Raw genomic sequence first — 112,549 nt, forward strand, 5'->3', positions numbered from 1 at the left:
ACTCTCAAATCAACTCGGATAAAACAATCACATCAAATGCCAATGCCAAACCTCACAACAGTCAACATGTATTGCAAGCAGTGGTTAACGATCTTAACCAAGGTAAAATTATCGCAATAAAAGGCTTAGGGGGATTTCATTTAATATGTGATGCAACAAACGCCAAAGCAGTGAACACTCTACGCCTTCGTAAACAGCGTAAAACTAAACCTTTTGCAGTTATGGCTGTTGATATTAACCAAGCTAAGCAAATAGTTTCGGGTTCATTAAAAGAGTGGCAAATCCTTAATTCAGCTGAAAAGCCCATAACATTATTAAAAAAACGTGATGATATTGCATCTACAATATGCGACGACATTGCACCGGGTATTGATACTTTAGGGGTATTTTTACCCTACACACCATTACATTACTTACTGTTAGATTTATTTAAAAAACCTATTGTTGCAACCAGTGCCAATAAGTCTTCTATGCCAATCATCACGGACTCACAAAACATCATGAGTCAACTAGGCGATGTAATTGATGGAATACTCGACCATAACCGAGATATCGTCAATGCGTGTGATGACAGTGTCGTGCAGGTCATAAATGATGAGTTACAAGTGATAAGGCTTGCTCGGGGTTACGCACCGTTAAGTATTCCATTACCTCACTCTTTAAAACATGCCCTACTAGGAGTGGGTGCACAGCAAAAAAATACCCAATGCTACGCTTTTAATGAGAACGCATTTGTTAGCCCTTATATTGGTGATTTATTTAATTTAGAAACTGATCAGCATTTCATTAAAACCTTATCGACATTCAACCGGCTTTATCAATTTAACCCTGAACAGATTATTACTGATAAACACCCGACTTATTCTTCAAGCCAGTGGGCTGCAAAACAAGCTGATTTACATCAACTCCCCCTAGCTAAAGTTCAGCACCACTATGCACATGTATTAAGTGTTTTAGCGGCTAACAATTATCAGCATAACGTAATTGCATTTAGTTTTGACGGCACAGGTTTGGGAGATAATGAACAGCTCTGGGGCAGCGAGTGTATGGTTGCTGATGCTGACGGTTTTGAACTTAAAGCACATCTTAACTCGTTTAAATTAATTGGCGGTGAACAAGCTATCAAACAACCAGTAAGAATTTTACTGGCTTTGTTATTTGAGAGTATGACAATTGAACAAGTCATGTCATTACCCATTAATGCAATACAACAAATGGACAAAAGCACGATTACCAATTTACATACCATGTGGCGTAATGATACGGCATGTATCCATAGTCGCTCTATGGGGCGACTGTTTGATGCCGTCGCTGTAGCACTTGATTTAATTGTACAAAATGATTTTGAAGCTCAATCAGGCATGTTAATTGAAACTTATGCAAATGAAGCCATTAAATCGCTGCAATCCCCTCAAAATCAAGTTAATGCTTTAGATCTGCTTACACTACAGCGCTTAGACCAGACACTGCCTGACGCTTGTCCTGTTCCCCATTTGAGTATGGAAGCAAATACAAGTAAAGATCAGGTACTAAATAAAAGTCCGGCCGTATTTAACACGGCTTTATTAATACAGCAGCTAGTTAAGGCATTACCTGAAACCTCGTCAGATAATAAGCAAGCGCACCTTTGTTTAGCATTTATCAATAGTATCGCTGACATGGTGTATGACATAGCCAACCAGTCTTCACATCTTAAAGTCGTACTCTGCGGCGGCGTTTTTCAAAATAAACTTTTGAATGAACTCGTAAGAATTAAGCTCACTACCCATGACACTCACCTTGTTAGTAACCTTAAAACCTATGCCAACCGCTCAGAAATAAATGCGATGAAAAACACACGTATTTTACCTAGTCACAAAGTACCCATTAATGATTCGGGAATTTCAGTTGGGCAAGTTTGGTACGCGTATCAGCAACTTAATAGATCACAAACTCAGCATTAACTCATGATAAGAGATAAATAGCTGATATGAATCAAAGAAGTATTACCAACGCTTATTGATACTGGTTTGTACTAGATTCAGGGCGTTTTAAAGGAGTAAATATATGTGCCAAGATTGCGGATGCTCACTGACAGATCATAATCATCTTCATAGTAACCCACAGCTGAATGACACGAAAACCTTGTCGGTTATTCATAAAATACTCGACAAAAATGATCATGAAGCTCAGCATAATCGTGAGCATTTTGAAGCTAATCAGGTTCGTGCTTTTAATTTAATGAGTAGCCCTGGTAGTGGCAAAACAACATTACTCGAACACTTACACGAATATTTAGCTAAAAAGTATGCTGTCGTTGAAGGCGATTTAGAAACCTCACGCGATGCGGATCGTCTTATTGCTAAAGGCATAGAAGCATACCAAGTACAAACGGGTTCAGCTTGTCACTTAGACGCATTTATGGTTCATCAAGCATTACATCATATCGATCTTGCGCCTATTGATATCTGTTTTATTGAAAACGTTGGTAATCTGGTCTGCCCTGCAAGCTATGATGTTGGTACCCATCGAAATATCGTTTTACTGTCAGTACCCGAAGGTGACGATAAAATTGAAAAATACCCTGTCATGTTTAGACGTGCTGATCTGGTATTAATCACCAAAATGGATTTAGCAGAACACTTTGATTTTTCATTACTAGAGTGTCGTAAACAACTTCAAAAGCTCAATCCAGATGTCACCCTCATGCCAATATCTATTAAGGACCCACAATCTATCACTGCCGTAGCAAATTGGCTTAATAAGCAATTAGAGGAATAACATTATGTGCTTGTCTGTGCCTTCTCAAGTAACGCAAGTGCATGCTGACTCCACAGTAACTGTCGATACCTTAGGTGTAAAACGTCGTGTTAGTTCTCATCTAATGTCTGAGCCTCTATTAATCGGTGATTTTGTGTTGATACACATCGGATTTGTAATGAATAAAATTGATGAGGAAGATGCAAAACTGAGCTTAGCGTTATACAGAGAAATCGTTGAAAAACTTGAGCAAGAGGAATAAGCATAATGGAATTATCCAACTTGTATAAAGAATTTCGCGATCCGAAAACCATTAGAGCACTTGCTAATGCTATTAAATCTTATGCTAAGACGGTTAATCAAGATATTAACATAATGGAAGTGTGTGGTGGGCATACACACACCATTATGAAATACGGTTTAAATCAACTACTACCATCTAATATCAAATTTATTCATGGGCCTGGCTGCCCTGTGTGTATCATGCCAAAAGAACGCATTGACCATGCCGCCACGTTAGCAATGCAGCCTAATGTCATTTTACTCACATTAGGCGACATGATCAGAGTGCCCGGTTCAAAAGGCAGTTTAGCCAAAATTCGCTCACAAGGTGCAGATATTAGGCCTTTATATGATCCAATGGATGCTTTAAATATTGCAAAACAGCACCCTGATAAACAGGTGATATTTTTTGCAATTGGCTTTGAAACCTCTACACCTATGACTGCGGTACTGATTGATCAAGCTGAAAAGCAGCAAATCAATAACTTATTATTTCATATAAACCATGTACTTGTTCCACCAGCCATTGATGCTGTTATGGCTGATAAAAGAACCCAAGTAAATGCCTTTATTGGACCTGCGCATGTGAGTGTTATAAGCGGAGCTAAAATATATCGTCCAGCTGTAGACCAATATCAAACCCCTGTCGTGGTTTCAGGCTTCGAACCTGTCGATGTTATGGAGTCAATTCTTAATATTGTTAAACAAAAGGCCCAGCAAAAATCAGAATTACAAATTCAATATAGCCGCGCAGTCACTGAAGATGGCAATGTCGCAGCACAAGCACTCATCAATCAATATCTGACAACTAAAACGTCTTTTCGTTGGCGTGGCCTAGGTCCTATACCCAATTCAGCGCTGACTTTAAAACATGAATATGCTCACCGAGATGCTGAAGTCATTTTTCAATCTCAATTACCCAGTGAAGAAATTGATGATCATAAAGCTTGCCAGTGCGGTGACATACTGCGGGGGTTATCTAATCCGCCAGATTGTAAAGTGTTTGGTAAAGGCTGCACGCCAGACAACCCATTAGGTAGCTGTATGGTCAGCTCAGAAGGAGCGTGTAACGCTTATTATCGCTACGCAGGAGTCGCACATGCCAATATGTAAAAACGATCGGATCCAACTAAGTCACGGCGGTGGCGGTAAAGAAATGAATGTATTGATCCATGACATGTTTTTTAAAGCCTTTGCCAATCCATTTTTGGCCGCTGAAGAAGATGCCGCACAACTGCAGCTGTGTGGTACGACAGCTTTTACAACAGATTCTTTCACTGTAGACCCGTTATTTTTTGCGGGTGGAAATATTGGCAAACTCGCTATTGCAGGTACTGTTAACGACTTAGCCATGATGGGTGCCATACCAGAATACTTAAGTTGCAGCTTTATCATTGAAGAAGGCTTTGCAATAACAGATCTGCAAACAATAGTGACGAGTATGGCTGACGAGATACAGCACTGCGGTGCACATATCGTGTGCGGTGACACTAAAGTTGTGCCTAAAGGGTGTGCTGATGGTATTTTTATCAATACCTCAGGCATTGGCCAAATTGTTAAACCTGATATTTCCGTGAAAAACTTACAACACGACGATGTGATAATCGTTTCTCGAGATATAGGAAGACATGGCGCTGCAATTCTAATGGCAAGAGACAGTTTAACGTTGGAATCGACACTCACAAGCGACTGCGCGACATTGTGGCCGATAGTTGAGCAACTTATTGCATCAAATGTAGACATTCATGCGATGCGTGATGCTACTCGAGGTGGCCTTTCAGCTGTGCTTAATGAATGGGCGCAAGCATCTAATGTTGGTATCAATATCAATGAAACCGCCATTCCAGTCTCTTCGGAAGTACAAGGGCTGTGTGAGCTGTATGGATTTGAACCCTTTGATTTAGCCAATGAAGGCACGTTTATTATTGCCTTGCCACGCAGTGCAGCAGATAAAGCACTAGAAGTCATGGCTCAGTATTGCCATTGCGATCAAGCAGCCATTATTGGCAATGTAACAGACAAGAATCCAGGTAAAGTCGTGCTCAATACACCTTGGGGTAGTAGCCGATATTTAGATATCCCTCAGGGTGAATTACTACCAAGGATTTGCTAATGCACGAATACTCGATTGTGATGTCTCTAATGGAACAAATTACTCAGCTTGCTAAAGATAATAATGCAACTGACATCATAAGGGTCGATATAAAAGTCGGTGTATTGAGTGGCGTTGAACCACAGTTACTTCAAACGGCTTTCGATACCTTTAAGCTGGGCACTATTTGTAATGATGCTGAATTAAATCTGCAACAACAGGCATTAGTTATCAAGTGTCGGCAATGTAATCAACAAACTGAATTAACTCAGCGAAATATTGTTTGCCCACACTGTTTAAGCTATGAAACACAAGTCATTGATGGCGAAGATATGATGCTCATGCAACTTGAAATGAATTCGATTTGAAAGAATTAACACTGTTCAAAATTGATTGTTTAACATAACCAACTTAATGATAAAGGACACGACTATGAAAACTAAAATCGCAGCGGTACTCTTGGCTATCACACCGTCACTCGCTATGGCACATGAAGGTCATGGCGGTGTTGGCCTTTTCCATCACATGTATGAAGTGGTGCCAGCGATAGTATTAGTCGCTATCGTTGCTTTTATTTTCTACAAGAAATCTAAGTAGCAATGACAACCTCAAAACAAAAAGCCCTCTACTGAGGGCTTTGAAGTCACTATTTATTAATTAATAAATAGCTATGCTTTTAAGGCAGTATCAATCATCACCTGAGCTTGACTGATTATGTCTTGCAGATGGGTTTCGCTTACAAAGCTTTCTGCATATATTTTGAAAAGTGCTTCAGTACCTGAAGGACGTGCAGCAAACCAGCCATTTTCGGTTGTCACCTTAATACCGCCAATCGCAGCGTTATTACCTGGAGCGTGAGACAATATAGCGGTAATGTCTTCGCCTGCTAGGGTTTTATCGGTAAAACTATCTGATGATAATTGCTCAAACTTAGCTTTTTTCTTTAAGCTAATTGGACTGTCGATTCGGGTATAAAAGCTTTCACCGAATTTGTCGGTTAACTCAGCGTATCGCTGTGCTGGCGTTTTGCCCGTTACCGCGATTATTTCAGCAGCAAGCAAAGCTAAAATAAAGCCATCTTTATCTGTACACCAAGTGCTACCATCTTTATTCAAAAAGGCTGCACCTGCACTTTCTTCACCACCAAACGCAATCGTACTTTGAGCCAACCCATCAACAAACCATTTAAATCCGACAGGTAACTCTAGACATTGACGCTCATGGGATTGGCAGATACGGTCGATAATTGCACTCGAAACCAACGTTTTACCGATAGCTAAGTCAGCAGACCAATCTCTTCGGTAAGTAAGTAAATAATCGATTGCTACAGCTAAATAATGATTTGGATTCATTAAGCCAAAACCGGGGCAAACAATGCCATGTCTATCGTAATCAGGATCATTACCTACACAAACATCAAAGTTTTCACTGTGTGCTAATAAGCCAGCCATAGCGTAAGGAGAAGAACAATCCATACGAATTTTGCCATCTTTATCTAATGGCATAAAGCTAAATGACGGATCAACTTTGTCATTAATGACGGTAATATCTAACCCATGTGCTTGTGCAATCTGGGACCAGTAATAGATACCAGATCCGCCTAATGGATCGACACCAATACGAATGTTAGCTTTTGCAATAGCTTCCAGGTCAATAACACTGCTTAATGCATTGACATATGGAGCGATAAAATCAACGTGATCAATCCAACCTGAATCTACTGCAACACCATAATTAACCTTGTTAACACCAGAGAGTTGTTTGGCAAGATATTCATTAGCTTTAGCTTCAATTTGTTTAGTAATCTCAGCTTCAGCAGGCCCGCCATGTGGTGGATTATATTTAATCCCGCCATCTTGTGGAGGATTATGAGAAGGAGTAATAATTAAGCCATCAGTTAAATCGGTACTGTTTCGATTAGCTGCAACGATAGCTTGAGAAACCACAGGAGTTGGGGTAAATCCATCATCCTTTTGAACGCAGACTTTGACTTGATTTGCTGTTAGGACTTCAAGTACTGACATGTACGCTGCATAAGATAATGCATGAGTATCAAAGCCAACAATCATTGGGCCCTTGATGCCGGCTTGTTGACGGTAATCAACGACAGCTTGGGTGATTGCCCAAATATGGTTCTGGTTAAAGCTCGCTTTTAATGCGCTACCACGATGGCCAGAAGTTCCAAAAGTCACCTTTTGCTGAACATCGTCAACATTCGGGATGATGCGATAATAATGGCTCATTAATTTAGGTAAATTGATTAAATCTGACTGTTGAGCCACAGTCCCTGCTCTTTGATGAATCGCCACCCGTAATCTCCCTATCGTAATTAAATGTTATCTGCTATCGATTTTGCCTGAGATTCATTACAACCTAATTGCAATAATACTTCCGATAAAATCGTACGCTTTTTCGCCGTATTATTGTTGGTTGTTACCCAATAACCGCTGTCACCAATTTCCTTTGGATTAGCAGATTGACTTGCTGATAATAATTCAGCTTTTGAACGTGCAAAATACAAACGACCGCGACCTTGAATTTTAAGGATTTGGTCAAATGTTGAAGGTGTTAATACTGATAGTGATTCAAGTAAGAACATAAAGCGACCTACTGCCCCTTTTTGCTGAGCTAGCATATGTTCATGAACCAAGGTACTAAAATCAACAGGTGTGTTTGGTGTCACAATATTTGCATCATTACCTGAAAGTGCAGCCGTGTTACTGACGGTGCTAACTTCTGCAGAGCTGGTTTCTACCTCTGATTCATCGGCTGACTGATCATTTTCTATTGAAGTAGCTTCAGATGAAACGGCAACAGATTGGGTATTTGCAGAAGCTTCTAGACTTGGGTGACTAATATCAAGTGGCTCTGCGTGCTCAACAGCTTCTACAGATAACTCTAACAAACGACGTAAAATATCAGATGCACTTTCGCCAATACGTTCTGTTTTGCTAGCAATATAACGATAGAGCTCTTCATCTACCTCAATATATTTCATATTAGTCTTATTCCTTTTGGCTTAAACGAATGCCGCCAAATGCATTGCCTTGTAAAACGTCATACTCTTAATCATTATGATAGTTATAAACAAGTTAAGGGCGGCTAAAGGATCGATTTTGATCGATCTTAATCATGTTCACAGTCTACCCATGTGTGGCAAAACGATAAAGAGCTAATGTCACTTAATCTCTTAAAAATGAGTCGATTTCATCAGTTAATCTTGCTGGTGGATTGATTAATGAACATTTTAGATTTTTTTAATCTGATAACTCACTTGAAATCCAGCTAGGTTTAAAGGCAAAATCACGCCTCATTAATCATCATGTAGAGAAAAGTGAATGCATTACGTTTCGACAGGACAAGGACCAGCAGTGGTATTAATCCACGGCTTATTCGGTAATTTAGACAACCTAAAGAATCTAGCGAATGCATTAGAGCCTCATTATCAAGTTATTCGTGTTGACTTGCCAAACCATGGACAAAGTCAGCACTGGCAACAAATGGATTACCCTCAATTAGCACAAGAATGTGTGAACCTATTGTCTACATTAGCAATACCAGAAGCCCACTTTGTTGGTCACTCGATGGGCGGCAAAGTCGCAATGGCATTGGCGCTACTTCATCCAGAAAAAGTAACCAGTTTGGTGGTCGCTGATATTGCGCCTGTGAGTTACTCACCAAGGCATCAAAAAGTGTTTGCTGGATTAACAAGCTTACCTCTTGATAGCAAAACCACCCGTAAAACGGCTTTAGAACATCTTTTAGCTGCTGACATTGATGTCGGCACTGCGCAGTTTTTACTTAAGAATCTACAACGCACAGATACGGGTTTTGAATGGAAAATGAATCTTGCTGGTCTCATTGAAAATTACCCGCAAATCATTGGCTGGGATATGCCTAACAACAGCTTCAATAAACCTTGTTTTTTCATTAGAGGTGGAGAATCTGAATACGTTACAGCAGAACATACAGACGCTATTATGCAACAGTTTCCAAAGGTGAGTGCTAAAACGATAAACGGTACTGGCCATTGGTTACATGCACAAAAGCCAGAGATTTTTAATCGTTTAGTTGTTGAGTTTATTGACAAGCATTCGGTATAAGTCTTTACGTAAATTTTAATCAATTGAACTAAGCAGATATAGCCCACGTATCATCAATGTGATATATTCCTGCCCTCTTTTTAGCCTTAAAGCAAAACGAATGGTAAAAACATGTTGAATCAATACATGGATCAAATTGAGACCTTAGGTCTAAACTTGTTTTTTGCTTTAATCTTTTTCTTTATAGGCATGGCGATTCACGATGTGCTCAAACAAGGTAAAGTACCTAAGTTTGGTCGTTATATCGTTTGGTTAGTATTATTCCTTGGCTGTGCCGGGTTTGTAGCAAAAGGTATTATTCAGATGACCTGGGAAGGCTCAGGCGTCGGTTAAACAAAACGATGGCAAAAGAATCAACAGACAGAACAACGATTGACCTGTTTGCTTCTGAAAAACGTCGTGGACGTCCAAGAAGCAATCCCTTAAGTCGGGAACAACAGCTAAAAATCAATAAGCGTAATCAGATCCAACGTGATCGCGCTAACGGATTAAAACGAATAGAGTTAAAGGTGTCACAAGTTTTGTATGACGCCTTGAACGAACAAGCATTGGCCAGTAACATCAGCCGTAGCCAGTTAATCGAATTAATCCTGCAACAACAAATCGACAACTGAACCGTTTTTTACAATTAGCAAGACGAACTAGATATTTAAAGGATAGACAATGGCAACTGTAGGTCTTTTTTTCGGTAGTGACACGGGTAACACCGAGGCTGTAGCCAAAATGATCCAGAAAAAACTGGGTAAGCAAATGGTTGATGTTAAAGACATCGCCAAAAGCACCAAGGAGCAAATCGCTGAATTCGATTTACTATTATTCGGTATCCCGACTTGGTATTACGGTGAAGCACAATGTGACTGGGATGATTTCTTTCCAGATCTAGAGCAAGTTGATTTCACAGATAAGCTAGTTGCTATCTTTGGTTGTGGTGACCAAGAAGATTACGCAGAGTACTTCCTGGATGCAATGGGCATGGTTGGTGATATTGTTTCTGCACGTGGTGGTATCATCATTGGTCATTGGCCAACCGACGGTTATGACTTTGAAGCTTCTAAAGGCTTAGTTAATGACAAACATTTCATCGGCTTAGGTATTGATGAAGATCGTCAACCTGAATTAACTGAAGAACGTGTTGATGCATGGGTTAAGCAAATTTACGAAGAAATGTGCTTAGCAGAATTGGAAGACTAATCTCGTCTCAATTCTCCTATTAAAAAGCGGCTTAAGCCGCTTTTTTTGAGTCCGCAACAAACTCATTAGAATAAGTCATAATTTCAACATGATAATCTAGCTAATTAAAGTGATGCCAACGCCGTGAATAAACAAGTTAATTATAATGCTCCTCACTGGGACGTCTTCTGTGCTGTTGTTGATAACTACGGTGATATCGGTGTCACTTGGCGATTAGCAAAACAGTTACATGCAGAATATGGCATTACGATTAACTTATGGGTTGATGATCTCAAAAGTTTCTCACATATTTTACCTAAGCTTGACCCGTTCGCTTCAATTCAATGCTTTTATGGTGTGAATATTTATCAATGGAACCAACCACTAGATATTACTTTTAAACCAGGAGAGCTGTTAATTGAGGCATTTGCCTGTGAACTTCCCTCACAGGTAATTGAAGTAATTGAGAGTCAACATCAAGCGTATAAGCAATCAAACGGTCATGCTATCGCACCGCCAAAGTGGATTAACCTTGAATACTTATCGGCAGAAGATTGGGTAAACGGCTGTCATGGCCTTCCATCTATGCAGCCTAGTGGCATCAAGAAGCATTTCTATTTCCCAGGTTTTACCCGAGAGTCAGGCGGCTTAATATTTGAATCTTCATTATTTGACGAACGGGATCAATGGCAATCAGATGTTTCTAATAAAATGGCCTTGTTTAGCCAACTAAATCTTAAAGGTATCGAGTCATCTGATACGGTAATTAGTGTATTTAGTTACGAATCCACTGCATTAACTCAGTTATGTAAGCATTGGACAAAGGGTACATTTGATCAAACTAGTGATGTTATTACTCCAATTCATGCTTTGATACCCAAAGGTAAAAGTTTATCGAGTCTTGCGTCACTTTTAGATATCCCAATCGACTCTATCAACAGCGGTCAATCATTTACTGTAGACCATTTAACTATTCACGTTTTACCCATGACAGATCAAACTCAGTTTGACCGCCTATTATGGAGCTGTGACCTCAATATCGTACGAGGGGAAGACTCGTTTTTACGTGCTCAATGGGCTGCAAAACCATTTATTTGGCACATATACCCGCAAGAAGATGATTATCATCTAGTAAAATTGCAGGCTTTTGTTAATATCTACATTCAGAAACTTGATGATGACATTGCAACTAATTGGTCTAAAACCAATTTTGCGTTCAATCAACAAGATGCTGATGTCGTTAAACATTGGCAAAAACTAATTTCAGCGCAATTGCCGTTATTGCAGCATGCAAAACAATGGGCAATTGATGCTAAAACAGGTGCAGATCTTGCGTCTCGACTGGTTCAATTCGTTAAAACCAGCTAAGATACTGCACAATTAAAATTACTACCTAAACATATAGGAATAATGCAATGAAAACTGCTCATGAACTCCGTCCTGGAAACGTGATCATGTTAGATGGCAGCCCATGGGTTGTTCAAAAAACTGAAACAACTCGCTCTGGCCGTAACGCTGCTATCGTTAAAATGAAGCTTAAAAACGTACTTTTAGACTCTACTACTGAAACCACCTTTAAAGGTGAAGATAAGATGGAAGACATCATCTTAGAGCGTTTAGACTGTACTTATTCTTACTATGCTGATCCTATGTATGTATTCATGGATGCAGAATATAACCAATACGATGTAGAAGCTGACAACCTAGGTGACGCTGCTGCATATATTGTTGATGGTATGGAAGAACAATGCTCTGTTACTTTCTACGAAGGTAAAGCGATTTCAGTTGAATTACCTGTCACTATCGTACGTGAAGTCACTTACACTGAGCCTGCAGCTCGTGGCGATACTTCTGGTAAAGTAATGAAGCCTGCAACTATCACTGGTGGCGGGACTGTTACTGTTGCTGAATTCGTTAAAATCGGCGATAAAATCGAAATCGATACTCGCACTAACGAATTCAAAAAACGCGTATAATCGCCAGCATAATTGATCATTGTTAATACAGTGATAATTAAGTGGTAATTAAGTGAATCAAAGGCCAGCAATTGCTGGCTTTTTTATTGGGTACATTGAAATTATTAAGACTTTATTCCACTAGCGTCTTTACCTTCCCCAGCCCTCACAAACAAGCAAAAACACTTTAAACTACACATTTACCAGAGTAATACTTCAACAACCTCACTTAACAACCTGCTCGTTAGAATAAAACGCTAAAAATATACTCTCAAAAATTAAATAGTGCTTTTATATCCCTATTAAATTCGTTATTGTTCGCTGACTTAAGTCGTATTTAGTAAGGTTAAGCAAGTATGCGTCCCATTATCAAATCCAATAAACTCGATAGCGTTTGCTACGATATTCGAGGCCCAGTTCACAAAGAAGCGCGTCGACTAGAAGACGAAGGCCATCGTATTTTAAAGTTAAACATTGGCAACCCCGCCCCATTTGGATTTGAAGCACCTGAAGAAATTGTTCGAGATGTCATTTTGAACCTGCCTAGTGCGCAAGGGTATTGTGAATCAAAAGGGTTATTCTCTGCCCGAAAGGCGATTGTTCAGCACTATCAAGCCCATGGTATTCATGGGATCGATATTGAAGACGTTTACATTGGAAATGGCGCATCTGAATTAATTTGTATGGCGTTACAAGGATTACTCAATACCGATGATGAAGTCCTTATTCCATCGCCTGATTATCCGCTCTGGACAGCTGCTGCAAACCTTGCAGGCGGAAAAGCGGTTCATTATCGCTGTGACGAAGAATCTGATTGGTTTCCTGACTTAGATGATATTAAAAGCAAAATCACTTCTAGAACTCGTGGTATTGTGATCATTAATCCTAACAACCCGACAGGCGCTGTTTACAGCAAAGCGTTGTTATTAGAAGTCATTGAGCTATGTCGTCAACATGACATTATTTTATTCGCCGATGAAATTTATGACAAAATCTTATATGACGAAGCCGTTCATACCCATGCAGCGTCCCTGTCAGATGATATTTTAACCGTTACGTTTAATGGCTTATCTAAGGCTTATCGTGCTGCAGGTTTCCGAGTCGGTTGGATGGTACTCAGTGGCAATTTACAATCGGCCAAAAACTATATTGAAGGTTTAGACATGTTGGCTTCAATGCGTTTATGCTCAAACGTGCCCAATCAACATGCAATTCAAACCGCATTAGGTGGATATCAGAGTATTAATGAATTAATCCTACCCAATGGTCGCTTAACGGCGCAGCGTGATGTATGTTATGAAGTATTAAACAGTATTCCTGGTGTTAGTGTTAAAAAGCCTAAAGGAGCGCTCTACGCTTTCCCTAAGCTCGATATGAAGAAATTCAATCTACGAGATGATGAACGCCTAGTACTTGATTTGTTGAAGTCACAAAAAATCTTATTAGTGCAAGGTACCGCTTTTAATTGGCCAGAACCCGATCATGTTCGTGTTGTCTTTCTACCTCATAAAGAAGATTTGCATAAAGCATTATCAGACTTTGGTAATTTCTTGGAAGATTATTCTCAATAAATAAAGCTCACGATGCTTGTACACAAACAAGATAAACATCAAAAGCTTGAAGATTAACTAGCCACTGCTTAAACAGTGGCTTTTTTATGCCTCTGAATAAAGGCTTATAGTAAGGGGCTAAATAGATAAAACACTTGCTCAATGACTCGGCGATACATCGGACGTTTCTGCCATTCATCATGCGATAACCTGTCAGAATTATCCATGTAAGTCTGTAACAACCCCTTTAGCTTTGTGGCAAATTTGATGTCATCTACCGCAAGCGTCAGTTCAAAGTTAAGCCATAAACTGCGCATATCCATATTAACAGTACCAATCAAACAATGTTCGTCATCAATTAACACCGATTTGGTATGCAATAAACCACCATTAAATTGATATATATTGACATTAGCAGCTAACAGCTCACTAAAGAACGAACTGCTGGCCCATTTCACCATTGTCGAGTCATTGCGCCTAGGAATAATAATGTTCACTTCAACTCCACGTAGCGAGGCAGTCACTAACGCATCTAACAATTGTTCACTTGGTACAAAATATGGCGTGGTGATAACAATTTTCTTTTGCGCTTGATACAAACTTTGCAGTAAAACTTGATGAATGACTTCTTCAGGCATACCTGGGCCAGATGGAATGGCCTGTACTAAAGATGACGTATCAGTACATTGTGCTTTGTCTGGGAACGCTGGCAATAAACGTTCGTTAGTTTCAACTTCCCAGTCCCAAGCACTAACGGTATTGATAACAGGAACAACTGGTCCAGTAATCCGAACCATCATATCGATCCACTCACCAACACCATCTCCCTGTTTGAAGTATTTAGGGTCAACTAAATTCATCGAACCTGTATAACCAATATGGTTGTCTATAACCACTATTTTACGGTGAAGTCGCAGGTCCATCCTTCTAAAAAACATCCGTATAGGACTAACAATTAACGCTTGAACAACGTTGATATCAGATTTTTTCATCGCTTTAGGCCATTCAGACTTAAAGAATTGTCTACTGCCAGCGGCATCTAATAATAAGTTAACTTTTACACCTCGATTCGCAGCGCTAATTAACGCCTTAGCAACTTCATCCGCTAATCCACCGGGATGCCAAATATAAAACTCCATATTGATGGTCGTTTTAGCGTGATTAATATCGTTAATTATCGCGTGTAATATTTGCTCGGGCGTGTGCTGTAACTCTAATTCATTTGAAGTGAGTGAAGGAATATTAAGCTGTGAATCGCACAACTTACTGATTGAAGCGGCATAATCACTTTGCTTATCTGGTTGGTGTGAATTATGGCTATATAGCGTACTAAACCACTTCCCATAGGGTTCATACATTGCTTTTGAGCGGCTTGAGCGAGCTTTGCCTAGATGCAATTCGCCAAATAGCATATAGGCAAATACACCGACAAAAGGCAGAAAATAAATGATCAGTAACCAAGAAAAAGATACGCCAATACTGCGACGTTTAATGACAATACGGGTCGCTACGGCGCCTAATATCAGCCAATATAGAAAGACACCAAGGACCGCAATGATTTGAGTTAACTGATCCATTTTTAAAAATGTTATCCTTGGTGCTAGAGAATAGTAGAATGATTAATAGTAAAGTTTGATTGTACTCAATTCTTTATAAATCGTCACAAATGGCATTAATCTTCGTTAATAAATTGCATTCTAGTGACTAAACTTCGCTATTGTGAGGCTCAATTGCAGACAAGAAGTATTCAATATTGGCTGTTATTTACGTTTGTAACGATTTTAGGGATTTATATCGTTGCTATTTGCTATTTTAACGGTAATCCCGAGATCATGATGACGGAATCAAAACCCTATTTTTCTAGCCAATGCCTTTCCCAAGACACCACTTCACCACTCGATAGAAATGGACGGTTGAGTATTGCTGTCTGGAATATATACAAGCAAAAAAAGCAAGATTGGCAACCCGTACTTAAGCAGTTAACAGATCATAATGATCTCGTATTATTACAAGAAGCCAAACTTAATCATACATTTGCCACTTATCTTGAAGAGATTCAGCATCACGTTGTGATGGCTAAAGGCTTTAAGTTATTGAATGTACCTATGGGTGTCATGAACATTTCATCACAGCCAGCCAATCAGGCTTGTGCTTATCAAACCACTGAACCTTTAATACGGTTTGCAAAATCAACGCTTGTCGCATCTTATCCATTATCAACCGGTGAAACGCTTATGGTGGTTAATCTCCATGGAGTCAATTTTGACATTCGATTAAATCGTTTCGAAGCTCAATTTAAACAAGTCATCCACAAAATCAGTTCACACCGTGGGCCTATTATTCTTGCTGGTGATTTTAATACATGGCGTGATGGCAGGCTTAACATCGTAAAGCATCTGACACAGGGAATAAGACTACAAGAAGCGCACTATAGAACTGATTTTAGAAAACGCGTATTTGGCTTGCCATTAGATCATTTATATTATCGTGGGCTTACTTTGGTTGAGGCTAATTCTGATAGAACGACAGCATCAGATCATAACCCGATCAAAACACAATTCATGCTGATGAATGAATAACGGGGCCCCTTAGAGAGCCTAATTAGTATTGTATTTCAATCTGTCACAATGCTGTTCTAGAAGACTTTGAGGCTAATTAAACGTGGCTCATTACAAGTAAAGCGATAAAAATCAGTTTCTCTGTCTTGCCTACCGACAAACACGATCGCAGCCTTTTTATCAGTGCCTTTGACCAGTTGTTGTATGTGTTTTAATCGTTCGTTCAAGTGATTAATGCTTGTTTGGGTCCAACTAGCAATATTAATTTCGATATAATATGGCTTTAGATTTTGCTTTTTACCGTCCACTTCTTGCCACCAGCCAGCCGAAAGTTTTACTGTTATGGTATTTTCTGTAATGGCAGGTTTCTCCCAAGATAATGTGGAATAGAACACTTTATTTTCATCATCTTTGCTTTGAAATCGAAATTTTTGTTTACCCACTGGATTTAAGATTTTTTGGAAAACATCTCGATATTCAGAACCAGTTATTCCTTCAAAGTTAAGCTTTCTATCTCGGTCGTAAGGAAAATTAAAATATTGATCAACTACTGTTTGAAATGAACTCGTCACATAGTTATTTTTCTGACGAACGCCCAAATCCGCTTTAGCAGCCCTTCTAGAATGAGACGTGTCAGCCCCCTTTTCATCTGACACTTCAGGACTTTGTTTTATCGATTTTGCAGCAGTTAGATTAAAACAATTAGGATAAGATAATGGAAAACCTTCTTCAGTAGTAATCCTAGACTTCTTGGCTTGTTCTCTAATTTTAGACACGGTTTTAGCAAAACAATGTGGCTTATGTTCTTTATTCTTACCGGTTTTAAAATAAGGTTTACGTAAGTTAATGGCTTTTTTATAAGAACATGGGATTAATTCAACGCCGCATTCATCGCATATAAAGGTGTGGGATTTAACGTTTTCAAGTAGGTACAAATCTTCATTAGTCATGCGTTTATTTAACTCAACGCAGTGGGCATCATCCATGTCAATACTCTATGATTAGATCAATAAGTCAGAGTAAAACTATCACATCCTAAATTCAACAATATCGACAAATATCATTAAATTAATGAATAAAAACAAGGTAATGTTCTGGCAGTTACTGAATAACTGCAGTAATGTTAACCAACAAAAAGGCTTATTTATAATAACATTTAAGCCTGAGGCTTTTTGAATTCAGCGAGTCACTACTCACTAAGGGGCGAACATGAAACCAAGTACCTTTATGGCATGGATAACACGTATGCCATTATTAGAACGCTGGGCATTGATGCATTGCTTTCAAAAAGAAAATGTATCTGAACATTGTCACCAAGTCGCTGTCATAGCACACCTTTTGGTCGTGATTAAAAACAAACGCTTTGGTGGTCAACTCAATCCAGAAAAAGCCGCTACCATAGCCTTGTATCACGAAGTATCAGAAACCAAATTACAAGATATCAATTCAAACACTAAATACCACAGCCCTGAATTTACTAAAGCATTTAAAAAACTTGAAGATTTAGCTGAAAAAGAATGCTTAGCATCCCTTCCTGACGATCTTAGAGATGAAATGGAACCTTTACTGGTGCAATCAGAGGTCGATCCTGAATATAAGGCCATAGTCAAAGCCGCTGATATATTACAAGCATACGTTAAAACTATGAACGAATTGAGATTTAACAATGATGAATTTCACCATGTTAAAGATAACTTAGATCGTAAACTAAGTGAGATCCAACAGGCTTTACCTGAAGTAAAATGCTTTATAGATATATTTTTAGATAGCTGCACTTCAACACTCGATAAACTAACCCAAGATGATCCCCATCTATAGTTAGTTCAACAATTAAAATCTTTTGTTTAATGAACGACCTAATTGCAAGCACGAAAAGGAAGCGCCATGTCAGATACCATTTCTTTTAATACCGCATCAAATGAAACTCCTTGGCATGCAAGACGATTAGGTGAAGATAAAGCCCGACGCAATGATCATCGCAGCCCTTTTCAACGAGATAGAGCTCGTATATTACATTCCGCAGCATTTAGAAGACTACAAGCTAAAACCCAGGTTCATGGTATTGGTATGAATGACTTTTTTCGTACTCGGTTAACCCATTCATTAGAAGTATCGCAAATAGGCACTGGTATTGCGGCTCAATTAAAACGTAAATACCTACACATAAGCCATTTATTAGATTCAATGAGTTTAATAGAATCATTATGTTTAGCACATGATATTGGCCACCCGCCTTTTGGTCATGGTGGTGAAGTCGCATTAAATTATATGATGCGAAATCACGGAGGATTTGAAGGAAACGGGCAAACATTTCGGATTTTAGCTCGTCTTGAGCCTTACACTGAGTATTGGGGAATGAACCTAACCCGCAGAACGTTACTCGGTATTTTAAAATACCCAGCCCTTTATCATCAGCTTCATATTGATCTCGGACAGCAGGAAATTAAAAACCATCGTCAACTTAAACCTTCCGAGTGGCCGCCAGTAAAAGGCTTATTCGATGATGATAAAGATATCTATGATTGGGTATTATCAGCCCTGTCGACCCAAGACAGAAACCGGTTTGTCAGTTACAAAAACACTGGCGTATCTGTTTACCCTCATCTTAAAACGCAATATAAATCTTTTGACTGTTCCATTATGGAATTAGCTGATGATATTGCTTATGCAGTCCATGATTTAGAAGATGCTATCGTGATGGGTGTTGTGTCACCCAAACAATGGCAACAAGATGTTGCTTCTCATCTATCACTGAGTGAGGATGAATGGCTTAGCAATGAGTTTACTCATATCGCAGAGAAATTGTTTTCACATCAACATCACCTCCGTAAAGATGCCATTGGTACCCTAGTTAATGGATTTGTCACTGCGATTGTCATTGATGAAGATCCCCTGTTTGATGAACCCTTGCTGCGTTTTAATGCCAAACTAGAGCCAGCATTTGCTGATGCCTTAACGACACTGAAAAATTTCGTATTCAAGTTCGTTATTCGAAAACCTGAAATTCAAATGCTCGAATACAAAGGACAACAAATCATTATGGAGTTATTCGAAGCATTTGAATCCGACCCGCAACGTTTATTACCGCTAAATACTCAAGAGCGTTGGCAACATGCCAAGGATAATAATTTGAACGAAATGCGTGTGATTGCCGATTATATTTCGGGAATGACAGATGAATTTGCAGGACGATTACATCAGCAACTGTTCGGTCCAAAGTCAGCGGGTATTTTTGAAATCAGTTTAGAGCGATAACCCGACATATACGGCAGTCGACCTATCAAGTAGCACTGCCGTATCCCCCTTATTAAACCATAATCCCTTTAAGCTAACTTTTAGCGTTATCGCTCGTTATCTATATAATCCTAACTGTGAATCCATAAGTAAATTAGCCTAGTGGCAATCTGCTAATGAACTGAGATTATTCATCAATTTACCTGCTAAGTTAACACTAAAGTGCACTATTCAATGACTGTCATTTTTAGTTCAATAAATCAGCATATGATTAGCAACTGCAACCTTTATTCCTATCTCGTTAACATGTAATAAAATTACACTTAACTTGAATCTGTGGGCTTGATCACGACATAAATGCCTATAAAGAGGTAATTTTATAACAGAGGCACAAATTAAGAATTTGAAAGAGTCGTTAACTAAACTGATTTAGTTAACTATTTTTAAGGGAGTGATTATGACTGTCACCAATTCTGAACAACTTAACCAATTAGTCGATCGTGTTGCCAAGGCTCAAAAAGAATTTGCTAATTTCAGCCAAGAACAAGTCGATAATATATTTAGAGCTGCAGCACTTGCTGCAACTGATGCTCGTATTTCGCTGGCCAAAATGGCAGCAAGTGAAACCGGTATGGGGTTACTTGAAGATAAAGTCATCAAAAATCACTTTGCATCAGAGTACATCTATAACAAGTATAAAGATGATAAAACCTGCGGCATTATCGATGAAGATGTCACATTCGGTACAATAACAATTGCAGAACCTGTCGGTATTATCTGTGGCATAGTCCCCACCACTAACCCAACCTCAACAGCAATTTTTAAAGCGCTAATTAGCCTTAAAACGCGAAATGGGATTATTTTTTCACCCCATCCTCGAGCAAAAGAATCAACCACAACAGCAGCAAGAATTGTACTTGAAGCCGCCATTGAAGCTGGCGCTCCCAAAGATATCATTGGTTGGATTGACGAACCTTCAGTTGCGCTTTCGAATCAGTTAATGACTCATGACAGAATTAATCTAATTTTAGCAACTGGTGGTCCTGGTATGGTAAAAGCGGCTTATTCTTCTGGTAAGCCAGCAATTGGTGTCGGTGCGGGTAACACTCCTATCGTGATTGACGAAACAGCTGACATCAAACGTGCCGTTAGTTCGATTCTCATGTCTAAAACGTTCGATTACGGTGTTGTGTGTGCTTCTGAACAAGCCGTTGTGGTTGTTGATAGTATTTATGATCAAGTCAAAGAGCGTTTTGCTAGCCATGGTGGCTACATGCTATCTAAAAAAGAAACAAAGGCTATGCAAGGTGTCATTCTTAAAAATGGCGGCTTAAACGCAGATATCGTTGGTCAAAGCGCCGCGACGATTGCTGCTATGGCAGATATTACAGTCCCAAGCTGGACCAAGGTATTGATTGGCGAAGTCTCTGACATTTCTGATGCAGAAGCATTCGCCCATGAAAAACTATCGCCATTACTAGGTATGTACCGAGCAGCCGACTTTAACGATGCAATGGATAAAGCTGAAGCATTAGTCACCCTAGGCGGTATAGGCCACACATCAGGTCTATATACCGATCAAGATAGTCAAAGCGATCGAGTTAAAGCGTTTGGTTTTAGAATGAAAACCGCCCGTATCTTAATTAATACTCCAGCCTCTCAAGGTGGAATTGGTGATTTATATAACTTTAAACTCGCACCATCATTAACCTTAGGTTGTGGTTCTTGGGGCGGCAACTCTATCTCAGAAAATGTGGGTCCTAGTCATTTAATTAATAAGAAAACCGTCGCGAAAAGGGCTGAAAATATGTTGTGGCATAAACTTCCATCTTCAATTTATTTCCGCCGTGGCAGTTTACCTATCGCACTTGAAGAACTTGAAACTAAAAAACGAGCCTTGATCGTTACCGACAAGTTCCTGTTCAATAACGGTTATTGCGACGAAACCATCAAGATTTTAAAAGCTCAAGGACTTGAAACTGAAGTATTTTATGAAGTAGAAGCGGATCCGACCTTAGCGATTGTTAAACAAGGTGCAAAGGTCGCTCAAAGCTTTCAACCTGATGTCATAATTGCACTAGGTGGCGGTTCACCAATGGATGCGGCTAAAATCATTTGGGTTTTATATGAGCATCCTGACGTTGATTTTGCAGATTTAGCACTACGCTTTATGGATATCCGTAAGCGTATCTATCAATTCCCTAAACTGGGCGTAAAAGCTCAAATGGTGGCCATCCCAACCACGTCAGGAACAGGCTCTGAAGTGACCCCGTTTGCAGTTGTAACTGATGAAGTATCTGGGATGAAATACCCTATTGCGGATTACCAGTTAACACCCAATATCGCCATTGTCGATCCTAACTTAGTGATGGATATGCCAAAATCATTAACCGCTTTTGGTGGAATTGATGCGGTTACTCACGCATTAGAAGCCTATGTTAGTGTGATGGCAAATGAGTTTAGCGATGGTCAAGCACTACAAGCACTAGATTTACTGGTTGAGTATCTACCAGCAGCTTACGAGCAAGGATCGAATGCACCTGTTGCCAGAGAGAAAGTTCACAATGGCGCCACGATTGCTGGTATTGCATTTGCTAACGCTTTCTTAGGAATTTGCCACTCTCTTGCTCATAAACTTGGCGCTGAATTCCACTTAGCCCACGGTCTTGCAAATGCATTATTAATCAGTAATGTCATTCGCTTTAACGCGACTGACATGCCAACTAAACAAGCCTCCTTCAGCCAATATGATCGTCCAAAAGCCCTGTGTCGTTATGCAACGATTGCAGATCACCTAAAACTTGACGGTGTGGAAAAAGCTAAAACTGATAATGACAAAGTTGAACTACTAATAGCAAAAATTGATGAACTAAAATCGGTTGTCGGTATACCAGGTTCAATTCAAGAAGCAGGTGTTAATGAAGCAGACTTTTTAGCAAAACTCGATGAACTAGCAGAACATGCATTTGATGATCAATGTACTGGTGCTAACCCACGTTATCCTTTGATCAAAGAGTTAAAGCAAATATTACTCGATAGCTTTTATGGTAAGGCGTATCAAGATAGCTAAACATTTCCCCTTTAGTTTTCATTACGCATAAAGAATAACGCTAACAATGTTGAATTTGTTAGCGTTATTTTATATAGCATTTCTATGATTAGATAATTAGCAAAGCAAGCTATTTGCTGAAATCGTTCACATCTGATTTACTAGTTTACAAATTAAACATAAAACGGTAACTCACAAGCGATGCAACGTAGATTGGTTTTAAAGTCATTAATTGCAGGTGGTGCAGTGTTCAGTGCAGCTGGTATAACTTGGTTTTCTATCTCGCCAGAAAACCAACCTCTGACAATCAAGCAGACGATTAACACCTTAAATACACTCCAAATGATTTTAGTCACCCAGAGTGAATCCAATTCCGAGTACATATCATCAGCAGGACAATGGAAATTGGGGCAAATATTTGAACACTGCGCCCAGAGTGTTGAATATTCGATGACAGGTTACCCCGAACATAAATCAGCACTATTTAAAAACACCTTAGGCCATATCGCTTTTTCGGCATTCTCTGCTAAAGGAAAAATGACTCATAGTCTTCATGAAACAATACCAGGAGCACCTCAGCTTTCATTAAATCAAGACGTTAGCTATTATTTATCGGCTTTATCGAGACTAAGAAAATCACTAACCGATTTTGAATCTTACGCTGGAACGTTAATGCCCCACTTTGCTTATGGCGCATTAACAAAAGCAGAATATGAACTCGCCCATGTCATGCACATTAATAATCACCTAAGTGAAATTATCACTCGAACATAAGACGAACTTTGGTACCGTCTACAAGTTTAACTTCATTTCTACTAAGGTTTTTGTAAAGCCTACTTTCTCATAGGCTCGAATTGCTGAATCGTTAGCATCATAAACATCTAGATAAAAATCCAAAACACCTTGTTCCTTGCTCCAGTGAACAAGTTTGTCTATCAGACATTTATTAATGCCTTGGCCTCTGTATTCAGACTCAACAAACATAAAGCCTAAATAACAGTGTTTAGCATGATTCAAAGATATTTTAGACTGTCTGATTTGTGCATAACCTGTTGCGATAATGTCATTTTGTATTTCGCCAACTAAAACACAACTAAGTGGGTCTATCAGTAATGATTCCAAATCATAATAAATAGCGTTTTCGGGTTTAATACTCGAATTATAAGGCCTTTCCGCTTGAACCACCTTCTGTTCTAACTCTCGCAAAATGGCTATATCTGCCGGTGACGCTGTTCTAAAAGTAATATTATCCAATCTTTTTTCTCATCATTTAACCAGTGTCTATTAATTCATTGTGATAAAAGCATTAAGCTCACCGCGTAGCTCTTTTGATAGTCTACGCAATATTAAAAAGTGGGAAACCGATAATGGTTAACTAAGTTAGTTTATCCGATGCTGAACTAGCGAAATCATTTTTTGTGGGCTATCAACACCAATATAAATCTGTTTTGCATCATCAATTTCAGTCTTCAAAACGATGTGGATATTGGGTGCACCACTAAAATTATATCGCTTAACGCCTTTTTGCCTTCTTATTACACTCTGATTAAATTCTATTGTTTTAATATTATCCAACGCAATGGTAAACACGTTAAACACCCCATAGCGTATTTATATCTGGCGATCATCAATCGAGATAGGTCGTCTAGACATGGCTAGATACTCGGCGACAAAGAAAACTAAACTGAGTGCAGTTAACAATGTCACTATATTAGCTGCTAAGGGTGACCAAATAAAATGTAATACTAGGTGCATGAGTGGAATTTCGAATGCAATCATCAATATAAAACCTAGGGAATTAGATTGATTTGCATCTTTTAAATGATAACTAAATTGTTCATCTCCTTCATAAGCACTTGAATGAATCAATCGACTGCAAAAAATAAAGCTCCACACTCTCGTTTCAAAAATAATTAACTTACTGATAGCACTATCACCAATAAAACGTTTGATTGGCTTTTCGATTGCAAAGTCGGGATTAAGCCCCTTGGTTATCGCCTGTTTAATTGCAAATATTACGCAAGCAATAACGCTTAATTCAACGACAATGAAGCCGCATAAAATGAGGTAACGTAGGTTTGTAAGGTAAGGCCATACAACTTGATACTGAATGGGAATAATGTAGCTACCTAAAGCCACCAACAATGCAAAATAACCAATCGATTTTATTAAAGCTATCTTTTTAGATTTAATGCAAATGAAACACAGCAAAGGTAAGGTAACGCCAATATCAATCAACAATAACCATTCACTTTTTGACTGGCCGAAATCATTTAGCCTGGTGTCATAATTAAAAAAATGCCACCAGCTTGCAGCCATCAATATCAGAAATACCAGTGGTAGTTTTTCAATAACGTGTACGCGCTGTAAATTCATGAATGGCCATTTCAATCAGTAAAACTGTCAGTAAATCAATTTATTTACCCTAAACGCTTAAGATACATAAAACAATCTGTAGCCTGTTTCACACCTTCAATTAAATAGTCTTTTTCGTATTGTTCAATAACCTCAAAGCCATTCTCACGAAATAAATTTGCGACATATTTTGACGGGTAAAAATACATATGTACTTTATTTCCTTGGGTTGAGGTTTGAGTTTGTGAATAGAACTTATTTGAGGTCATAAGACTGACAAACAAGATGCTGTTATTGGCCATAAACTGAGGCAAGTCAGCAATAAATTGCTTCAGTTCGCGTTGATTTAAATAAGGAAAACAAAAAGCACAAATAGCAAAGTGATACTTATTAGATACTAACGCAGTAGAGGCATTACGTACCTTACGCATATCCAACACTTCATAATGAAACAATGGATTGTTAGCTGTTGCTAGAGCAACCATTTGTTCAGCAAGATCGAAACCATAGACACAAATATCTATGCTTATTTGTCGAGTCGCTTGCCAAGTTTTACACTGCTGGTGTAAATACAAACTCACATTACCTGGGCCGCAACCTATATCCAATATGAATATGGGCTTTGTATAAGTGACTGAGTCAACATCCGAAACTTGATCAACATCGGGAGATAAAGCCATTTCGAAAATATAGTCGCACAACTTATCAAGACTGTGGCTATATAAACTGCAATCCATGTATTTATCTTGATATTGTTGTGACATTCTATTAAATGTTGCCACACTTTGCGCTGATTTATCCATACGACCTTTATAAGGAATAAAAGAGTAAAACGATGGCTAAGATGCTAACAATTAAACTCTTCCCTAACTCCTAGCTCCTAGCTCCTAACTCCTAACCAAGTGATATCAACCATTTCAATTTTGAAGATTATTTTAATGAATGTGCATTTTAAACATTAGTCTATTTTAGCCAATAAAAAACCACCCGAAGGTGGTTTAATTTAACGAATGCTCACTTAAAGAGAGTAATTAAAGCGCACTAATCGCATCTTTACATAACTGGGTAATTCGGTCCCAATCGCCTTGCTCCATAGCATCAGTTGGTGCTATCCAGCTACCACCAATACAATCAACATTGGGTAAAGCCAAATAGTTTTTGTAACTAGTTGGAGTAATACCGCCTGTTGGGCAAAAACGAATATTTGCCAAAGGACCTGAAAATGCTTTTAACGCACCAACACCACCAGAGGCTTCTGCAGGGAAAAATTTGAAATGAGTGTAACCTAATTCCATTCCAACCATGACTTCAGAAATACTCGCAACACCAGGAATTAAAGGTACAGTGCCTTTCATGGCCGCCTTCAATAACCCTTCTGTTGCACCAGGGGTGATGATGAATTGCGAACCTGCATCAATTGCTTGCTGAAGATGTTGTTCGTTTAAAATTGTACCTGCACCCACAATGGCTTCTGGCACTTCTTTAGCAATTAATTTAATTGCTTCTAAAGCGCACTCTGTGCGTAAAGTTATCTCTAAAACACTGATACCGCCCGCAACTAATGCTTTCGCTAACGGTACTGCATGCTCAATTTTATTGATAACCATTACAGGAACAATCGGACTGCGTTTAAAAATATCTTGTGGCTGTATCGTCCAGTTATTCTCAAGCATTCGTTATTCTTCCTTACAATTAGTATTTTTCATCAATGGCACTGGTACAGCGAGCGCCGGTTTCAGGACCACTTAAATTACTTCGTAAAGCACCAAATAATTCACGTCCCATGCCAAAACTTGAATGATGTAAATCGACTTTAGCAGCTGTCCTCGCGGCTAATGTTGCATCGTCAACTAAAAGTGTTAGTTCACCAGTATCAGAATTAACACGAATTACATCGCCGTTTTCAATTTTTGCAATCATGCCACCGTCTAACGCTTCTGGTGTTAGATGAATAGCGGCAGGCACCTTGCCTGACGCACCTGACATGCGGCCATCAGTCACTAGTGCAACTTTATAGCCTTTATCTTGTAGCGTACCTAAGTAAGGGGTTAACTTATGAAGTTCTGGCATGCCGTTGGCTTTAGGTCCTTGACCTTTAACCACGACAACACAGTCCTTATCTAACTCACCCGCTTTAAAGATAGCGTCTAACTTGTTTTGATCGTCAATAACAACTGCTGGCGCTTCAACAACACGATTAGCAACTGGCACTGCCGATACTTTAATAACAGCTCGTCCGATATTACCTTTGAGCAATGTTAAGCCACCATTTGATTGGAATGGTGTATCAATATGGGTTAATACTTCTTTGTCTAAACTTTCTGTTGGGCCTTCAACCCAAATCAGTTCGCCGTCGACCAATCTAGGCTCTTGGGTATATTTACGTAAACCAAAACCTGCAACTGTATTAACGTCTTCGTGTAACAGGCCGGCATCCAATAGTTCTTTAACCAATAACGCCATACCGCCAGCAGCATGGAAATGGTTAATATCAGCATGGCCATTAGGGTAAACACGAGCAAGTAAAGGCACGTTTGCAGAAAGTTCTGAAAAATCATCCCAATTGACAATGATCCCTGCAGCACGAGCTGCAGCAACAATATGCATGGTTAAGTTGGTAGAGCCACCTGTTGCCAATAGTGCAACGATGCCGTTAACAACTGATTTTTCATTAACGATTTCACCAATTGGGCTGTATTGCGTTCCCATTGAAGTTAAACGACATACCTGTTTAGCTGCCATTGACGTTAATGCATCACGTAAAGGATCGTCTGGGTTAACAAATGACGAGCCAGGTAATTGAAGCCCCATAACTTCGAGCATTAATTGATTTGAATTTGCAGTACCGTAGAAAGTACACGTACCAGCACTGTGGTAAGAGCTAGATTCAGCTTCTAACAATGCTTCTCTATCAACTTTGCCTTGAGCGAAAAGTTGGCGTACTCGCGCTTTTTCTTTATTAGGAATACCCGATTTCATTGGGCCAGCTGGCACAAATAGCATCGGTAAGTGACCAAAACTTAACGCACCGATCAATAAACCCGGCACGATTTTGTCACAGATACCTAATAATAAAGCGCCATCAAACATATTGTGAGATAAGCCTACAGCAGTCGACATCGCAATGACTTCACGGCTAAGTAGACTGAGTTCCATACCAGGTTGACCTTGTGTCACACCGTCACACATCGCAGGTACACCTGCGGCAACTTGAGCAACACTGCCTACTTCCTGACAGGCTTTCTTTAAGAAATTTGGATAATCTTCATATGGCTGATGAGCCGACAGCATGTCATTAAATGCTGTAACAATACCAATGTTAGCTTTAGTAAATTGACGTAATGATTCTTTATCTGCAGGCTGACAAGCAGCAAACCCATGGGCTAAGTTACCGCAGCTTAAAGCACTGCGGTGTACGCCTTTTGCATTTGCATCGTTAAGGGCTTCAAGGTATTTCTTACGTGTATCTTTGCTTCGTTCGATTATTCTATCGGTAACAGCTTGAACTACTGAGTGCATAATTGACTCCTTAAGCGCTATAGAACACATCAACGGGCGTTTTACGCTGCGCTAATACGGCTCTAATAGGCATTTCGTTCACATCGTCATTTTGTAATGCTTGGCGATATACGGATAATTTAGATTCACCAACAAGATGAAGATAAATCTGACGACTGTTTAAGATTGCCCCTTTTGATAATGTGATGCGGGGATGCGGTGCTGTTGTCGGATTGACAGCTGCGCATAACAAATCAGTCGTAAAAGCGTTTTCTAGTTCAGTACTGCATGGGAACCATGAGCATGTATGCCCATCTGTTCCCATACCTAATACCACCACATCGAAAGGCTTTGGAAAGTTAGCTAATGATTCAATGGTCATTTCGCAGCCCTTTTCTGGACTATCGAACATGTTTTTCAAACCACGAAACTTAGCACTAGCAGCACGGTTCTGTAGAAGATGCTCACGGACTAGGCGCTCATTAGAATCTGCTTCTTCAGCATCAACCCAACGTTCGTCAGCTAATGTAATGTAAACATCACTCCAATCGATTGCTTTATTACTAAGTAATTTAAACAGTTTTAACGGTGTGGAACCGCCTGATACTACAAGACTGGCTTTACCACGACTATCAACAGCATCTTGTAGTTGATTAGAAATTTTCTCTGCTAATTTAGCTTCTAAATCAGCAGGAGTATCAAATGATTTAAATACAGATTCTTTAATCATGACTCATTCCTTATTCGTCCCAAGAGCGGCCGTCTTTAGTGATCAGTGCAACTGAAGCAACTGGGCCCCAAGTCCCTGCTGGATAAGGCTTAGGTTTTTCACCGCCTTTTTCCCAAGAGTTCATGATGCCATCAACCCATGTCCACGCTTCTTCAACTTCATCACGACGAACAAATAAGGCTTGATTACCTATCATGGCTTCAAGTAACAAACGCTCATAAGCATCAGCAATACGTTCATTTTTGAAAGTATCGGTAAAACTTAAATCAAGTTTAGTAGTTTGAATGCGCTGCTTCTCTTCAAGACCAGGCACTTTATTCATCATTTGGATCTCTACACCCTCATGAGGCTGCAGACGAATGGTTAATTTATTTGGTGGCAGGTTGCGCATACTGTCACGGTATAGATTCAATGGTGGGTTTTTAAAATAAACCACAATTTCTGAACTCTTGAACGGCATACGTTTACCGCTGCGCAAGTAAAATGGCACCCCAGCCCAACGCCAGTTATCAATATCAACACGCAGTGCGACAAACGTTTCAGTATTAGACTTAACATTAGCGCCCTCTTCTTCAAGGTAACCAGGAACAGGGCTGCCTTTTAAGAAACCTGCGGTATATTGACCACGTACGGTATTTTCAAAAACATTGTATGGCGTAATTGGACGAAGAGATTTAAGTACTTTTACTTTTTCATCACGGATGCTGTCAGCATCAAGATTGACAGGCGGATCCATTGCAACCAGTGTCAGCACTTGTAATAAATGGTTTTGAATCATGTCACGCATTTGACCAGCAGTATCAAAGTAGCCCCAACGCCCTTCGATGCCCACTTCTTCAGCAACTGTAATTTGTACATGATCAATTGTTCGATTATCCCACTTTGACGCAAATAGCGAGTTAGCAAATCGAAGTGCAATTAGGTTTTGAACGGTTTCTTTACCAAGATAATGGTCAATACGATAAACTTGGTTTTCGTTGAAGTATTCAGAAACTTTGTCGTTAATGACTTTTGATGATGCTAAACACGTACCGATTGGTTTTTCTAAAACGATACGAGTGTCAGGATGGATGAGGTTTTGTTCATTTAAACAGCGACAGATATCGCCAAAAATAGAAGGAGGCGTTGCGAAGTAACTAACCATGACACGTTTTGTTGGTTCTAATAGGTCATGGAATGCTTTGTAACCTTCAGCTTCTGTAAAATTAGTCCCTATATAATGACAACGCCCAATAAAGCGTTCTAAGGTCTCTTCACATAATTCATCTTTTACAAAGGTATTTAATGCTTTTTGTACTAACGCGATAAATTCTTCTTGAGTGAAGGCATCTTTTGCAACGCCAATCACTTTAGTGTCTGTATCTAACAGGTTAGCTTTATCTAGTTGATAAAGCGAAGGCAACAATTTACGTCTCGCGAGATCGCCCTTTGTACCAAAAAGCACAAAATCGCAAGCTTTAGCCCCTGAAGTTGAGTTACTCATTGCTCTACATACTCCTTTATTTTGTGTGATTCACCTTACGAAATTTAAGTATCCGACGATTTAAACCACACTTTTGTTGTAATATAACAACAGAATTAGTTTTGTGCATCTATAATTTGAAAATAATCCTTTGTTTTGTATCTAGCATTATTAACATAAAACCTGATAGTATTTTGGTGATTAAATTACTTTACTATCTTAGTCTAGTTACAAAACAACGATGAAAAGTGACTACATTTTGTTTTTAGAGGGATAAAAATTACTTCATTTCCTCTCAAATTGTAATTTATGATATAAAATTACATCATCCATTTTAGCGGACAATTGCTTATGAATACCCTTGAAAAGGTGCAAAAGAGCCTGACACAGTTTAGTAAGTCAGAGCGTAAAGTGGCAGAAGTTATTTTAGCTTCTCCTCAAACAGCTATCCACTCAAGTATCGCTACCCTTGCCAAAATGGCTGACGTCAGTGAGCCGACCGTAAACCGCTTTTGCCGACGACTGGATACTAAAGGGTTCCCTGATTTTAAATTACATCTTGCTCAAAGTCTTGCTAATGGTACGCCATACGTAAGTCGACATGTAGAAGAAGATGACTCACCTGAGTCGTACACAACAAAAATCTTTGAGTCTTCAATGGCATCCCTTGATACCGCACGTCAAAGCCTTGATGTGGTTGCTGTCAACAAAGCCGTCGATATTCTCACTCAAGCAAAAACAATCTCGTTCTTTGGTCTTGGTGCCTCATCATCTGTTGCACATGACGCTCAAAATAAATTCTTTCGTTTTAACGTCCCAGTAATTTGTTTTGATGATGTTCTCATGCAACGTATGAGCTGCATTGGTTGTAATGAAGGTGATGTTGTTGTGTTGATATCCCATACAGGCCGTACTAAATCATTGATTGAAATTGCACGTATCGCACGTGAAAATGGTGCTGCAGTGATTGGGATTACAGCACGTAATTCCCCACTGTCCCATGAATGTACGTTGCCTGTAACCATGGAAGTACCAGAAGATACCGATATGTACCTGCCAATGGCATCTCGTCTAGCTCAGTTGGTCACTATCGATGTTCTCGCAACTGGATTTACCCTAAGACGTGGACCTCGATTCCGTGACAATTTGAAGCGAGTTAAGGAAGTATTGAAAGAATCACGAGTTAATAAAGATCTTACTATCTAAATATTTCTGTTGAATGACACTTCCAAAAGGCCGAACAGTCTTCACTGTTTGGCCTTTATTTTCTGTAAATATCGAATCTGTCACAAAAATAAAACATTAAAAATGACCTTTTTGTTCGTAACTTTCCTACAAAATACTAAAATCTCTGTTAATATAGTTTCATATTTGTACCGAATTCTTTTTCTTAATATTAACGGAGTATCTTATGTTCCGCAGAACTAAAATCGTTACAACACTTGGTCCAGCAACAGATCGTGATGACAACCTACGTAAAATCATCGCAGCCGGCGCAAATGTTGTACGTCTTAACTTCTCACATGGCTCACCAGAAGATCATTTAAAACGTGCTACAGACGCTCGTAACATCGCTAAAGAGTTAGGTGTTCATGTTGCAGTTCTTGGTGACTTACAAGGCCCGAAAATCCGCGTTTCTACATTTAAAGATAACAAAAAAATTCAATTGAATTTAGGTGATACCTTTATCTTAGATGCTGATTTAGCAAAAGGCGAAGGTGACGAAAAGCAAGTCGGCATTGATTACAAAGAATTACCAAAAGATGTCACCATTGGTGATATTTTGATGCTGGATGACGGTCGCGTTCAACTTAAAGTTGAATCAGTCGAAGGTAACAAGGTATTTACCTCTGTTACTGTGGCCGGTCCCCTTTCAAATAATAAAGGCATCAACAAACAAGGTGGCGGCTTAACAGCCCCTGCACTAACTGATAAAGATAAAGCTGATATTTTAACTGCAGCTCAAATTCAAGTTGATTACTTAGCTGTATCTTTCCCACGTACAGGTGCTGATTTAGATTATGCTCGTAAATTAGCAGAAGAAGCTGGCAGTTTTGCATTGATCGTTTCAAAAGTTGAACGTGCTGAGGCGGTAGGCACAGACGAAGCAATGGATGACGTTATCAAAGCATCTGATGCTGTAATGGTTGCACGTGGTGACTTAGGTGTTGAAATCGGTGATGCTGCCCTTGTTGCTGTTCAAAAGAAACTAATTAAACGTTCTCGTCAGTTGAACAAAGTGGTTATCACTGCAACTCAAATGATGGAATCTATGATTTCAAGTCCAATGCCAACACGTGCAGAAGTCATGGACGTTGCTAATGCTGTTTTAGATGGTACTGATGCAGTTATGTTATCAGCAGAAACTGCAGCAGGTGATTTCCCAGAAGAAACAGTACTCGCAATGGGTAATGTTTGTGCTGGCGCAGAAAAACACCCTTCAGTGATGTCTTCTAAGCATAGACTAGACCAGAAGTTCAACTCTATCGAAGAGACGATTGCACTTTCAACTATGTATGCAGCAAACCACCTTGAAGGTGTTAAAGCGATTATTAGTTTAACGGAATCTGGTGAGACAACTAAGTTGATGTCGCGCATTAGTTCTTCTTTACCTATCTTTGCTCTGTCTCGTCACGAAAAGACATTAGCTAAATTAGCTTTGTTCCGTGGTGTATTGCCCGTTAAATTTGATTCAACAGCTGTACCTGCTGATGCATTAGCATCTGAAGCGTTAAAAGCAGTCGCTAAAGCGGGTTACTTAAAATCAGGTGATATGGTATTGATGACTAAAGGCGATGCGATGGAAACTGTCGGTGGCACCAATACATGTAAAGTGCTGGTTGTTGCATAATTCTGGCATCGAAAATATGAGTTAAGTTGGTCTGTTATAAAATTAACTCAGCAAATAAAAGTATAAAAAAACCACCTCAATGAGGTGGTTTTTTATTTGTGCTTAAATCGTTTTTTAGCAGGCTAGTTTCATTAGCACGCTATAGACTTTCAAAGTCATCAACATTGATTGCAGCTAAACGTTTGGTATCCGCATCAACAAGTTGAGCATGCTCTTCATCATTGATAACCCCTTTCTCTAATGCTTGAGCAAATAACGTTAATGCAGGCAGTTTAGGCGTTAACTCTCCGGCCTTTTGCGCTTTCTTTAATCGTTTAAATAACTGCTTGCAAGCGTATTTAGCTAAAAATGCTTGTTCGACTTCTGCTATGCCGCTCTTATCACCTTCAAATTCTGCACATAAGAAAGTAATTCGATCACGAGCAGGAGAAGGTTGTAAGAAGTTATCAGCTAACACTGTCGCTTGCTTATCCGTTGGCGCATTAAAATGATTGCCTAATGGGAATATCACTAGCTTTAATAAAATGCCCACAAACTTACTTGGGAAGTTACGGATAGCTTGTTGCAATGCTTCAGCAGCTAAATGGAGGCGCTGTGTCATCACATAATGAACAATCGGCAAATCATCTTGTTGACGACCATTATCTTCAAATTGCTTTAACGTCGCTGACGCTAAATACAACTGACTTAATACATCGCCCATTCGTGCAGAAATCATTTCTTTACGTTTCAGATCGCCACCCATGATCAACATAGATAAATCAGTCATGATAGCTAAACCAGAAGATAAACGGCTCATATCACGGTAATACTGCTGTGTTGTACCACTCACTGGCGCTGAATTCGTTTTACTTGCTGTTAGCGCATTAAAAAACGCCATAAAGCCATTACGAGCAGCATAGCCCATATGTCCCATGAGTAAAGCATCAAATCGGTTGATAGCTGCTTTTTGATCTTCCATTGCTGCTGTTTCCATTTCAGCGAGCACATATGGATGACAACGGGTTGCACCTTGACCAAATATCATTAACGAACGCGTTAAAATATTTGCCCCTTCAACCGTAATTGAGATGGGACTTGCCATATATGCATGACCAAGATAGTTTTTAGTACCCAGCTGGATCCCTTTACCTGATTGAATGTCCATTGCATCTTCAACTACATCACGACCTAACTCAGTCATATGATATTTAGCAATTGCTGTAACAACCGAAGGTTTAACTTTTAAATCAATTCCTGTCGTAGTCAAACAACGTGCAGCTTCCAGTTGATATGTATTGGCAATAATACGTGCTAAAGCTTCTTGTACACCTTCAAACTTACCAATTGGCATGCCAAATTGTTGTCTTACAAAACTATAAGCTGTAGTCGTCTTAGTGGCCATATGACCAGAAGCGGTCGCCAGCGCAGGCAATGAAATACCACGCCCAGCTGATAAACACTCAACAAGCATTCGCCAGCCCTTACCTGCAAATTGTGGCCCACCAATAATCCAATCAAGCGGAATAAACACATCTTCGCCACTTGTCGTTCCGTTCATAAATGCCATCATTAACGGGTTATGACGACGACCAATTTCTACACCTTGGTGATCAGTCGGAATTAACGCACAAGTTATACCTAAGTTAACTGTATCACCAAGTAACCCATCAGGATCGCGCATTTGGAATGCTAAACCAAGCACTGTCGCTACAGGTGCTAGTGTGATGTATCGTTTATTCCAAGTTAGGCTTAACCCGAGTGTTTCTTCACCATTAAACTCACGGCGACAAACAATACCAGTATCAGGAATAGCACCAGCATCCGAACCAGCCTCAGGACCCGTTAATGCAAAACAAGGTAACTCTTCACCTTTAGCAAGCGCTGGTAACCAACGTTCTTTTTGCTCTTGAGTGCCATAATGCGTTAGTAATTCACCTGGGCCTAATGAGTTTGGCACCATAACGGTTACGGCAGCACTAATACTGCGCGTGGCAATTTTACTGACAATGGTCGAATTGGCGTATGCAGAAAACTCTCGACCACCAAACTTTTTAGGAATGATAAGTGCAAAGAAGCCTTCTTTCTTAAAGTAATCCCATAATTCAGGAGGTAAATCTTTACGGTTATTAACAATGTCATGATCATCAATCATGGTGAGCGCTGTCATGACTTGATTGTCGATAAAGTCTTGCTCATCTGCCGTTAATTGAGGTTTGCCATAATTGTGAAGCATATTCCAATCAGGTTTACCGCGGAATAACTCTCCTTCCCACCAAACATCTCCAGCTTCCATGGCTTCTTTCTCTGTACTGGACAGAGGGGGTAACACTTTTTTAAAGAAGCTAAATACAGGTCGCGTGATAAAACGCATGCGTAAATTTCGAACACCAAATAGCACTAGCAGTGCTATTAATACGAGTATGAGGACAGTCATGTTAATCCCTTATTCCTTTCCTAAAATCGGTACAGATACACCAGCTGCCATATATGGAATAACCTTACGAATAATCGCTTCAGTATCATTATGTTCACCGTAGTCAGCCTCTGCGATTTCATTTAATGCATCAGCTGATGCCATAGTGAAAACGATGGTGCCTAAGGTAAAGTGTAGTCGCCAAAACATCTCAGCAGGCGGAATATGTGGCGCACTAGCTGAAACGGCTTTAACAAACACTTGTAAGTATTCACCGTAATGCGTAGTGATAAACCATCTTAAATGGCCTTGGCTTTCTATATATCCACGACCCAGTAATTGAAGAAAGATGGTTGTACCACCTTGCCTAACTTGATTTAATTCTAACAGCGGCTTTATTAGTGATGAAAAAATTTCATTCAAATTCGCCAGCTCTGGATTCTTAAAAAGTCTTTTAATTTCAGATGCTGCGCTAGGCATAAACACATCTAAATACCGTGCTAAAACAGCGCGAATTAACTCTTTCTTTGAACCAAAATGATAGTTCACAGAGGCCAAATTTACTTCAGCTTTGCTGGTAATTAGCCTCAAAGATGTTTCAGAAAAACCTCTTTCTGCAAAAAGTTTTTCAGCAGCATCGAGAATTCTTGTTTTTGTATCAGTTCTGCTTGCCATTCCGTGACCCAATTCAATTTAAAACACCCGTTTAAATTAAACACTGAGCGCACACTTGTCAATGTTAAATCAGATTATATGTTCAAGCTTACGCCGTCTTTAGTACTCTTCTGGCACTGTTTATTAACTAAAATGCAATATTTACCCTAATTATGTAAACTGTCGACGACAATAAAAATAAGGAAACCTGTAAGATGAACCAGCCTTTTAAACAGCCGTCTAAAATTGCAATCGTCATTTCAGTCGTATTGGGATTAACAGCATGCCAGCAAGCTGAAGAAGAAATCATTACATCAACCGTAAAAGTCACTCAACAATCAGCAAGTATTTCAACGGAATCTGCTATTGCATTTATAAATGAAGCAGAAGCTGAATTAGCTCAATTATCCGTTGAAGGTGCTCGAACCGAATGGGTTTACAGTAATTTTATTACTGAAGATACTGCAGCGATGTCGGCAGCGATTGGTGAAAAGCTGACATCACGATCAGTATACTTTGCTACAGAAGCAGCTAAGTATGCCGATGTAAAACTTGATCCAATCAATGCGCGTAAACTTCACATCCTTCGCAGTAGCTTAGTACTACCAGCCCCATTAGATCCTGCTAAAAATGCAGAGCTTGCGCAAATTAGTTCAGAATTAAATGGCTTATATGGTAAAGGTAAATATTGTTTCGCTGATGGTCGTTGCATGACTCAGCCAGAGCTGTCAGCGTTGATGGCAGACTCTAAAGATCCTGCAATTTTATTAGAAGCATGGCAAGGCTGGCGTGAAATTGCCAAACCAATGCGACCTTTATTCAAACGCGAGGTTGAGCTCGCTAATGAAGGCGCACGCGATCTCGGTTTTACAGACCTCTCAGAGCTTTGGCGTAGCCAATATGATATGAAACCTGATGATTTTTCAAATGAACTAGATAGGTTATGGGGAGATATTAAACCACTTTATGATTCACTACATTGTTATGTACGTGGTGAGTTAAACGAACAATATGGCGATAATATTGTACCGAATCAAGGGCCTATCCCAGCGCATTTATTAGGTAATATGTGGGCTCAGCAATGGGGCACAATATATGATTCTGTTGCGCCACAAGATGCAGATCCTGGCTATGATGTCACCGCATTGCTAGCAGAGAATCAATATGATGAAATTAAGATGGTCAAACAAGCTGAAGGCTTCTTTTCTTCACTAGGTTTTAGTCCATTGCCTGATACCTTCTGGACTCGGTCGATGTTTGTTCAACCAAAAGACCGTGATGTCGTTTGCCACGCTTCTGCTTGGGATTTAGATAACGAAGATGATATCCGCATTAAAATGTGTATTCAAAAAACAGCAGAAGACTTTACAGTCATTCACCATGAACTGGGTCATAACTATTATCAACGTGCCTACAAAAACCAACCACATTTGTTTAAAGGCTCTGCTAATGATGGCTTTCATGAAGCAATTGGTGACACTATCGCCCTCTCCATTACACCCAGTTATTTAAAACAAATTGGCTTACTAAAACAAGTACCTGACGAATCGAAAGATATAGGTTTATTACTCAAACAAGCATTAGACAAAATCGCTTTCATGCCTTTTGGTTTAATGATTGACCAATGGCGCTGGAAAGTGTTCAACGGTGATATTTCACCAGAGCAATATAACCAAGCATGGTGGGAGCTGCGTGAAAAGTACCAAGGTGTAGCTGCACCAATAGCACGGACTGAGGCCGACTTTGACCCTGGCGCCAAATATCATGTACCTGGTAATGTGCCATATACACGTTATTTTTTAGCTCACGTATTACAGTTCCAATTCCATCAATCATTATGTGAAATAGCGGGTAACGAAGGACCAGTTCACCGTTGTAGTATTTACGGTAATAAAGATGCGGGTCATAAGTTAAATGAAATGCTAGAAGCTGGATTAAGCCAACCTTGGCCTGAAGCACTTAATATCGTGACAGGCACTAAAGCAATGGATGCAAACGCAGTTTTAGACTATTTTGCGCCATTACATGTATGGCTCGACAAACAAAACCAATCTAAAAATCGTCAATGTGGCTGGTAATGTACCGACTCAAAATACGTTAAAATCAATAGCAATATAAAGATAAATATAAAGCACCTGAGGGTGCTTTATATTTTGGCTTCAATCATCGCAATTCTCAGTTAATGTATACCCCATCAAGATTCAACATTAAACCAACAGAACAAAAACATCCCTAAAACACAAAGCGCCAAGTGCTTTAACGACAATATTCTGACACGTGTCAATTTGCACTAATGCGTGATCGAGATCACATAAAAACCCATTCTCAACCCTGTCGTTTATGATAATTTTACGCGGTACACAAAGTGAATGGAGTTACTTGTACACGTCATTATGACAAGTGTAATAAAAGCCAGAAGTCACATTAAGTACCAATACGGCTTTCCGTTTTATCTACGCTTATCAAGTATTAAAACCTTCTATATTTTGAGTATAACGATACAGATTCATTTCTGTTTTGTCGTTTGATATTGCTAATGAAAAAAAGAAACTACGTAAAATTAAGAAATGGCCGTGCTAAGCGGATCCGTAAAGGTTCAACCCTTAATTATAGTAATCATAAGAGTAGTATTCATTTATTGTTTATTACCATCGCTATTTTATATTTTGTGCTGAATTAGTGATAACTAAAATAACGTTAACATGATAACGAGATTAACAAATTCACTAAAGTACACTTACATTTCTAACTAGGTTCTTTAGCATCTCTAGAATGAAAAGCAGTCATTTTCTGCAAAGATCACAAATCTAACCCAAACAAGGTTATTAGCATGCTTGAAAGTGACAAAGTCTAGCGTCACTGCTTGTGTGAATTACACTTGTTGTTGTTTGTTAGCCTAGGTGTAGCATGAAAAAAAGTCATTACCAAAAATTAAGAAATGAACGTTCAAAACGATTAAATAATGAAGAAACGCCAAGAGAAACGAATCCTAAAATGATAGTGGCTGTTATTGTACTCCTTGCCATCCTAGCTTTCTTACTCGTTTAACTTGCAAGCATCTTTTTAAGAATTGTTTTATAACGGTGTTTGATAAGGGCTTTATTAAAAGCCCTTGTGAATATGTCATATTCCAACAATATACAAGCGTTACCGAAAGCCACTGCCTTTTCTATTCGTTTCTCCTGATACAATGCGTTGCTCATCAGACTTAACCAACATCACAAACAATGCACCAGTTCCGCCTTGTTCACGGGTCGCACTGTGAAATGCTTGCACTTGATCAAACTGCATCAACCAATCGTTGACCGCAGATTTCATGAGCGCTGGATAGGGTTTATTATTCACTCCTTTACCATGAATGATTAATAAATTTCGTTCGCCTCTTTCATGTGCTTGAATAATCGTTTCAACAAGCAACTCTCTGGCTTGAATCAATCGATAGGCATGCAAATCTAACACTGTTTGCTTTTTGTATTTGCCTAAACGCAAATGGCGAAACACTTCTTCTTGGACACCATTTCGTTTGTAACTCATTATCTCGTCAGGCGCTATTGGAGTTAATAACCTTGGTTCAATGGGTAATTTCGCCAAATACTCATTTTGCATTGCTGCTTTACGTCTTGCTCGATGTGCATCCGTATCGAGTTGTTGTGATGAGACAAATACCTTGTCATTAGTGGTCAACGGTTTAACGTCGCCCATTTCAGCTAAAAATAATGCTGTATCATCAACGCTCATAATCAACTCCTACACACTTTGTAAAGATTACTTACTGTTGCTAATTAATAGAATAATTTATAGTGTCATGCATTATCAAAATCTGCACCTGAAATTATTCATTAGCCAGAGTAAAGAGTAAAAAATCTTGATGACTTATATCAAATTGTTGTTTTGTTGTTCTTTTATGCTTCTCAGCATCAATGCCTTAGCAGGAAAAACACCTGAAACAACTTTGTCAGACAACGACATCATTAATAATAATTATAAAACCTTCCACACAGGTTTCGAGAATCTAGATCTAGATTTTATTAATAAAATATACACGGATGATGCCACATATATATCTGAGGTGTTAGATCAAGAAATCGTCATCGGTAAACAAAATATCCTCGACCTCTATACGGTATTTTTCAAGAAAATAGCTAAAAAAGATGCTCATATCGAAGTTGATTTTAGAGTGATTAACCGTGAATTAACTGAATCAAGTGCCACAGATGTTGGTTACTACCTTGTGAGGTTTCATCCTCGTAAAGAAACTGGCGATCCTACAAGTGTTTTCTCTGGTAAGTTTGTTTTAGTATCACGAAAGACAGCGAAAGATCAGTGGCAATTTATTGTTGATTCAAACACTAAAACAGATCCTAAGTACTATTTTACCGCCAAGCCTGTTTCAAACTTATATTACGGCAGACAATTCAACCAAGCCCCCAAACCAGACATCATGATTGAAACTGAATCAGAACAAAATACGCAGCAGCCGATAGATTCGACAGATGCCCATAATCATTAAAGCGACCTGTAATGAATACTCGTTTAATCAATACTCAAACTGCTAAGACTCAGATGGCCAATACAAGGTGCCCTTGCGGTCGAAATCAACACTATTCTGAGTGCTGTGAGCCTTATCACTTAAACGTAAATACAGCAGCTGACGTAGAGACATTAATGCGCTCACGTTACTGCGCTTTTGTATTACAAGAATTTCAATATTTACTCAATACCCATCACCCTGATTTTCTGAACGGGCTTAGCATTGCGTTACTGGCTGAAAATGCGTCATCAACAACTTGGCTGGGATTAACTGTCGATGAGGCTAATCAAACCGCTAACCATGGCACTGTCACGTTTAAAGCATGGTTCTTACATGATGGTGTTATTGATGCCATTTTTGAAGCATCACAATTTGAGCGTGTAGGTGGACAATGGTTTTATACTACTGGCGAGCAAAAACAAGCTAAATTACCAAAACGTAATGAAACGTGTATCTGCCACAGCGGCAAAAAGTTTAAAACCTGTTGTTTAAAGAAAATAAGTTAGTTTGCAAACTGAATGAATTAGTTGAAAAGTGAATGAGTCAGATAACACCTAGGTTGTCGTTTCAAACACTCACCTATTTCCACACTTGGATATGCATCATCACCGTAAGCATTTTCGCTTTATAAATATCGCTTCATAAAAGCACTGTGATTATAAAGATTTAATTTAAGAGGTTTGATTTAACTGATTTAACTTACTTAACCAGTTAGGTCAAAATAATCAGACTTAACTAATTTGGTTTGGTGGCTGTTATGAATGAACAGTTATGAATGAGCAGTTATGAATGAGCAGTTATGAGTAGAGAGTGTCGAGGTTAATGTACCGTTTCATTTTGCTCAGAAATGAACCGAGAGAATTCATTTTCTCTTATAGCGGGACTGTATAAATAGCCTTGAGCGTGATTACAAAGACTATCTTCTAAAAACAACTCTTGTTCTTTTGTCTCTACCCCTTCAGCCGTCAATGAAATATTTAATGCTTTCGCCATCGCGATAATCGCACTTACAATTTCTCTGCTTTGATGACTGGTCGTTAAATCTGAAATAAATGAACGGTCGATTTTTAATTTGCTGATTGGGAACTGTTTTAAATATCGCATTGAACTGTAACCCGTACCAAAATCATCAATGGCCAACCCTACCCCTAAATCAGCCAACTCTTGACACAAACAAGTCGCATGACGCACATCACCCATTAATTCAGTTTCGGTAATTTCTAATATCAAGCTTTGTGGCTTTAAACGGTAGCGAGTCACTAAATTCCAAACTTGCTCAAATAAATTCCCGCTAAAGAATTGTCTTGCCGCTACGTTAACATGCATAACAATATCGACATTTTTACGCTGCCATAAGTTAAGTTGTTTACAAGCAGCTTCTAATACCCAATCTCCGATGGCATTGATCATGCCCGTTTGTTCGGCAATATCAATGAATGCGCCTGGGTAGAGCACTCCTTTCTTAGGGTGATGCCAACGTATTAAGGCTTCTGCGCCAATGAACTTATGGTTCTTTAAATCCATTAAAGGTTGGTAATAAAGCTCGAACTGACGTCCACGTATTGCTGTTTGTAAGTCACGTTCAATTTCTGCATTATTTTTAAAGGTCGCTAATAAATCATCATTAAAAATTTGATAATTCATCATAGCTTTCTTTTTCGCATATTGAAGCGCAATATCAGCGCAAGAAAGCGGTGAAAACTCTCCAACAACAGGCGCAATATCAACCACAGCAATCGCGGCTTTCGGGTCAACTTTTTCTCTTCCGATCACAGATGGAACACTAAGCTTTTGATATAGCTTAACAATCGTTTCTTCTAAAATGTCACTTGAATGTATCGCTGGTAAAATCAACGCAAACTCATCGCTGCCTACTCGGGCAACATCAATTGCACCGTTACTTTCAGCAAAATGCTTGAGTCTTCTTGCCACTTCAGTGAGCAACGAATCCCCTTGCTCATGACCACTTGTGTCATTGAAACGCTTAAAGCCCATTAAATCGATTAGTATCAGAACACCTTCAGACGTGACGTCGAGCTGTTGAGTAAAATGTAGTCGATTGTGTAAACCCGTTAACGTGCAGTTCCATGCGAGCTTTTCAAGTTCATCTTTATGACGTCGCTGTTCTGAAACATCTAAACACGACACCAATGCGTAATAGTTGCCTTGCTCGGTAACGAAACGACTTGCTTGATATTGTACCCAATAATTTGTGCCGTCGATTCGTTGTAGTTCGGTTTCGCCTTGAACGGTTTTACCGGCTATCAATTCTTGTGTTAATTCATTAGCAAGCTCACGCTTACCTCTAAAGAAGTCCAAGGTAATGAGTTCATTGTTTTGCACAACGTCACGAGACAGCCCTGTCATTTTTTCATGTGCAGGGTTGATATACTCGATAATTTGATTCTTTAAGTTAACCAACATCAACACATGTTTGGCTTGCTCTGTTGCACTATGGAACAAGGTTAAACGTTCGTCTTTGTCATAAGCGTAACGGGTGGCAAGTGTCAGTGCTAATTGGTCTGCAAATTGACAAGCAAATTCAATCGACTGTTTTGGCAGTTCAATTTGGTGATCAAATTCAATGCACAGTAGTCCTTCAATATGACCATTGATTCGAATTGCGACATCTAAATTTGATTGGATTCCAGACTGGAGATAATACTCAGAAAAGCAAGTAAGGCGTTTATCTGTAGGAGAAATATTACTGACAATGTGTCGATAACGTCGGATTTCATCAAAATACAGTTCTGATGCAAAGTGCTTATGACGGAATTTCTTGGTGACTTCAACCATAGATGTATTGGGAGAGGCGCAAGCAACGACTTTTTGCTCAAGTGCTTTATTTCGTAGCGAAATAACTGATACACAAGTCGCATTAAAGTATTTCAATAACAATTTACAGGCAAGTTCAGAGGTCGCAGTAAAGTCGCCCTTTTCTTTTGCTTTTGAGTTAACAATTAACTCTAATAAATGTTGTTGCTCATTTTGCTTCATTATTGTTCCCAAAAAGACAGCATAACAGTCGGGTCACCTCATTCTTTGGAGGCTTTTTCCAGCTAAAATAAGGGATGACTTGATAAAAATCAACATCCCTCATGTACCAAAGCAAATGTAAAATGGCCTTGGCGCTTATGACATATGTCTAAGCATAAAGTAGTAATGTAACGATGGTTACACTCACTGAATTAAATTGCAAGTTGTTAGCGCAAAAATCATTATATATTTGATATATTTTAGCTATTTACAAGCCATTCTCTAATTGAAAGATCATTTTTTCAGCAGTGAATTCAAAATCTATAATGACAGTAATATCTGCTTCCGTTTGCTCGCTATTAACCTTAACTGAGTCAAAACGAGTTTTTGCTTTAGTAATGATACCTTCTGCTTCTTCGACAACGGCATCGCCAGTAATTTTCAAAATAAGGCGTGTATCTTGCTCGTCAATTACAGTGCCGATATCGACAAATGATCCACAATCATTACAGCTATCACTTACCTGAACTTCTTGCTGGGTAATTGTTTTAATCATAATTAGTCACCTATCACAATGATAAAGAAAGCGTCAGCTTAACGTAAAAACTGAGATTAATTTTATAACTAGTTCACACTATTAGTGATTACTGTTATTTCATTCTGACTCGGGTGGTTATTTCTCGATACTCTATATAGTGCTATGCAACTGCATACAGCTGACTAGCAATTGTTTCGCTGATTTTTCGCTGTACTGATAACTGATCTAAAAAGTGCATTTTATCTAACTCAGATACTTCAGGTAGTTTTTGCTGATACTTTAATTTTGTTAATACATCACAGTTTGCTAGTGTTATTTGCATGCCATCATCGAACTCACCACGAGTCACTATGGCCTCTGGATGTAATGCTTGAGTCAACTGAAATTGAGATGAGCCGCTTTGATGAAATGCACTAGCATTATCTATTGCTTGTTGTTTCGATAAATCACAAACCAATTGTTGCTGCTTGGGTAAGTCAAAGGCTTTATACAGCTTTTGATTATCATCGAGTTCTTTATCAAGCTGAAATTGAGACATATCTCTAGCGTCTGCCGATAGCATTGATAATAGTAAGCCAAATTCGCCGCGGCGGTCATGTTCAATCGCGTCATTTAAGCGACGACCTAACTGCAGTTCATTGACTAAAGGAAACTCGATTTGCATATAAAAACATCATTAATTACTAGGATTGATATTTTATCGACCACTTAAACAAATACTTGAGAGTTATTTTCGATTTTGGCTTTACTTATATTTAATTCGTGACTATCATTGCCGCCGCAATTGAGGAGGGGTTCCCGAGTGGCCAAAGGGATCAGACTGTAAATCTGACGGCTCAGCCTTCGAAGGTTCGAATCCTTCTCCCTCCACCATTTGCACCAATGATAAATATACCGTTTCGTGGAGGGGTTCCCGAGTGGCCAAAGGGATCAGACTGTAAATCTGACGGCTCAGCCTTCGAAGGTTCGAATCCTTCTCCCTCCACCATTTATCGGTTTATTGATTATTAAAAAATATTGTTGTGGCCAACAATACTGCAAGACAAGTAAGAAAATGTGGAGGGGTTCCCGAGTGGCCAAAGGGATCAGACTGTAAATCTGACGGCTCAGCCTTCGAAGGTTCGAATCCTTCTCCCTCCACCACTTCTTATCTTGTATATCTCGCTTCAAATATCTCCCATTATCTCTCTATTCAAGACTATTCTCTTTAAAGCAGTAAATATGTCGAATAAACTTTATGTATACCCGTTTGATGCGCCAATTAATGTTATTTAATCGATAAAGTGATCTGTATACCTTTTAGCATTGCCACTTTGAGTCTATGATGATTTTTTATTTGTTCATCGGGATCTCATCATGTCAAAGCAATGGGTAAATCAAGCAATCGCCAAAATTGAAGCAGATTTTCAGCGAAGTGCCGATACTCACCTTATCAAACTCGATTTACCGCAGCTCTCCGGTATTGATATATACCTTAAAGACGAGAGTACCCATCCTACAGGCAGTTTAAAACATCGTTTAGCACGTTCACTCTTTTTATATGCGCTTTCAAACGGGTGGGTAAACGAGAACACCACCATAATCGAATCTTCATCAGGCAGCACCGCCGTGTCCGAAGCCTATTTTTCAAGATTATTAGGCTTACCATTTATTGCCGTTATGCCTTCTTCAACTGCAAAAACCAAGATTGAACAAATTGAGTTTTATGGTGGTCAGTGCCACTTTGTCGATCACAGCAGTAAAATTTATGCTGAATCTCAAAAGTTAGCCACTGAGCTTAATGGCCATTATATGGACCAGTTTACTTATGCAGAGCGAGCAACCGACTGGCGTGGCAATAATAATATTGCTGACTCTATTTTTAACCAAATGCTGAAAGAGCCGCACCCTACTCCCGCTTGGATAGTCATGAGTCCTGGCACTGGCGGTACATCTGCAACCATTGGCCGTTACTTAAATTACCAACAATTACCAACACAGTTATGTGTGGTCGACCCTGAGAATTCGGTTTTTTACGATTATTACCACAAAAGAGATCTCACCATTACGTGTGAAAACGGCAGTAAAATTGAAGGGATTGGTAGACCAAGAGTCGAACCTTCTTTTATCGCTGGGGTTGTGGACGATATGAAAAAAATACCTGATGCAGCGTCATTAGCAACAATGAATTGGCTAGCCAAACTGATTGGACGCAAAGTAGGTCCATCAACAGGAACTAACCTTTATGGCATTCTTCAGCTAGCTTGTGAAATGAAACAGCGCAATCAGCAAGGCTCGTTAGTCACCTTATTATGTGACTCTGGGGATCGGTATTTAGACACCTATTACGACCCTGAGTGGATAAGTAAAAACATTGGCGATACTGCATTTTATGACCAGCAACTTACACAATTTAATCATAGTGGTTCGTTAAAACCTTAAGCAATTAGCCTCACCAATAAAAAACCGCTCAATGAGCGGTTTTTTAATCAATCAATATCTAAATATTTATGCGTTTGAATCGAAAGGCGCCAATTTCTAGCAATACATGTTTTCATCGCAAGTTCAGTCGCTCTGGTTTTTTGACTAATTGGCTGTAAACACACCACTTTATCTTGCGTATCAATATTTGCTAATAAGTCATCTAATTCATCAATGTGCTTTTGTGTTGCTATGGGATGCTTAATCTCATTCGCGCGTGTTAACGCCTGCTCAAGCACCTCATATCCGCCTTTCATGTTTACCTTAGGTGAAACCGTCACAAAGACCTTGTCGTGGCATAGCACTTCAAAAGTGCCACTGGTTTCAATCTGCACAGCATAACCTGCAGCAATAAACTCACTGGTTAAATCAGTGACATTGTACATACATGGCTCGCCGCCAGTCAGTACAATGTGCTTTGCGGTATATCCTTTGGCTTGAAAAGCTTGAATTAAACTACTGGCATCATGCTCAGCCCAACGTCCAATAGTGCCATCAACTTGAATGACATCAGCTTGGTTTACCTTGTTTTGAGCTAACACTTCCCAGGTCTGCTGAGTATCACACCAAGCACAACCCACTGGACAGCCTTGTAAACGGACAAAAATGGCAGGTACTCCGGTAAAGCTACCTTCACCTTGAATTGTTTCAAATACTTCGTTTACAGGATAATTCATTTGCAAGCCTTATTAATTTCAAGGGCGCATTTATAGATGATTTTGTTTCTAGCTGCAAGTTTTTGCCAACTTTATGCTGGATAAGATAAAATGTACTTTTGTTATTAATAAACAGACAAACATGTACATAGTAATGATGACTTTCGTCCATTACCTTATATTTGTCTTTCCGGTGATTTTAATGTCCAAAGCAATTGTAGTTTTTTCAGGTGGTCAAGATTCCACCACATGCCTTATTCAAGCCTTGACTCAATACGATGAAGTCCATGCCATTACCTTTGACTATGGTCAACGCCATAGAGAAGAAATCGACATTGCGCAAGCCCTTGCTAAAAAGCTTAAAGTAGCAAGCCATAAAGTCATGGATGTCAGTTTATTAAATGAATTAGCCATTTCTTCATTAACACGAGATGCGATTCCGGTTTCACATGAATTAATGGACAATGGCCTACCTAGTACCTTCGTTCCTGGTCGCAATATATTATTTCTAACATTAGCTGGGATTTATGCCTATCAATTAGGCTGCGATGCAATCATCACTGGGGTATGTGAAACCGATTTTTCAGGTTATCCAGATTGCAGAAATGATTTTGTCAAATCAATGCAACAAGCATTAGAGCTTGGTATGGACAAACCGCTCAATATTGTTACGCCCCTTATGTGGCTGAATAAAGCTGAAACATGGGCATTGGCCGATAAGTACCACTCACTCACTCTCGTTAAAGATGACACCTTAACCTGTTATAACGGCATTAAAGGCAGTGGTTGTGGAGATTGCCCAGCTTGTTTATTGAGACAAAGAGGTTTAGAGGATTACCTTAACAATCGTCAAAGCGTTATGGCTGATTTAGATCGTAAGTCAGCGCGTTAAAACGAGTGTCACTTTATCAAATCATTTACCAACAAATCGCTAGGTGATTTGAAACGTCAGCCATAAACCTCTATGCCTGACTGTGTTTAACAGCATTTAGTTAAGCAAAGTGTTAACGATTCACTATAATAAACAATATTATAAGGTAAAACGGACTTTAAATATGGCAAGAAGAAGTCGTAACAGTGCAAGTGCTTATTACTTTGCAATTTTGGTCAGTATTACATGCTGTGTATTCTTTGTTTTGTCGATGAATCCACTGGGAACAATTGATGTCGATAACCTATTAAGTTATCGCTACGATAACATCGCTCAAGGTGAGTACTGGCGCATCATCACAGGTAATTTGTTACACACAAACTTGTGGCACTTATTAATGAACCTTGCAGGCTTTTGGGTTATTTTATTTTTACATGAATCTCATTACAAAGGCCATATAAGTCAGTTTGCTTCGTTGTTTATCAGTTTGTGTGTATTAGAAGGATTAGGTCTTTACTGGTTTTTTCCAGAGCTTAAAGGTTATGTCGGACTCAGCGGGTTATTACATGGCCTATTTACCTTTGGTGCCCTATTAGATATACGTAAAGGCTATAATTCAGGTTATTTATTATTGCTAGGTGTGTTTGCCAAAGTGGGATACGAAATGTACTTTGGTGCCAGCGAAAGTGTCAGCGCTATTATCAATGCACGAGTCGCAACCGAATCTCATTTTATTGGCGTTCTCGGTGGGTTATTTTGTGGCTTTATCTGGCTGCCATTAACGCGTTTTTTTAAACACCAAAAATTACAAAACCAATAAAAAAAGGAGCAATTGCTCCTTTTTTCTTTTCTAAGATGATTAGTCTCGGCGCATATAAGCCAACATCATCAACAAAATCAATACTGCAATAAGGCCCAGTGGTAACCAAGTATTGATTTGCAAAACGGTGTCGACATTGGAACCAGTATGAATACCTGTTGAGTTGATAAAGCGCTCTATTTTACTTAACCCTAGGTAATCACTCCAAATACTAATCAACCCCAATATTTGGATACAGGATATGATGAACAATATTTGATTTTGGCGACGATTAGATTGCTCTGCTTTACGAGCGTAAGCACGTTCTAAATAGTCTTTAAAAAAACTAACGTAAGTTTTAGCATGCTCTAGGCTGCTTTCGACATTCCATTTAGACTCAATTTTTTGATAAACATCTTCGTTATCTGACTCAATTGCTAATTTGAAATTTTCGTTATTCATTCGTAGCAACTCAATCTTATTAATATATTCATCAATAACATTACGTTTTGAGTTAAGGGTTTTCTTCGAGTCATTTGCAAGAATATGACTATTTAATTTATCTAAGACACGGCTATAAAAACTGACGTAATACCAAGTTGATTGAATATGATGCTGAATCGGCGCAAATCGGTAATATCGTCCTATATCTAACGTCATAATCGTATGAAAACGACTGAAAAAGGCATAATGCACACAATCATTATCGATAATTGTCGTATTATTACCCTTAACACGCTCAGCTTTGGCATTACAGGCTAGAAACTGCTGCTTCATTTGTTTATCTTGCGGGCTAGCTTCGACAAAGAAAGTGAAATTTCCTGAATTATTACCGATATAAGCTAATGGTCTGTGGCTACTTTTTAACGGAATATGGCTAATAGCCTGAATTCTTTTACACACTTCTAAACGTACTGCATTACCCCATTGGCTGAGTGCGCTAGTGTCATGTTCTTTTACTAATAAATTTCTCAGATTATTATAAAAATCAGCGCCTTGATTTTCTGCGAGTTCATCTGCTGTCAGCTCTGTTGATAACAGTTCAGCTGTTTTGTCATCAGGTAAGTTTAAGTGTATTTCGACTACCAAAACAAAGTTAAAAAATCGTTGATCGAAAACCAATTCATAGGTTGTATTTTCAAGATCAAGATACTCACTGATGTCATGCAAACCATTTACATGAAAGTCAGTAGACTGTAGATCTTGCTTTAATAAAAGATTTGAAACCTTGCTTTCTTCACTGCGATAAATACATTTAAAATTTGATAAATCACGATGTAATGCGTTGAATTGTTTAAGCCATTCAATTTTGAAATGGTTTCTGTCAAATGTCCCAATTAACTTGCCAATACGGCTTTTCTTACTGATGAGCTGTTCGTATTGCTCTGAATCAACCTCAATAGGCTGTACACACATAACGCGAATTTTCGGCATAACGATTTCTTATTATTATAAAAATTGTTTTTCTGGGTTAGTTAGATAGTCGTCAGAAAGTTGCTCTTTGCGATAATCAATCGTTAGTTCTTCACCAACTTGAATCTCTTTGATAGCCACTAGACGCATTGGGTGATACCTGATTTCAGTATTCGGCGTTCTTGAGTGGTTAATATAACTGTATTTAGTTCTGAAATTTCTAACTAACAAGGTTTCATTATTGAGGTAATTACATTCCATGAAAATGTAATTCGAATAAGGGGCAATGTCTTTTGCCATAAGCGACTCGATTTTTTCATAGTCTGCAATTGATACCACTTGGCCATCAAATAAATAAAGTATTTGCTCATCTTTAATGGCATCTGTAGCAAACAAACCAAACCCATGTAATTCACTTGAGTGAATCATGGTCTTTGCGATCGTATCGAGCGTTGCTTTGCGGACAAAATCTAAATCTTGTGTCTTATCAATTTGTTGAGAATTCGACATACCAAACCCAAAGTAATGAACAAAATAGTAAAATATTAAGTAATTACTTTAACTTATCATTGCTAGGTTGAAAATAAATAAACAGCTGAAAATGTCACAGAATGTGCAAATTGATTACATTTATCTTGTTCGATATATGGATTATTACATCGCTTTAACGCCTTTTAGTCATCATTTTGAGAGCTTAAATAGATTGAAGGACGCCAAACTTGCATTAAAATTTCTGGGTTTTCTATTGGGAGGAAACCAAACTGAGCATACAATCCGTGAGCATCACGTGTCGCTAGCATCATTCTTCGTAAACCAACAATTTCAGGATGAGTCATGATGTCATGGATTAACCATTTGCTTAATCCTTTACCTCGATGTTGCTCAAGAATAAACACGTCAGCTAGATAGGCAAAAGAGGCTTTATCAGTAATAAGGCGGGCAAAACCAACTTGTTGATCATCCACGGTATACACAGCAAAACATAATGAATTAGCAATGGCTTTGGTCAGCACTTCAATTGGGATATCTTTCGCCCAGTAAGAATTGGAAATATACCCATAGACGACATTTATATCGATTTTAGTTTTATCCGTATCGATATAATACCCCTCTATCGGTTGTGCAGACTCAAACTTATTATGTTGATTCACTGTCGCTCCCTACTGTGCGATTTACTGTATGTGCTTATAGACTTCTTATTACTGATGCTTCATGTTGATTTTTTAAATGGGCCGCTTACTCATGTTGTTGGTAGTGCAGTTTGGTATATGCCAGTAACGCCTGATCGTCTAATCGACTTGATTCGCTTAGTCCAGCAAGCACTCCCTTTTGATCGGCCAGAGAACGATGCTGGCCTAATTTATTTTTGCCTTCAATTGAATCGATTTTTACTTTAAAGCCCACTATCGCTTTGGCTAGCTTCAATTTATAGTCAGGCGGTATAAAACCATCATGACCATGGGTTTCACTACTCAGTAAACTGGGTTCATATTTCGCAATAGTGTCGTTAAGTATAGACAAGGTTGTTTCATCGTCTGTCAATGTGACAGTCCCTTTTACATGTACAGCCGCATAATTCCATGTGGGTACAGCGGGACTGCTCTCATACCATGTTGGCGAGATATAGCCATGTGGGCCTGAAAAAACAGTTAAAACTGACTGCCCATCGGCTATCTTCCAGTGCTGATTAGCTCGAGCCATATGGCCATAGAGTGTGCCCAATTCACCTTCATCTAGTTTAAGTAATAAGGGTAAATGGGACGCAGTTAGATCCGCAGTTGTGATGACAGCAAAACCATAATCAGCAACAAACTTATGGAGGGATGTTAAATCATTAATTCTTAGATTTTTTGGAATATACAAAACAAATCCTTGTTTTAGTTGATGTCATTTTAAGTATTCATCAATAATCTATTTCGGCTAGATATCGTTTAAGTCGCTGCTGTAAAGAGTTAATAGCTTGTGGGTGATTCAGGTAATCTTCAATATCCATCAGCCTCCAATACTGGCCTTCATTTCCGAACCTAATCTTATCAAGCTGTTCATTATCAATATGAGCTACAAAAAAATAAGCGTTACCATTACCAGTTTGATTAATGTCGATTTGTTTATATACCAAACACGCTTTAGTTAAAACAAGTGAAAACTCTTCATTCAATTCACGAAGCACACACTCTTCAGCTGTTTCGTTCCCCTCACGCCCACCACCTGGAAAGTCCCAACAATTGGGATAAGGAATGGTTGCAAGGTTATCTCTTAAATACACAACCAACTGACGGCCTGAAATTAACGCCATTTTACAACCCGTAAACTTTTCAGTGTTCTTGTCATTCATTAGGCTGAACTCCAGATAATAAAAAACCAGTGACAAGCACTGGTTTTAACATCATTAGCCACAACAGATAAGTCGCGTCGACTTCATGTGGTCACATTATTACGCTATCACAATAAAACCTATCACGGTGATGCTTGCCGCAATCAAAGTGTATGGCAACTGAGTGATGGCATGGCTGACTAAGTTACACCCTGCACCTTGCGCTGCTAACACTGTAGAATCACTGTAAAAGCAAGCTTGACTCCCAAAGGATGATGCAGAAAGTAATGCACCGATCACTAACGGAATGTCCGCGCCTACTGCTTGAGCAAGCGGCATAACAATGGGAATCGATACGGCAAAAATCCCCCAGCTTGACCCCGTAGCAAAGGCTAATAATGCCATTGCAACAAACACGACTGCAGGTAAAAACTGTGCTGTCATGTAGGGACTTAAGCTCTCAATTACATATTGAGGTAACAGCAACTTATCGCATACATCTTTAAAAATAAATGCTGCTATCACTGTCCCAATTGCGGGTAACATGCTTTTAAAGCCATCAATCATTTGCTCCATCATTTCAGCAAAAGGCATTAAACGCTGCACAGCATAATAAGGGATCGTAATTGTCATGGTCGCTAACAAACCAAGCCACACATCAATCTCAAAATATACGGTAAAACCAACAAGCATCATAATCGGCACAAGGAAATTATGTAATTTTCCTTGATGATCAGCCGTTTTAAATTCATCTTCCATCGCCTTAACGGCATAGTCATTACTGGTTTGAATATCAGCTGACTCATCAACCGGTATCCCAATACCTTGCTTTGCTTTTAACTCAGCCTTTTTCATCGGACCAATAAGCGGCATCACCCCTAAAATGACTAAAGGAACCATAATCACAGCAACCCATGCATAAAGCATATATGGAATGGCTTGCATATAAACTGAGATTGCTTGCCCAGGTTCTGCTATACCGTTATCAACAAGTAAGCCGCCAAAAAACACAGCCCACGTCGATAAAGGGACGAGAACACAAATAGGTGCGGCTGTGGAATCGACAACATACGCCAACATTTCACGAGAAATACGAAATTTATCCGTCACTCGCTTCATGGTTTCACCCACAGTTAATGCATTAAGATAGTCATCAATAAAAATGGCAACACCTAAAACAAATGTCATCATTAATGATGATTTAGGGCCTTTAGCTACCTTCAGTGCATTTTTTCCAAATGCGAATGCCCCGCCCGTTCGAACGAGTAAAGCGATTAGCGCACCAAACGTGCCACATACTAAGATTAACCAACCAATGGTTTCATCAGCCATGACACTTAACGATATTTCCGAAAAATTATTTAATGCTTCAACAGGATCAAGCATTAACAAACCCACAACAGCACCTATTACTAACGCTAAAATAGGTCTTCTTAATACAATTGCTAATATCAAAACAACCACTGGCGGGATCAAACTGATCGCTGATGGCTCTGTCATGATTTTTTTCCTTGTTGGTAATGTAAGTCAAAAATGGAGATGCAAAATAATGTCGTTATGTCACTGAGTCAACATAATTTATACAATAATAGAAAATAAAATAAGAATTTTTGACAGAGAAATCAAATTAGATTCATTCAAGTAAACACCTCGACTGAAATGACGACATAAAAAAACTGAGTTATGGTAAAACCGACGAATAACTCAGTTTGTTTTAATAAATTCCCGCCATATCCTTAGCCAGTAAAATTCACTGAAAATTGGCCTATCCCTTGGTAATTAATGTTAACAGGGCTATTCATCGCTACTTTTACAACACCACAATAGGAACCTGTAATAATAACTTGCCCAGCTCTCAATGAAATTCCTCTTGCTGTTAAGTGATTAACAAGCCAATAAAGTGGGTTCTGAGGTAACTCACATGGATGAACACCTGCAAAGACTTGCTCAGTTTTTTCTTGGCTAATATTAATGTCAATTTTTGCAGCTTTATAAGCAATAGGTTTGTCAATAACTGGGCCTAAATACAAGCCTTGATTACTTAAGCCATCGGCTAAGCGTTCAAAATGATTGGCATCGTAGTCTTTAGAAAATCGTGGTTCAATTAATTCTAATGCTAAGCGTGTTTCCCCTACTGCATCATCGATTTCAGCATTACTGTATGTTTGACCTGCAGATAAATCATTTGCTAATACAAATGCAATTTCAGGTTCGATTAGGGCATAACCTTTTATTGATTTTATTGAACAATCTTGCTGCTCTGTGGCTAATTGGCATAATAATGGCGCAACGATCACATTCCCGTTTTGTTGTGGAATTAAGCATTTCCACCCAATGTGCTCACTGGAGGTTTGAGCCATCATGATTTGTTGAATAACAAACGCATCATCAAGTGTCTTAGGCGCATTGTTTCGTAAATCAGAAACAGGTATAGCTTGTTGTCGCTGCTTTAATAAATGCGTTGCGGCATCTAATTGAGATTGACTGTATTCTTGGTTGTCCGCGTTCATGTGCAAATCTTGATGTTCTTGCACATCGCCCTGCTTTGTTTGATTAAACTCGCTCACAATAATTCCTTTAATAACATCAATTGATTTTTAACTGATTGAGCAACACGTTGCCTTGATTTTTTATTAAACAAATTTAAACATATGATGTTTCTATAAACAATGTAAATATATTCACTAAGTTTTTAGTCAGCACAAAAAAAGCCCAACTATTGTTGGGCTTATGTTTTACAACTTAACAATGATTGCTAGTAAGAGAAACTTATTTCATTAACTGCGTCAGTCGTGCTTTAGCATCACTTAATAGTGTTTCAGTTAACGATTGCGCTAACTTACCATTACGGTCTTTAATGGCATCAAAGACTTCTTGGTGAAATGGAATAGAGCTTTTATTTTCTGCATCATTTTGGTTGGTGACTCGAATACTGACCAAAAGTGATGAAAAAATCACACACTCCATAGAAATAAATAATTCATTATGAGATGCACGTAGAATTGCACCATGATAGTGGGCATCGGCAACAACGAAGCGATCAACATCATTGGTTGAAGAAGCCATCTCTTCAAGGGCTGCGGCTATTGCTTGAATATCTTCATCGGTCGCATTCATGGCCGCTAGCGATGCAGCTTTGGGCTCAAATGCGAGTCGAAACTCCATCAACTGAGTTAGGAACTCTGGATTCAGTGGTGCTGAAAGGTGCCAAGCCAGTACGTCATCGTCAAGTAAAGCCCAATGATTTCTCGCTTTAACTTTCGTACCAATACCACGGCGAACATCTAATAAGCCTTTACCTACTAGAATTTTAACGGCATCACGCACTACAACACGGCTAACTTTGAAGCGCTCAGCTAGCTTGTTTTCGTCATCAATTAACGTCCCAGGAGTATAGGTGCCGGCAACAATTCTACGACCCAGTTCTTTCGCCACTTGAACAGGTAAACTCGGTGACATCGAATTTGTTCGTCTTAAATCGTAGTATGTTAATTCACTCATGTAATTATATTGTCCATAAAAATAACTACATACTATTTATCTGATTTTAGGACAATAGACAACCGCCAGAGACGATTAATTGCTGTTTTGAGTCAAAGAAAGTCGAATACTGGCATCATTCAGCAATTTTTCAGTGAGCTTTTCTGCTTTATCACCATCTTTAGCAGCAATAGCTTCATAAACTTCTCGATGAAAAGGCACCGACGCCCCATTTTCACGAGGATCTTTATTCGTGACTTTAATACTCACTAATAACGCAGAGTAAATCACTCCTTCCATTGACGCTAAAAAGCCATTGTTAGCGGCTTTCATCACTGACTTATGAAACAGTGAATCGGCAATGATAAAATCTTCTGCGGTATTATTAGCTTGAGCCATTCTCTCAACAGCTGATTCGATGTCGGCTAAATCTTCTGCAGTAGCACGCTCAGAAGCCCACCTAGCCGCTTTTGGCTCAAAAGCCAATCGCACATCCATCAATTGTTTTAAAAAGCTAAGATTTGGTGGCGCAGATAAATGCCATGCAAGAATATCGTCATCCAGCATATTCCATTTATCTCTAGATTGAACACGAGTACCAATTCCACGTCGAACTTCTAACAGTCCTTTACTTACGAGGATTTTAACTGCGTCACGAACAACAACTCGGCTAACTTGATAACGGGCAGCTAATGCATTTTCATCATCAATTAGACTATGGGCTTCAAAAGCGCCTGACACAATTCTGCGTCCAAGCTCTTTCGCGACTTGCACCGATAGACTTGGAGACATTCCTTGGGTGCATTTTAAATCGTAATATATTAATTCACTCATAAGTCCTATAGAAACATAGTATGTTTGCAGTGTCAATTGAAAACAATCAACACCTTAGTCTTTATTCTATATTTTTAGCCATTTGTTATAGGTCATAAAAATTAATAGCGGTTAAGTAGCATAAAAAACTAAAAAAAATGCAGCCTTACGGCTGCTAAAGATACAGAAGTGAAATAGGAAACTAACAAGGTAATATAAAAAGGTAATGAATTTAGCAATTTATCACTTAATGGATGTTAACAGCGGCTTGATACCCCTCAACATAAGACAATGCATTTTGCTTCGTTTGCGCAACTGACATGCCTGCTTTGTATAACCCGCTACCTAAACCAAAACCACTGGCTCCAGCATCTAAAAACGCTTTCATTGTACTTGGGGATACGCCACCTACTGGTAAAATCGGCATCTCTTTCGGTAGCACAACTGACATCGCTTTTAATCCTTTAGGACCAACTGTATCAGCAGGAAATAACTTTAATGAATCTGCACCTGCATTAATTGCGGCGTAAGCTTCAGTCGGATTTAAGAAACCTGGAACGCTATATAAAGACAGCTTTTTACTGTATTGAATAATGTCGATATCTGCATGAGGCGATATAATAATTCTCCCCCCCGCCTCTTTGACTAAATCAACCTGCTCCTTTGATACTACCGTCCCTGCACCTATTACAACGGAATCACCATACTTTTCACTCAAGCGTTTGATGCTTTCATAAGGATTAGGAGAATTCAGTGGCACTTCAATTACACGATATCCTGCTGCTACAAGTACATCAGCTATAGCGATCACTTCTTCAGGAGTCACGCCACGTAAAATTGCCACTAAAGGTAATTCTTTTAATGCATCTGTTAATGAAATAGTCATTATCCTTTGTCCTTTGATGTTACAAGTTTTGCTTGTTTTGCGATATTTAACATGCCAACGGCAGACGCTTTCGAACTACTAACCGTCGTTGATAAATACCCCAATTCTTTTAATGCTTCGCTGTATAAATAATTAAGTTGTGAACCACCAATAAGATAAACATGTTCAAGATTAGGCGATGATGTCAGTACTGCATTGAGTTCTGCCCCAATGAGTACACCAGAAATATAACTTGTGACATCTGATTCAGCTAAGCGCTGTTCTAACCTTAATGTTCTGGCGCTAAATAAATGATGTAATAATCCACCTTCACGTTGACTGGTATGAACGCCTTGCAAGAAGCTCGCAATATCAAAAGCCATTTCGTTATTGGTGTTGGCTAGACCTTTACCTAAAATGCTATGTTCGACAATCAGGTTATAAACCTCACCAGTCATATGCGTAGATAAATCATCAATTAATGCGTCACCCGCATCACTTTTTGCCATTCTGATCCACTTTGAGTGTGTACCAGGTAAACAAAACACGAGTTTTTCAAGTTGTGCGTTATTTAATAAGCCTAACTCTTGCTCCAATAAAGCCACTGCGCCAAATGCCTGTACTTCTTCACCGCGCATGACATCGGGTTGTAAATTACTCGTTTGGCACTTTACTCCTGGCACAATGTGAATATTAAGTTGCGCTTGATTATTCACTTTATGTAACTGTTCAGCCGCTTGCATGGCATCCGCTGGACAGCTGATATAACCTGCATCACTCCAGCCTTGCGCACTGCCAACCATTCCGGCCATCAGTATTGGCAAGCGTTTTTTGGTATTTGAACTGTTTTCATTTTTGCCTTGATCATTTATCCAAGGACTTATCTGTTGTAATAAGGTTGATTCGAATTGCTCTTTGTCTAAATTAAGCATGCCTTTTGCTGCGCTTACTTCAGATAATATTTGACCCCATTGATCCAATAAGAAGGATCTAAAGTTACTACTTCCCCAGTCAACCGCGATTAGCACAGGTTGAGACGATGATTTTTCTATCATGAGAATGTTCTCGATATGCTATTAAGAGACTTCGTAATGCTTAATAAAGTCAGGATCTGGCTCGACTCCGATCCCTGGACCTTGAGGTAAAGCAACACTTCCTTGATTTTCTTTAACTTGTTTAAGAATGTTTAATGGCTCTTTTAACAAGTCTTCACGAAATCTATTTGGCGTTGTGTCATATTCGAGCATAGGTTGAACTGGATGGGCTGCACCAGGTAAATCGGGTAATGCAGCCAAAAGGTGTAAGTTTGTGCCTACCGCAATGGCAGAGCCCCAAACATGGTTAATCACTGGAATAAAATGTGCGTGCGCCATTGCGAGCACTTTTTGATACTCAGTAATGCCACCGAGTGCACAGACTTCTGGCTGTAATAAGTCTACGCAGCGATTTTCAATGAGATCTCTAAAGCCCCAACGAGTAAACTCAGCTTCGCCACCAGCAATAGTCATATCTAAGGCTTCACATAAATCGCGATACCCTTGTTTATCTTCTGGTGCGACAGGTTCTTCAAACCAATAAACGCCGAGGTTTTGTAACTCACGTCCTAGTGGAATCGCTTCTCTTGCGGTGTAAGCATGATTAGCATCAACCATTAAACGCATGTCATCGCCAATGCCTTTTCGTACCGCTTCGACTAATTTAATATCGCGCTCAGGGCTTAATCCAATTTTCATCTTGGTTGCGTTAAAGCCCATCGCTTTTATTCTTGCACTTTCATCAGTAAATCGAGCTTCCAGATCATCGTAGCGCTGTAACATCATCCCATAACCATAAGCAGGGATACGTTCTCTAAACGCACCGCCAAGTAGCTTATAAACAGGTTGATTGTGGAATTTTCCTGCAATGTCCCACAAGGCAATATCGACACCTGATAAGGATTGGATTGGCATCCCTTTCTGACCATGATCTCGCATCAAGTTATAGACTTTGTGCCAAATCACTTCTCTGTCTAATGGATCCATCCCCAAGATCATTGGTTGGATAACTTTCTCGACTATGGTTTTGTTTGCAAAAGCGATCCCGCCGCCACCAAAACATTCACCCCAACCTGTAATCCCAGCATCCGTTATAACTTCAACAAGGTGGGTTGTTCTTTGGGCGTAATATTGCTGTGAGTAACCTAATTCTTCTTCAAGATCGTATTGCAGTACGTGACTTTTTATTTCAATAATTTTCATGAGTAACTATCCTAGATACTGATTAAAGAGCACGTGAAATACGTTTGTAGCTAAGGTAATCGTCGAGCGCTAGCAACGAACAATCTACCCCAACTCCTGACTGCTTGATCCCAAAATGTGGCAGATTAATCGCATATTTAATGCCGTTAACTTGCACTTCGGCAAACCTCAGTTCACTCGAAAAATGGGCAATTCTGCTTTCATCTTGGGTGAAAATATATGAGGTTAAGCCCGCATCAGTATCATTAGCATCAGCTAGCACAGCCTCATCGTTTGAGAAGGTTGAAATACAAATAACGGGACCGAAGATTTCTTCCTGATATATCGCCATCTCTGGTGTGACACCCGTTAAAATGGTCGGACTATAGTAGTAGCCAGTCTCTAATCCTTTTGGCTTTCCGCCACCTGTAAGTAGTGTTGCACCTTGTTTGATTGCATCCTTAACGAGATTATCAATACGAATCCAAGAAGCCTCATCCATTAAAGGTCCCATATCGATGTCTGCATTTTTATCGAAGCCGACCTTAACGTTGCTTGCTTTAGTCAGTAACATGTCGATAAATTGTGCAGCGATCGTTTCATCCACAAATACACGGTTTGGTGTTACACAAATTTGACCCGCATTACTGAATTTAACACCACTTATGACATCAGCAGCAGTATTTAAATCTGCATCTGCAAACACAATAGCGGGCGCATTACCACCTAGTTCCATTGAATATCGTTTGATCGATGTCGCACCGGTTCCAATGACATGTTTACCTACATTCGTTGAACCGATTAATGTTAAAAGTGCTGGAATAGTGGATGACGAAATAGCATCACCGACTTTATGATCAGGACCCGATATGATGTTAACAACACCAGCAGGCAAACCAATTTGAGCGCAAAGTTCACCTACTGCATAAGCTGATAATGGCGTTTTTACCGATGGTTTAATGACAATGGGACAGCCTGCAGCCATCGCAGGACCTATTTTGTAAGCCAAATTAAGTAAAGGAAAGTTCCAAGCTAAAAAAGCGGCAGCGACCCCTAACGGTTCACGTCTTAACTCATGTGAATGGGTGCCCTCTTTGTCTTCGAGCGGCTCTTGCTCCATGGTTAACATCGCATCAGCATAAAACTCTAAACTATCGACTAACATTTGGAAATCATCTTTCGTTGATGACCAAGGCTTTGCCATTTCTAGCTGAATACAATCTCGTAAATGCTGCTCATTTTCTACTACCGCATCACGGAGTTTAAACATCCAATCAGTACGCTCTTTAATCGATGTTTTCGACCAAATCGGAAATGCATTTTGTGCTGCCACTAATGCTTGCTCAGCATGTGGAATATCTGCAGCGGCGATACTGCCTACAGGTCGCAATGTTGCTGGATTAACAACATCTGTCGTTACATTGCTTGTAACAAGCTCGCCACCGATATAAAGTTTTTTATAAAGCATTAGTACAGCTCCATTTGTATCATTCTAAAACATTACTCGTTGTTAACTGCTTGCCTAGTTAGCGCAAAGCTAAGTCACCTATTAATAGGTCTCATCACAAGTAAAAATTCACAACCACATAACATGATAACTATTTAAACATATGATGTTTAAAATAACAATCCTATCGGCAGAGATTCTCTTAAAATTGTTAAAAAATTGTTTTACCCTCGACATGGGTTTTAAAGCAAGATTGGTTAATAGCGTAAATTCAGACAGTTATTCAATAAAACAGCTAACACTCCAGCTGTGCTTGCCGCTCGCAGGAACCTGCGCATATTCATTTTTAGTCATGGCCTGTTGCAGTGAGTCATGCCCGCCTATACAGGGCTCCAGCCCAACAACATAGGCTGGCGCTAATGCACTTCCTGACCATCCTTGATAATTGAGCCAAAGACCAACATGACTCACTTCATCTGAATAATACGAAAAGCCACAGCGCTGCGCACCGTTCTCACGAGTCAGTGCAACTGTGATCAAGTTATTTTGAGCATTGTTATTCATGGGCTTACTAAAGAGCTTTGATGCAAAATGGCTTTGTTTGTCCATCACGTAAGATAAACAACAATATTGAGAATATCGCTGATTATCGCAGGACTGACTCGCGAAGGGCTGATTTAAAGACTGAGCAACTGCTTTAAAGGTATGGTTTTCAATTAGGCTATCGATGTTGGAAGGAGCGTAAGTGTATGGCCAATGAATTACAGACTCTGAATGATTAAAAAACCGATTAAAGCCATTATCTGTATAAAATTGTTTTATGTTGTCACTAAGTTGTATTTGCATGCCAGGTTGCGCAGCAAATATTGGATGCATTGACCACATATAAGGCAGTGGATTGAGACCAAGATTGACCAGTTGATAGTGAATAACAAATTCATGACTGTCTTTATGTAAAGTAATACTACGAGTAAATTGATATGGCAGCTGCCTACCTTGGCAACATAAAGACAATGTCACAAAGTTATCAGTTTCGATGATTTTAGTTATCTTCCAATGTAAGCACCATAGTTCACCGTGATCTGGCAGCGCTAAATCCTTATAACCTTCTGCTGAGTAAATCTCTTGCTTAATACTTGGAAAACATTCATCCCAACCTCCCGTATCGAATCCATTAATAAAGGAGTCGCCATATTCTGGCACTGACATCTTGGAATAAGGTGACTGCTGCAGCCATTCATATTGATTCGTTAACGACTTTAACGAGATAATCTTAGCCCCTAATTCAGGTACAATGCTCATAGATACACGTGCATTAGCTAAGGTAATCACTTCAACATTGGTTTCTTGCCTGCCTGATAAAGCCTTTACGAAAGAACGAGTCAGCGTCAACATCAATGATAATTAATCGTGATAAATAACAGAACGTCCACCGTCAACAACTAAGCTTTGGCCAGTCATAAAACTTGAATCGTCTGAGGCTAAAAATAATGCAGGCTTGGCAATTTCAGCTGTTGTGCCATTACGTTTCAATGGATGTACATCGCCCATTGCTTTACGTGAGCCTTGTGGGTCATCGGTATTATCCCATGACTTGAATGCCATAGGCGTCTCAATCATACCTGGACATAACGCATTTACGCGGATATTAAACTGGGCAAACTCAACCGCCATATTTCTTGTTAACCCGATAACGGCATGCTTTGTCACTGCGTAAGGAAAGTAACCCGGTACAATTTTAAAAGAATGAACCGAGCCCACATTGACTATGCTACCTCGTTGATGCTTTTTCATGTATGGGTACACGGCTTTACTGCAAAACCACATTCCATCCACGTTAACTGAAAAACTTTTTTTCCACGCATCTACGCCCACAGCATCTATATCATTGCCTGGACTTATTAATGCAGCATTATTGATGAGTATGCTTGGCTCACCTAACTCTGCGACTGTATGAGCAACCATGGCATTGACTAATGTTTCATCTGAGATATCCACGGCAAAAAAAGTGGCATCAAATCCTTGAGCAACAAGTTGACTTGCCACTTGCATACCTAGTGCTTCGTTCCTATCAGCAATACACACTTTAGCACCTTGCAGGCAAAACTCTTGTGCAATAGCAGCTCCAATACCATCTGCGCCGCCTGTAACAATCGCAACTTCACCTAATAAACGTTCAGACATAGTTATCTCTATTATTGTTTTGTGTTATTGATATTTCTTGTATGAGCCAGTTTTAGGATTAATGCAGCTCATTTCTTTGCCACTATTTTGCTGTGACCAAGTCACGTTCAATCGCTTCAATCGTTTTACCTTTTGTTTCTGGCAAGATTAACCACATTACAATGCAGCCAACAAATGCCACGCCACCATAATACAAAAACGTATTGGCAGCGCCCATATTTTCTAATTGCCAAGGGAAAAACTGCTGAATACTCCAACTTGATATACTTTGCACTAATGCTGCGAAAGGTAAAGCGACACTCCGTACTCGACTGGAGAAAATTTCTGAAAATATGACCCACATGATTGGGCCAATTGACATATTAAAAGCAGCGAGAAATGCAAATAAACCGAACAACACAAAAGCTGGATTAATATTAATTGATGCGTTAATCACAGCGCCACTCACTAACGGCAACTCTTTTTTGGTATATACACTCGCTAAGTCAGCTTTGAGTTCAACGTCAGTTTGGTAGTGTTTACCTAATAATAGTAACAATTTATCGGCATCAACTTGCTGCTCTGCAACCTTTTCAATCACAGGTTGGTTAATCACGTAGCTTGCATTATCAAAACCGTACCAAATAGAGACATGGGCTAAGGTAATTAACAACAAGCCAATCACGGTCAGCGCTTTTCGACCCAGTTTTTCAACGGTAAAAATAGCCACTAAGGTAAACAACACCGACACACTACCTAATACGATGGTCTGCAAAAAGGTGTTTTCAACACTCATGCCTATTTGTTCAAATACGGTAGGTGCATAAAATAGCACCGCATTCATACCCGTTGCCCCTTGAACCACCGCATAACACACGGCTATTAACACTAAAAACCGCATTGGCTTACTGAATAATAATTTAAGTTGCTGCATCACTGACTGGCTACTGTCTTGCTTAACAGTTTGTTTAATCTCAGCCATCAAAGGGGCAACTTCACCCTGCTCAGTAATTCTTTCAAAGACTGTTTGGGCTTCTTGATCACGTTGTTTACTGATTAACCACCGAGGAGACTCAGGGATGGTCAATAATAGTGAGAACCATATGATGTTAGGAATAATTTCGAAACCTAACATTAATCGCCAAATATTTTCATCTGTTAATGATTCAATGTTTCCAATTGATTTTACAAGGAAGTAATTAATAATAAATGCACAGAGGCTGCCTAAGGTAATTAATAACTGATTGACCGACACAAACTGACCACGCTGTTTAGCTGGCGCTATTTCGCCGATATACATTGCGGACACTGTGATGGAGGCAAAAGCAACCCCACCGATAAATCGGCCTACCACCAACATTTCATAACTTACTGCAAATGCTGATATAACTGTTGATAGTGAATACGTAAGCGAAATCCCAATCAGCACCTTTTTACGCCCAAAACGTTGACATAAACTGCCTGTAAAAAATAACGCTAGAATAACCCCAACAATCGCACAGCCCACAACATTGCCCGTTTGCAGACTGGTCAACTCAAATTGAGAACTCACATAACGAAGTGCGCCAGAAATGTTTGCAGCATCAAGTCCAAATACAAATCCACCGAAAGCGGCAATCATCGAAAATTTAATGGCTTGAATATGTTTATTCGTTTTTGTTATTGCGTTGTCTGCGGTTGATGTCTCTATCACGGTGAAATCCCCAGTTTTTTGCAGTCAGTTAACCTTGCTTATGTCTGGTAAATTCACTTGAGTTTCATCAAGGTACAATTTACTGATAAGAGGGTTTAGTTATAATTTATTAACAAGATTTAAACATATGATGTTTCAATAGGCAATATGTTTATGGGTATGTTAATAAAATTATTCCTGAGCTTAGAAAGCCCGGATTTACTCAGAGATGAAGAAATTTATCCAGGATGAGAATGACGAGATAAAAAAACGGAGTCAGTGACTCCGTTCAATGATAAAACAACAATAATCTAGGCAATGATCACAGCTGGCTCATATATGCCCTTGATCTGCTCAGAGACTAACAGTGTTGTGCCATGTTCATGCGGTAATACAGGCTCTTGTTCAAGCCCACATTGCGCTGTCGTCGTATAAAGTTGATGGGCATTAGCGCCTCCGAAACCAGGACAAGTTGGCCGCAGAGTCCCAACATCAATGCGTGATAACTCTTCACCTGATGGCGAAATACACACCACACAAGCGCCATCCCATAGTGCTATCCACACATTGCCACTTGCATCAACAACAGCCCCGTCGGGTGAAAATTTTGTTGAAGAAAAATCTGCAAATAACGTCGGCTTAACGCCCGCTAGCGGTGCACCATTTTCAGGGTCTAGTTCAAGACAAAACATTTTCTGCGACTGTGAATCTGCGTAATATGCCCGGCAACGAGACTTATCAAAGCACATCCCATTAGGAATAGTCAGTTCTGAAATATATTGAGTCAGCTCACCTTGATAGTAACGATAAAAACTGCCTTTATTGAGGGTTGCCTCGTTATCCATGGTGCCGATCCAAAAGCCGCCCCAAGGATCTGCTCTTCCATCATTACTGCGATTCGTTGTTAATGTATGTTCTACATTAATAATTAACACTGTTTTTTGAGTTAATAAGTGAAATTGATATAAGCCTGTTTCTGTCGCAATTAATAAATGGGCTTCATCAATCCAGCCAATGGCCGTGGCCATTTCGGCTAACTGATATTCCACAGTTTGTGTAGCACTCTTACCTCTGATTAATTTATTGGGAAAATCAACCCAATAAAGCGTTTGCGTAAGTGGATGCCACAACGGGCTTTCACCAACATAGTTAATTCTTGCATCAAAAAGCTTACTCATAACATCCCTTGTAGTACATGCTGTTATTTTGCTGCATTCAATCATGTCCCTAGTCAAACTACCAATTAGTATGTGAGCCATCACGTTTACTTAAATGCGGCGCTTCAACTTCAATCGGCGTCGCTTTTCTAAACGCGGCTTCATTCACTTCGACACCTAAGCCGGGTAATTCAGGTACCGTAAATTGAGGGCCAGATAAAGTATGCTGCACAGGAAATAGTGCTTTATCATGGGCTCCAAATGGACTGAATGGCCCTTGATGGGTTTCCATTAAACTAAAGTTAGGTAAAGCTGCTGCAAAATGATTGGTTGCGGCAGTACAAACTGGCCCTAGGGGGTTATGAGGCATGACATCAATATAATGCGCTTCTGCCCAGCCTGAAACCTTCATCGCCTCAGTGAGACCACCAATATTACACACATCCACACGTAAATATTGCGTCAAACCTTGCTCAATATAAGGCTTGGCAGCCCATTTAGAGCTAAACTCTTCGCCGATAGCAAATGGAATGTTTGTCATGGTTCTTAACGTTTTGTACGCATCAGGTGATTCGTGACGAATAGGCTCTTCAATAAAATCTAAGGTGTCTGGCGCTAATCGCTGACAAAATGAGGCGGTTTCAGCCACGCTCAACCTATGATGATAATCAATACCTAAGGTAATATCTGGCCCCAGTATTTTGCGTAAGTCATTTAAACAGCGAGCTGTGCGAGTGATAGACTCTTGTGGTTCAAAGTAAACTGGATCATCAAAACGACTCGGTATCACTCGAATGGTCGTCCAACCTAACTCAACTAAGGCCAAGGCCTCTTTGGCAAGTTCGTCAAGTTTATCGGGATCAGCCTCTGTGTAACAGCAAGCAAAACAAGGAATAGTGTCACGCTGTTTGCCACCGAGTAATTGATATACAGGTACATTTAACTTTTTACCCAGTATGTCATACAAGGCGATATCAATTGCAGAGATGGCAGCGGTGACAACACGGCCACCTTCGAAGTAATGGCTGCGGTATAATTCTTGCCAAATACGGCCAATTTGTCGTGCGTCCTTACCTTTAAGGAAAGACGCAAAGTGTTTAACAGCTCCCATCACTGCATATTCACGATTGGATAAACCTGATTCGCCCCACCCAACAATGCCGCATTCAGTCACGACTTTAACAAGTAACTGATTTCTTGCGCCAACGCAGCCCAACAAGGCTTCTACTGATTCAATTTTCATTTGTATTCACCGGCTTATTATTTTGTTTTTATACTTATTGAGTTGCAGGCTCACGATATTTATCCATTCTGTCTAAATCGTATTTTTCAAACTTACGCTTTAATAACCATCTTGGGCGTTCAAGCGTTAACTCCCAATCGAATAATGACTTAAACATTGCTCTCACACGCTCTGGGTGTTTCGCTGCTAGATCGTGTTGCTCGCCTGTGTCAGATGCTAGATTGTATAACTCTGCAGGTCTATCTGGATAACGAATAAGTTTCCAGTCTTCGTCACGGATAACGGCTCTGGTTTCCTTTTTCCAGTACATGACTGGATGTGGTCGTGAAGTATTTTCACCATTAATGTACGGAACTAAATCCACACCATCTGTATCAGTAACAGTATCTAAACCACCCGCCGCAGCGACAAAAGTAGGCAGTAAGTCGATTGTGCTTACAGGATAAGTATAACGCTGATTTTCTTTAATTTTCGCAGGCCAACTCATAATAAATGGCACACGGATACCGCCTTCTAAGTGATTTGATTTTGTGCCAGCTAAAGGGGCATTGTTTGATGCATTCTTATCTGATGGCCCACCATTATCATTCGTGAAAACAACAATAGTGTTATCAGTTAAATTCAATGCATCTAGTTTGTCCATGACGACACCTGTTGCACGATCCATTGCTAATGTCATAGCAGCGAGTTCTTGATGTTTTCCTGTTAAATGAGGAAATTGCTTTAAATCTTCAGGCTTTGACTCAAGTGGAGTGTGCACAGCATTAAATGCTAGGTAAATAAAGAAAGGATCAGATTGGTTTCTTTCGATGAAGTCAGCCGCGGCATCACCCAAAATATCAGTTAAGTAACCTTCTCGTTCTTCAAAGTTACCCATGCCCTTTTCAAGTTGTTTATCGTACATAATGTCATTGATATCACTATGTGTAGTGTCAGGGTAAGGAAAATAACTGCGGTCGCCACCTCTGAAACCTAAAAACTCATCAAAACCACGATTTAATGGATGAAATCTATCTGCACTACCAAGATGCCATTTACCAAACACAGCGGTTTTATAACCTTGCTTTTTAAGATAATCAGCCATGGTTAATTGATCTAGTGGTAACCCCATTTCAGCACCATCTAAAGCCGAGTTATCACTCATAAAGCCAGGCACGTTAATTTCTTCATAACCAAATCGTTGTTGATACTTACCTGTCATAAGCCCAGCTCTTGAAGGGCCGCAAGTTGCATCGCTGACATAACCTTGCTCAAAAATAACCCCTTGCTGCGCAATATCATCCAAATGTGGCGTTTGCATAACCTTACTGCCCTGAAATCCAAAGTCTCCATAACCAGCATCATCAGCAAAGATTAAAATGATATTAGGTTGTTCAGTGACTTCTTCGGCAAAGGTATTAAAAGACAAGGTACTCGATAACAATACCAGACTGCCTATTATTGATGCTTTCATTTAGAAAATACTCCATTTCATATACACGATGATTTACAACTTCATGCTGACAGTCGTGACTTACAAGCTAAGGTCTTTACGCCATAAACACTAATAAGGACTAATTACATGCCCAGCGACTATATAAAACGTGCTTAGACAACATGACATTAATACCGACATCACTGTTAAAGAATTGGCGACCTCATATACTCAGCCAAGCCGCAACATATTGTTAACCTACCTTAAATCAACACTAAAACATAGCAATTTAATAAACATATGATGTTTGAATTTATAAACAATGTTTTCGAGGTTAGCCAACAACTAGCAATATTTAACAGCAGCAAATCGATTTCGCATGATAATGAAAAGTAACGTTAATCATTGAGGTTACTGTAAAAAGACATCAACAACCTGTCCTAAATTCTATCTCTTTTATTGATAAACCATCCTTTTTGAAATCTTTGCTTTTGGTTCTTATCACCACAATAAATTGATTTTTTTATTTACAAAAATACCACAAGCAAGGACAATTTCACCAATAAATAACAGAAAATCAATGCGATAGACCGTGAAAATAACAAAAGTTTAACATGTTGCACATTTAAACATCATATGTTTAAATACTTCATATGAACTGTATTGCCTGTTTTTTATACATATACCAACAAGCAGGTTTTAATACATCGTGAACAGTTAGTCGTCGTTTACTCGGTTCATTTTGTATGGGGGGGGAAGTCACATTCCCGCAATGAGACATAAATAATAAATACACGGAGTAAGAAAATGCCGAAATATAGTAAATTGCACAAAGCAATATTGCTGGCTGGTTGTTCTTTTGCAGCCACATCAAGCAATCTATATGCGCAGGATGGAACGGATAATGCTGAACAGGCCGCTTCAACAAAAGATATTGAAGTCATCATGGTCAGCGCGCAAAAGCGTGAGCAAGCATTAAAAGATGTTCCTGTTTCTATTGAAGTACTCGATGGCGACTTAGTTCAAGAATTAGGCGTACAAAATGGCTTTGATCTTGTTAAATACCTTCCAGGTTTTGGTATTGATGAAAGCAGTGAAATCCGAACAACTACACTAAAATCACGTGGTATTGGAACATTCACTAACTCTATTGGTTTGCAATCATCAAATTTAGTAGTAATTGATGGTGAAGTTTTACCTCGACAGTCAATGCTTAACCTCGCGGTCGCTGATGTCGAACGTGTTGAAGCTTTACGTGGTCCACAAGGTACCCTATTCGGCCAAAATACCTCCACGGGTATGCTGCATTATGTCACCAAAAAACCTAACTTAAATGCTGTTGGCGGCAATATCCGAACTGAAGTCACTCAAGATAACGGTATTGATGTTAGTGGTGTAGTAAATGTACCGATCGGTGATAATTGGGCATTCAGAATGAATGCACAATGGAGTGAAGTTGATGGTTGGATCGACAATACCATGCCAGGTCATGAAGACTACAAAATCGGTGAACAAGATAAATCAGGACTTCGTGGCCAACTGTTATATGACGACGGCGAAGACTTTAATATTTTATTCCGTGCAGAATATGCTGAAACAGATACCAACTGTTGTTCTATGACTCAAATTGGACCTGTAAACCCAGATTACGGGCCAAGACCTATTATTAACGTGAAAGATGACGGTACTATCGAAGGGACAACCTACAACCGTATTAATTCATCTAAATCATTTGATGATGTTGGAAAACCAGTTACTGCACGTAACCCAGAAGCGAACTATGGTTCTACTGAAAATTTAGGTTTTTCTATCGCAGCTGACTATTATCTGAATGACGATCTTACCTTATCGTATAACGGTAGCTACCGTGATTTTGACTTATATAATAGCTCTGGATTCTTCACTCTAAACTTCCCATTAGAGCGCTCAGCCTTTGGTGGTAATGAATCTGTCGATGTGAGCCAACACGAAATACGCTTAAGCTCTTTTGATAATGAAAAGTTTGATTGGATTGTCGGTTTGTTCTACCACAATACTGAAGGTCAACGTTCTGAAAACCGTGATGGCTGTATTGCAGGTAACTTCGGTTTTATTAACGGTGGAGAGTTATCTGGTTGTTATGACCGTCAATCTACCCGTAACTTCTTAAGTATGTATGAAGGCCAAGTATTCGATGAAAGCATGATGGCTGACTTGACCCCAGGGCGTTTATTATCTGGTGGTAACTTCACAACGAATTTCGAAAACTACGCAATTTTTGGTCAATTTGAATATCAGATTACTGACCAGCTTGATGCAACTTTTGGTTTCCGAGCATTACATGAAAACGGTGAAGCAACATTTGAGCGTACAGACTTGTTCACTCCTGCTGATGGTATCGGAATGGATACATACGCCGATGTATTAGCCATGTCGCAAACTGACCCATCATTAATTAAACGTCAAACTGAAAAAACAACGTTTTCTGATTCAGATGATGCCTTTATCTATAAAGCAGTTATCGGTTACGACTTTACTCGCTCTATCCGAGGTTACGTCAACTATTCGACTGGTTACAAAGGTGCATCTTACTTTGTAACAACGAATACGAATCCAGCTGATGCCGATCAATTCCCAACTAAACCCGAACAATCTACTAACTTTGAAGTTGGTTTACGTTCAGGCTTCTTCGATAATGATGTGTTATTTAACATCACCTACTTTGATATGACTGTTGAAGACTATCAAGTTCGTGCAACACGTGTTATTGACGAAGAAAACGGCGTTGTGTTTGCAGGTTATGTTAATGCGAATGAAGCACGCTCTACTGGTTTTGAAGCCGATGCAATTGTCGATATCACCGAAGATCTTCGTTGGACAGCAAGTTACGCTATCTTTGATGCACGTTATGAAGACTTTTCTGATACGCCAATCAACTGTCCTGCTGGTGACGGTGGAGAGTTAGCAGATCGTTGTACTACTGATCCAGTAACAGGTTTACAACGCTTCGATCAAACCGGTCTTTCATTCCCGAATAATGCCGAGCAGCAATTGTTCAGTACGCTTAAATACTCTACCGAGTTCGGTAATACTGGTTGGAACGGTAGCTTACAAGCTAACTGGCGTTATAACGGTGCACATACTCAATCAATTAATGAATTAGCACTAAACCAAAGTGCTAACCCATCATCAAGTATTTGGGATCTGTACTTTAACTTTGGCCAAGATAATTTACGTTTCAGTTTATACGTGAAAAACTTATTTGACCAAGCTTACACTACACGTCAAAACACCAACCAAGAAGGTTACGGTCAAGGGTTCTACCCACGTGATTGGAATCGCTTTTACGGTGGCAGTGTTCAGTATATTTTCTAAGTTGACACTGATTTAACTGAAGTCACATTTGCTATATAGCTAACCTTGTGGAGGCTGCCCCAACAGCCTCCAATTAATACGGTTACATTCCTTATTAAAGGCGTCTGGTAAATGATGACAACTGAGTTATTTAACCGCTGTATTTAAGCAATCGACAACGTATCTTGCATCCCTTTCTGCAACTTTCGTTGTCGATTTTTCTTTAAATATCATAATGTAATTTTAATATTCAACCTTCTGGTGTATTACCTTCATTAAGGCTTGTATTTATTCTTTACCGTCTTAAATTAATAGGTTTTACTCGATAGCATCACGTTATTGTTTGCCAGTATGGGTATCACTCGTTATCCGCCCTTCTGTTCAGTTTTAACGAATAAGCATGTAAGCTTTCTGAGCGACTCCCCGCGTGAAGTCAGCTTCATGCTTATTGGTTACTGGTTCGATTTTAATTATTGTAAATGAGTCAATGAGTCAATGAGTCAATGAGTCAATGAGTAACAGTATTTACTGGCTATACTCAGTTAATTACAATAAGTCCTAACCCGCTTATAATTAACCTTTACTAGTTTTAATGAACATGTCGTTTTCACATTAACCCATGTTGTTATTTCTTAACGAGAGTGCTGAATAGACTATGACCAACTTAGTATTAGATCCCACAGATTTTGCCATATTATCGTTATTGCAAACCCATGGCAGACTCTCAAATCAAGATCTAGCTGCAAAGGTTAATTTGTCACCTTCTCCTTGCTCAAGGCGAGTTAAATCTCTTGAAGAGGCGGGTTATATCAATGGTTATGCAACATTACTCAATCCTGAACAATTTAACCTAAAACTCACCGTTTATATCCAAGTCAGGCTCGCCAAACATGCAAGTGATGTATTAAACGCATTTGAGTTATTCATTAGTGAGTATGATGAAGTGCAAGAATGCTGTCTGATCACGGGCAGTGAGGCTGACTATCAACTCAAAGTCTTAGTTAAGGATATGGAAGATTATAAAGAGTTCTTACTTAATAAGTTGACCACAAACCCGCATATTGTGGGTATTCAATCCAGTTTTGTACTCAAAAAAGTAAAAAGTACCACTGCAATTCCTATGGGTTGACCCTGCCCTTTGTGAAGTAACTCTCACTTTACCTAAGTCACTTAACTCAAATTAAATTGCGTCAGTTAACGCAATTGATAAAAACATAACAACAAATTGTTAGGGTTAGCCAAATAAAAGAATTTTATTTCAAAAATAGAACCCAAACATATCATTTATTGCTCGTTAACTTATCCACCAAGCTATTTTATTCATTGACCCATTATTGATTTTCACTATGATGCGCTCTCTTTTTTAACATATAGAGTTAAGCGTAAGCATGAGCGTGAATACAAGCGGACAATTTAGTTCAAGAATCGGTTTTATTATGGCTGCAGCAGGTTCAGCTGTAGGAGTGGGCAATATTTGGGGGTTTCCTACACAAGCGGCGACCTACGGCGGTGGTGCATTTTTGTTAGTTTACGCGTTACTGATCGTATTGCTGGGTTACCCGATGTTGATGGCGGAATTAATGGTCGGTCGTCATGGTCAAACTAACCCAGCTGATGCAATGGCAAAACTTGGCTCAAATGCCCTTTCAAGAAAAATAGGTAAAGCCATTGGCTTTGTTTCCATCATTACCGCTACGCTCATTTGTACTTTTTACAGTATTTTATCTGGTTGGTTTGTTAGTTTTGCATTAGCCCCCGTTGCAGAACTCACTCAACAACAATCACTTTCTACTTGGCTCACCGAATTTTCAGTATCTCGTAATTTAGTGTTCACATTAGTGTTTATTGCATTAGTTATCTTAGTCATCAGACAAGGTGTACAACAGGGTATTGAACGCTGGTCAAAAAGATTAATGCCAATACTGTTAATCATGCTTGTTGCTGGAGCAATGTATATCTTGAGTCAGCCTGGTGCAATTGAAGGATTAAAAGCCTTATTGGTACCCGATTTTACTATGGTATTTCATACTGATGTTTTGGTTAGCGCACTAGGGCAAACCTTTTTTTCATTATCTGTGGGTACGGGTGCGATGATGGTTTATGGCGCTTACTTAAATAAACAAGAAAATTTAGCCAAGCTTACTGCATACGTGACTCTCACGGACACCTCAGTAGCATTTCTGGCCGCGCTGATGATTATTCCAGCAATGTATGTCGCACAACATAATGGGGTGCAAATATTTGCAGAAAACGGCAGTTTACTTAATTCTGATACATTAGTGTTCACAGTATTACCGGCATTATTCGACTCAATTGGCGGGTATAGTCAATATATACTGGCTATTGTATTCTTTGCCTTAATGACCATAGCAGGCTTAACGTCAGCGATATCTATTGTAGAAGTACCCACCAGCTACATAGTAGAAAAAACCACTATCAGCCGAAATAAGGCAACATTATTGGTCGGCGGGGTTATTGCAATCCTTGCCTCATTAATCGTGTTTAATTTTGCTAGTTTATTTGGTTTTATTATTACCATGACAACTGAAAGAGCTCAGCCATTAATTGCTTTGGGTATTGCGGTATTTGTTGGCTGGGTATGGCATAGAAATGATTTATTAAAAGATATTGCCAATCAAGAAGGCGTAGATGCGGATAGCTTGTTCTGGCGAGTATGGCCTGTTTACGTCAAATTTATTTGTCCACTGCTCATTATCGTTATCATTATGCAGCTAGTTAACTAACGCAATCATTCGCGGCATAGGCATCAGTCTCAGATTTACATGCAGACTCATGTCTATGCCGCTTTGTCTTGGCCTAATTCACTCGGCTGCTTATCCATTTCGATAATGGTTTTGCCGTCATACCGTGCAAAATTAAACTAATAAACACAGTACAGATTACTGTCATTGCCATGAACTCTCCGCCCGGTAAATCTCGCTCGAGCATGATGACAACAAACACGATTGATGCAAGCCCTCTAGGACCAAACCAGCCTAAGAATAACCGTGACGCCACGTTTTCCCCTTTAAGGCCTAGGGATAAGAATATTGGCAACATTCGGACTACCGTTAAGCTTAGCAACGCATAAATCAACATAGTCCAAGTAAACGCTTCAAACGCACGACTGATTATCACCGCCCCAAAGAGCATCCAAGTTAAAAGCGCTAAAATCTCGCCAATGCCTTCAGTAGGCAATATCATTTTATGTTTGTGTTCTTTCATTAAGTAGCCAAATAATAATCCGCCCGAAAACGCTGCGATATAACCACTTCCCTCTAATGATTGCGCAATAGCAAAACAACAAAGCGCTAAGCTAAGAACAATATTCTGACTCCAAATTTCAGTAATCCAGTTTTTGCTATAACAGTAATGAATCAGTTTACTGGCCAAATAACTGGCAGATAATCCAACAATTAAGCCAATACCTAGTTCTTCTAATAAAAACTCAAATGCAATATGGGTCACTTGCCCTTCTACAACGCTGCCCGCTGCTAACGCAAGAAATACGAACAGAATAGGCACACATATGCCGTCGTTAAGGCCACTTTCAATATTTAACCCTTCACGCAACTTTGATGGCACTATTGGGCTCGTCACTACGGCTTTACCTAACGCAGCATCTGTCGCTGCCAGCATAGTCGCAAGGGCTGCCACTTCGTAAACACTCAAATTAGGAAATAATAAGTATCCAACAGCAAAGCCCATTAAAATAGCACCAGGTAACCCGTATAGCAGCATTCTTGATGGAATCGCAATATGGCGCTTTAAAATGGATAAATTACTGTTTGACGCATCACAAAATAACACGACTGCTAAGGTTAAATCTGCGAATACTCTCATGCCTGAACCATCAACGCTTTTGCCTAACCAGCCAAGCATCTCAGGCCCTAATACAAAACCAACGACCACAAACACCATAGGCCCGGAAATCATCGAGTTTTCGACTCTGCCAGCGATTAAACAATAACTGAAAGCAAAAATAGTTAAAATTGCTAACTCTTCGTACATAACTCAATCTCCATATTGAGGTCATTAAGGCAAAAATTCCGAGGCTTAAGCCAATCAATATTGTGTTTATTACCATTGAATACTGCGTCGCAATCATATAAACCATAACGTCTTAGATTGAAAAACAGTGACTTATATCATCCTAAGCTATGATGATTATTTCACCAACCCTTATTACCAATAAAAACGCCCCGATATTATCGAGGCGTTGTTAACTTAGTCGTATTGATAAGGTTTAGTTGACGACATTGATTTGGTTCAGGTTGATATTGGTTTGTTTTAGATTTTCACCATTAGTCCATTTAACATGAGCAGAATCCACTTTTTCACAACTGCCTAGACCAAAGTGTAAATGCTTATTATAAGACTGAGTATACGGCGCTCCTGTTGCACCAACTTTACGTGAAAGAGTTTGGCCACATGCCTTCAATAACACCACGGCTCCCATAGCTGTGGCATCGTTTGATGGCGAATTGCCAATGTCTAGCACAACATAATTGGTATTGTCTTTCGCTAGCGACTCATTTTTAAATAGGTGCCATTGACCCCGTTCATTAGCATAAATGATATCGACAAAACCATCTTGGTTATAATCAAAGCTATCACTGCCAGCACCTAGCGCGCCTAATTCTTTCGAGACGACTCCATGCCCTTTTGCAAGGGTAAACTGTCCTTGACCATTATTGAGCCATAACAATTGACTTGTTTCAGTTGATAAATCACCTTGTTTTATGACTAATAAATCTTGATGTCCCGAATTATTAAAATCGGCAACGGTCACACTTGAAGTATGCTCGTTGATCGCTAAATTAGCTTTTTGAGTCACATCAACAAAACGTCCGTGTTTATTTTCTAATAGTAAATCAGTCGGTGCACTAGGTTGCACATTCGTATCATACTGTTTTACCCCTTTTATAACACCAGTGGTCGGCGAAAATGTATTACCAGCAATGCGCCAAGTGTCATTACCTATATATCCGACATACATGCCTTTATTAGGCAGTTTATCGGGCCAACCTAAGGCATTACTGCTCACAAGTTTGACATTTTGGCCACGATGACGCTCACCTTCAAATTGATATTTATAAGTGCCTTCACCCACAAAAATATCTTGGCTTGGATAAGGTGATTGATAATTTTCTAACTCGAAAGTGTCGCCAATGACCAAGTCTTTAAACCGAAATTTGCCACGTTTTGTATAAAACGCAAAAGTGTTAGATTTTTCATCGAAAAAGGTGTCACCCGCTTCTAATGGCCTTGCTCTTGTCAGGTATAAATCAAAGTCGCCATCATTGTCATAATCTATTTCAGCAATGCCAGTAACATGCCTAATATCCTGTTCAAATAACGTATCGGTGACATCTTGGTATTGATAATCCCCTGTGCCTTTAAGGGCAATCAGCCTGTTATGACCATAAATTAATAAGTCATCTATCTGATCTTGATTAAAGTCCGTGATAAGTACCTTTTGTCCATCTTGATAGGTTTGAGGTAAATCTGTCACATGTACAATATTGCCTTTACCGTCATTTTTGTAGACAAAGTTTTCAGAATCACTTTTAGGCTTAGGCCCTTTTGCTCGTGAAGGAAAACCCATTAAGAGCAGGTCTAGGTCGCCATTATTATTAGCATCAAAAAACTTACTGGTTCGGCCTCGTAAATTTTGTAGCGGTGGTTTAAATTCATTTCCCTCGATGATTTCACGGCCATTAAAATGGTAAAGCTTTGCATTGCGAGCATTAGAACCCGAGCCACCGCCACGTGAAATGAGTACGTCTAATTTGCCATCATTGTTGTAGTCACTTACACCAATACCATGCATATCACCGACAATCAGATCATAACCTTTGTCGTAAACGCCATTATTGTTCCAATATAGTTTGACGCTATATCCATGATCAGTCAGTAATAAATCCTGAAAGCCATCTTGATCAAAATCGGCAATGACTGGGTTATCCCATTTACGGCGATTCACTTTCTCAAGTTTGATGTCTTCATGAGTGTCGCTAAATGACACCAAAGGCTTCACATTATCGATGTTATTATCGTGGGTGGATTGACAGCCGCCTATAGCCATCATAACGGCAAGGCTAACAAGTGGAAGGGATCGCTTTGATAAATTATGCATTTGAACATCCTGCTACAATGCATCACCGTAAGGGCTTACGATGATGACTTAACTAAACATGGAAAAGTGTGATGATTACTTTTCGGTAGAGTAAGTTTTGTCAAAACGTGGCATGCCATGTAGACGCCATTCCGCTCCTTCAAAGTTTTCGTGAAACCACAAAGGCTGTTTATTATCCCAGCTCCACTTTTCCATCTCACGAACCATATCATTCAATTTATTGCGATGCTTTGAACTGAGATCTTCAGTTTCGTTGGCATCAGTTTGGACGTTAAACAGTTTCCAGGGTTGTTGACTGTGTTTAACAGCTTTCCACTCATTACGTCTCACTGCCGCATCGCTATAGCCTTTGCGATGACGAAGGACATAAAATAATTCATCTTGATGAGGGTTTTTATTGGCACTGAATGCTGGCCAGATGTTCTTACCGTCTAAACGTTTCTGTTGCGGGACGTCTGCGCCAGCAAGCGCTGCAAAAGTGGGATACAAATCCAATGCTAAAACAGGATGTTCAAAACGTTGCCCTGATGCCACCTTGTCAGGCCAATGGAATAACATTGGCGTTCTGTAACCACCTTCATAAACACTGCCTTTACCCTCTTTTAAAGGATAGTTATTGGCGCCTTTACTTAACTTGCCGCCGTTATCACTCATAAAAACGATTAAAGTATTATTAAGTTGATCAGTTTTATCGAGCGTTTCAACAATCTGACCGACACCACGGTCAACTGCGTACACCATGCCAGCATAGGTTTTTCGTTTTTGGTCTTTGATAGTTGGAAACTGATCCATATCAGATTGTTTCGCCTCAAGTGGCACATGCGGTGCGTTATAAGCAAGATACAAAAAGAAAGGTTTATCATGCTTAGCGGCGTCTTTGACAAAACGGCTAGCTTCACGTGAAAGAGCATCAGTAATGTATTCGTTTTCGTCTACTTCTTTACCATTATGTTCAAGAGGTAAAATGTAGTGATTGATATTCGTATTCCCCTGCTTTAACTGCTCTGCATATTGCGCTTTGAATTGTTGTGGGAAATAATTGTGACCGCCTCCTGTAAATCCATAAAAGTCATCAAAACCACGAGCATTTGGATGAAATTCAGGCGCTTCGCCAAGATGCCACTTTCCAACAGCCCCAGTGTTATAGCCATTATTTTGTAATAGTTTACTAATAAACTGTTCTTCTAACGGCACCCCAACAAACGAGCCTTTAGTCGGTAAATTAAATTGAGAACCTATTTTATGCGGGTATCGACCAGTCATGAGTGCTGCTCGACTTGGGCCACAAAATGGATGCGCGACATATGCCTGTGAAAAAGATGTCCCATTAGCTGCCAGTTGATCTAAATTAGGCGTTTTAATTTCCTTTGAGCCATTAAAACCGACATCGTTGTACCCAAGATCGTCAGTTAATATCAATAAAATATTAGGCTGTTTACCCTTCGTTATTTCAGTATTAGCATCAACCGATAACGCTGGTGCAGCTTCTGCTGATACAGAAATGGCCAGCATTGCCGTTGTTAACAGTGCAGTCATTTTGTTAGTTGTGATATTACGCGTTAACGACTCCCCCATTAGCGCACCACGCCAATGACTCACAGCCTCAACTATATTATTTATCCGTTTATTGTTCATAACATCCATTTCTCTATCGCTAAGTTATTACTTATATTTAATATTTTTAAAATCTTCTTTGTAATGACACAAGGTATTACTGATAATTACTTCATTCAAATGACACCAAACTCATACAATAAAGCTTCAATATGTTGTTGATGCTCGGTAGATAAGCTATGCCCATTTTGTGCGTGTAACATTGTTAAGGCATTAATTAATTGAGGATCATTCAATTGCCTTTTGCCTATCACTGTTAAGGCTGCATTACTGACATCGTTATCAACGTCAAACAAAGCTTGTTCAAGTAATTCAATCTCATCTTCTCGCTGTACAAGCCCAATCACTTCTATTGCCGCGGCTCTAACTTCAGCATAGGGAGAGTCGTAAAAAGGCTGATATTCAAGATTAAAAGACTGTGTTTCAGCGTCTGTCATTGCCCCTGTTTGACTAGTGAGTTGAATAGCACGCTTAATGTATTCAGGTTGTGTCATTGCATGTAATTGACGTCTTAACGCTTGTCGCTGCTCTGCGGTTATTTTATGTGAAAATTTTTGTTCCAATATTTCGAATGCGATTTCATCATCCGGGTTATCTAGTACAAAATTATATAACCCCTTGGCCACCTTCTCTTTAAAATCAGCGCTTTCATCAACTACCATGTTGATTGCTAAGTTTTTAGCTTGAGTATTTTTTATTGAATTTATTTCACCCAATAACTCAATAAAATTTAATTCCGTATTTAAATTGTTCAGTTTATTGTCTAATCCGACCAATAATTGGCAGCTTGTTGTAAATTCATTTATGGCATTATTTGGCAATGTATTAACATCAAACTCCGCGAAAGAACGACTCTGTAAAGCGCGTTTGTTTTCTTTGCTATTACCAAGATGCAATTCGCTAACTAAATGATGCGCTTCTTCAGCAGCGGTAATAAACTGATTTCCCTTTAAAGAAATAACGGCATATCGGTATCCCGCAATACTTGAAAATAAGCTGGCAACTAGGATGAGCAAAACCACAGTGAATACACTTAGCTGAACTCGCTTGTTTGTGATATCCATATAGCCCCATCAAATATCAACTGTGCGGTAAAGTTAATTACCGCACTGGGTTAAGTATTAATAACAAGCCAATATATGGTTTGCTTCACGGCAATTAAGCATTATTTATTAATCCAGGCTGTTGCAGGCTTATTGTTCAGCTTTATTGCATCTTCACGATAAAATACTTTCGTTGGACGCTCATAGTTGCCAGTTTTAATAATATTGGCATTTGATATATCTATCCCAAAACGACCTTTAGCAGAGGTACCAACCGTATTGCGATTTAACGCCGAAGCTATTAACACTGGTGCCATTGGCTTAGTATGCCAACGACGTCCTGATGGATCATTTGGAAAATCTGCAATTTTCGTTCTGCCAACACTTTCACTTGGTTCAACAAAATATTGTGAAGAGGCTCCAATATCTGCCAATGGTGTATTTTTGGTTTTAGTTAACGAAATACGCCCAGTAAACTTTGTTCTTTCAAAATAACCACGACTGAATGTATTAGAGTCGCTGGAATTGCTCATAATAGTAAAAGCACTATTCACGCCGCGAATGTTTGAGCCGGTAATGTCTGAACATATTTTCTGATGAGGTTTGAGGAACAAAGCTGCCATTCCTTCAGTGTTTTCAATATCAATCATCTTAATATCAGCGATGTTACCCACTCTTGGCCCAGCCTGATTTAAATAATCAGAAGGACGGCCACTACCAGGTTCTAACCTAATTGTTAACCCACCCTCAGCGTCTAAGTTTTTAAGACGCATTTTCTTGCCACTAAATAGCTGAATTAAGGCATAGCCTGCTGCCACTTTGGTTGCAGAAATATTTTCTACTACGCCTTTTTCGGGGATCCGGCCATAAGTTGCGTTATTAGCCACCGTTCTTGCATCACTGTCTGCCACCATAAATAACGAAGGGAAAATAGAATAGTTATCTTTGATGTTAAAGTTTGATAATGCGAAGTTTTTGACATACCCCACTCTCACTGGAATTGCATTAGAGAAGATGGCACTTTTATTTACGTCTATATTAAAACGACCGCTACCCGTTGAGGTTATTTCAACATTCTGCATTAACGGCGCACGGGGACCTTGGCCATTGCGGTTTAAGTTAAATAGCACTTTATCTGCCATTTTAATGGTTTTGCCTGACTGAATTTCTAACCTTACATTCGCTTTAAGATCGATTTGAGCTAATTTGATGTCGTTGCCCATAACTTTAACAACACCGCCATTTGCTTTATTACTCGCACGGTTAATTGCAGCCTGCAGCTGACTCGTTTGCTGCGATGCGTTTCCTGATAAATTGACTGTTTCTGACGTTCCAGTCACTTTGTTAGTGAAATATCTTCCTTGATTACCAATACTTGCAGCTTCTGTTGACGTGCTATAAGTCATTGATGCAATAGAAAGCGTTAACATAGTTCCCATTAAACAATGCTGAATTGTTTTACCTATGCTTTGATTAATAACGCTATTCATAATGTCTCCTAATTGAAATTATTTTTACTGCTTTGCCAACATTGGAGCCGCAAAAACCCAGCTTTTAGCCATTGGCCAAAAGCTGTTTCCAATCTAAAACAGGGGTTAGTGGCAATGAATGCCGAGGTTTACGGTGATCAGTATTGTTATGTCAAACCGACCAACGTAAATTCTGTTTACAACATATCTTTCATATGTTGTTTAAATTTGGTGATAGCAGGATCATCGACTCTCACAAGCTCGTCATGCATATACTTAACCATCTGTTTCAGTTGTTTTTTGTACTTAGGGTCGTTAATTGAATTTGTCATTTCATAGGGATCGTTTTTTAAGTCGTATAACTCATCTCGACTATCCCCAGGGTTCCATACAAACTTCATCTCTGGTGTTCTAATCGCTCGAATACCAAACCAGCCGCCGTTGTACCATTCGTAAGCATACAAAGCGATGTCGGCTTTGTTACTATCAGCGATATCACCTTGTTCCATAAGGGGAACTAATGAACGGCCATCGACGTCCCCATCATTGGGTAATGTCATCCAATCAGCCAACGTAGGCGCAATATCTAACATAGACACTTGGCGTTCAATGATTTTAGGTTCGACATTCGGATCACGAATAATAAGTGGCATTCTCATGAGTTCGTCATAAGCATATGGGCCTTTATCGTATAGGTTATGCTCGCCTAACATACTGCCTTGATCGCCAATAACGATTATGCGTAAATCATCATACATACCAACTTCTTTTGCGGTTTTAATTAACTCACCAACCGCATGATCTATCATGGCAATCGCGCCATAATAAAAGGTGCGTGACTTGCGCCAATCTTCATCGGTCATATGACTTACATCATGCCAAGGCCACCAAATATCATCTTGAGACATTGGTTTATTAACGCGTTCAATACCATGATTTTTAGGAAGTTTTACGGTTTTAGGATCAAACATACTCGCGTAAGGTTCTGGCACACGGTATGGTGGATGAGGTTGTTCGAAACTGATAATGCCAAAAAATGGTTCATCTTTTTTAGCCGCTGCTTTAAGCATTTTTTGCCCTTCTCGGACTTCCTTACCTGCTTTGGTATCCTCAAAAGTGCCTGGCATTGTGCGGTAATATTCGTGCTTTTCACCATTAGCATCGCGTTCACCACGTTTGAATTTAGCGATATTTTCTTTCGTTTCGTAAGGCCCCCATTGGCGGCCATGACGTTCTACATCTTTATCATGACCATAAACAAACTCAGCCCCTCTTAACGCTGGGCCTTGTGCGCCAATATGCCATTTGCCAACATAGCCCACTTTATATCCGGCATCGACGGCACGTCTGATGACTCCACCTTCTTCGACACGCAGTTCGTCTAAACGAGAATGATATAGGCCAACGTTGTCATCAAGCCCCGTTTTATGTCCCCAGCGACCAGTAAACATCGCGGCTCTTGAAGGTGAACATAATCCCGTACTCGTCATCGCATTATCGAATCTGATGCCTTCGTGCGCTAATGCATCAATATTAGGGGTATTAACCGGGCCATCACGATAAGAGAATGTATCAAAGCGCATATCATCAAACATCAAAATCAACACGTCGGGCTGTTTCTCGCTATCCTTTGCGCTGACTTGTATCGGTAACACACTCAATGTCATGGCAGTGACACATGCAAGTGCTAGTGCTGTCGTTTTATTGTGAAATATCATAATCATTCTCTTGAGACCGCTCGATACATCAGACTTCAGTCAATCTCGTATATTACTGCGCCAACATACATTTTCATCTGCTATTAACGCGGTTTAAATCCATTAAAATTAGCCACATAACTAAATCATTATGTGGCTTTCCTTTAACTTAACTTATTGTTTAACGACTGAAATGTCGTCGATATAAAATAATGCAGACGCATCTTTAATCTGGCTTGGATCAACCGTGATTGTTAACTTAGCGTCATTGGCTACAGGCGCGTTAAGGCTTATATCTTGGCTTACTGTAATCCATTGTGCTTTGTGCGCATGGTCAATTTCGCTTAGATTGAATGGCGCTAAAACAAAGCCTGCATCATCACCATTTGCATTATTAACAGTCACGTTAAACTCACTAAGAGAGTTACTAGTATCAACCCAAAGACGCATTGAGAAGCGATAATCTCCTTTGTCTAATCTCACTGCTTTTTCAGGTGAACTAACCTTGATTAGCTCATCTGTAGCATCTTTGTCTGCGGCAATTTTAAGGCTGCGTAAACCAGTGATTCGCTGTTCTTTAGTGATGGTTGCATAGTTTGCTGAGTTAGCATCAATATCCCAAAACTTTTGATATTGATTATTTTCAGAATTTTCAGGTACCAATTTAAGCGGACGTTTGTTTTCTTGGAACAGTATAGGCCCTTCAAATCCGAAGAATGCACGGTCTAGAAGTTCTGGGTTAGGCTTTTGCCATACTCGCATATAGTCAACTTCAAAATCAGCTGGAAGTTCTTCTTTATTAGGCATCCCTAACCAAGCAAAAATTTCAGAATCCAACCAAATTTCAAGCGGGTTATTAAGCACCCAACGATCGCCTAGCTCTTTTTGAGTAAAGCGTTGCAGTAATTTTCCATCAAGATATAAGTTTAAGTAATCTTCGCCCCACTCTGCTGCGTAAATATGAAACTCGTCAGCAACGCGATATGGTAAATTTTCCTTGTGATGGAATACACGAGTTGGACGTTTTGCTGGTGGGCTCCAATCATGAACAGTTGACTTAGATTGATCAGGTTTGATATCGCCAATGATTTTCGGATTACCGATTTGTTCATAAATATCTAACTCAGACTGATAACCAATGGCCCAGAACGCACTGGTCATTGAAGCGTTAACCGCTTTGGAACGTATTTCCATGTAGCCATTTAAAAAGCGTTTATTACTGACAATGGCAGCGGTTGTTATTGGCATAGGATCGCCATTAGCCAATGAACCATATTTCGCATCGACTTTGCCGTCAGCGTAGTTTTCATTAGCAAACTCAAAATCAGGTTCCCACTGACTACGTAATTTTAAAAAGCCGTCTTCAACAATCACATTATGAGGAGCAAACTGAGACGGTGCTCGACCTTTCCAAATGTAGTAATCACCGTTTGCCCCTTGGACAAACCACTTTTCTTGGTCAATTTCAGTGCCATCAAATTCATCACTGATTTCAGTATTAAGCACCCAACCACCTGAATTGGTTGGATCAGAGAAAGGCAAAATTTGAGTAGATGTTTCTTGTTCTACTGTTGCGCTATTTACAACAGACTCAACCTCTGCATTAGCTTCTTTATTTTGGCAAGCCATCAAGCTTTGAGATATACAAAGTACTAATGCAGTTTTTTTAAACATCGATTTGACCAATAGTGGCTTGGCAACGATAGACTTCATTGAAGGACGTCCTTTTAATTCAACCTTAATTATCTGAATAAATTAAGGAAATACTAGCTAATAATCATTCCACAGTTGCAATCTGTTTTTACTAACGATTTTATTTACAGATTTGTGAAACTTGTTAAATTAACCACTATGTAAACATATGATGTTTGCATTTGCAATATCTATTTTGAGTCATTTTTATTCAATTTGTTAAAGCAGAATAAATCATTTTTTCAAAATCATAGCATTACAAAGATAAAATATCCCATGCTCAAAGCATAAAGATAAGATATTGTAATTAAAGACTTTATAAACTCAGGTTTTGCTTAGAAGGATATGTTTCAAAAGATACTAAGCGTAAATTTATTGCCTAATAACAAAGCATGTTCAGTTTTTTATCCTGGGTGGGGTTATGACATGTCAATCACACTTGTGCCATTGTAGTGCAATTAATTAACACTGCTGAGCAAAATACCATCAACTCGTCAGTTTGACATTTTCAGGCTTCAATTAGGCTACAAATTAAGCCGTCGTACTGATAACGTGTAGTATATTTGCTGCTCGCCCTGTATCGCTAGTTAAATTAGCTACCATAGTCACAAGTCGTTAATTCGTAATCTGATAATATGCTATTTATCGCGAGTAATGACTCACGTAATAAGCAAAATTAAGCTGATGACTATACTTAACGTTACACCACATAAGACGCCTTATTAGGACAGTAAATGAGTGAATTCCCTTCATTAATACAACTCGGTTGGCAACCTTTTTTTCAGCAACAATTATCGCTGGAAGAGATGGAATTAATTAGCGATGACAGCGCAGATGATAGGCTAATTATTGGCCGAGTTATTGAACAACACCGTAGTGGCGTGATCGTACTCACCCCAAGCGGTCAATGGGCAATGTCGCAAACCGCGCATCAAGCCAGTGTCACTGATAGATTGTGTGTTGGAGACTGGGTGTTATGTGATCAACAGCATAAGTTTGTTCGATTACTTGAACGCAAATCAGTATTTCAACGAAAAGCGCCTGGAAGTAAGGTTGAGTCGCAGCTTATTTCAGCTAATATCGACAGTTTGTTCATTGTCTGCTCATTAAATAATGACTTTAATCTAAGTCGAATTGAACGATATTTATCGCTGGCCAGTGAGTCACAAGTCACGCCTATTGTTATATTAACTAAAGCAGATCAGTGTGACGATGTGGCAGATAAAACTCAGTTAGTTCAATCATTGAATCCTTTAATGATGGTGCATTCAGTCAATGCTCTTGATGAAACCGAAATATTACCGCTACTCGATTATTGCAAACAAGGACAGACTATCGCTTTGTTAGGCTCTTCTGGCGTAGGTAAATCAACCTTAGTCAATGGATTATTGGGAAGCTCAACTCAGCTCACTAGCGCAATACGAGAAGATGACAGTAAAGGCCGTCATACAACCACATCAAGAGCACTTAAATGGATGTCTCGAGGTGAGCAAAGTGGTGGATTAATACTCGATACCCCGGGGATGCGTGAATTACAACTAGGTGCGTGTGAGCAAGGCGTCAGTGAAACATTCAGTGAAATAACACAACTTGCATCGCAGTGTCGTTTTTCAGATTGCCAACATCAAGCGGAGCCAGGCTGTGCAATTCAAGCCGCGCTTGCTTCAGGTGAGTTAACTGAAAGACGACTTATTAGTTACCAAAAACTAATGCGAGAACAAGCATTAAACGGGGCAACATTAGCGCAAAAACGCGCTAAAGATAAAGCCTTAGGTAAAATGATCAATTCTGTACAGACTGCATCTCGCTCTCGTAAAAAAGGCGATTATTAACTCGCTCAATACTGATTTTTACTTAGGCCGTGTTTAATCAATAGTTTACGAACCGATTATTGGCTTACTTAAACGAAAAACCAGTATTTTATCGACAAGTATCAATGTTTACTTGATGCCTTTAACGCTGAGTAGTTAGCCGTAATGCTTAAAAAGAAAATATTGTGCAGGACTTTTACCAAATGCTGGTGCAGAACCAATGACTTCAAATCCATGTCGTTGGTAAAACCCTGCCGCTTGAAATGCTAAGGTATCTACTTGAGCAGCTAGGCAACCACGTTCAATAGCAGCTTTTTCTGCCAGTATCATTAATTTATGGCCTAAACCCTCGCTGCGCAAAGTCTCATCTACCCATAACACATTGATTAAAAATTTTTGATATATCGTTCTACCTGCAATACCAGCAATGATCTTGTCATTTCCATCTCGCATTACGATAGTTAATGGCTTTGATAGCTCACTTCCCATATTCATTATGTTAAACGCTCTTACCCCATCAACCAGTTGATCGACAATATCTGGGGCTTCAGAATGAATGATCTCTGTGTTCAATTGACATCCTTACTCTATAAGTGAGAGTGACTTAATACCGATTTTAGCTTTAATTTATTAAAAAGTACCTTGTATAACAACTAATAAAAAAGCCATTTGATAATCAAATGGCTTTCTAATCACTTGCAACAATAGGCTATAAATACTGCTGTAAAAAGACTAAATATTTATTTGATGCACTAATACGGTTGTCTTTCTTACTAAAACCATGGCCTTCATCATCGAATACCAAGTAATCAACGTGTGTACCGCCAGCTCGAATAGATTCAACCATTTCATCACTCTCAATCTTCAACACTCTTGGATCATTTGCCCCCTGAACCACTAAAACAGGGCTTTTGACTTGATGACCAAAGAACACGGGTGAAATATTATGTAAGCGCTCTTTATCAGTTGCAGGATCGCCTAATTCATCATAAAGACTTTTTCTAAATGCTTCCCAGTAAGGCGGAATACTCTCTAAGGTTCTTACCCAATTAGTCACGCCGAAAATATTAATACCTACTTTAAACTCATCGGTAAACGCCATTGCCGCCATAGTAAGGTAGCCACCATAACTCCCTCCCATAACGCCAATTTTGTCAGCATCGACCCAATTTAAGGTTTGTAAGTATTTTTTGTTGAAAACCACATCTTGTAAATCATCTTCACCATGTCGTTTATCATCTAAATGAAAAAAGGTTTTACCATAACCACTTGAACCACGGTTATTAATTTTGATAATGGCGTAACCATTATTAACCAAATGCTGAACGGTTGCAGAGTAGCCCTTGCGAGATTGACCACCGGGCCCGCCATGAATATAGATTAACGCAGGTACCTTTTTAAACTCAGCTTGTTTGGGCTTATATAAAATTGCTGGTATCTCAAGTCCATCAAAGCTTTTAAACCTCACCACCTCACCAGTCACTAGGTTTTGCTCCAAAATTGCTGGATTACCAGAATTGGTCAGACGCTTTACAGATGAAGAACCAATGGTATGGCTGTATAAATTGGATGGTGAGGTATCAGAATTGATATAGAACACCATTGATTTAGAATCTTGTGAAAAGTTAACGCCACGTAAATCGCCGCTTGGAAGCTTAGGTAATGACAGCTCTTTTTGCTCGACAAGATCAGTGATGGTTAATTGCGTTTGTGCGTCAGCATTAATCCCAGTAACTTGATATCGACCATCTTTTGAGAAATAACTAAAACTAACATCCCAATCCGCTTTGTAATTAACTTTATGAGAACCCGTTGCAATGTCATATGCCCACGCTTGCTTAAACTCACCAAATTCGTTAGTTGAATATAATAATTGCTCGTTATCTTTAGTAAAGGTGTAAGCGGAATAAGAAACGTTACCTTGGTGCTCGGTAATTAAACGAGGTTTGGCCATCTTCAAGCGTAAATCAACGAGATACAAGTCAGTATTACTGTTTGAATGGTCTTTACTCAATACAATGAATCGGCCATTTGGACTCATGGTTTCAACGGTATAACCTAAGTCGTTTTTGTACACTAAGTTACGGCTGTAGTCGTCAGTATTGTATTGATAAATATCAAAGTATTTAGCATCACGTTCATTGGTCAACGCAAAGAAAGACTCATCATTTTCATGCCAGGATAACATCACGGCTTTGAGGCCCTCACCTGGAGTGAGATCAATTTGATTCCCTTCGACATCTTGTACAAACAAATGATCTAACTCATCCCCTCCTTTATCGGCACTAAACAAAAAACGATTGTCATTGGGAAACCAAGATTTTACAAATACTGACTCTTCTGTGGAAAATGTTAATTGAGTGATTTCAGAACCGTCTACAGGCACTTTGTAAGCATTAAATATCCCTGTTTTATCATTACTTACCAGTACTGCAGTGCCATCATGGTTGATAGAAGAGCCGAATACACTGGTGGTTTTATAAAAGTCCTCAGCAGTATAAGTTTTAAAAACACTTTGCGCTGGTGGGGATATTTGTGGGCTGACTTGCACTTGCTTATCAGCAGTCGAGCAGCCTGTGAGCATTAGCGTTATCACTGCACTACTAATCAATGTTTTCAGCATAATATGTCCTTATTTTGCTTGAAAAAGGGTTAACTTACTAACGTAACGACTCTGAACGTTAATATACTGTTAGTTAACCTAGCACTGAGTTACTGCTATAGCGAATATTTTACTTATTTCTGATTTTTTAGGACTCGTTGAATTTGTTGTTTCTCTTGTTTTGACAGGGCTTGATAATCTCTTGGGTAAGGCCAGCCGTAACCCCAACGATAGGTAGTTGGAAAATATGGACTGCCACCAACTCTCACACCTGCAAGCATAAGGCTAGCTATATGCGGTTGGCCAAGGTTGGCGACGCATTGCTTTAAACGTTGATCTGATTCAAGGCGTTCCTTGGCCGTACCGCCCTGCCAATAATCAAAATCATGTGCAGTACAACATGCAAGCCATAATTGATTGTCGGCCAAAGTGCCATCGGGGAAAACACTACAACCATCAGAGGTAAAAGGCACGATATCATCCGCATGAGCATAATTTACGAGGGGTTGAGCGATAAAAATAGAACTTAACAACAGGTAAACCCAAGCGCGATAATGGTGTTGTCTAAACATATCTAATGGCCTTACAAAATCATTAAAAGCTGTGCAGCTGAACTGTTCGCTAAAGAGTTAACATAAGAATCAGCATAAGAATAAGCATTTGAATCAAGAACGAGTTGGGCCGTTTGCTCTGGAATATGGAAATCAATTAGCGCTGCAATGACAAAAAACACTAAAAATGTCACAGCCAATGCTGCAAAAATAACCACAATAAATCGTAAAACGCTAGACATACATTCTCAGTTAACATCATGTTTCATACTGTACTGTCAAAACTAAACGACAATAAGCATCAATTAAAAGTAAGTGTTTCACTAACACCAATCAATCTCACCAATCAATCTCACCAATCAATCTCACCAATCAATCAGGCCAGTTAATCACGCCAGTTAATCACGCCAATCATAACTGAAGATAATGCATCATTGTCGGTGAGATGAGACAGCCTAAAAATTCAATATATCACAGTTAATGAATCAGTTGAGCGTTGCAGTTAGTCGGTTATTTAGGCCAAAGACTGTTCGTATGGATTGATATTCACAACTTTTAATAGCACTGACAATGATAGAGATACTTAACTTTCAGAATAAGTGCAAAAGTGTAGCTTGACTTTTGGTTCAAAAATATTGATTGCAGAATGGATACCTCATTAAAAAACGCGTATAAAAAACAAGCGCCACTTACCTTACTTGCCCCGAGCACTTACCTATAACTTTAAATAATCAGATAACCCGCTACTTCTATTGTGATTAATTTAATTTTATTGCATTAGCAGAAATATCGCCACCATCCTTACACTGGTTATATTTTAGCAATGCCGTCACCTGTAATAAGGTATTAAACTGTTCATCTGTTAGCGGTGCAGCAGTATCTATTGAGTATGTTTGAGTTAATAACCGCTCTAGTAGTGAATATTTTTCACTATCAGATTTGTAAAACTGTTTGAGACTCAGAATAATGTCATTATTTAAATGACTATTATCTAGGCCTCTTTCATTTGAGTGATGATGATTTAACAATGAAACTGCTGTACCAGTTTTTGATAATTGCGCATCTTGATATTCAATATAGCGGTACAACAATTGACACACTTTAGCGTAATTTCCTTGTTCATATTCCTGTCGTAAGCTTACTTGTAATTGCTTAATTTCATACTGAGATAAAGATAAATATAACGCCTTAAGATTAGTGCGATACGGGGCAAGTCGCGTTAGCACGTAAATCAGAATGAATAGGCTGACAATCACTAAACTATATTTACTCAACCACGCTTTAAATGATGAAGCGGTGCCATCACTGCTCGCGCTTATAGCGCCACCTTTGACTACCCAAGTTACTGAAGGCACAGTGAGTTCTTTTACCTCATTTTGTTGTAAGTTATACCAATACAAAACTTGCTTGGGCGTAGTAAACTCACCCGCTTGTTCAAATATATAACTCGTCGTTTGCGACGTTATGCCAGTTAATTCACCTCGGTTAGATTGATCACTGAGTTTACTGGGTTGCTGGTAAACACTTAACCCACTCAATTGTGTTTGTGCTAATACTGGTAACATCATTGCAGGGACACCTTTTGCGGTAATAGAAACCGTTTGGGTGACTGCATCCCCGACATTAAACGTTCTCGCTACGTCTGTTATATCGAGTACTTCATTGCCGATATCATGCTTTACAGACAGTGTGACAGAAGGTGAAACAATTAAGTTATCTTCAATCTCAGTTGTAAAACCTACACCTGTATCCAGTTCTGTTACCACTTTTGGCATTCTAGCTTCAATTTGAAAGTCGTCAGTTTTAAATACGCCTTCAACAATGCCATATTCTGTATTAACCGATGCAAATACATCAAAAGCTGGCAGCTCATAAACGCCCTCTTGCATGGGATATAAGGTTATTTCTCGAATAATGTATGTCCATGTTTGTCCATTAATCTTTTTTGTTCCTGTAATCGATGAACTCGAAGTAGGTAAAAAGACAATATCTTTATAAGCAGGAGGCGTTACATGAACGCCTTTTGAAAACCAGCGATCGCTGGACACTTCAACTTGAACAATAATAGGTTGTTTAACGACAAAAGGCGCTTTACTTTGAACACGAATCTCGATGCTTAGTTGGTTCTTATCTATCAAGGACTCAAGTGTGATACTTGAGTTTGCAGCTTGGCTAAGTTTAGCCACGCTCAAGCTAAAAAGGACTAAAACTAGCAAAAGTAAGAGTTTAAACAGCAATATCTGCCTTGTAAAAACATCGCAGAGAAAAGACATCATTGACTCTCCTCATTGGTGGTTAACGGTCGCGAGTTTAGCGATGTTGGGGCAGTTTGCATTTGAAATTTATTCGCTAGGAACCGCGCAGGATCTTTTTGAACTTGTCTTAACCACATTTCATTTAACTTAGGGTCAAGCAACAACTGACTTGCGTCATAATGCTCAGCTACCTTTAACACCATTTCTTTTTTCTTAGCACCATCACCAGTTTGCGGATCGTCACCTAGCTCTTGTGGCGAGTCTCCTGCTTCACCCTGCTGGCTTTCAGCTATGCGATTCACTTCATCAATAATGCCTTGAACAAGGGCTAAATTATGCTTCGCTTGCTTATTATTTGGTACTGTTTGTAATACTTGTTGATAGATATTTTTAGCTGCTACATATCGCCTTGCGTGCGCTAATGCATTGGCACGAGCAATTTGATCTATTTCATCTTCAAACTGGTCATATAAAATAGCAGATTGATCAAATTCTTCTGCGCCATACAAACTGAATGCTTGCCAGCGTACAAGACTAAAATGATTACTCGCTTGCTGGTAATAACCCATATTAAACAGCAACATTCCTTGTTGATCTCGAGTTAGCCATAAATCAGCAAAAGATTGAGGTTTTAAAATAGCGAATAAAGCGCCAATAATGATAAGAAAAACCATTATTCGAGTGCGCCACTTTGTATACCATGCAGATACTTTCGACAACGAACTCACAATCACCATGGTGAGTTCATTTACGATAAATTTGATCGACGAATTTACCATTGCAGTGTCCACCCTCGTCTAAACCAGAGTAAATATATTGCTGCAATGATATACACCAACCAATAGCCAGCATCTAACCAAGGCCGGCTTTCATCTTCACTAATAACGAGATTGTTATTTATATACCCATTTACCTTTTCGATATCTTGTTTATCATCAGTCAATATAACTATCCGTCCACCAGCCTTATCTGTAAGGGTTTCTAATCGCTCTTGCTGCATTGGAATAATGGTTGAGCCAGATTCGACCAAGCTTGCATTATCACGCCCAATCGCCCAAACCACTAACTGATGTTGTGCCTTGGAAAAATAGGTGTCAAAAGCGCTAAATGCATTATCACTGGTGCCATCGGTAATGAATAAAATGGTTCCAGGGGTTTGGGTTGCTTCAAGTAATCCGTTGGCAATCGGTAAAACAGTCTGTGGTTGCTTCCCTGAATTAGGCATTATCTTAAAACTCAGTGAATCTAAAAACTGCTTTATCATTTTGCTGTCGTTGGTTATCGGCATCACTGTATGTGCCGAGCCTGTGTAAGCAATCAGTGCTGTGTTGGCATCACCACGAACAGCCAATAACTCAATTACCTTCTGTTTCGCACGTGTTAAGCGCGTAGGTAATACATCCGTTTGCTCCATCGTTTCAGATAAATCTAACGCAATAATCAGCGCTGACTTATCTTCTGTAAATGGGCTTGGTTGCTGTTTCCATGTTGGCCCCACTAAAACCAATACACTGATAATGCCTAAAACTATGGTCAAATTTAAAGGTGAAATAATCCGTTGATTATCCCCTTTGACTGTCAATGTCTGTAAAATTTTTGCTGACATATGCTCATGCCAATTCACTAAATTATCCTGACGGTACTTTAAACGATAAACAATATATGCCAGTGGTAATAAGGCTAATAGCCACCAAGGTCGGAGTAAATGAAAGTGCTGTAATTGAATTAACCATTGATCCATTAGTTAACCCCTTTTTTCACATTAGGGAAACGCAAGGTGACGATTAACAACGACACTAGATACAAACCTAAAAACAGTGCGATGGGAATATAATGAATACTGGTTTTTGGCCTAAAGGTTTGCGACTCGAATAACTCTGGCTCTAAGTCATTAATCGCTTCATAAACATTTTCAAGCGCTTGTGTATCAATAGCTTGATAACTTTGCCCGCCTGTTATTGAGGCAATGTTTTCTAGTACAGCTATATCAACTTTTTCTTCACCAACAGCGATAGGATCGCCAATGGCAATGGTGTAAATTTTGATGTTAGAGGCCGCAGCAACCTTTGCAGCTTCAACAGGGGGGACTTTCGAAGCGGTATCATTTCCGTCGGTAAGCACAATAAGCACTCTATTTTGTGTCTCATGGCTGTTAAACACGCTAATGGATAACCCTATTGCATCTCCAAAAGCGGTACTTTGTCCAGCCATCCCAACTTGCGTGTCATTCAACAGTGTTAACCATGTATCTAAATCATTGGTAAATGGCGCTTGAAGGTATGGCGCATCGCCAAAAAGAATCAACCCTAACCTGTCACTGTCGCGCTGACTGACAAACTTACGTAAAACCTGTTTTACTGCCGTTAATCTATCAACCTTGTTAGACTGATTTTCTGGCAATACAAAATCTTCTACCGCCATAGAACCAGATAGATCTACTGCAATCATTAAGTCTCTAGCCGACTTTTGCTGGGTGACGGGTGTACCGATAACTTCAGGTTTGGCCATCGCGACAACAATGCATAGCCAAGCAAGTATTAACAGTAATTTTTGAATATGCTTTCTTGACAGTATTACCGCCCCTTTTTGCGGTTTCTCACCTGTAATATCAACTAACTGTTCGAAGTACGGCACTTGAATAGAGCTGCGCTTTTCTTTATAAGCAGGCGCAATAAAATACATAATGACTGGGGCAAGCAGCAAAACAAAACATAGTGGGTAAGCAAACTCAATCATACTCACCTCGATGTTGTTCTATCCAAATTCGTATCTGGTTAATTAACTTCGTCATCTGTGCAGTATTCACTTCTAAAGCAGAATCATAAGCTAACTCATTTAATGTAAAGCCGATATCTTCAAACTTGGCTTGAGGACACTGCTTACTCAACCACTGTGTCCATTCATCAGCTGATAATGTTGCAATTTCGGTGCGCTTATAACCGCCTAAAGCGGTTTTACGAACAAGATTCGGTAATTGACGATAGATAGGTTGAGCAGATAATTGTTCAAAGGGAGGTAATAAGCTTAACCATGCTATCGCATCACGACGATACTGATTATGCTGGTATAAACGCCAAGCAAAATACAGTCTACGACAAACAAGCGTAAGGCCGATTAGTGCAACAACCTGCCAGCCAATAGTTTGTGGCCACCAGCTAATGGCATTGGGCGCATCTGTTTCAATTAAGTCTTTTACAATACTACTGCCCCACGTATCACCAAATTGAGTCATTCACTACCTCGGCGAAACGCATTGATCAACTGAGTGCTAACAGGGTCAACGGTATTAATGGTCAATAAGGGTACGCGATATTTACGGGCGGTTTGCGCATATAAAGTCAATTTTGACTCTATTTGTTGTTGATATTGCTGCTGAGTTTTGCCTAAAGCATCAAATTGGATTTGAAGTTTTCCATCACTGACGACCATTTGCGCCATACTCGGTAATTTTTGCTCTAACGCATCAATAATGTTGCAGGCAATCACTTCATTATGACGTCTAATATTCTTCATTAAATGCGTTGTTTTATCGTTCCAACCATTACCATCACCAATATAAATAATTAATGAGTCGTGACCACAAACTTGTGCAGTTTTATGCCAGCTTTGATTCAGGCTGTCACTTGCATGAGTGCTATTGTTGCTCGCACCTAATTGATGATTTTGTTTTACTATCGATTTAAAAATTTGCGCAAGATGCTGACCGCCTCTTTTGGCAGGAATAACCGACGCTGAATCATCATTAAATACCAACGCCCCAATTCGATCGCCAGCCCCAACAATGCGCCAACCAATCAGTGCTGCTAACTCGGCACAAATTACTGATTTCATTTTGCCTTTACTTCCAAAAAACATCGCAGCACGTTGATCGACAATCAAATATACGTTGCGTTCTCGCTCTTCGGTATAGACTTTTATATGGGGTTTACCTGTGCGTTTAGTGACTTTCCAATCCATGCAGCGGATATCGTCACCTGGACGATAATGCCGGAGTTCTTCAAAATTTAATCCACGGCCACGTAACTTAGATGAATAGCGCCCATTTAAGACACTGTTCACTGCTTGGCGTGGAGAAAAGTTAACCCCTACAGCTTGGTATTGCAGCTTTCTAAGTTGCTCTATAGAAACATAAATATCACTGTCAGATTTATCCATCATAAAGCTCGACTAGGCCGCTATCACTTGACGTAATATTTCATCGATAACCTGATCAGGCGTTACCCCATCAGCAATTGCATCGTAGCTAAGTACCAAACGATGACGCAATACACTATGTACTATGGAGCGAACATCGTCAGGGTCCACAAAGGTTTTACCAGCAAGCCATGCCGAGGCGCGAGCACATTTATCTAATGCAATACTGGCTCTAGGACTTGAACCGACGGATAACCATTGAGCCAAGGGAGAATCTGGATAACGAGAAGGTTGACGAGTGGCCATCACAATAGCAACTATATAAGCGGTTATTGCATCACTCATATGAATTTGATGAATAAGATCTCGTGCAGTAAAGATATGAGTAGGATCTATCGGTGCCGGTTTGTCCACTGATAAGGCTTCTTCAGCACGTACTAACTCAATAATCTTTACTTCAGTCTCAGCATCAGGATAATCCAACAAGACTTTCATCATAAAGCGATCCATTTGCGCTTCAGGCAAAGGATAAGTTCCTTCTTGCTCAATTGGGTTTTGAGTCGCAAGCACCATAAACAGTTTAGGTAGCACATGGGTTTTACCTGCCACAGTGATTTGCCTTTCTTCCATTGCTTCAAGCAGTGCCGCTTGCACTTTAGCTGGGGAACGATTTATTTCATCAGCCAATAGTAAGTTGTTAAATACTGGCCCAGGTTGAAAAGTCAGCGTGGATTTACCTTCAACCTCTTGATAAATCTCAGTCCCTGTCACATCAGATGGCAATAAGTCGGGTGTAAATTGCACACGCCCTAAGCTCACTTCTAACGCATTTGAAAGCGCTTTGATTGAACGAGTTTTAGCCGTGCCAGGTAAGCCTTCTAGCAACACATTACCATTGGTTAATAAGGATAATATGAGCGCATCGACAACATGTTCTTGTCCAATGACTGATGCTTGAATACTTTGCTTTAAGCGTTGAATTTCATCAAAACAAACAGTCATAAATCACCTTTGTAAATTGTCGTTGAGTTAGCGTGTAATGTCGTTGAAATTTGAATGTACAACTGAATAGTGAGCCACAGCTTTAAGCCCATGGACTGTGGTGAACACAATGAAGAAACGATAAAGAAGACCATTCAAAATCCTTATGAAAGTTCTTGTATCTAGAAAGGAAAAATAAAACTCGTGCAACTTATTAACGAGTGCAACCTAATGAAATTGAAAAGCTAGCCATTCGGCGTTAGCAAGACACAAGGTGATACTTGCGCCTTAGTCTGGTCCATATTTAACACATTATCATAAGTCACTTATATAAAACCTATTATACTTGTGGCGATACTGTCAATCAGTCAAACAAAGGATAGCTTTTCAGATTGAAGACTTTACTTATTAAATCTTGATGAGTCCTATGTCATTTTCCCGCTCAACTATCGGTTGCGGTTTATCCATTTAATGGTGATAACACTAAATAAAGTGATGCCTACTGCATCAGCCGTTAAATCGCCAATATCAAAGGTACGTGTCGCGATAAAACCCTGACTGACTTCTTCAATAAACACTAAGGTACTGATTGCGACAATGGCGTAATATATTTTACGTTCAAATAAGTTAAAATATGCCGCTCGTGATGCAATCAAGGCCAGTGATGTCAGCGTGCCAAACAGCATCATGTGACCAATTTTATCGCCGTAAGGAACGACTCTCACTAAATCAAAAAATATGTTATTGCCACCAGTATTGGCTTGATAAATTATCCAGCCAATAAAAATAGCAAAACTGACCAATGCCAAACTCAATAAAGGTACTTGGATCCGCACACGGCTTTTAACGCCATGCTGTTCTGATGAAACTGGCGCTGGTGCTCCCGACTGATACTCAATATCTTGGGTACGTTGTTGAGGCGTTTGTTGGAGATTTGATTGGAGGTTTTGTTGGGGAATGTCCATATCAGCTATTGCATAAGTTTTGCAATGCGCTTTGGTATCAGTATTTAAGACGTTGCAAGTCGCCTTATTACTCTGTTGCTTTGTATCCTTAACAGCCTTGTTCATTCAGATAATCCATTAATATCATGTATATTTCATGATGTTACAGTAACTAAAAACACGCAATCAATGAAAGATTAACAAAAATAAATCCAGCCTAAAGCTGGATTTATATAGGGCTAATCACTATTGACCATATCGCTGTTGGTACATGGTAGAGGTGACTTGTTTAACAGCTTGAATCATTTCAGGATAAGGTACGTCAGTGACCGTTACAAAACCTATGTTGGCATTTTCGCCATCAAACGCCCTGCCAGTAATGGGTTCATCAATGTATTGAAACCAATGTGCGCCAACCATATACGGTTTTTCTAGCACACTTTTCATATAAGCTTTATACATACGCGCTCGATCGACTTGATTCGCAGCATGGACAATACCTGGGCTATACATACCTGAGTCGGTTGCTGTGCCAATATGGAATTCTCCTACTACAACAGGTAAATCCACTTTTTCTAAAAACTGCCAATAATCAGTTTGTAACCCTTCTTCATAAATATTGAAGCTGAGTACATCTGAGTATTTAAGCGATGCTTTAATGATTTCATCAGGCATCCCCCAGTTTGCCATTCTTGCCCCCATATATAAATGATTCGGCAATACCTTCTCTAGCGTGTTGTGAACAACGTTAAAATATTGCTCGCCAAGTTTTTCTAACAGCAGTGATAAATCGGCAATTAACTCAGGAGTATGATCTGCAAACTCGAGTCCAAGGTTTAGATCGCTCCACTGAGTATATTGCGCCCCCCACGCTGCATTAATGTTATCGATAGCGCCATATTGCTCTTGCAGCACCTTAACAAAGGCTTTTTTAGCTGGGCTTTGGCTAGCGGGTTTTGAAAGTGCATCGAGAATCACACCATAACGCGCTTCAACTGAGCCTTCTCTCTCACCCCAGCTTTTCTCATTATCAATAAAAATACCGGCGCACCAAGGTGAAGATTGAATATCCTTTGCAATGGCATCAATGGTAATTTTTGCTCGCTCGGCGAACACGGGATCGAACGGATCTGGCATTAAGCCCCAATGATTAGTTTTACCTGACAGGGTCTTAAAATCACCAATTATCCAGCCATTGGCAAAGTAAGGAACCTGATTGGATTGATAAAAAGCAGGGTCAACCCAGTTGCCAAATGAAGTAAAGCCCCAATCATGCATACGTTTTGCAGTGACATCCTGCCAAGCTTGTAAGTATTTAGCTTGCGAAGAATGTTGTGTTTTTTGTTCCAGATGCTGATTTTCTTCTAGATAGTTTGATGGCTTAAATACCGCAGGATAGGAAGCAACATCCATTTCATTATATCTACGCTCTAAATTAGCGCGGTAAAAGCTGTATGTTTCGCCATAAGGTATTGGCCCTTTATGAGTTGTTCTGCGATAACTGTAATGTTTAGCTAGTGGCGCATCATAGTCGGGTAACCAAGTGAACATGTCATGTCTTAATGATGAAATAACGTAGCGCTTTTCTTTCACCTCTTTAGCAACATCCACAATCCCCATCGAATCTTCAGGTGTAATTTCATCACTGGTTCTTACCCTTATCTGAGGTTCATCATAATCAATCCCTGTTAACGTACTCATGTTGGCCATTCGTACATTAGCTGGCCCATGAGAGAAAAACAGATTGCCCTCTGGATCGACCATCCACCACTTACCATCGACTTTTTCAGTTCGAAAATACCCTGTCGCGTTTAATTTAGGCCCTTGGGTATACCCACCGTATTGTGAACGGTTAGGCATGCCACTAGACGCTTGTAACTGACTGAGCTCGTTATCTGCCAGCGCTTTTAATTGCATTTCTGAATTGATATGTAGCGCCGTGGGTTGTTTATTATTTTGACCGAAGCGATCAATTAAGCCAACGAGATAGTCAAATGGGTTATCTGTCTTTACAGGCGGGTTTTGACGGATACGAATGTCATCAATTATCACCGACTTAGCGCGTAAATTGCCAATAGTAAAAAATGATAATGACGACAGTTCAGTAAATGAGGCGCCTTTTTCACGCCATGAACGCCACACCATCATATCGTCATTGGTATTCCAAGGTCTTACGTCACCCCATACACCGGTATCGGTTTGCGCCTCAATTCCACTCAGTGGAAAATAAATCGTGCCATTATATCCAGCAACTAGACTGATTGAGCGACTTTGATACTGTCCAAGAGGGTTTGTAATGTCCACATAAAGCTGAATAGATTCATCACTGGTATTCGTGACATTCAATGCTAAGTTTGCACGAGGAAACTCAGCAACATTCCAAGGTGAATCAGGTTTGATGGTTAATTTGGGAATATTAGCTGTTTGCGGAAAATCCACTTTTAAACTTTGGCTATTATTACTGGAATTGTGAACAACTGCGGTTTGCGTATCAGTAAGTTTTAGCCAACTGAGCTGCTCATCATTATTAAAATCAACCAAGTGTTTAAGGACCACTTCGTCAGCAAACACATCATCAGTTTGATGGTTTTGCGTATTAACTATTTGCCCCTTACTTGCTTTATCGATACTTGCCTCCTGCGAATGGCAAGCTGTTAACGCAACCAAAACGCCTAGCAATAGTGAACTCAATTTTGTTTTAGATTGACTAAAAGTAACAGGTAAAGTGCTTGAATTTGCCGCACAGTGATCTGCTGTACGAATAACAGATGCTTGAAATGCTTGCGTATTAGTAAGATAAAACTTCCTTTTCATTTTTATCATCCTTTTAATGAACCAAGGTAATATCAACCACAAGTGCTATTGCGGTTGTTTGACCAAATCGAGCGAATAAAGATGTTGATGTGCAGTAACAAACACCGTGGAGTAGTCATCGTTAAAGGCAAGGTTGGCAGCAATACTGGGTAAATGTACTTTGGCTAGTAACTTACCCGAATGAGCAAATAGCCATAGTCCATCTGGGCCTGTGGCGAGAACATCTCCAGAAGGCAGGACTTTTAATCCATCGGGTAAACCACGTCCTTCGTCTTTCACTGGCGGTAATTGATGAAATACCTGACGCTGTATCACTTGCCAATCAGTATTCAAGGTATATTGATACCAGGCAGGCTTTTGTGGATTTGAAGCTGCAACGTACAAGGTATAGGTATTGTCGCTCGACGGCACGGATGCAGCCAACGCAATCCCATTGGGATAGCGTAAACTGTCATCAATTAAGCTTAATTCATGTTGCTTAGATAGCCGATACACCCCTTGAAATGCCAATTCCTTTTCAGGATCGTTAAGCTGCTGCGCTAGTCCATAAGGCGGATCTGTAAACAGTAAACTACCATCTTGGCTTAACACACCATCATTAGGGCTATTTAAGCGCATACCGTTGAACTGACTAACCACTCGTTGATAGTTAGCCTTAGGTTTATCAAGTGGGGCCTGCATCACTGCAACCTGACGAGAGCGAGACTGTAGCAATATTAATTGCTCAGCCTCACTATCAGATGTGTTAATCACCAGCCCATTAGAAAAGCCGCTTACAGGTAAATACTCATTAAGCCCTTGATCGGGATGAAATTGAAATACTTTGCCTGCAGGGATATCTGAAAACAGCAAATACTGGCCAGCAGAAGACCAAACAGGCCCTTCTGCCCACTGAAACCCAGAGGCTAACGTATGAAGCGGCGCAGATGTGTTTAACACTTCGTACGCCCTATCATCAAAGATCTCATATCGAATATTACGTAAGCTTGATTTTTCTTGCTCTGGTAAATTCAGCACCGGTGCAGCTTGGCTGTGATGACTCACAGATAAAGTGTAATACATCACTAACAGCGCCAATAACTGTGACCCGAAACGGCGAGTTATGTTACTGCACGTATTGCTATAAATACTATAATCACTACTATAATCACTACTGTAATCACTACTGTTATAGTCAGGGTTATAGCCAGCGGCTGAGATAGTGTTGCAAATTGGCCGAGACATCATTTTATTTAACGTGAACATCACCAAAACGCCTCGTATAAATTTGCTGATTGACGGCTTTTGCTGCATCAACTAATGGCTGATAAGGAATATCTGTCACACTCACGAAGCCAACGTTATAGTTTTCACCATCGTATGCACGACCTGTCAAAGGAGAATCAATATATTGGAACCAATGCGAGCCAACTAAATACGGATTATCTAGTACGCTGTTAACGTATTCTTGGTATTTAGCGCCTCGGTCGGCTTGTGAAGAAGCATGAATAAGTCCAGGGTTTAGTAAACCAGAATCCATTGAACCATTATGGAACTCACCTATGATACTTGGCATATCAATGCCTTCAAGAAATGACCAGAAGGAGTCATTCACCGATTCTTTGTAATAGTTATAACTCATTACATCGACATGTTTAGCCGCGGCCGATCGCACTTCGGGTGTCATCCCCCAACTGGCAAAGCGAGCACCTAAGTACAAATGATTTGGTAAGTATTGCGCAACTGCATCGCTCACCACCGCAAAATACTCGCTGGTATAATGCTCAAGTAATAACGATAAATCCGTTACCACTTCATCCTTAAAATCAGTAATCTCTATACCGGTTTCAACTCGCTTCCATGTCGGAAAATCTGTTCCCCATTGGCGATTTAATTCGCCTATGTTGGTATATTTTGTCTGTAATACCTTAACGAACTCAGCTTTAGTTGGGCTATCGCTTGCGTCTATACCTAACGTGTTGATAACAAGGCCATATTGAGACTCTATGCTGCCCATTTGTCCCCAGCTTTTCTCGTTATCGATAAATATACCAACACACCAAGGATTATTTTGAACTTCAGCGGCAATTTGCTTAGCAGTGAAATGAGCCCGTTTTACAAATTCGGGATCAAAAGGGTCAGGCAGTGGGCTCCAATAATCATTACCACTACTGACTGTTTTAAAGTCGCCGATAATCCAACCATTAGCAAAGTATGGAATTCGATTAAGTTGGTAAAAGCTGGGATCAACCCAATTACCAAATGACGTAAAGCCCCAGCTAAGCATACGATCGACTGTGGTATCTCGCCATTTAGGCATAAACACATCAGCGTCGTTAGATTGATATTTACGCGCAAGATTTGCTTGATAAAAACTAAAGGTTTCGCCCTTTTCTACTGCACCAGTATGCACTTCACGACGATAACCAAAATGTTCAGATAACGGCTCGCCATATTTAGGCAGCCAACTGAACATCTTGGCTCTTAACTCAGAACTGACATACCTTGTATCCCAAGCAGATTCAGGTGCCCTATTTAATCCAATAGAATCCTCAGGCGTGAAATCGCCTTCAGCTCTTGGGGTAATATGTGTGGTATTAAAATCATACCCTGTGATAGTAGAAGTATTTGCCATGCGTATATTGGCAATACCATTTGAGAAAAATAAATAACCTTCAGGATCAACAAGGCTCCACTTTCCTTGATACTTCTCAACTCTAAAATATCCTGTTGCATCAAGCTTAGGTCCAGCCTTCCAACCATTAAAAGTTGAGCGTCCCTCTGGTACGGTCTTACGTAAACTCGCTTGCTCTTTTGCTGAAATGGCGATTAATTCATCTGTAGAATTCACTTTATTGATAAAATCAATCTTGGTGCTTTGGCCAAATTCATCCACTAAATTCTCTAAATATTGGTCATTAAGTTTTGTCGCTTTAATCAATTGTAAATTGCTCAACAAGATTTGCTTGTCTTCTGGCACACCATGGACACTAAACTCAATTTCAGCGACATTTTTAAGATCAATATTTTTCACACCATAACGCCAAATTATAGGCGTATAATCGGTTAACCAAGGATTAGGATTACTTCTAATGCCTGTTTCAATTGACAAGTCTTCACCAGATAACGCCATAAAGTAGTTATCTTGGCTTTTAGCTGGTAACACAATATTTCGATTATGACTTAAGCCAGTACTGTCTTTTACTTTGACATGAATAAAGACTGAGGTTGACTTCGGGTTAGCCAATGAGACAGCAAAACCAATTGGCTCATTCGATTGCCAATTAAAACTTTTATCAGGTTTAACACTAAAGCTAGCGCTATGGTGCTGCTTTGAATCAAGATGAACAACTAATTGCTCTTTACCATCAATTTTTTTAATCTCACCACGAGAATTTTCAAAATCAAACTGATTTAGTATTCCCGGTTTACTTAAATCTTCGTAACCTGTTAACGGCGACAATAAAACTGTTGCCTGCGCTTTTTGCTGTTCGATACTGTTTACAGCCTCAGTTTCACCCCCTGCTGCCATGTCTTTTTCGGTGATTTGATTATTCCCGTTATCATTAACACCATCACTGCAAGCAAGTAATAAACTGGATATCAGTAAAGATGAATAAAAACGTTTGTGCCTTGAGCTAGGTTTAATTGTCATTAGCTTGCCTTCCTTGTTAATTCTTTTGCATTAATTTTTGCGACTATTTCACTGACATTTCTGGTCAATTGTTCGGCTTGTTGCGGACTGTAAACGGGTTGCGCCAAACTTCCGCCGATACCAACACCTGACGCTCCACTGTCAAACCATGCGTCGATATTGGAGGCATCAATACCACCAACGGGAAAAAAGTAGGTATCAAGAAAAGGACCTTGAGCTAATGCTTGTAAATAGTTTGCTCCCATAGGTCCTGCGGGAAATAACTTAATAATGTCAGCGTTAAATTGAGAGGCATCGACGATATCTGTCGGGGTCATTGCGCCCATGACCACAGGCACATCCAACGCGTGGGCATGTCGCACAATCGCCTCGTTAGTATTAGGCGTTACCAAAAACTGAGCACCTGCTTTAATTGCTCGTTTTGCAATTCGATGATCGGTCACCGTTCCTGCGCCAATTAACATGTGTGGGAATTGCTGCCTGAGCTGAGTGATAGCCATTTCATAACCTGGAGTATTGCTGGTGACTTCTACCGCAAGTACGCCAGCATCAGACATACATTGAACTATGCCTTCAATGTCACTGGGGTCTTTTACTCTAATAATGACAATCAATTTATGACTGATTAATTGCTCAACCACCTCGTGTCTCATGTCGTCTCCCTTTGTCTATTTTTATCCTAAATGACTGAACTGATAACCTTGTTCATCGAATAATGTGGCCAGATAAATTACCGTCCGCAATGTATTGAATCTCAGCTTCATTTGACCAATTTTGATCGCCAATACCCGTATGAGCTAGAGCAAATGCAGCATTGGCAAATTGCGCAATTTGCTGCCCATGCCAACCACGTTCTAACCCGTGCAATACCCCAGCAGCAAAGGCATCACCTGTGCCTAAACGGTCTTTAATTTCTACGGTAATCGGTGCTGAAAAGCTGCATGTTGTCGAAGTAATATAAAAACCAGTTAAGGTATTTTGATTAGCGCTATGATGCACTCGCTCAGTCATTGCAAAATCAATATCAAATTTAGCCCGTAAAAATTCAGCTAAATCATTAGCTTGATACCAGCTGCGCTGGCTAGTTTTGCCCAAGTGTTCAAGAGAATGTTGAGAAATAACGTGGGCGAGTTCATTTTCAGAAATATCTGGCGTCTGATAATCAAACACATCACTTATAACGCCAGCATTTCCAAAGGCTAGATTGGAATAAGTTAGGATTTCGCTGAAATAATCACGTGCCTTTTGGCTGTCATCCCAAAGCGAACGTCGATAGTTAAGATCAAAACTGACTTTTACCCCTAGAGACTTGGCAATTTTGACCGCTTTAATCGTTTCTGCTGCGCATTGGGTCGATAATGCTGGTGAAATACCACTAACATGCAACCAACGCTTACCAGACAAAATACTTGGCCAATCAAACTCGTCATTAGAAATTTGCGAAAAAGCGGAATAAGCGCGGTCATAAACCACTTTAGATGGCCTTATAGACATGCCCATTTCAATAAAATAACTGCCAATACGTTGACCACCTCGACGGATATAATCAGTCTGAATCCCGTATTTTTTAAGGCTTGCAATGCCATGATCGCCCAGTGCATTACTTGGCAGCTTAGTGACAAAATGGCATTCATGGCCCATTAATGCCAAGGAACTGGCCACATTAGATTCAGCACCGGCAAAATCTACAGATAGCTGTTCTGCACACACCAGTTGCTGTTGTGCAATTGAAGGCGTTAAACGCAGCATCATTTCACCAAAAAAGAGCAAACTCATTTTGATTTGCCCTCAATGATTGACGCTTCAACTAGTTCAGCCGCAGAATCAAGCTCCATGTCAGATGGCACAGTTATCTGCTCGACTTTACCGACCAAGAACAAGTACGAGCACAAACCACACATACCCAAGGCTGCGATTAATATTAATGCAGGTTTAAAGTCGCCTTCTTGTGCTAGGTATCCAATGGCAATGGGGACGATTACGGCAGATAATCCACCAATGAAATTAAAACACCCTCCCACTAAACCAACCATATGTTTAGGCGCGAGTAATGAAACAAACACCCAATTGATAGACGCTAACCCATTTCCAAAAAATGTCACTGACAGGAAGAATGTCATCCAAGCCGTACTATCGACATAATTTGCGAAAATCACACAACTAGAAAGCAGCAACCCTATAATAATCGGTGCTTTTCGGGCGACTTCATTTGAAATGCCTTTTCGCACCAACCAATCAGAAACAAAGCCAGATACCAAAACACCGGCAAAAGCACACAAAAATGGAATAGCGGCAAGAAATCCGGTATTGATATCGCTTAATCCACGATATTCAGCCAGATAGGTAGGAAACCAAGTTAAAAAGAAAATCAAAGTCCCGCCTAAACAAAACTGACCTATGTAAATGCCCCATAACTTGCGACTGGTAAAGGCGACTTTTAGATTTGACCAGTTGATTACAGCTTGTTGAACAGGCTTTTGAGATTGCTTTGATAATGGCTTATCTGACAGCGTCTTTTCTGTCTCAGCAGAGACAGCCTCATCAGGATCTTTATAAAGCCAATACCATATTCCAGCCCAAATAATGCCGATGGCACCTGAAACATAAAACAAACCACGCCAACCAAAATACTCTTGAATAACCGCCAGCACAGGCATTAAAAATGCCAAACCAATGAATTGACCTGAGGTATACACAGCAATGGCGCTCGCCCTTTCTTGTTCTTTAAACCATTGCGTCACGATTTTATTATTAGCAGGATATGAAGGCGCTTCGAAAAAACCAATTGCCATTCGACAACCGATTAATGCCGCTAATGAACTGACCATCCCCTGCACTATGGTTGCTAACGACCATGCCACTAATATAAAGGGATACAAAACACGGATCTTGATTGCATCGACCACCATGCCGCCGGGAATTTGCATAATGGAATACGTCCATGCAAATGCTGAAAATATCATCCCCATTTCTAATTTACTGATGTCGAGATCAGCAGAAATTGCCTGCGCTGCAACCGAAATGTTGGTGCGATCCATGTAATTAATAACCACACTACAAAATATCAGCGCCAGTACAGCAAACTTTTGTTTAGGCTGATGAGGTGTAACTTGTTCTTGTTTCATTTTCTATCCATGAAAGCGTTAGCATTGTTAATAACAGCTTCATACAAGCCTCTAAGATGAGTCATGCACGATGCTGTTGGCTAGATTGACTTAATTCGTTATGTTGCCTGTTACCAGTTGGTGTAAGAGCCATCCGGTTTATGTAATCTTGGCGGCTCCCAGAACTTGAAAGCCTGCTTCGGTAATGAGGCCTCATCAACATCAATGCCTAAACCAGGCAGGTCAGAAACGGGATATGCATTGTGAGATACTCGAGGCCGATGAGTAAAAATGGCGTCATATTCAGATAAATCACCATCATAAGGCGGTAACTCCAGCCAGCTTAAATTACTTATTGCAGCGCAATAATGAATCGAAGCTGCGGTACAAATCGGACTCAATGGATTGTGTGGCATCATGTCGATATATTTGGTTTCACACATCGCGGCCACTTTCATAGCCTCGGTAAAGCCACCAGCATTACAAATATCAATTCGAGCAAAATTGGTTAGCGCACTATCAACATAAGGAGCAAAATCCCATTTACTGGAAAACTCCTCGCCAATAGCAAATGGAACGTCCGTCATTGAGCGCAGGTTTTGATAACTCGTTAAGGACTGATCGCGTATAGGCTCCTCAATAAAATCTAAGGTACCTACAGGCATTTTTTGGCAAAAAGATACGGTCTCAGCAACTGTTAACCTATGGTGATAATCAATACCTAAAACAATCTCTTGGCCAATACTCTCCCGAGTTTTAGTTAACCACTCAGCGGCGATTGCAATTGATTTTCGTGCATCAAACAAGCTTGATTGTTCTGCACAGCCATGTTCGCCTGTGGTGGCTCTAATAGCTTGCCAACCCTGTTGTTTTAGTCTTTTTACATCATCAACAAAGTCGGCATTAAAGGCTAACGTAGAAGTGACAAATAGCGGGATCTGTTTTCGCTGTTTACCCCCTAATAGTTGATAAACAGGCACATTAAAATGCTTTCCTGCAATGTCATGTAACGCTATATCGATGGCCGAAATCGCAGCGGCAAGCACTCGACCGCCTTCAAAATACTGACTTCGGTATAGCTCTTGCCAAATATGAGAAATATTTAACGCAGATTGACCAATTAAAAACTGTTTGAAATGTTCAATTGCACCAGTAACCGCAAGCTCACGACCAGAAAGACCAGATTCTCCCCAACCATAAACGCCGGAATCGGTTTCAACTTTAACCAGGCAAACATTTCTAAAACCCAACCAGAAATTATAGGTATTAATATCCGTTATGATCATCTGTCATTCCCTATACATAATTAGACCTAAGCCGTTTCACTTTTCAGCTTTCAAGTGCAACATTGCTCTGCCAGTAATCACCGCCACTTTTAACGTGTCTTGTTAACGTTCTAACCGCAGACTCTTCATCTTTTGCGTTTATCAAATACAGTAAATGGCTGTGCTCACGTAAAATAGCTTCGTATCGACTTGGTTTTACTGCCAAATTACCCAATAAAGCCTGTAACATTAACTTCTTGTTTTTCCACAACACTAAGGCACTTTGGTTATAGTGATGGCGATACATTTCCCAATGAAACTCTGTATCAAGTTGCCTAAGTTGACTCGCTTCATGCTTAGGTAATAACGTCATTTTTTGATGTATGCTTGCTAACTTGTCTAAACTTTCTTGGCTTGCGTTACTGACATACCAAGACAAAAAATATGGCTCTAACAATTGCAAAATTTCAAAAACATCCCTCATGCTTGAATAAGCAAAATTAGCGACCCTAGCACCGCTATTTTTTTTAAAGGTTACAAACCCTTCCCCCTCTAACAGCTTTAGCGCCTCACGGACGGGATTAACGCTAGAGTCATAGCGTTTAGCTAACAAGGTCGTAATCAATCTATCGCCACTGACTAATTCGCCCTGCGCAATATCAGCTAAAATCCTGCTATAAATATCAGTTTCTAATTGCATAACGTCCCATTTGGCACACAGATATTGTTTAGTGCCGCTACCTGATTGCACATAATCCTGAGTTAGTAGCAGCATTTTTTGCGTCAAAAACCTGCAAGCAAGTTCAAAAAAGCAGCAAATACTGTTGGATTACACAATCTATCAATTAATCATTATTGTCAACAATTAACATTAAATAATTTATCATTTAATAAACAATAGATAAGATTGAGCGATGGTAATAGAGAGAAAATATCAACAAGAAGGCGTAAACAGCATGGCTTAAGTAATTGAAAAAATGATAAAAAAACCTGTTAAAACTTTTGCCATACAGCTTTGGCATAAAATGATGAGTGCGTGTGAATTTTTAACATTCACTAGCAGGTGTGAACACACAAGCTGTCATCGATATACCTACATACAAGGCAGCTGGTATACATCGATGTGAGAAAGGTAGTGACAACCGCCCTGTCACCTTCCACAGGCAGAGGATTACAATTCAATAAGTGAAATGAATGGAGTGAAGTGAAATGAATGGAGTGAAGTGAAATGAATGGAGTGAAGTGAAATGAATGAAGTGAAGTGAAGTGAATTTAAATAAAGAAGTATCTTTTTATCAAATTAACTAAATGATTTATCGAGATGTTAGCCGCTCCTCATCCTAACTCAAAGTAAATTGGCAAGAGCAGTGGATGTCCAATAACTAGAATAGAGAGCAGTGAGCAAAGTGAGCAAAGTGAGCAAAGAAACGATATTTTATGCTCGATAAACATCTACTTTCCTGATAACTTATTGAATTTGCGATGATTGATAAAAGGTTGAAGAGACCTCTACATTATTATTGCGCTCACTTTATACGGGCTTAATATTGATAATATCAGTCTTAATTTATATTTTTATCATTATTAAACAGTCGGTTAGCTTGGTAAGGTTACTGCTAAATTTGATTTTAGCCAGAAGATTAACGAGCAGCTATATAATACGCTGTTAACTTCCAAGGAGTATCCAGTGCGTACTGAGATATTGGAAAATCTTAAAACTCTAGAAATTAAAGAGAACATTAAAATACTGTATGCATGTGAA

97 protein-coding genes and 3 tRNA genes (1 of these 100 running past the window's edge) are annotated in these 112,549 nt (G+C 39.6%); 35 read left to right on the forward strand and 65 right to left on the reverse strand.

Translation table 11 applies throughout. The features are described 5' to 3' along the window. The 7 genes from hypF to AN944_RS21755 form a co-directional block, all read left to right on the forward strand. Positions 1 to 1,943 carry the 3' portion of a carbamoyltransferase HypF gene (gene hypF, locus AN944_RS07470; RefSeq protein WP_055023977.1) on the forward strand. 586 nt of this gene lie to the left of the window's left edge, so the window shows 1,943 of its 2,529 coding nt (coding positions 587-2,529); its start codon lies beyond the left edge, outside the window; the stop codon is at positions 1,941 to 1,943. Between the two features lie 103 nt (positions 1,944 to 2,046). Next, positions 2,047 to 2,760, forward strand: coding sequence for a hydrogenase nickel incorporation protein HypB (gene hypB, locus AN944_RS07475; protein WP_055023978.1), 714 nt, complete (start codon positions 2,047 to 2,049; stop codon positions 2,758 to 2,760). Between the two features lie 4 nt (positions 2,761 to 2,764). Then, on the forward strand, positions 2,765 to 3,001 hold the full coding sequence (locus AN944_RS07480; RefSeq protein WP_055023979.1) for a HypC/HybG/HupF family hydrogenase formation chaperone: 237 nt from the start codon (positions 2,765 to 2,767) through the stop codon (positions 2,999 to 3,001). Positions 3,002 to 3,003: 2 nt separating this feature from the next. Then, positions 3,004 to 4,134 carry a hydrogenase formation protein HypD gene (hypD, locus tag AN944_RS07485; RefSeq protein ID WP_055023980.1) on the forward strand — a complete coding sequence of 377 codons (1,131 nt, stop codon included), beginning with the start codon at positions 3,004 to 3,006 and terminating at the stop codon, positions 4,132 to 4,134. Beyond that, positions 4,121 to 5,134, forward strand: a complete 1,014-nt coding sequence (hypE, locus tag AN944_RS07490) for a hydrogenase expression/formation protein HypE (protein WP_055023981.1) — start codon at positions 4,121 to 4,123, stop codon at positions 5,132 to 5,134. Before hypD ends, hypE begins: the two co-directional genes overlap by 14 nt. Next, positions 5,134 to 5,481, forward strand: coding sequence for a hydrogenase maturation nickel metallochaperone HypA (hypA, locus tag AN944_RS07495; protein WP_055023982.1), 348 nt, complete (start codon positions 5,134 to 5,136; stop codon positions 5,479 to 5,481). The genes hypE and hypA overlap by 1 nt, the downstream gene beginning before the upstream one ends. 64 nt (positions 5,482 to 5,545) lie before the next feature. Then, complete coding sequence (locus tag AN944_RS21755; protein ID WP_162838650.1) at positions 5,546 to 5,710, forward strand: hypothetical protein; 165 nt, start codon at positions 5,546 to 5,548, stop codon at positions 5,708 to 5,710. 71 nt (positions 5,711 to 5,781) lie between these two features. Here the strand turns inward: AN944_RS21755 and pgm are convergent, their stop codons facing one another. Next, the gene (pgm, locus tag AN944_RS07500) at positions 5,782 to 7,422 is read right to left on the reverse strand and encodes a phosphoglucomutase (alpha-D-glucose-1,6-bisphosphate-dependent) (protein ID WP_055023983.1); all 1,641 of its coding nucleotides are present in this window, start codon (positions 7,420 to 7,422) and stop codon (positions 5,782 to 5,784) included. Positions 7,423 to 7,442: 20 nt separating this feature from the next. Then, the gene (seqA, locus tag AN944_RS07505) at positions 7,443 to 8,111 is read right to left on the reverse strand and encodes a replication initiation negative regulator SeqA (protein ID WP_055023984.1); all 669 of its coding nucleotides are present in this window, start codon (positions 8,109 to 8,111) and stop codon (positions 7,443 to 7,445) included. Between the two features lie 340 nt (positions 8,112 to 8,451). On the opposite strand from seqA, the gene AN944_RS07510 reads away from it, so the two are divergent. From AN944_RS07510 to AN944_RS07540, 7 genes are all read left to right on the forward strand, one after another. Beyond that, positions 8,452 to 9,216 carry an alpha/beta fold hydrolase gene (locus tag AN944_RS07510; protein ID WP_055023985.1) on the forward strand — a complete coding sequence of 255 codons (765 nt, stop codon included), beginning with the start codon at positions 8,452 to 8,454 and terminating at the stop codon, positions 9,214 to 9,216. A gap of 111 nt (positions 9,217 to 9,327) precedes the next feature. Continuing rightward, positions 9,328 to 9,549, forward strand: a complete 222-nt coding sequence (locus AN944_RS07515) for a DUF2788 domain-containing protein (protein ID WP_055023986.1) — start codon at positions 9,328 to 9,330, stop codon at positions 9,547 to 9,549. Positions 9,550 to 9,557: 8 nt separating this feature from the next. Beyond that, entirely contained in the window at positions 9,558 to 9,830 is a 273-nt protein-coding gene (ybfE, locus tag AN944_RS07520; RefSeq protein WP_055023987.1) for a LexA regulated protein, read from the forward strand. A gap of 49 nt (positions 9,831 to 9,879) precedes the next feature. Then, the gene (gene fldA / locus AN944_RS07525; protein WP_055023988.1) at positions 9,880 to 10,407 is read left to right on the forward strand and encodes a flavodoxin FldA; all 528 of its coding nucleotides are present in this window, start codon (positions 9,880 to 9,882) and stop codon (positions 10,405 to 10,407) included. Positions 10,408 to 10,530: 123 nt separating this feature from the next. Next, positions 10,531 to 11,754, forward strand: a complete 1,224-nt coding sequence (gene earP / locus AN944_RS07530; RefSeq protein WP_055023989.1) for an elongation factor P maturation arginine rhamnosyltransferase EarP — start codon at positions 10,531 to 10,533, stop codon at positions 11,752 to 11,754. A gap of 47 nt (positions 11,755 to 11,801) precedes the next feature. Beyond that, positions 11,802 to 12,362 carry an elongation factor P gene (efp, locus tag AN944_RS07535; RefSeq protein ID WP_055023990.1) on the forward strand — a complete coding sequence of 187 codons (561 nt, stop codon included), beginning with the start codon at positions 11,802 to 11,804 and terminating at the stop codon, positions 12,360 to 12,362. A gap of 335 nt (positions 12,363 to 12,697) precedes the next feature. Then, complete coding sequence (locus tag AN944_RS07540; RefSeq protein ID WP_055023991.1) at positions 12,698 to 13,912, forward strand: pyridoxal phosphate-dependent aminotransferase; 1,215 nt, start codon at positions 12,698 to 12,700, stop codon at positions 13,910 to 13,912. Positions 13,913 to 14,016: 104 nt separating this feature from the next. Here the strand turns inward: AN944_RS07540 and cls are convergent, their stop codons facing one another. Continuing rightward, entirely contained in the window at positions 14,017 to 15,468 is a 1,452-nt protein-coding gene (cls, locus tag AN944_RS07545; protein WP_055023992.1) for a cardiolipin synthase, read from the reverse strand. Between the two features lie 153 nt (positions 15,469 to 15,621). On the opposite strand from cls, the gene AN944_RS07550 reads away from it, so the two are divergent. Beyond that, entirely contained in the window at positions 15,622 to 16,470 is an 849-nt protein-coding gene (locus tag AN944_RS07550) for an endonuclease/exonuclease/phosphatase family protein (protein WP_055024061.1), read from the forward strand. Positions 16,471 to 16,526: 56 nt separating this feature from the next. Here AN944_RS07550 and AN944_RS07555 read toward each other — a convergent pair whose 3' ends face one another. Then, positions 16,527 to 17,435 (reverse strand): hypothetical protein, encoded by a 909-nt coding sequence (locus tag AN944_RS07555; RefSeq protein ID WP_055023993.1) that lies wholly within the window; start codon positions 17,433 to 17,435, stop codon positions 16,527 to 16,529. A gap of 223 nt (positions 17,436 to 17,658) precedes the next feature. Here AN944_RS07555 and yfbR point away from each other — a divergent pair, with 223 nt between their 5' ends. The 4 genes from yfbR (at position 17,659) to AN944_RS07575 (ending at position 23,506) form a co-directional block, all read left to right on the forward strand. After that, entirely contained in the window at positions 17,659 to 18,267 is a 609-nt protein-coding gene (yfbR, locus tag AN944_RS07560) for a 5'-deoxynucleotidase (protein WP_055023994.1), read from the forward strand. 66 nt (positions 18,268 to 18,333) lie between these two features. Then, positions 18,334 to 19,704, forward strand: coding sequence for an anti-phage deoxyguanosine triphosphatase (locus AN944_RS07565; protein ID WP_055023995.1), 1,371 nt, complete (start codon positions 18,334 to 18,336; stop codon positions 19,702 to 19,704). A gap of 436 nt (positions 19,705 to 20,140) precedes the next feature. Beyond that, positions 20,141 to 22,753: a bifunctional acetaldehyde-CoA/alcohol dehydrogenase gene (gene adhE, locus AN944_RS07570; protein WP_055023996.1), complete on the forward strand. Its 2,613-nt coding sequence runs from the start codon at positions 20,141 to 20,143 to the stop codon at positions 22,751 to 22,753. 180 nt (positions 22,754 to 22,933) lie between these two features. Beyond that, a complete protein-coding gene (locus AN944_RS07575; RefSeq protein ID WP_055023997.1) occupies positions 22,934 to 23,506 on the forward strand; it encodes a DUF1569 domain-containing protein in 573 nt (190 codons plus the stop codon). Between the two features lie 18 nt (positions 23,507 to 23,524). Here AN944_RS07575 and AN944_RS07580 read toward each other — a convergent pair whose 3' ends face one another. The 8 genes from AN944_RS07580 to zwf all read right to left on the reverse strand — a co-directional run bounded on the left by AN944_RS07580 (position 23,525) and on the right by zwf (position 30,798). Next, entirely contained in the window at positions 23,525 to 23,986 is a 462-nt protein-coding gene (locus AN944_RS07580) for a GNAT family N-acetyltransferase (protein ID WP_082419948.1), read from the reverse strand. 126 nt (positions 23,987 to 24,112) lie between these two features. Beyond that, complete coding sequence (locus tag AN944_RS07585; protein ID WP_055023998.1) at positions 24,113 to 24,322, reverse strand: hypothetical protein; 210 nt, start codon at positions 24,320 to 24,322, stop codon at positions 24,113 to 24,115. A gap of 21 nt (positions 24,323 to 24,343) precedes the next feature. Then, positions 24,344 to 25,108 carry a hypothetical protein gene (locus AN944_RS07590; RefSeq protein ID WP_055023999.1) on the reverse strand — a complete coding sequence of 255 codons (765 nt, stop codon included), beginning with the start codon at positions 25,106 to 25,108 and terminating at the stop codon, positions 24,344 to 24,346. A 44-nt stretch (positions 25,109 to 25,152) separates the two neighbouring features. Further along, a complete protein-coding gene (locus tag AN944_RS07595) occupies positions 25,153 to 25,890 on the reverse strand; it encodes a class I SAM-dependent methyltransferase (RefSeq protein ID WP_055024000.1) in 738 nt (245 codons plus the stop codon). 228 nt (positions 25,891 to 26,118) lie between these two features. Beyond that, positions 26,119 to 26,760: a bifunctional 4-hydroxy-2-oxoglutarate aldolase/2-dehydro-3-deoxy-phosphogluconate aldolase gene (locus AN944_RS07600; RefSeq protein ID WP_055024001.1), complete on the reverse strand. Its 642-nt coding sequence runs from the start codon at positions 26,758 to 26,760 to the stop codon at positions 26,119 to 26,121. A gap of 19 nt (positions 26,761 to 26,779) precedes the next feature. Further along, the gene (edd, locus tag AN944_RS07605; RefSeq protein ID WP_055024002.1) at positions 26,780 to 28,606 is read right to left on the reverse strand and encodes a phosphogluconate dehydratase; all 1,827 of its coding nucleotides are present in this window, start codon (positions 28,604 to 28,606) and stop codon (positions 26,780 to 26,782) included. 10 nt (positions 28,607 to 28,616) lie between these two features. Continuing rightward, entirely contained in the window at positions 28,617 to 29,315 is a 699-nt protein-coding gene (gene pgl, locus AN944_RS07610) for a 6-phosphogluconolactonase (RefSeq protein ID WP_055024003.1), read from the reverse strand. Between the two features lie 10 nt (positions 29,316 to 29,325). Next, positions 29,326 to 30,798 carry a glucose-6-phosphate dehydrogenase gene (gene zwf, locus AN944_RS07615; protein WP_055024004.1) on the reverse strand — a complete coding sequence of 491 codons (1,473 nt, stop codon included), beginning with the start codon at positions 30,796 to 30,798 and terminating at the stop codon, positions 29,326 to 29,328. A 330-nt stretch (positions 30,799 to 31,128) separates the two neighbouring features. Here zwf and AN944_RS07620 point away from each other — a divergent pair, with 330 nt between their 5' ends. Further along, complete coding sequence (locus AN944_RS07620; RefSeq protein WP_055024005.1) at positions 31,129 to 31,983, forward strand: MurR/RpiR family transcriptional regulator; 855 nt, start codon at positions 31,129 to 31,131, stop codon at positions 31,981 to 31,983. Positions 31,984 to 32,188: 205 nt separating this feature from the next. Further along, positions 32,189 to 33,628 carry a pyruvate kinase gene (gene pyk, locus AN944_RS07625; RefSeq protein ID WP_055024006.1) on the forward strand — a complete coding sequence of 480 codons (1,440 nt, stop codon included), beginning with the start codon at positions 32,189 to 32,191 and terminating at the stop codon, positions 33,626 to 33,628. Positions 33,629 to 33,767: 139 nt separating this feature from the next. Here pyk and AN944_RS07630 read toward each other — a convergent pair whose 3' ends face one another. Continuing rightward, the gene (locus tag AN944_RS07630) at positions 33,768 to 36,044 is read right to left on the reverse strand and encodes an acyl-CoA dehydrogenase (RefSeq protein WP_055024007.1); all 2,277 of its coding nucleotides are present in this window, start codon (positions 36,042 to 36,044) and stop codon (positions 33,768 to 33,770) included. Between the two features lie 9 nt (positions 36,045 to 36,053). Then, positions 36,054 to 36,698: a TetR/AcrR family transcriptional regulator gene (locus tag AN944_RS07635; RefSeq protein ID WP_055024008.1), complete on the reverse strand. Its 645-nt coding sequence runs from the start codon at positions 36,696 to 36,698 to the stop codon at positions 36,054 to 36,056. A gap of 194 nt (positions 36,699 to 36,892) precedes the next feature. On the opposite strand from AN944_RS07635, the gene AN944_RS07640 reads away from it, so the two are divergent. Together AN944_RS07640 and AN944_RS21625 are read left to right on the forward strand one after the other, a co-directional pair. Then, the gene (locus tag AN944_RS07640) at positions 36,893 to 38,755 is read left to right on the forward strand and encodes a M2 family metallopeptidase (protein ID WP_055024009.1); all 1,863 of its coding nucleotides are present in this window, start codon (positions 36,893 to 36,895) and stop codon (positions 38,753 to 38,755) included. 829 nt (positions 38,756 to 39,584) lie between these two features. Beyond that, a complete protein-coding gene (locus tag AN944_RS21625; RefSeq protein ID WP_156003214.1) occupies positions 39,585 to 39,725 on the forward strand; it encodes a hypothetical protein in 141 nt (46 codons plus the stop codon). A 99-nt stretch (positions 39,726 to 39,824) separates the two neighbouring features. On the opposite strand, the gene smrA is transcribed toward AN944_RS21625, so the two are convergent. Then, the gene (smrA, locus tag AN944_RS07645; protein WP_055024010.1) at positions 39,825 to 40,415 is read right to left on the reverse strand and encodes a DNA endonuclease SmrA; all 591 of its coding nucleotides are present in this window, start codon (positions 40,413 to 40,415) and stop codon (positions 39,825 to 39,827) included. Positions 40,416 to 40,545: 130 nt separating this feature from the next. Between smrA and AN944_RS07650 the strand changes: the two genes are divergently transcribed. Then, positions 40,546 to 41,187: a DUF4440 domain-containing protein gene (locus tag AN944_RS07650; RefSeq protein ID WP_235530868.1), complete on the forward strand. Its 642-nt coding sequence runs from the start codon at positions 40,546 to 40,548 to the stop codon at positions 41,185 to 41,187. An 11-nt stretch (positions 41,188 to 41,198) separates the two neighbouring features. Beyond that, the gene (locus tag AN944_RS07655; RefSeq protein ID WP_144430155.1) at positions 41,199 to 41,714 is read left to right on the forward strand and encodes a YchJ family protein; all 516 of its coding nucleotides are present in this window, start codon (positions 41,199 to 41,201) and stop codon (positions 41,712 to 41,714) included. A 313-nt stretch (positions 41,715 to 42,027) separates the two neighbouring features. On the opposite strand, the gene AN944_RS07660 is transcribed toward AN944_RS07655, so the two are convergent. The 3 genes from AN944_RS07660 to AN944_RS07670 all read right to left on the reverse strand — a co-directional run bounded on the left by AN944_RS07660 (position 42,028) and on the right by AN944_RS07670 (position 45,386). Then, complete coding sequence (locus AN944_RS07660) at positions 42,028 to 44,205, reverse strand: EAL domain-containing protein (protein WP_055024011.1); 2,178 nt, start codon at positions 44,203 to 44,205, stop codon at positions 42,028 to 42,030. A gap of 247 nt (positions 44,206 to 44,452) precedes the next feature. Next, a complete protein-coding gene (locus AN944_RS07665) occupies positions 44,453 to 44,740 on the reverse strand; it encodes a DUF406 family protein (protein ID WP_144430156.1) in 288 nt (95 codons plus the stop codon). Positions 44,741 to 44,882: 142 nt separating this feature from the next. Then, positions 44,883 to 45,386: a VC2046/SO_2500 family protein gene (locus AN944_RS07670; RefSeq protein WP_055024012.1), complete on the reverse strand. Its 504-nt coding sequence runs from the start codon at positions 45,384 to 45,386 to the stop codon at positions 44,883 to 44,885. A gap of 124 nt (positions 45,387 to 45,510) precedes the next feature. On the opposite strand from AN944_RS07670, the gene AN944_RS07675 reads away from it, so the two are divergent. From AN944_RS07675 to AN944_RS07690, 4 genes are all read left to right on the forward strand, one after another. Beyond that, a tRNA-Tyr gene (locus AN944_RS07675) sits at positions 45,511 to 45,595 on the forward strand. 30 nt (positions 45,596 to 45,625) lie between these two features. Then, positions 45,626 to 45,710 (forward strand) — tRNA-Tyr (locus AN944_RS07680). A 70-nt stretch (positions 45,711 to 45,780) separates the two neighbouring features. Further along, positions 45,781 to 45,865, forward strand: a tRNA-Tyr gene (locus AN944_RS07685). A 213-nt stretch (positions 45,866 to 46,078) separates the two neighbouring features. After that, positions 46,079 to 47,143 (forward strand): PLP-dependent cysteine synthase family protein, encoded by a 1,065-nt coding sequence (locus tag AN944_RS07690; RefSeq protein ID WP_055024013.1) that lies wholly within the window; start codon positions 46,079 to 46,081, stop codon positions 47,141 to 47,143. A gap of 47 nt (positions 47,144 to 47,190) precedes the next feature. On the opposite strand, the gene queE is transcribed toward AN944_RS07690, so the two are convergent. Further along, positions 47,191 to 47,859 (reverse strand): 7-carboxy-7-deazaguanine synthase QueE, encoded by a 669-nt coding sequence (gene queE, locus AN944_RS07695; protein WP_055024014.1) that lies wholly within the window; start codon positions 47,857 to 47,859, stop codon positions 47,191 to 47,193. Positions 47,860 to 48,040: 181 nt separating this feature from the next. On the opposite strand from queE, the gene queC reads away from it, so the two are divergent. Together queC and rrtA are read left to right on the forward strand one after the other, a co-directional pair. Continuing rightward, positions 48,041 to 48,730, forward strand: coding sequence for a 7-cyano-7-deazaguanine synthase QueC (queC, locus tag AN944_RS07700; protein WP_080915655.1), 690 nt, complete (start codon positions 48,041 to 48,043; stop codon positions 48,728 to 48,730). 163 nt (positions 48,731 to 48,893) lie between these two features. Next, on the forward strand, positions 48,894 to 49,529 hold the full coding sequence (rrtA, locus tag AN944_RS07705) for a rhombosortase (protein ID WP_055024016.1): 636 nt from the start codon (positions 48,894 to 48,896) through the stop codon (positions 49,527 to 49,529). A gap of 39 nt (positions 49,530 to 49,568) precedes the next feature. Here rrtA and AN944_RS07710 read toward each other — a convergent pair whose 3' ends face one another. From AN944_RS07710 to AN944_RS07800, 19 genes are all read right to left on the reverse strand, one after another. Then, a complete protein-coding gene (locus AN944_RS07710) occupies positions 49,569 to 50,942 on the reverse strand; it encodes a hypothetical protein (protein WP_055024017.1) in 1,374 nt (457 codons plus the stop codon). 15 nt (positions 50,943 to 50,957) lie between these two features. Further along, positions 50,958 to 51,431: an SET domain-containing protein gene (locus AN944_RS07715; RefSeq protein WP_055024018.1), complete on the reverse strand. Its 474-nt coding sequence runs from the start codon at positions 51,429 to 51,431 to the stop codon at positions 50,958 to 50,960. 164 nt (positions 51,432 to 51,595) lie between these two features. Further along, the gene (locus tag AN944_RS07720; RefSeq protein ID WP_235530869.1) at positions 51,596 to 52,072 is read right to left on the reverse strand and encodes a GNAT family N-acetyltransferase; all 477 of its coding nucleotides are present in this window, start codon (positions 52,070 to 52,072) and stop codon (positions 51,596 to 51,598) included. 85 nt (positions 52,073 to 52,157) lie between these two features. Then, a complete protein-coding gene (locus tag AN944_RS07725) occupies positions 52,158 to 52,784 on the reverse strand; it encodes an FMN-binding negative transcriptional regulator (protein WP_055024019.1) in 627 nt (208 codons plus the stop codon). 40 nt (positions 52,785 to 52,824) lie between these two features. Beyond that, positions 52,825 to 53,256, reverse strand: coding sequence for an NUDIX hydrolase (locus AN944_RS07730; RefSeq protein WP_055024020.1), 432 nt, complete (start codon positions 53,254 to 53,256; stop codon positions 52,825 to 52,827). Positions 53,257 to 53,355: 99 nt separating this feature from the next. Next, positions 53,356 to 54,735, reverse strand: coding sequence for a Na+/H+ antiporter NhaC family protein (locus AN944_RS07735; protein WP_055024021.1), 1,380 nt, complete (start codon positions 54,733 to 54,735; stop codon positions 53,356 to 53,358). Positions 54,736 to 54,971: 236 nt separating this feature from the next. After that, on the reverse strand, positions 54,972 to 55,802 hold the full coding sequence (locus tag AN944_RS07740; RefSeq protein ID WP_055024022.1) for a hypothetical protein: 831 nt from the start codon (positions 55,800 to 55,802) through the stop codon (positions 54,972 to 54,974). A 202-nt stretch (positions 55,803 to 56,004) separates the two neighbouring features. Further along, entirely contained in the window at positions 56,005 to 56,736 is a 732-nt protein-coding gene (locus AN944_RS07745; RefSeq protein WP_055024023.1) for a FadR/GntR family transcriptional regulator, read from the reverse strand. A 75-nt stretch (positions 56,737 to 56,811) separates the two neighbouring features. Continuing rightward, on the reverse strand, positions 56,812 to 57,549 hold the full coding sequence (locus AN944_RS07750) for a FadR/GntR family transcriptional regulator (protein WP_055024024.1): 738 nt from the start codon (positions 57,547 to 57,549) through the stop codon (positions 56,812 to 56,814). Between the two features lie 226 nt (positions 57,550 to 57,775). Next, on the reverse strand, positions 57,776 to 58,414 hold the full coding sequence (locus tag AN944_RS07755) for a 2-dehydro-3-deoxy-6-phosphogalactonate aldolase (protein ID WP_235530870.1): 639 nt from the start codon (positions 58,412 to 58,414) through the stop codon (positions 57,776 to 57,778). Further along, complete coding sequence (locus AN944_RS07760) at positions 58,414 to 59,448, reverse strand: 2-dehydro-3-deoxygalactonokinase (protein ID WP_055024026.1); 1,035 nt, start codon at positions 59,446 to 59,448, stop codon at positions 58,414 to 58,416. Before AN944_RS07760 ends, AN944_RS07755 begins: the two co-directional genes overlap by 1 nt. A gap of 21 nt (positions 59,449 to 59,469) precedes the next feature. Beyond that, positions 59,470 to 60,630, reverse strand: coding sequence for a mandelate racemase/muconate lactonizing enzyme family protein (locus AN944_RS07765; protein WP_055024027.1), 1,161 nt, complete (start codon positions 60,628 to 60,630; stop codon positions 59,470 to 59,472). A gap of 22 nt (positions 60,631 to 60,652) precedes the next feature. Then, the gene (locus AN944_RS07770; protein ID WP_055024028.1) at positions 60,653 to 62,077 is read right to left on the reverse strand and encodes an aldehyde dehydrogenase family protein; all 1,425 of its coding nucleotides are present in this window, start codon (positions 62,075 to 62,077) and stop codon (positions 60,653 to 60,655) included. A gap of 258 nt (positions 62,078 to 62,335) precedes the next feature. Continuing rightward, a complete protein-coding gene (locus tag AN944_RS07775) occupies positions 62,336 to 63,451 on the reverse strand; it encodes a hypothetical protein (RefSeq protein WP_055024029.1) in 1,116 nt (371 codons plus the stop codon). Positions 63,452 to 63,460: 9 nt separating this feature from the next. After that, the gene (locus AN944_RS07780; RefSeq protein WP_055024030.1) at positions 63,461 to 64,240 is read right to left on the reverse strand and encodes an SDR family NAD(P)-dependent oxidoreductase; all 780 of its coding nucleotides are present in this window, start codon (positions 64,238 to 64,240) and stop codon (positions 63,461 to 63,463) included. A gap of 82 nt (positions 64,241 to 64,322) precedes the next feature. After that, entirely contained in the window at positions 64,323 to 65,912 is a 1,590-nt protein-coding gene (locus tag AN944_RS07785) for an MFS transporter (protein ID WP_235530871.1), read from the reverse strand. Positions 65,913 to 66,202: 290 nt separating this feature from the next. Beyond that, positions 66,203 to 67,069 carry an SMP-30/gluconolactonase/LRE family protein gene (locus AN944_RS07790; RefSeq protein WP_055024031.1) on the reverse strand — a complete coding sequence of 289 codons (867 nt, stop codon included), beginning with the start codon at positions 67,067 to 67,069 and terminating at the stop codon, positions 66,203 to 66,205. 58 nt (positions 67,070 to 67,127) lie between these two features. Beyond that, complete coding sequence (locus tag AN944_RS07795) at positions 67,128 to 68,291, reverse strand: mandelate racemase/muconate lactonizing enzyme family protein (RefSeq protein ID WP_055024032.1); 1,164 nt, start codon at positions 68,289 to 68,291, stop codon at positions 67,128 to 67,130. A gap of 34 nt (positions 68,292 to 68,325) precedes the next feature. Then, complete coding sequence (locus AN944_RS07800) at positions 68,326 to 69,744, reverse strand: sulfatase-like hydrolase/transferase (RefSeq protein ID WP_055024033.1); 1,419 nt, start codon at positions 69,742 to 69,744, stop codon at positions 68,326 to 68,328. 768 nt (positions 69,745 to 70,512) lie between these two features. Here AN944_RS07800 and AN944_RS07805 point away from each other — a divergent pair. From AN944_RS07805 to AN944_RS07815, 3 genes are all read left to right on the forward strand, one after another. After that, positions 70,513 to 73,059 carry a TonB-dependent receptor gene (locus tag AN944_RS07805; protein ID WP_055024034.1) on the forward strand — a complete coding sequence of 849 codons (2,547 nt, stop codon included), beginning with the start codon at positions 70,513 to 70,515 and terminating at the stop codon, positions 73,057 to 73,059. 634 nt (positions 73,060 to 73,693) lie between these two features. Further along, a complete protein-coding gene (locus AN944_RS07810; protein ID WP_055024035.1) occupies positions 73,694 to 74,167 on the forward strand; it encodes an Lrp/AsnC family transcriptional regulator in 474 nt (157 codons plus the stop codon). 259 nt (positions 74,168 to 74,426) lie between these two features. Further along, complete coding sequence (locus tag AN944_RS07815; RefSeq protein WP_055024036.1) at positions 74,427 to 75,782, forward strand: sodium-dependent transporter; 1,356 nt, start codon at positions 74,427 to 74,429, stop codon at positions 75,780 to 75,782. Positions 75,783 to 75,855: 73 nt separating this feature from the next. Here AN944_RS07815 and AN944_RS07820 read toward each other — a convergent pair whose 3' ends face one another. From AN944_RS07820 to AN944_RS07850, 7 genes are all read right to left on the reverse strand, one after another. Next, the gene (locus AN944_RS07820) at positions 75,856 to 77,049 is read right to left on the reverse strand and encodes a sodium:proton antiporter (protein ID WP_055024037.1); all 1,194 of its coding nucleotides are present in this window, start codon (positions 77,047 to 77,049) and stop codon (positions 75,856 to 75,858) included. Positions 77,050 to 77,284: 235 nt separating this feature from the next. Further along, positions 77,285 to 79,177: a CRTAC1 family protein gene (locus AN944_RS07825; RefSeq protein WP_055024038.1), complete on the reverse strand. Its 1,893-nt coding sequence runs from the start codon at positions 79,175 to 79,177 to the stop codon at positions 77,285 to 77,287. 75 nt (positions 79,178 to 79,252) lie between these two features. Further along, positions 79,253 to 80,812 carry a sulfatase gene (locus AN944_RS07830; protein ID WP_235530872.1) on the reverse strand — a complete coding sequence of 520 codons (1,560 nt, stop codon included), beginning with the start codon at positions 80,810 to 80,812 and terminating at the stop codon, positions 79,253 to 79,255. A 95-nt stretch (positions 80,813 to 80,907) separates the two neighbouring features. Then, positions 80,908 to 81,855, reverse strand: coding sequence for a HEAT repeat domain-containing protein (locus AN944_RS07835; protein ID WP_055024039.1), 948 nt, complete (start codon positions 81,853 to 81,855; stop codon positions 80,908 to 80,910). Positions 81,856 to 81,956: 101 nt separating this feature from the next. Next, positions 81,957 to 83,324 carry a hypothetical protein gene (locus AN944_RS07840; RefSeq protein WP_055024040.1) on the reverse strand — a complete coding sequence of 456 codons (1,368 nt, stop codon included), beginning with the start codon at positions 83,322 to 83,324 and terminating at the stop codon, positions 81,957 to 81,959. A gap of 176 nt (positions 83,325 to 83,500) precedes the next feature. Then, positions 83,501 to 85,021, reverse strand: a complete 1,521-nt coding sequence (locus AN944_RS07845; protein ID WP_144430157.1) for a sulfatase-like hydrolase/transferase — start codon at positions 85,019 to 85,021, stop codon at positions 83,501 to 83,503. A 153-nt stretch (positions 85,022 to 85,174) separates the two neighbouring features. Further along, positions 85,175 to 86,713, reverse strand: coding sequence for a family 16 glycosylhydrolase (locus AN944_RS07850; RefSeq protein WP_200913367.1), 1,539 nt, complete (start codon positions 86,711 to 86,713; stop codon positions 85,175 to 85,177). Between the two features lie 713 nt (positions 86,714 to 87,426). Here AN944_RS07850 and rsgA point away from each other — a divergent pair. Next, positions 87,427 to 88,524 carry a ribosome small subunit-dependent GTPase A gene (gene rsgA, locus AN944_RS07855; RefSeq protein ID WP_055024042.1) on the forward strand — a complete coding sequence of 366 codons (1,098 nt, stop codon included), beginning with the start codon at positions 87,427 to 87,429 and terminating at the stop codon, positions 88,522 to 88,524. 135 nt (positions 88,525 to 88,659) lie between these two features. Here rsgA and AN944_RS07860 read toward each other — a convergent pair whose 3' ends face one another. From AN944_RS07860 to AN944_RS07955, 20 genes are all read right to left on the reverse strand, one after another. Next, positions 88,660 to 89,076 carry an N-acetyltransferase gene (locus tag AN944_RS07860; RefSeq protein ID WP_055024043.1) on the reverse strand — a complete coding sequence of 139 codons (417 nt, stop codon included), beginning with the start codon at positions 89,074 to 89,076 and terminating at the stop codon, positions 88,660 to 88,662. A gap of 136 nt (positions 89,077 to 89,212) precedes the next feature. After that, positions 89,213 to 91,126, reverse strand: a complete 1,914-nt coding sequence (locus AN944_RS07865) for a S9 family peptidase (RefSeq protein ID WP_055024044.1) — start codon at positions 91,124 to 91,126, stop codon at positions 89,213 to 89,215. A 113-nt stretch (positions 91,127 to 91,239) separates the two neighbouring features. Next, the gene (locus AN944_RS07870) at positions 91,240 to 91,677 is read right to left on the reverse strand and encodes a hypothetical protein (RefSeq protein WP_235530873.1); all 438 of its coding nucleotides are present in this window, start codon (positions 91,675 to 91,677) and stop codon (positions 91,240 to 91,242) included. 11 nt (positions 91,678 to 91,688) lie between these two features. Continuing rightward, positions 91,689 to 91,898: a hypothetical protein gene (locus AN944_RS07875; RefSeq protein WP_055024045.1), complete on the reverse strand. Its 210-nt coding sequence runs from the start codon at positions 91,896 to 91,898 to the stop codon at positions 91,689 to 91,691. A 516-nt stretch (positions 91,899 to 92,414) separates the two neighbouring features. Then, on the reverse strand, positions 92,415 to 93,842 hold the full coding sequence (locus tag AN944_RS07880) for a BatD family protein (protein WP_160319082.1): 1,428 nt from the start codon (positions 93,840 to 93,842) through the stop codon (positions 92,415 to 92,417). An 86-nt stretch (positions 93,843 to 93,928) separates the two neighbouring features. Further along, positions 93,929 to 94,690, reverse strand: a complete 762-nt coding sequence (locus tag AN944_RS07885) for a hypothetical protein (protein ID WP_055024047.1) — start codon at positions 94,688 to 94,690, stop codon at positions 93,929 to 93,931. Beyond that, a complete protein-coding gene (locus AN944_RS07890; RefSeq protein ID WP_055024048.1) occupies positions 94,684 to 95,652 on the reverse strand; it encodes a VWA domain-containing protein in 969 nt (322 codons plus the stop codon). Before AN944_RS07890 ends, AN944_RS07885 begins: the two co-directional genes overlap by 7 nt. Then, a complete protein-coding gene (locus tag AN944_RS07895; protein WP_055024049.1) occupies positions 95,652 to 96,647 on the reverse strand; it encodes a VWA domain-containing protein in 996 nt (331 codons plus the stop codon). Before AN944_RS07895 ends, AN944_RS07890 begins: the two co-directional genes overlap by 1 nt. Then, positions 96,640 to 97,143 (reverse strand): DUF4381 domain-containing protein, encoded by a 504-nt coding sequence (locus AN944_RS07900; RefSeq protein ID WP_055024050.1) that lies wholly within the window; start codon positions 97,141 to 97,143, stop codon positions 96,640 to 96,642. Before AN944_RS07900 ends, AN944_RS07895 begins: the two co-directional genes overlap by 8 nt. Next, on the reverse strand, positions 97,140 to 98,069 hold the full coding sequence (locus tag AN944_RS07905) for a DUF58 domain-containing protein (RefSeq protein ID WP_055024051.1): 930 nt from the start codon (positions 98,067 to 98,069) through the stop codon (positions 97,140 to 97,142). Before AN944_RS07905 ends, AN944_RS07900 begins: the two co-directional genes overlap by 4 nt. 9 nt (positions 98,070 to 98,078) lie before the next feature. After that, positions 98,079 to 99,047, reverse strand: a complete 969-nt coding sequence (locus AN944_RS07910) for a MoxR family ATPase (RefSeq protein ID WP_055024052.1) — start codon at positions 99,045 to 99,047, stop codon at positions 98,079 to 98,081. Positions 99,048 to 99,472: 425 nt separating this feature from the next. Beyond that, on the reverse strand, positions 99,473 to 100,096 hold the full coding sequence (locus AN944_RS07915) for a VanZ family protein (protein ID WP_235530874.1): 624 nt from the start codon (positions 100,094 to 100,096) through the stop codon (positions 99,473 to 99,475). A gap of 120 nt (positions 100,097 to 100,216) precedes the next feature. Then, entirely contained in the window at positions 100,217 to 102,784 is a 2,568-nt protein-coding gene (locus AN944_RS07920) for an agarase (RefSeq protein WP_160319083.1), read from the reverse strand. A 45-nt stretch (positions 102,785 to 102,829) separates the two neighbouring features. After that, positions 102,830 to 104,029, reverse strand: a complete 1,200-nt coding sequence (locus tag AN944_RS07925; protein WP_055024053.1) for an SMP-30/gluconolactonase/LRE family protein — start codon at positions 104,027 to 104,029, stop codon at positions 102,830 to 102,832. Then, a complete protein-coding gene (locus AN944_RS07930; RefSeq protein WP_144430158.1) occupies positions 104,013 to 106,418 on the reverse strand; it encodes an agarase in 2,406 nt (801 codons plus the stop codon). The genes AN944_RS07925 and AN944_RS07930 overlap by 17 nt, the downstream gene beginning before the upstream one ends. Then, positions 106,418 to 107,071 (reverse strand): bifunctional 4-hydroxy-2-oxoglutarate aldolase/2-dehydro-3-deoxy-phosphogluconate aldolase, encoded by a 654-nt coding sequence (locus tag AN944_RS07935; RefSeq protein WP_055024054.1) that lies wholly within the window; start codon positions 107,069 to 107,071, stop codon positions 106,418 to 106,420. Before AN944_RS07935 ends, AN944_RS07930 begins: the two co-directional genes overlap by 1 nt. A gap of 52 nt (positions 107,072 to 107,123) precedes the next feature. Continuing rightward, positions 107,124 to 108,194 carry a sugar kinase gene (locus tag AN944_RS07940; protein ID WP_055024055.1) on the reverse strand — a complete coding sequence of 357 codons (1,071 nt, stop codon included), beginning with the start codon at positions 108,192 to 108,194 and terminating at the stop codon, positions 107,124 to 107,126. Next, positions 108,191 to 109,543: an MFS transporter gene (locus AN944_RS07945; protein ID WP_055024056.1), complete on the reverse strand. Its 1,353-nt coding sequence runs from the start codon at positions 109,541 to 109,543 to the stop codon at positions 108,191 to 108,193. The genes AN944_RS07940 and AN944_RS07945 overlap by 4 nt, the downstream gene beginning before the upstream one ends. A gap of 110 nt (positions 109,544 to 109,653) precedes the next feature. After that, positions 109,654 to 110,808, reverse strand: coding sequence for a mandelate racemase/muconate lactonizing enzyme family protein (locus tag AN944_RS07950; protein ID WP_055024057.1), 1,155 nt, complete (start codon positions 110,806 to 110,808; stop codon positions 109,654 to 109,656). 43 nt (positions 110,809 to 110,851) lie between these two features. Continuing rightward, on the reverse strand, positions 110,852 to 111,562 hold the full coding sequence (locus AN944_RS07955) for a GntR family transcriptional regulator (RefSeq protein ID WP_082419952.1): 711 nt from the start codon (positions 111,560 to 111,562) through the stop codon (positions 110,852 to 110,854). Between the last annotated feature and the right edge of the window lie 987 nt (positions 111,563 to 112,549).

The sequence above is a fragment of the Shewanella sp. P1-14-1 genome (assembly GCF_001401775.1).
GTDB classification, from domain to species: Bacteria; Pseudomonadota; Gammaproteobacteria; order Enterobacterales; family Shewanellaceae; genus Shewanella; species Shewanella japonica.

Coding starts and splice junctions, on each gene's coding strand:
- AN944_RS07635 (WP_055024008.1), bottom strand. CDS start 36,698: ATGGCAAGCAGAACTGATACAAAAACAAGAATTCTCGATGCTGCTGAA.
- AN944_RS07865 (WP_055024044.1), bottom strand. CDS start 91,126: ATGCTGAAAACATTGATTAGTAGTGCAGTGATAACGCTAATGCTCACA.
- AN944_RS07595 (WP_055024000.1), bottom strand. CDS start 25,890: ATGGATAAATCAGCGCAAAGTGTGGCAACATTTAATAGAATGTCACAA.
- AN944_RS07875 (WP_055024045.1), bottom strand. CDS start 91,898: ATGTCTAGCGTTTTACGATTTATTGTGGTTATTTTTGCAGCATTGGCT.
- AN944_RS07830 (WP_235530872.1), bottom strand. CDS start 80,812: ATGAACAATAAACGGATAAATAATATAGTTGAGGCTGTGAGTCATTGG.
- AN944_RS07925 (WP_055024053.1), bottom strand. CDS start 104,029: ATGTTCACGTTAAATAAAATGATGTCTCGGCCAATTTGCAACACTATC.
- AN944_RS07735 (WP_055024021.1), bottom strand. CDS start 54,735: ATGACAGAGCCATCAGCGATCAGTTTGATCCCGCCAGTGGTTGTTTTG.
- AN944_RS07510 (WP_055023985.1), top strand. CDS start 8,452: ATGCATTACGTTTCGACAGGACAAGGACCAGCAGTGGTATTAATCCAC.
- queE (WP_055024014.1), bottom strand. CDS start 47,859: ATGAATTATCCTGTAAACGAAGTATTTGAAACAATTCAAGGTGAAGGT.
- AN944_RS21625 (WP_156003214.1), top strand. CDS start 39,585: ATGAAAAAAAGTCATTACCAAAAATTAAGAAATGAACGTTCAAAACGA.
- rsgA (WP_055024042.1), top strand. CDS start 87,427: ATGAGTGAATTCCCTTCATTAATACAACTCGGTTGGCAACCTTTTTTT.
- AN944_RS07780 (WP_055024030.1), bottom strand. CDS start 64,240: ATGTCTGAACGTTTATTAGGTGAAGTTGCGATTGTTACAGGCGGCGCA.
- AN944_RS07810 (WP_055024035.1), top strand. CDS start 73,694: ATGACCAACTTAGTATTAGATCCCACAGATTTTGCCATATTATCGTTA.
- AN944_RS07950 (WP_055024057.1), bottom strand. CDS start 110,808: ATGATCATAACGGATATTAATACCTATAATTTCTGGTTGGGTTTTAGA.
- pgl (WP_055024003.1), bottom strand. CDS start 29,315: ATGATTAAAGAATCTGTATTTAAATCATTTGATACTCCTGCTGATTTA.
- AN944_RS07930 (WP_144430158.1), bottom strand. CDS start 106,418: ATGACAATTAAACCTAGCTCAAGGCACAAACGTTTTTATTCATCTTTA.
- AN944_RS07890 (WP_055024048.1), bottom strand. CDS start 95,652: ATGGATCAATGGTTAATTCAATTACAGCACTTTCATTTACTCCGACCT.
- AN944_RS07935 (WP_055024054.1), bottom strand. CDS start 107,071: ATGAGACACGAGGTGGTTGAGCAATTAATCAGTCATAAATTGATTGTC.
- AN944_RS07710 (WP_055024017.1), bottom strand. CDS start 50,942: ATGCCGAAAATTCGCGTTATGTGTGTACAGCCTATTGAGGTTGATTCA.
- AN944_RS07620 (WP_055024005.1), top strand. CDS start 31,129: ATGAATACCCTTGAAAAGGTGCAAAAGAGCCTGACACAGTTTAGTAAG.
- seqA (WP_055023984.1), bottom strand. CDS start 8,111: ATGAAATATATTGAGGTAGATGAAGAGCTCTATCGTTATATTGCTAGC.
- AN944_RS07920 (WP_160319083.1), bottom strand. CDS start 102,784: ATGAAAAGGAAGTTTTATCTTACTAATACGCAAGCATTTCAAGCATCT.
- AN944_RS07825 (WP_055024038.1), bottom strand. CDS start 79,177: ATGCATAATTTATCAAAGCGATCCCTTCCACTTGTTAGCCTTGCCGTT.
- AN944_RS07515 (WP_055023986.1), top strand. CDS start 9,328: ATGTTGAATCAATACATGGATCAAATTGAGACCTTAGGTCTAAACTTG.
- AN944_RS07820 (WP_055024037.1), bottom strand. CDS start 77,049: ATGTACGAAGAGTTAGCAATTTTAACTATTTTTGCTTTCAGTTATTGT.
- AN944_RS07955 (WP_082419952.1), bottom strand. CDS start 111,562: ATGCTGCTACTAACTCAGGATTATGTGCAATCAGGTAGCGGCACTAAA.
- hypE (WP_055023981.1), top strand. CDS start 4,121: ATGCCAATATGTAAAAACGATCGGATCCAACTAAGTCACGGCGGTGGC.
- rrtA (WP_055024016.1), top strand. CDS start 48,894: ATGGCAAGAAGAAGTCGTAACAGTGCAAGTGCTTATTACTTTGCAATT.
- pyk (WP_055024006.1), top strand. CDS start 32,189: ATGTTCCGCAGAACTAAAATCGTTACAACACTTGGTCCAGCAACAGAT.
- smrA (WP_055024010.1), bottom strand. CDS start 40,415: ATGAGCGTTGATGATACAGCATTATTTTTAGCTGAAATGGGCGACGTT.
- AN944_RS07850 (WP_200913367.1), bottom strand. CDS start 86,713: ATGAAGTCTATCGTTGCCAAGCCACTATTGGTCAAATCGATGTTTAAA.
- AN944_RS07790 (WP_055024031.1), bottom strand. CDS start 67,069: ATGAGTAAGCTTTTTGATGCAAGAATTAACTATGTTGGTGAAAGCCCG.
- AN944_RS07650 (WP_235530868.1), top strand. CDS start 40,546: ATGACTTATATCAAATTGTTGTTTTGTTGTTCTTTTATGCTTCTCAGC.
- AN944_RS07630 (WP_055024007.1), bottom strand. CDS start 36,044: ATGACTGTCCTCATACTCGTATTAATAGCACTGCTAGTGCTATTTGGT.
- AN944_RS07765 (WP_055024027.1), bottom strand. CDS start 60,630: ATGAAAATTATTGAAATAAAAAGTCACGTACTGCAATACGATCTTGAA.
- AN944_RS07755 (WP_235530870.1), bottom strand. CDS start 58,414: ATGACTATTTCATTAACAGATGCATTAAAAGAATTACCTTTAGTGGCA.
- AN944_RS07895 (WP_055024049.1), bottom strand. CDS start 96,647: ATGATTGAGTTTGCTTACCCACTATGTTTTGTTTTGCTGCTTGCCCCA.
- AN944_RS07590 (WP_055023999.1), bottom strand. CDS start 25,108: ATGAATTTACAGCGCGTACACGTTATTGAAAAACTACCACTGGTATTT.
- edd (WP_055024002.1), bottom strand. CDS start 28,606: ATGCACTCAGTAGTTCAAGCTGTTACCGATAGAATAATCGAACGAAGC.
- AN944_RS07795 (WP_055024032.1), bottom strand. CDS start 68,291: ATGAAAATTGAATCAGTAGAAGCCTTGTTGGGCTGCGTTGGCGCAAGA.
- AN944_RS21755 (WP_162838650.1), top strand. CDS start 5,546: ATGAAAACTAAAATCGCAGCGGTACTCTTGGCTATCACACCGTCACTC.
- AN944_RS07845 (WP_144430157.1), bottom strand. CDS start 85,021: ATGATATTTCACAATAAAACGACAGCACTAGCACTTGCATGTGTCACT.
- AN944_RS07640 (WP_055024009.1), top strand. CDS start 36,893: ATGAACCAGCCTTTTAAACAGCCGTCTAAAATTGCAATCGTCATTTCA.
- AN944_RS07815 (WP_055024036.1), top strand. CDS start 74,427: ATGAGCGTGAATACAAGCGGACAATTTAGTTCAAGAATCGGTTTTATT.
- AN944_RS07670 (WP_055024012.1), bottom strand. CDS start 45,386: ATGCAAATCGAGTTTCCTTTAGTCAATGAACTGCAGTTAGGTCGTCGC.
- AN944_RS07910 (WP_055024052.1), bottom strand. CDS start 99,047: ATGACTGTTTGTTTTGATGAAATTCAACGCTTAAAGCAAAGTATTCAA.
- AN944_RS07915 (WP_235530874.1), bottom strand. CDS start 100,096: ATGAACAAGGCTGTTAAGGATACAAAGCAACAGAGTAATAAGGCGACT.
- AN944_RS07805 (WP_055024034.1), top strand. CDS start 70,513: ATGCCGAAATATAGTAAATTGCACAAAGCAATATTGCTGGCTGGTTGT.
- AN944_RS07655 (WP_144430155.1), top strand. CDS start 41,199: ATGAATACTCGTTTAATCAATACTCAAACTGCTAAGACTCAGATGGCC.
- AN944_RS07940 (WP_055024055.1), bottom strand. CDS start 108,194: ATGAGTTTGCTCTTTTTTGGTGAAATGATGCTGCGTTTAACGCCTTCA.
- AN944_RS07690 (WP_055024013.1), top strand. CDS start 46,079: ATGTCAAAGCAATGGGTAAATCAAGCAATCGCCAAAATTGAAGCAGAT.
- AN944_RS07665 (WP_144430156.1), bottom strand. CDS start 44,740: ATGATTAAAACAATTACCCAGCAAGAAGTTCAGGTAAGTGATAGCTGT.
- AN944_RS07730 (WP_055024020.1), bottom strand. CDS start 53,256: ATGAATGACAAGAACACTGAAAAGTTTACGGGTTGTAAAATGGCGTTA.
- AN944_RS07715 (WP_055024018.1), bottom strand. CDS start 51,431: ATGTCGAATTCTCAACAAATTGATAAGACACAAGATTTAGATTTTGTC.
- cls (WP_055023992.1), bottom strand. CDS start 15,468: ATGGATCAGTTAACTCAAATCATTGCGGTCCTTGGTGTCTTTCTATAT.
- AN944_RS07775 (WP_055024029.1), bottom strand. CDS start 63,451: ATGTTGACGCTGACTCGTTCTTTCGTAAAGGCTTTATCAGGCAGGCAA.
- AN944_RS07745 (WP_055024023.1), bottom strand. CDS start 56,736: ATGAGTGAATTAACATACTACGATTTAAGACGAACAAATTCGATGTCA.
- AN944_RS07945 (WP_055024056.1), bottom strand. CDS start 109,543: ATGAAACAAGAACAAGTTACACCTCATCAGCCTAAACAAAAGTTTGCT.
- hypA (WP_055023982.1), top strand. CDS start 5,134: ATGCACGAATACTCGATTGTGATGTCTCTAATGGAACAAATTACTCAG.
- efp (WP_055023990.1), top strand. CDS start 11,802: ATGAAAACTGCTCATGAACTCCGTCCTGGAAACGTGATCATGTTAGAT.
- AN944_RS07870 (WP_235530873.1), bottom strand. CDS start 91,677: ATGTTTAGACAACACCATTATCGCGCTTGGGTTTACCTGTTGTTAAGT.
- AN944_RS07900 (WP_055024050.1), bottom strand. CDS start 97,143: ATGACTCAATTTGGTGATACGTGGGGCAGTAGTATTGTAAAAGACTTA.
- AN944_RS07555 (WP_055023993.1), bottom strand. CDS start 17,435: ATGGATGATGCCCACTGCGTTGAGTTAAATAAACGCATGACTAATGAA.
- AN944_RS07905 (WP_055024051.1), bottom strand. CDS start 98,069: ATGATGGATAAATCTGACAGTGATATTTATGTTTCTATAGAGCAACTT.
- AN944_RS07565 (WP_055023995.1), top strand. CDS start 18,334: ATGTCAGATACCATTTCTTTTAATACCGCATCAAATGAAACTCCTTGG.
- AN944_RS07770 (WP_055024028.1), bottom strand. CDS start 62,077: ATGCTTTATAAAAAACTTTATATCGGTGGCGAGCTTGTTACAAGCAAT.
- AN944_RS07840 (WP_055024040.1), bottom strand. CDS start 83,324: ATGAATAGCGTTATTAATCAAAGCATAGGTAAAACAATTCAGCATTGT.
- AN944_RS07600 (WP_055024001.1), bottom strand. CDS start 26,760: ATGCTTGAGAATAACTGGACGATACAGCCACAAGATATTTTTAAACGC.
- zwf (WP_055024004.1), bottom strand. CDS start 30,798: ATGAGTAACTCAACTTCAGGGGCTAAAGCTTGCGATTTTGTGCTTTTT.
- fldA (WP_055023988.1), top strand. CDS start 9,880: ATGGCAACTGTAGGTCTTTTTTTCGGTAGTGACACGGGTAACACCGAG.
- AN944_RS07540 (WP_055023991.1), top strand. CDS start 12,698: ATGCGTCCCATTATCAAATCCAATAAACTCGATAGCGTTTGCTACGAT.
- AN944_RS07480 (WP_055023979.1), top strand. CDS start 2,765: ATGTGCTTGTCTGTGCCTTCTCAAGTAACGCAAGTGCATGCTGACTCC.
- AN944_RS07750 (WP_055024024.1), bottom strand. CDS start 57,549: ATGAGTGAATTAATATATTACGATTTAAAATGCACCCAAGGAATGTCT.
- queC (WP_080915655.1), top strand. CDS start 48,041: ATGTCCAAAGCAATTGTAGTTTTTTCAGGTGGTCAAGATTCCACCACA.
- AN944_RS07835 (WP_055024039.1), bottom strand. CDS start 81,855: ATGGATATCACAAACAAGCGAGTTCAGCTAAGTGTATTCACTGTGGTT.
- AN944_RS07660 (WP_055024011.1), bottom strand. CDS start 44,205: ATGAAGCAAAATGAGCAACAACATTTATTAGAGTTAATTGTTAACTCA.
- hypB (WP_055023978.1), top strand. CDS start 2,047: ATGTGCCAAGATTGCGGATGCTCACTGACAGATCATAATCATCTTCAT.
- AN944_RS07800 (WP_055024033.1), bottom strand. CDS start 69,744: ATGAAAGCATCAATAATAGGCAGTCTGGTATTGTTATCGAGTACCTTG.
- AN944_RS07575 (WP_055023997.1), top strand. CDS start 22,934: ATGCAACGTAGATTGGTTTTAAAGTCATTAATTGCAGGTGGTGCAGTG.
- adhE (WP_055023996.1), top strand. CDS start 20,141: ATGACTGTCACCAATTCTGAACAACTTAACCAATTAGTCGATCGTGTT.
- yfbR (WP_055023994.1), top strand. CDS start 17,659: ATGAAACCAAGTACCTTTATGGCATGGATAACACGTATGCCATTATTA.
- AN944_RS07760 (WP_055024026.1), bottom strand. CDS start 59,448: ATGATAGAAAAATCATCGTCTCAACCTGTGCTAATCGCGGTTGACTGG.
- AN944_RS07885 (WP_055024047.1), bottom strand. CDS start 94,690: ATGGTAAATTCGTCGATCAAATTTATCGTAAATGAACTCACCATGGTG.
- ybfE (WP_055023987.1), top strand. CDS start 9,558: ATGGCAAAAGAATCAACAGACAGAACAACGATTGACCTGTTTGCTTCT.